At 46.9% G+C, this 115,343-nt stretch carries 103 protein-coding genes, 1 tRNA gene and 2 rRNA genes (1 of these 106 cut by a window edge); 51 read left to right on the top strand and 55 right to left on the bottom strand.

The genetic code is table 11. From position 1 onward, the window contains the following. Positions 1–268, bottom strand: the start of a protein-coding gene (locus OEU88_RS06300; protein WP_262694285.1) for an acetolactate synthase large subunit. The gene continues 1,406 nt to the left of window position 1, outside the view; 268 of the gene's 1,674 nt are visible here — the first part of the coding sequence; it begins with the start codon at positions 266–268; its stop codon lies beyond the left edge, outside the window. 33 nt (positions 269–301) lie between these two features. Further along, positions 302–1,810, bottom strand: coding sequence for an FMN-binding glutamate synthase family protein (locus OEU88_RS06295; protein WP_394805240.1), 1,509 nt, complete (start codon positions 1,808–1,810; stop codon positions 302–304). Between the two features lie 226 nt (positions 1,811–2,036). On the opposite strand from OEU88_RS06295, the gene OEU88_RS06290 reads away from it, so the two are divergent. Further along, a complete protein-coding gene (locus OEU88_RS06290) occupies positions 2,037–2,795 on the top strand; it encodes an alpha/beta hydrolase family protein (protein ID WP_262694283.1) in 759 nt (252 codons plus the stop codon). Between the two features lie 44 nt (positions 2,796–2,839). Here OEU88_RS06290 and OEU88_RS06285 read toward each other — a convergent pair whose 3' ends face one another. After that, on the bottom strand, positions 2,840–3,427 hold the full coding sequence (locus OEU88_RS06285; RefSeq protein ID WP_262694282.1) for an NAD(P)H-dependent oxidoreductase: 588 nt from the start codon (positions 3,425–3,427) through the stop codon (positions 2,840–2,842). Between the two features lie 113 nt (positions 3,428–3,540). Then, positions 3,541–3,963 (bottom strand): iron-sulfur cluster assembly scaffold protein, encoded by a 423-nt coding sequence (locus OEU88_RS06280; RefSeq protein WP_262694281.1) that lies wholly within the window; start codon positions 3,961–3,963, stop codon positions 3,541–3,543. Between the two features lie 278 nt (positions 3,964–4,241). On the opposite strand from OEU88_RS06280, the gene folE reads away from it, so the two are divergent. The 4 genes from folE (at position 4,242) to OEU88_RS06260 (ending at position 6,995) form a co-directional block, all read left to right on the top strand. Further along, positions 4,242–4,871, top strand: a complete 630-nt coding sequence (gene folE, locus OEU88_RS06275; protein WP_262694280.1) for a GTP cyclohydrolase I FolE — start codon at positions 4,242–4,244, stop codon at positions 4,869–4,871. Between the two features lie 90 nt (positions 4,872–4,961). Further along, positions 4,962–5,381, top strand: a complete 420-nt coding sequence (gene hisI, locus OEU88_RS06270) for a phosphoribosyl-AMP cyclohydrolase (protein ID WP_262694279.1) — start codon at positions 4,962–4,964, stop codon at positions 5,379–5,381. Between the two features lie 124 nt (positions 5,382–5,505). Further along, positions 5,506–6,753: a Y-family DNA polymerase gene (locus OEU88_RS06265; RefSeq protein WP_262694278.1), complete on the top strand. Its 1,248-nt coding sequence runs from the start codon at positions 5,506–5,508 to the stop codon at positions 6,751–6,753. After that, positions 6,750–6,995, top strand: a complete 246-nt coding sequence (locus tag OEU88_RS06260; RefSeq protein WP_262694277.1) for a hypothetical protein — start codon at positions 6,750–6,752, stop codon at positions 6,993–6,995. The genes OEU88_RS06265 and OEU88_RS06260 overlap by 4 nt, the downstream gene beginning before the upstream one ends. Positions 6,996–7,151: 156 nt before the next feature. On the opposite strand, the gene OEU88_RS06255 is transcribed toward OEU88_RS06260, so the two are convergent. Further along, positions 7,152–9,290: a TonB-dependent siderophore receptor gene (locus OEU88_RS06255; RefSeq protein ID WP_262694276.1), complete on the bottom strand. Its 2,139-nt coding sequence runs from the start codon at positions 9,288–9,290 to the stop codon at positions 7,152–7,154. 941 nt (positions 9,291–10,231) lie between these two features. Here OEU88_RS06255 and OEU88_RS06250 point away from each other — a divergent pair. From OEU88_RS06250 to OEU88_RS06220, 7 genes are all read left to right on the top strand, one after another. Beyond that, entirely contained in the window at positions 10,232–11,086 is an 855-nt protein-coding gene (locus OEU88_RS06250; protein WP_262694275.1) for a trypsin-like serine peptidase, read from the top strand. Positions 11,087–11,145: 59 nt separating this feature from the next. After that, positions 11,146–12,516, top strand: coding sequence for an FAD-binding oxidoreductase (locus tag OEU88_RS06245; RefSeq protein ID WP_262694274.1), 1,371 nt, complete (start codon positions 11,146–11,148; stop codon positions 12,514–12,516). 114 nt (positions 12,517–12,630) lie between these two features. Next, positions 12,631–13,407, top strand: coding sequence for a hydroxyacylglutathione hydrolase (gloB, locus tag OEU88_RS06240; protein ID WP_262694273.1), 777 nt, complete (start codon positions 12,631–12,633; stop codon positions 13,405–13,407). Positions 13,408–13,469: 62 nt separating this feature from the next. Beyond that, positions 13,470–15,590 carry a prolyl oligopeptidase family serine peptidase gene (locus OEU88_RS06235; RefSeq protein WP_262694272.1) on the top strand — a complete coding sequence of 707 codons (2,121 nt, stop codon included), beginning with the start codon at positions 13,470–13,472 and terminating at the stop codon, positions 15,588–15,590. A gap of 110 nt (positions 15,591–15,700) precedes the next feature. Beyond that, positions 15,701–16,186: a MarR family winged helix-turn-helix transcriptional regulator gene (locus OEU88_RS06230; RefSeq protein WP_262694271.1), complete on the top strand. Its 486-nt coding sequence runs from the start codon at positions 15,701–15,703 to the stop codon at positions 16,184–16,186. A 16-nt stretch (positions 16,187–16,202) separates the two neighbouring features. Further along, positions 16,203–17,144, top strand: coding sequence for an MBL fold metallo-hydrolase (locus OEU88_RS06225; protein WP_262694270.1), 942 nt, complete (start codon positions 16,203–16,205; stop codon positions 17,142–17,144). A 59-nt stretch (positions 17,145–17,203) separates the two neighbouring features. Further along, positions 17,204–18,610, top strand: coding sequence for a M20/M25/M40 family metallo-hydrolase (locus OEU88_RS06220; RefSeq protein ID WP_262694269.1), 1,407 nt, complete (start codon positions 17,204–17,206; stop codon positions 18,608–18,610). 79 nt (positions 18,611–18,689) lie between these two features. Here the strand turns inward: OEU88_RS06220 and OEU88_RS06215 are convergent, their stop codons facing one another. The 4 genes from OEU88_RS06215 to OEU88_RS06200 form a co-directional block, all read right to left on the bottom strand. Next, the gene (locus tag OEU88_RS06215) at positions 18,690–18,935 is read right to left on the bottom strand and encodes a hypothetical protein (protein ID WP_262694268.1); all 246 of its coding nucleotides are present in this window, start codon (positions 18,933–18,935) and stop codon (positions 18,690–18,692) included. A 60-nt stretch (positions 18,936–18,995) separates the two neighbouring features. Continuing rightward, positions 18,996–19,205, bottom strand: coding sequence for a helix-turn-helix transcriptional regulator (locus tag OEU88_RS06210; protein WP_394805234.1), 210 nt, complete (start codon positions 19,203–19,205; stop codon positions 18,996–18,998). 1 nt (position 19,206) lies between these two features. Beyond that, positions 19,207–19,692: a hypothetical protein gene (locus tag OEU88_RS06205; protein ID WP_262694266.1), complete on the bottom strand. Its 486-nt coding sequence runs from the start codon at positions 19,690–19,692 to the stop codon at positions 19,207–19,209. Between the two features lie 149 nt (positions 19,693–19,841). Then, complete coding sequence (locus OEU88_RS06200) at positions 19,842–20,891, bottom strand: glycosyltransferase (protein ID WP_262694265.1); 1,050 nt, start codon at positions 20,889–20,891, stop codon at positions 19,842–19,844. 409 nt (positions 20,892–21,300) lie between these two features. Between OEU88_RS06200 and cysG the strand changes: the two genes are divergently transcribed. The 7 genes from cysG to OEU88_RS06165 all read left to right on the top strand — a co-directional run bounded on the left by cysG (position 21,301) and on the right by OEU88_RS06165 (position 27,874). After that, positions 21,301–22,719 carry a siroheme synthase CysG gene (gene cysG, locus OEU88_RS06195; RefSeq protein WP_262694264.1) on the top strand — a complete coding sequence of 473 codons (1,419 nt, stop codon included), beginning with the start codon at positions 21,301–21,303 and terminating at the stop codon, positions 22,717–22,719. Positions 22,720–22,730: 11 nt separating this feature from the next. Then, complete coding sequence (locus OEU88_RS06190; RefSeq protein ID WP_262694263.1) at positions 22,731–23,054, top strand: DUF2849 domain-containing protein; 324 nt, start codon at positions 22,731–22,733, stop codon at positions 23,052–23,054. A gap of 2 nt (positions 23,055–23,056) precedes the next feature. Continuing rightward, the gene (locus tag OEU88_RS06185; RefSeq protein ID WP_262694262.1) at positions 23,057–24,712 is read left to right on the top strand and encodes a nitrite/sulfite reductase; all 1,656 of its coding nucleotides are present in this window, start codon (positions 23,057–23,059) and stop codon (positions 24,710–24,712) included. Next, a complete protein-coding gene (locus tag OEU88_RS06180; RefSeq protein ID WP_262694260.1) occupies positions 24,699–25,253 on the top strand; it encodes a DUF934 domain-containing protein in 555 nt (184 codons plus the stop codon). Before OEU88_RS06185 ends, OEU88_RS06180 begins: the two co-directional genes overlap by 14 nt. A 14-nt stretch (positions 25,254–25,267) precedes the next feature. Beyond that, positions 25,268–26,002 (top strand): phosphoadenylyl-sulfate reductase, encoded by a 735-nt coding sequence (locus OEU88_RS06175; protein ID WP_394805239.1) that lies wholly within the window; start codon positions 25,268–25,270, stop codon positions 26,000–26,002. 147 nt (positions 26,003–26,149) lie between these two features. Next, positions 26,150–27,067, top strand: a complete 918-nt coding sequence (gene gcvA, locus OEU88_RS06170) for a transcriptional regulator GcvA (protein WP_262694257.1) — start codon at positions 26,150–26,152, stop codon at positions 27,065–27,067. Between the two features lie 48 nt (positions 27,068–27,115). After that, a complete protein-coding gene (locus tag OEU88_RS06165) occupies positions 27,116–27,874 on the top strand; it encodes a hypothetical protein (RefSeq protein WP_262694256.1) in 759 nt (252 codons plus the stop codon). A gap of 70 nt (positions 27,875–27,944) precedes the next feature. Here the strand turns inward: OEU88_RS06165 and OEU88_RS06160 are convergent, their stop codons facing one another. From OEU88_RS06160 to OEU88_RS06150, 3 genes are all read right to left on the bottom strand, one after another. Next, the gene (locus OEU88_RS06160; RefSeq protein ID WP_262694255.1) at positions 27,945–30,410 is read right to left on the bottom strand and encodes an ABC transporter permease; all 2,466 of its coding nucleotides are present in this window, start codon (positions 30,408–30,410) and stop codon (positions 27,945–27,947) included. Positions 30,411–30,653: 243 nt separating this feature from the next. Next, positions 30,654–33,308: a M14 family zinc carboxypeptidase gene (locus tag OEU88_RS06155; RefSeq protein WP_262694254.1), complete on the bottom strand. Its 2,655-nt coding sequence runs from the start codon at positions 33,306–33,308 to the stop codon at positions 30,654–30,656. Positions 33,309–33,425: 117 nt separating this feature from the next. Then, positions 33,426–34,655 carry a threonine synthase gene (locus tag OEU88_RS06150; protein ID WP_262694253.1) on the bottom strand — a complete coding sequence of 410 codons (1,230 nt, stop codon included), beginning with the start codon at positions 34,653–34,655 and terminating at the stop codon, positions 33,426–33,428. Between the two features lie 333 nt (positions 34,656–34,988). Here OEU88_RS06150 and OEU88_RS06145 point away from each other — a divergent pair, with 333 nt between their 5' ends. Continuing rightward, positions 34,989–35,894: an alpha/beta fold hydrolase gene (locus OEU88_RS06145; protein WP_262694252.1), complete on the top strand. Its 906-nt coding sequence runs from the start codon at positions 34,989–34,991 to the stop codon at positions 35,892–35,894. Between the two features lie 73 nt (positions 35,895–35,967). Here the strand turns inward: OEU88_RS06145 and OEU88_RS06140 are convergent, their stop codons facing one another. Continuing rightward, entirely contained in the window at positions 35,968–37,878 is a 1,911-nt protein-coding gene (locus OEU88_RS06140) for a M61 family metallopeptidase (protein WP_262694251.1), read from the bottom strand. A gap of 283 nt (positions 37,879–38,161) precedes the next feature. Here OEU88_RS06140 and OEU88_RS06135 point away from each other — a divergent pair, with 283 nt between their 5' ends. Genes OEU88_RS06135 through OEU88_RS06125 form a run of 3 tightly spaced genes read left to right on the top strand, consistent with a single transcriptional unit; the run spans position 38,162 to position 41,004 of the window. Next, positions 38,162–38,875: a hypothetical protein gene (locus tag OEU88_RS06135; RefSeq protein WP_262694250.1), complete on the top strand. Its 714-nt coding sequence runs from the start codon at positions 38,162–38,164 to the stop codon at positions 38,873–38,875. Positions 38,876–38,930: 55 nt separating this feature from the next. After that, entirely contained in the window at positions 38,931–40,145 is a 1,215-nt protein-coding gene (locus OEU88_RS06130) for an MFS transporter (RefSeq protein ID WP_262694249.1), read from the top strand. A 10-nt stretch (positions 40,146–40,155) separates the two neighbouring features. Next, on the top strand, positions 40,156–41,004 hold the full coding sequence (locus tag OEU88_RS06125; RefSeq protein ID WP_262694248.1) for a D-amino-acid transaminase: 849 nt from the start codon (positions 40,156–40,158) through the stop codon (positions 41,002–41,004). 7 nt (positions 41,005–41,011) lie between these two features. Here the strand turns inward: OEU88_RS06125 and OEU88_RS06120 are convergent, their stop codons facing one another. From OEU88_RS06120 to OEU88_RS06110, 3 genes are read right to left on the bottom strand one after another with little or no spacing between them, the layout of a single operon-like run. Beyond that, positions 41,012–41,428, bottom strand: a complete 417-nt coding sequence (locus tag OEU88_RS06120) for a hypothetical protein (protein WP_262694247.1) — start codon at positions 41,426–41,428, stop codon at positions 41,012–41,014. Positions 41,429–41,459: 31 nt separating this feature from the next. Further along, on the bottom strand, positions 41,460–42,779 hold the full coding sequence (locus OEU88_RS06115; protein WP_262694246.1) for a mechanosensitive ion channel family protein: 1,320 nt from the start codon (positions 42,777–42,779) through the stop codon (positions 41,460–41,462). Positions 42,780–42,788: 9 nt separating this feature from the next. Beyond that, positions 42,789–43,241, bottom strand: coding sequence for a nucleoside deaminase (locus OEU88_RS06110; RefSeq protein WP_262694245.1), 453 nt, complete (start codon positions 43,239–43,241; stop codon positions 42,789–42,791). Between the two features lie 90 nt (positions 43,242–43,331). On the opposite strand from OEU88_RS06110, the gene OEU88_RS06105 reads away from it, so the two are divergent. The 3 genes from OEU88_RS06105 (at position 43,332) to OEU88_RS06095 (ending at position 47,401) form a co-directional block, all read left to right on the top strand. Next, the gene (locus OEU88_RS06105) at positions 43,332–44,414 is read left to right on the top strand and encodes a pseudouridine synthase (RefSeq protein ID WP_262694244.1); all 1,083 of its coding nucleotides are present in this window, start codon (positions 43,332–43,334) and stop codon (positions 44,412–44,414) included. Then, positions 44,411–44,968, top strand: a complete 558-nt coding sequence (gene rsmD, locus OEU88_RS06100) for a 16S rRNA (guanine(966)-N(2))-methyltransferase RsmD (RefSeq protein ID WP_262694243.1) — start codon at positions 44,411–44,413, stop codon at positions 44,966–44,968. The genes OEU88_RS06105 and rsmD overlap by 4 nt, the downstream gene beginning before the upstream one ends. Before the next feature lie 84 nt (positions 44,969–45,052). Next, positions 45,053–47,401, top strand: a complete 2,349-nt coding sequence (locus OEU88_RS06095; RefSeq protein ID WP_262694242.1) for a patatin-like protein — start codon at positions 45,053–45,055, stop codon at positions 47,399–47,401. Here the strand turns inward: OEU88_RS06095 and OEU88_RS06090 are convergent. Then, complete coding sequence (locus OEU88_RS06090; RefSeq protein WP_262694241.1) at positions 47,398–48,822, bottom strand: NAD-dependent succinate-semialdehyde dehydrogenase; 1,425 nt, start codon at positions 48,820–48,822, stop codon at positions 47,398–47,400. The two genes, OEU88_RS06095 and OEU88_RS06090, sit on opposite strands and share 4 nt — an antisense overlap. 282 nt (positions 48,823–49,104) lie before the next feature. Between OEU88_RS06090 and OEU88_RS06085 the strand changes: the two genes are divergently transcribed. Continuing rightward, positions 49,105–50,379, top strand: a complete 1,275-nt coding sequence (locus tag OEU88_RS06085) for a serine hydrolase domain-containing protein (RefSeq protein ID WP_262694240.1) — start codon at positions 49,105–49,107, stop codon at positions 50,377–50,379. Between the two features lie 52 nt (positions 50,380–50,431). Here the strand turns inward: OEU88_RS06085 and OEU88_RS06080 are convergent, their stop codons facing one another. The 12 genes from OEU88_RS06080 to pabB all read right to left on the bottom strand — a co-directional run bounded on the left by OEU88_RS06080 (position 50,432) and on the right by pabB (position 60,799). Beyond that, on the bottom strand, positions 50,432–51,049 hold the full coding sequence (locus OEU88_RS06080) for an energy transducer TonB (protein WP_262694239.1): 618 nt from the start codon (positions 51,047–51,049) through the stop codon (positions 50,432–50,434). A 164-nt stretch (positions 51,050–51,213) separates the two neighbouring features. Further along, the gene (locus OEU88_RS06075; RefSeq protein WP_262694238.1) at positions 51,214–51,816 is read right to left on the bottom strand and encodes a hypothetical protein; all 603 of its coding nucleotides are present in this window, start codon (positions 51,814–51,816) and stop codon (positions 51,214–51,216) included. Positions 51,817–51,878: 62 nt separating this feature from the next. Continuing rightward, positions 51,879–52,190 (bottom strand): hypothetical protein, encoded by a 312-nt coding sequence (locus OEU88_RS06070; protein ID WP_262694237.1) that lies wholly within the window; start codon positions 52,188–52,190, stop codon positions 51,879–51,881. Between the two features lie 111 nt (positions 52,191–52,301). Then, the gene (locus tag OEU88_RS06065) at positions 52,302–53,660 is read right to left on the bottom strand and encodes a tetratricopeptide repeat protein (protein WP_262694236.1); all 1,359 of its coding nucleotides are present in this window, start codon (positions 53,658–53,660) and stop codon (positions 52,302–52,304) included. Positions 53,661–53,685: 25 nt separating this feature from the next. Beyond that, entirely contained in the window at positions 53,686–54,303 is a 618-nt protein-coding gene (locus tag OEU88_RS06060) for an energy transducer TonB (protein ID WP_262694235.1), read from the bottom strand. Further along, a complete protein-coding gene (locus tag OEU88_RS06055) occupies positions 54,304–54,702 on the bottom strand; it encodes an ExbD/TolR family protein (protein WP_262694234.1) in 399 nt (132 codons plus the stop codon). A gap of 107 nt (positions 54,703–54,809) precedes the next feature. After that, positions 54,810–55,229: an ExbD/TolR family protein gene (locus tag OEU88_RS06050; RefSeq protein WP_262694233.1), complete on the bottom strand. Its 420-nt coding sequence runs from the start codon at positions 55,227–55,229 to the stop codon at positions 54,810–54,812. Positions 55,230–55,252: 23 nt separating this feature from the next. Next, positions 55,253–55,780 carry a MotA/TolQ/ExbB proton channel family protein gene (locus OEU88_RS06045; protein ID WP_262694232.1) on the bottom strand — a complete coding sequence of 176 codons (528 nt, stop codon included), beginning with the start codon at positions 55,778–55,780 and terminating at the stop codon, positions 55,253–55,255. Further along, entirely contained in the window at positions 55,767–57,131 is a 1,365-nt protein-coding gene (locus OEU88_RS06040; RefSeq protein ID WP_262694231.1) for a MotA/TolQ/ExbB proton channel family protein, read from the bottom strand. Before OEU88_RS06040 ends, OEU88_RS06045 begins: the two co-directional genes overlap by 14 nt. Before the next feature lies 1 nt (position 57,132). Next, positions 57,133–57,909, bottom strand: coding sequence for a DUF3450 domain-containing protein (locus OEU88_RS06035; RefSeq protein ID WP_262694230.1), 777 nt, complete (start codon positions 57,907–57,909; stop codon positions 57,133–57,135). A gap of 590 nt (positions 57,910–58,499) precedes the next feature. Next, entirely contained in the window at positions 58,500–58,694 is a 195-nt protein-coding gene (locus OEU88_RS06030; RefSeq protein ID WP_262694229.1) for a hypothetical protein, read from the bottom strand. Between the two features lie 224 nt (positions 58,695–58,918). Further along, positions 58,919–60,799: an aminodeoxychorismate synthase component I gene (pabB, locus tag OEU88_RS06025; protein WP_262694228.1), complete on the bottom strand. Its 1,881-nt coding sequence runs from the start codon at positions 60,797–60,799 to the stop codon at positions 58,919–58,921. A gap of 137 nt (positions 60,800–60,936) precedes the next feature. On the opposite strand from pabB, the gene OEU88_RS06020 reads away from it, so the two are divergent. Beyond that, a complete protein-coding gene (locus OEU88_RS06020; protein WP_262694227.1) occupies positions 60,937–61,476 on the top strand; it encodes a metal-dependent hydrolase in 540 nt (179 codons plus the stop codon). Between the two features lie 69 nt (positions 61,477–61,545). Here OEU88_RS06020 and OEU88_RS06015 read toward each other — a convergent pair whose 3' ends face one another. Together OEU88_RS06015 and OEU88_RS06010 are read right to left on the bottom strand one after the other, a co-directional pair. Then, on the bottom strand, positions 61,546–63,027 hold the full coding sequence (locus tag OEU88_RS06015; RefSeq protein ID WP_262694226.1) for a cytochrome c peroxidase: 1,482 nt from the start codon (positions 63,025–63,027) through the stop codon (positions 61,546–61,548). A gap of 144 nt (positions 63,028–63,171) precedes the next feature. Beyond that, positions 63,172–63,561, bottom strand: a complete 390-nt coding sequence (locus OEU88_RS06010; RefSeq protein ID WP_262694225.1) for an MAPEG family protein — start codon at positions 63,559–63,561, stop codon at positions 63,172–63,174. A 120-nt stretch (positions 63,562–63,681) separates the two neighbouring features. Here OEU88_RS06010 and OEU88_RS06005 point away from each other — a divergent pair, with 120 nt between their 5' ends. Both OEU88_RS06005 and OEU88_RS06000 read left to right on the top strand, forming a co-directional pair. After that, positions 63,682–64,254 (top strand): SRPBCC family protein, encoded by a 573-nt coding sequence (locus OEU88_RS06005; protein WP_262694224.1) that lies wholly within the window; start codon positions 63,682–63,684, stop codon positions 64,252–64,254. Between the two features lie 22 nt (positions 64,255–64,276). After that, entirely contained in the window at positions 64,277–64,666 is a 390-nt protein-coding gene (locus tag OEU88_RS06000) for an MAPEG family protein (protein WP_262694223.1), read from the top strand. Between the two features lie 34 nt (positions 64,667–64,700). Here OEU88_RS06000 and OEU88_RS05995 read toward each other — a convergent pair whose 3' ends face one another. Beyond that, complete coding sequence (locus OEU88_RS05995; RefSeq protein ID WP_262694222.1) at positions 64,701–64,874, bottom strand: hypothetical protein; 174 nt, start codon at positions 64,872–64,874, stop codon at positions 64,701–64,703. A 349-nt stretch (positions 64,875–65,223) separates the two neighbouring features. Between OEU88_RS05995 and OEU88_RS05990 the strand changes: the two genes are divergently transcribed. Then, positions 65,224–66,621, top strand: a complete 1,398-nt coding sequence (locus tag OEU88_RS05990; RefSeq protein WP_262694221.1) for an MATE family efflux transporter — start codon at positions 65,224–65,226, stop codon at positions 66,619–66,621. Positions 66,622–66,642: 21 nt separating this feature from the next. Here the strand turns inward: OEU88_RS05990 and OEU88_RS05985 are convergent, their stop codons facing one another. The 3 genes from OEU88_RS05985 to OEU88_RS05975 all read right to left on the bottom strand — a co-directional run bounded on the left by OEU88_RS05985 (position 66,643) and on the right by OEU88_RS05975 (position 69,342). Further along, the gene (locus OEU88_RS05985; RefSeq protein WP_394805238.1) at positions 66,643–67,779 is read right to left on the bottom strand and encodes an acyl-CoA dehydrogenase family protein; all 1,137 of its coding nucleotides are present in this window, start codon (positions 67,777–67,779) and stop codon (positions 66,643–66,645) included. Between the two features lie 192 nt (positions 67,780–67,971). Then, complete coding sequence (locus OEU88_RS05980) at positions 67,972–68,337, bottom strand: hypothetical protein (protein ID WP_262694219.1); 366 nt, start codon at positions 68,335–68,337, stop codon at positions 67,972–67,974. A gap of 171 nt (positions 68,338–68,508) precedes the next feature. After that, entirely contained in the window at positions 68,509–69,342 is an 834-nt protein-coding gene (locus OEU88_RS05975; protein WP_262694218.1) for a hypothetical protein, read from the bottom strand. A gap of 271 nt (positions 69,343–69,613) precedes the next feature. Between OEU88_RS05975 and OEU88_RS05970 the strand changes: the two genes are divergently transcribed. Beyond that, positions 69,614–70,048 (top strand): hypothetical protein, encoded by a 435-nt coding sequence (locus tag OEU88_RS05970; RefSeq protein ID WP_262694217.1) that lies wholly within the window; start codon positions 69,614–69,616, stop codon positions 70,046–70,048. A gap of 13 nt (positions 70,049–70,061) precedes the next feature. On the opposite strand, the gene OEU88_RS05965 is transcribed toward OEU88_RS05970, so the two are convergent. From OEU88_RS05965 to OEU88_RS05955, 3 genes are all read right to left on the bottom strand, one after another. Then, on the bottom strand, positions 70,062–70,586 hold the full coding sequence (locus OEU88_RS05965) for a hypothetical protein (protein WP_262694216.1): 525 nt from the start codon (positions 70,584–70,586) through the stop codon (positions 70,062–70,064). A 16-nt stretch (positions 70,587–70,602) separates the two neighbouring features. After that, positions 70,603–70,902, bottom strand: a complete 300-nt coding sequence (locus OEU88_RS05960) for an SCP2 sterol-binding domain-containing protein (protein WP_262694215.1) — start codon at positions 70,900–70,902, stop codon at positions 70,603–70,605. A gap of 78 nt (positions 70,903–70,980) precedes the next feature. Continuing rightward, positions 70,981–71,715: a DUF748 domain-containing protein gene (locus OEU88_RS05955; RefSeq protein ID WP_262694214.1), complete on the bottom strand. Its 735-nt coding sequence runs from the start codon at positions 71,713–71,715 to the stop codon at positions 70,981–70,983. Between the two features lie 224 nt (positions 71,716–71,939). Here OEU88_RS05955 and OEU88_RS05950 point away from each other — a divergent pair, with 224 nt between their 5' ends. Together OEU88_RS05950 and OEU88_RS05945 are read left to right on the top strand one after the other, a co-directional pair. Further along, complete coding sequence (locus OEU88_RS05950) at positions 71,940–73,457, top strand: EAL domain-containing protein (RefSeq protein WP_262694213.1); 1,518 nt, start codon at positions 71,940–71,942, stop codon at positions 73,455–73,457. A 2-nt stretch (positions 73,458–73,459) separates the two neighbouring features. After that, complete coding sequence (locus OEU88_RS05945; RefSeq protein WP_262694212.1) at positions 73,460–74,341, top strand: TIGR01459 family HAD-type hydrolase; 882 nt, start codon at positions 73,460–73,462, stop codon at positions 74,339–74,341. Between the two features lie 46 nt (positions 74,342–74,387). On the opposite strand, the gene OEU88_RS05940 is transcribed toward OEU88_RS05945, so the two are convergent. Together OEU88_RS05940 and OEU88_RS05935 are read right to left on the bottom strand one after the other, a co-directional pair. Beyond that, positions 74,388–75,347, bottom strand: a complete 960-nt coding sequence (locus tag OEU88_RS05940; RefSeq protein WP_262694211.1) for a protein phosphatase CheZ — start codon at positions 75,345–75,347, stop codon at positions 74,388–74,390. 2 nt (positions 75,348–75,349) lie between these two features. After that, the gene (locus OEU88_RS05935; RefSeq protein WP_262694210.1) at positions 75,350–75,736 is read right to left on the bottom strand and encodes a response regulator; all 387 of its coding nucleotides are present in this window, start codon (positions 75,734–75,736) and stop codon (positions 75,350–75,352) included. Positions 75,737–76,004: 268 nt separating this feature from the next. Here OEU88_RS05935 and OEU88_RS05930 point away from each other — a divergent pair, with 268 nt between their 5' ends. From OEU88_RS05930 to OEU88_RS05895, 8 genes are all read left to right on the top strand, one after another. Then, positions 76,005–77,033, top strand: a complete 1,029-nt coding sequence (locus OEU88_RS05930) for a bifunctional riboflavin kinase/FAD synthetase (protein ID WP_262694209.1) — start codon at positions 76,005–76,007, stop codon at positions 77,031–77,033. A 95-nt stretch (positions 77,034–77,128) separates the two neighbouring features. Beyond that, on the top strand, positions 77,129–77,989 hold the full coding sequence (locus tag OEU88_RS05925; RefSeq protein WP_262694208.1) for a substrate-binding periplasmic protein: 861 nt from the start codon (positions 77,129–77,131) through the stop codon (positions 77,987–77,989). Between the two features lie 49 nt (positions 77,990–78,038). Then, positions 78,039–78,761, top strand: a complete 723-nt coding sequence (locus tag OEU88_RS05920) for a TerC family protein (protein WP_262694207.1) — start codon at positions 78,039–78,041, stop codon at positions 78,759–78,761. Positions 78,762–78,778: 17 nt separating this feature from the next. Further along, positions 78,779–79,270 (top strand): YybH family protein, encoded by a 492-nt coding sequence (locus OEU88_RS05915; protein WP_262694206.1) that lies wholly within the window; start codon positions 78,779–78,781, stop codon positions 79,268–79,270. Positions 79,271–79,394: 124 nt separating this feature from the next. Next, complete coding sequence (locus tag OEU88_RS05910) at positions 79,395–79,934, top strand: response regulator (protein WP_262694205.1); 540 nt, start codon at positions 79,395–79,397, stop codon at positions 79,932–79,934. Positions 79,935–80,183: 249 nt separating this feature from the next. After that, positions 80,184–83,000, top strand: coding sequence for an isoleucine--tRNA ligase (ileS, locus tag OEU88_RS05905; protein ID WP_262694204.1), 2,817 nt, complete (start codon positions 80,184–80,186; stop codon positions 82,998–83,000). After that, positions 83,000–83,554 (top strand): signal peptidase II, encoded by a 555-nt coding sequence (gene lspA / locus OEU88_RS05900; protein ID WP_262694203.1) that lies wholly within the window; start codon positions 83,000–83,002, stop codon positions 83,552–83,554. Before ileS ends, lspA begins: the two co-directional genes overlap by 1 nt. After that, entirely contained in the window at positions 83,551–83,985 is a 435-nt protein-coding gene (locus tag OEU88_RS05895; RefSeq protein WP_262694202.1) for a DUF3035 domain-containing protein, read from the top strand. The genes lspA and OEU88_RS05895 overlap by 4 nt, the downstream gene beginning before the upstream one ends. Positions 83,986–84,053: 68 nt before the next feature. Here OEU88_RS05895 and OEU88_RS05890 read toward each other — a convergent pair whose 3' ends face one another. Together OEU88_RS05890 and OEU88_RS05885 are read right to left on the bottom strand one after the other, a co-directional pair. Then, on the bottom strand, positions 84,054–84,611 hold the full coding sequence (locus tag OEU88_RS05890; protein ID WP_262694201.1) for an SRPBCC family protein: 558 nt from the start codon (positions 84,609–84,611) through the stop codon (positions 84,054–84,056). A gap of 4 nt (positions 84,612–84,615) precedes the next feature. Further along, on the bottom strand, positions 84,616–84,969 hold the full coding sequence (locus OEU88_RS05885) for an ArsR/SmtB family transcription factor (RefSeq protein ID WP_262694200.1): 354 nt from the start codon (positions 84,967–84,969) through the stop codon (positions 84,616–84,618). 117 nt (positions 84,970–85,086) lie between these two features. Between OEU88_RS05885 and mutL the strand changes: the two genes are divergently transcribed. Continuing rightward, positions 85,087–86,982 carry a DNA mismatch repair endonuclease MutL gene (mutL, locus tag OEU88_RS05880; RefSeq protein ID WP_262694199.1) on the top strand — a complete coding sequence of 632 codons (1,896 nt, stop codon included), beginning with the start codon at positions 85,087–85,089 and terminating at the stop codon, positions 86,980–86,982. 12 nt (positions 86,983–86,994) lie between these two features. Here the strand turns inward: mutL and OEU88_RS05875 are convergent, their stop codons facing one another. Together OEU88_RS05875 and OEU88_RS05870 are read right to left on the bottom strand one after the other, a co-directional pair. Then, positions 86,995–87,498, bottom strand: a complete 504-nt coding sequence (locus OEU88_RS05875; RefSeq protein WP_262694198.1) for a DUF6702 family protein — start codon at positions 87,496–87,498, stop codon at positions 86,995–86,997. Positions 87,499–87,506: 8 nt separating this feature from the next. Continuing rightward, a complete protein-coding gene (locus OEU88_RS05870) occupies positions 87,507–89,948 on the bottom strand; it encodes a M1 family metallopeptidase (protein WP_262694197.1) in 2,442 nt (813 codons plus the stop codon). 297 nt (positions 89,949–90,245) lie between these two features. Here OEU88_RS05870 and OEU88_RS05865 point away from each other — a divergent pair, with 297 nt between their 5' ends. Next, positions 90,246–92,126 (top strand): hypothetical protein, encoded by a 1,881-nt coding sequence (locus tag OEU88_RS05865; protein ID WP_262694196.1) that lies wholly within the window; start codon positions 90,246–90,248, stop codon positions 92,124–92,126. Between the two features lie 65 nt (positions 92,127–92,191). Here OEU88_RS05865 and OEU88_RS05860 read toward each other — a convergent pair whose 3' ends face one another. Continuing rightward, on the bottom strand, positions 92,192–95,605 hold the full coding sequence (locus OEU88_RS05860; protein ID WP_262694195.1) for an amidohydrolase family protein: 3,414 nt from the start codon (positions 95,603–95,605) through the stop codon (positions 92,192–92,194). A gap of 299 nt (positions 95,606–95,904) precedes the next feature. Between OEU88_RS05860 and OEU88_RS05855 the strand changes: the two genes are divergently transcribed. Together OEU88_RS05855 and OEU88_RS05850 are read left to right on the top strand one after the other, a co-directional pair. Beyond that, entirely contained in the window at positions 95,905–96,294 is a 390-nt protein-coding gene (locus OEU88_RS05855; RefSeq protein ID WP_262694194.1) for a cupin domain-containing protein, read from the top strand. Beyond that, positions 96,291–97,394 (top strand): branched-chain amino acid aminotransferase, encoded by a 1,104-nt coding sequence (locus OEU88_RS05850; RefSeq protein WP_262694193.1) that lies wholly within the window; start codon positions 96,291–96,293, stop codon positions 97,392–97,394. Before OEU88_RS05855 ends, OEU88_RS05850 begins: the two co-directional genes overlap by 4 nt. Positions 97,395–97,398: 4 nt before the next feature. Here the strand turns inward: OEU88_RS05850 and OEU88_RS05845 are convergent, their stop codons facing one another. Then, on the bottom strand, positions 97,399–97,833 hold the full coding sequence (locus tag OEU88_RS05845) for an Lrp/AsnC family transcriptional regulator (protein WP_262694192.1): 435 nt from the start codon (positions 97,831–97,833) through the stop codon (positions 97,399–97,401). Between the two features lie 128 nt (positions 97,834–97,961). Between OEU88_RS05845 and OEU88_RS05840 the strand changes: the two genes are divergently transcribed. After that, entirely contained in the window at positions 97,962–98,741 is a 780-nt protein-coding gene (locus tag OEU88_RS05840) for an SDR family oxidoreductase (RefSeq protein WP_262694191.1), read from the top strand. Positions 98,742–98,850: 109 nt separating this feature from the next. Then, on the top strand, positions 98,851–99,762 hold the full coding sequence (locus OEU88_RS05835) for an alpha/beta hydrolase (protein WP_262694190.1): 912 nt from the start codon (positions 98,851–98,853) through the stop codon (positions 99,760–99,762). An 83-nt stretch (positions 99,763–99,845) separates the two neighbouring features. Here OEU88_RS05835 and OEU88_RS05830 read toward each other — a convergent pair whose 3' ends face one another. Then, positions 99,846–103,184: a S41 family peptidase gene (locus tag OEU88_RS05830; RefSeq protein WP_262694189.1), complete on the bottom strand. Its 3,339-nt coding sequence runs from the start codon at positions 103,182–103,184 to the stop codon at positions 99,846–99,848. A 226-nt stretch (positions 103,185–103,410) separates the two neighbouring features. Further along, positions 103,411–104,631, bottom strand: coding sequence for an NAD(P)/FAD-dependent oxidoreductase (locus OEU88_RS05825; protein ID WP_262694188.1), 1,221 nt, complete (start codon positions 104,629–104,631; stop codon positions 103,411–103,413). Positions 104,632–104,872: 241 nt separating this feature from the next. Between OEU88_RS05825 and OEU88_RS05820 the strand changes: the two genes are divergently transcribed. After that, positions 104,873–106,990 (top strand): TonB-dependent receptor, encoded by a 2,118-nt coding sequence (locus OEU88_RS05820; RefSeq protein WP_262694187.1) that lies wholly within the window; start codon positions 104,873–104,875, stop codon positions 106,988–106,990. Positions 106,991–107,085: 95 nt separating this feature from the next. On the opposite strand, the gene OEU88_RS05815 is transcribed toward OEU88_RS05820, so the two are convergent. The 4 genes from OEU88_RS05815 to OEU88_RS05800 all read right to left on the bottom strand — a co-directional run bounded on the left by OEU88_RS05815 (position 107,086) and on the right by OEU88_RS05800 (position 109,958). Further along, positions 107,086–107,451: a response regulator transcription factor gene (locus tag OEU88_RS05815; RefSeq protein ID WP_262694186.1), complete on the bottom strand. Its 366-nt coding sequence runs from the start codon at positions 107,449–107,451 to the stop codon at positions 107,086–107,088. A 52-nt stretch (positions 107,452–107,503) separates the two neighbouring features. Further along, on the bottom strand, positions 107,504–108,490 hold the full coding sequence (locus OEU88_RS05810) for a sensor histidine kinase (RefSeq protein ID WP_262694185.1): 987 nt from the start codon (positions 108,488–108,490) through the stop codon (positions 107,504–107,506). Positions 108,491–108,690: 200 nt separating this feature from the next. Next, positions 108,691–109,083 carry a hypothetical protein gene (locus OEU88_RS05805; protein WP_262694184.1) on the bottom strand — a complete coding sequence of 131 codons (393 nt, stop codon included), beginning with the start codon at positions 109,081–109,083 and terminating at the stop codon, positions 108,691–108,693. 152 nt (positions 109,084–109,235) lie between these two features. After that, a complete protein-coding gene (locus OEU88_RS05800; protein WP_262694183.1) occupies positions 109,236–109,958 on the bottom strand; it encodes a hypothetical protein in 723 nt (240 codons plus the stop codon). 131 nt (positions 109,959–110,089) lie between these two features. On the opposite strand from OEU88_RS05800, the gene OEU88_RS05795 reads away from it, so the two are divergent. Together OEU88_RS05795 and OEU88_RS05790 are read left to right on the top strand one after the other, a co-directional pair. After that, positions 110,090–110,992: a LysR family transcriptional regulator gene (locus OEU88_RS05795; protein ID WP_262694182.1), complete on the top strand. Its 903-nt coding sequence runs from the start codon at positions 110,090–110,092 to the stop codon at positions 110,990–110,992. A gap of 145 nt (positions 110,993–111,137) precedes the next feature. Then, a complete protein-coding gene (locus OEU88_RS05790) occupies positions 111,138–111,572 on the top strand; it encodes a cupin domain-containing protein (protein WP_262694181.1) in 435 nt (144 codons plus the stop codon). Between the two features lie 390 nt (positions 111,573–111,962). Here OEU88_RS05790 and OEU88_RS05785 read toward each other — a convergent pair. The 3 genes from OEU88_RS05785 to OEU88_RS05775 all read right to left on the bottom strand — a co-directional run bounded on the left by OEU88_RS05785 (position 111,963) and on the right by OEU88_RS05775 (position 115,297). After that, a tRNA-Met gene (locus tag OEU88_RS05785) sits at positions 111,963–112,039 on the bottom strand. Between the two features lie 232 nt (positions 112,040–112,271). After that, a 5S ribosomal RNA gene (rrf, locus tag OEU88_RS05780) occupies positions 112,272–112,386 on the bottom strand. A 163-nt stretch (positions 112,387–112,549) separates the two neighbouring features. Beyond that, positions 112,550–115,297: ribosomal RNA gene (locus OEU88_RS05775) — 23S ribosomal RNA — on the bottom strand. Between the last annotated feature and the right edge of the window lie 46 nt (positions 115,298–115,343).

The following is a 115,343-nucleotide window of genomic DNA, read 5'->3' as shown; positions in this document are numbered from 1 at the left end:
CAAAATTTGTAGCGCCCGGCCCAAGCGTTGCCATACACACACCAGCTTTACCGGTCAGCCGACCGTATGTGGCGGCCATAAAGCCCGCCCCTTGCTCGTGGCGTGTAAGCACCAACTCAATTGAAGATGTGCGAAGTGACTCCAGAAAATCCAGATTTTCTTCACCGGGTACGGCAAAAATATATTCAACACCTTCAGCTTCCAGAGCGGCTACAAAAAGGTCTGATGCTTTCATGGATTTTCCATCATTTACGGCTGTGGACGTCATAATCGTCTCCTAAAATACTTGAATTTGGTGGATTTACTCTGCTGCTTTGATCAGTTCCGGCGTCGGATACAACTCATCCATAGACATAGAACGTCCATTCGCCATAACAACACGCGCATGAAAGCGCTTGAGCAAACGCGGCTCAGCTACACCGCAACTGTGGGCAATAATCCCAACTTCTTTTTTCATGTTTTTTGCATAGCTTGCTATACGCTCAGATTTGCTCTTGGGGTCAAGGCCGTATTGCAGTTTTGGATTGTGGGTAGTGATACCTGTTGGACAGGTATTTTTATTGCACTGCAATGCCTGAATACAGCCGAGCGCAAACATAAATCCGCGTGCTGAATTAACAAAATCAGCCCCTGCACAATATGCCCAAGCCACTTCTGATGGGTTGATCATCTTACCACTTGCGCACACCTTAATACGGTCACGAAGGCCGTGAGCCACCAATATATCAATAGCAAGAGGCAGGCTTTCACGGATTGGCATACCCATATTATCAATCAAACTCATAGGCGCAGCGCCAGTGCCGCCATCTGCGCTATCAATGGTAATGAAATCAGGTGCGCTTTCAATGCCGCGCTTGTTGATAGCCACACACATATTTTCCAAGAAACCATATGCACCAATCACAAACTTCATACCAACAGGTTTACCCGTTGTTTCACGAACAAAGTCAACCATGTCCAACAAGTCTTCAACACTATTAACTTCGGGGTGCCTGTTTGGACTGATGGCATCTTTGCCAACCTCAAGGCCGCGGATAGTGGCGATCTCTTCAGTTACTTTTGCTCCGGGCAGAATGCCACCCTTACCCGGCTTTGCGCCCTGGCTCAGCTTTAACTCAAACATTTTAACCTGCTCGTGAGCGGCTACTGCTTTTAACTTTTCAGGATCAAATCCGCCCTCAGGCTTCCGTACACCAAACTTGCCGGTTCCAATTTGGAACACGATGTCAGCACCGCCTTCAAGATGGTAAGGCGACAAGCCACCTTCGCCAGTGTTCATCCATATCCCTGCTTTTTTTGCACCCATGGAAAGTGCACGCACAGCAGGAATAGAAATTGCGCCGTAGCTCATGCCAGAAATATTGAAGATCGAGTCTGTCTCATAAGGAATACGTGCGTATGGGCCGACCTTAACTGCTGGCGTTTCAGTCGCATCCTGATCAAGTGTTGGGAACGGGCAGTTTACGAAATATACTGTTCCAGCAGGCCTAAGGTCTCGCGATGAACCAAATGCAACTGTCGAATCTACATTTTTTGCGGCACGGTATACCCATGAACGTTCCGCACGGTTAAACGGCATTTCCTCACGATCTAACGCAAAGAAATACTGGCGGAAAAATTCACCTAAATGTTCGAATAGATAACGGAAACGCGCAATAACAGGATAATTGCGCCTGAGCGTGCTTTCGGTTTGCGTTTTGTCATGTACATACAGGACGGCAGCCCAAAGGATACCAATCCCCACAGCAAAGATAAAAACGAAAGATAGAAGTTCGAGAACGCCGATGACAAAGCTCGGCAACTGGTCCATGTTCATTATGTATATCCCCTGACTAATAATAACGGCACATGTTGAAAAAATAACCTAACAGCGAAAGCACTGTAGTCACCAATAACCAAATATCACAGTTGGTAGAGTAAAAGATACTCACACATCACAGTTTAAGGAGCATTTCGTGATATGCTTATCTTTCTAATCTTCACTGCCATGTTATGGTGGAAGTAATGTAGAAAACGATCAGGGATGTGACAAAGTAATGCGCTCAGAAAAAGTAACCTTCATGGGATCACAAGGCTTTGACCTTGCTGCTCGACTTGACCGACCAGACGGTGACGTAGAAGCCTATGCCCTATTTGCACATTGCTTTACATGCGGAAAAGACCTGAACGCAATTAACCGCATTTCGCGCGCACTGGCTGATGACGGCATTGCCTTGTTCCGGTTTGATTTTACCGGATTAGGGTTATCCAGCGGTGATTTTGCCAACACAAATTTTTCTTCAAATGTAGAAGACTTGTTGGCGGCAGCCAACTTCATGCGCGACACTCTGGATGCACCATCAATCATGATAGGCCACAGTTTGGGCGGTGCAGCAACACTTGTTGCTGCTGGCCGCGTGCCAGACATAAAGGCAGTTGCCACCATGGGTGCGCCCTTCGACAGCACAAATGTGCTGAAGCAATTTCAAGGTGATCTAAACACAATAGAAGCAGATGGTGAAGCAAACGTAATGCTGGCAGGCAAGCCTTTCACCATGAAACAACAATTTATTGACGATGCCCGCGGTCAAAATGTTGCAGATCATATTGCAAATTTGAAAAAGCCATTGCTGGTGATGCACTCCCCAATTGATGACACTGTTGATGTGGAGCATGCCCGTAAAATATATGAAACAGCGAGACACCCTAAAAGCTTTGTTTCACTGGACAAGGCTGATCACCTGTTAATGAGAAATCCGGCAGACGGTGCATATGTTGCCCGCATATTGTCTGCATGGGCAAGCCAATACCTATAATATTTAAGCAATCAAGAAACAAATGAACCCGATTGTGATTGAGCCTAGCGCCCTAATCTCCCAAGTTTTTTCATTTTCTGAAATAACTTATCGGCACGATCGGGCTTCATTGATTCTACCGTACCAATAAGGGTTGTACGCACAGGTGAAACGCCCACAAAAGCAAGAATGTTGCGCTGAAGAGACTTCAAGCTGTGTGACCGATAAAACCAACGATAAACGAAGGCGGGCATGCCCATCGTAACCACAATGCGCGCCGATGTGTTTTTCAGCAACTTACGCCATAGTGTAAAATCACTTACGTGTTTATTACCCATCTTTGGACGCAGTACCTGCTCGAGAAAAGCCTTCAACATTGCCGGCATCGTTCCAAGCCATAATGGATAAAAAAGTACGATATGATCACTATCCAAAATCGCTTTTTGCACCTTTATCAACGTTTGGGGCGTTTCACCGTTATTCCAGTCATCTGCTGATCGCAATAATGGAAAATCGAGCTGCGCGATATTAAAGCATTCAACATGCAGGCTCGCGGACTCAGCACCGCTTTGGTAAGCCGCTTCAAGCGCATGACAAAGGTGTTGATGTTTCGCATCTGGGTGCCCTTGAAGAATTACTATTCGTTTTAGCATGAAATTTCTCCAGCTAATACATGACTAGAACAGCCAAATTACAAGCATGGAAAACGCACCACCTTGACCCACGTCAAGTCAATCAGCCACGGTAAAGCCTGATCCTTCAATATTCAGATAGTTGCCTGCCTGAACACTGCCTCAAGGCACTCAAACGGCAGCATTACGCTGCCACGCCGGCCAGGGTGTTCATGCACTGGTGCTAAAAGCGATAGATCAGCCCATTTATCAGGGAAATCTGCAACGCCTGTCTCCACCATTGCAGTAAACCGCACATTGATATCCGCTAGCTCACTGGCTGTAAGGCCAATGATATGTTGCCCGACAATTGCCGCTGATGCTTGCCCCAAGGCACACGCTTTTACCTGCTGGCCAAACATGGTGATTTGATCATCTGCAAAGCAGACATCCAGTGTCAGCTGACTACCGCAAATACGGCTGGTTTTGACAACAGACACATCTGCGGGTTGAAGACGCGTGTGGTGCGGAATACGGGTCGTCCACCGCAAGATATCTTTGTTATACAGTTCGCTCATTATGCCACTTTTCTTCGCCGGCCAAACATCCAATAGCCCCTGTAATACGTATTAACCTAGCTAGCAAAAACAAGGCGACTAACAGAAACGTTAGGCCATGCAAGCTTGCAAGAAACTTGATTAATCCTTTAATCTAACCATATCAACACATGTTTCCTGTGTGTGACAAACTGGATCGAAAGATAAATTTGAGAAATACGGGAACAATAAAGTGACTTTAAACATCAATATACTGACGCTTTAATAATCGTGTAAGTATATTTAGAAAGGAAATCCGAATGGATGCCGTACTTGAAAGGGCAGATAACTGCTCTGAACTGAAGGTAATCCCGCAGGAAGCTGCCAAAAGCCCCACAAGGGCAGAGGCCGAAGCCGCGGTTCGCACCCTCATCAGATGGGCAGGCGATGACCCAACAAGAGAAGGCTTGCTTGACACACCCAAGCGTGTTGCCAAAGCCTACGAAGAATTTTTCAGTGGTTACACCAAAGATCCCGCAGAAATACTGGCCCGCACTTTTGATGAAGTAGCCGGTTATGACGACATGGTCGTGCTGCGCGGCATAAAAGTGGAAAGCCACTGCGAGCATCATATGGTGCCGGTACAAGGCACAGCACACGTTGCCTATATGCCAAACGGCAGCGTCGTGGGTATTAGCAAGCTGGCACGCACCGTTGAGGCATTTGCAAACCGCCTGCAAACGCAGGAAACCATGACAGCACAAATTGCTGATGCCATTGAAACACACCTGAAACCCAAAGGTGTTGCCGTAGTGGTGGACGCCACACACCAATGCATGACATGCCGCGGCGTGAAACATGACGGTGTGTATACCATCACACGCCAGTTCCGCGGTGTATTCAAGGAAGCCGATCAAGAGCGCCGGTTTTGGGATTTGATCCGCGGTTAAAGTGAACTTTCAATATAACACTTGATGAAGCGGTATATTCACATGAGTATGCCGCTTTATTTTTGCTGCATAGCCATAAAGGTTTTCATCATGACAAAAATTCAGTTTGCTAACCGCTCAGACCGTAACGCCGTTGAAAACGGACTTGAGTTTGCGCCCAGGTTTGATGAACGCGGCCTGATACCGGTGTTCACCACATGCGCCAGCTCTGGCAAGGCCTTGATGCAAGCATGGATGAACGCGGAAGCGATCGAAAAGACCATTGAGACCGGCGAAGCGCACTATTACAGCCGCTCACGACAGGAACTGTGGCACAAAGGTGCAACATCCGGCGAGCTGCAGGTTGTGAAAGATTTCCGTACTGACTGTGATCAGGACAGCTTGTGGCTAGTGGTTGAACAGCAAGGCGGGAAATGTTGCCACGTGGGACATCCAACTTGTTTTTATCGCCGTATCCCTGTCGGCGAAACAATCAGCGACAAAAGCACAATAGAACTCTTAGAGGTATAATCAAAAATAACCGTTGAAACGGTTACTTTCCTTTGATGCATAGAGTAATTGCATCAGTTACAGCTTTACTTATTGTTCACTATTTGTTCTCATTGCGTGATGTAATTAATTGAGTCGCAACGTAATGAGAAAACCGGACACCATTGAACGATTATTTCTGGACTTTGACGGTTTTTTTGCCGGTGTCGAAGAACAGGCACGCCCGCGCCTGCGCGGCATGCCCATTGGTGTTACACCATTCAACACCAACACAGGCACATGTGTGATAGCCGCAAATCATAGAGCCAAGCTCAAAGGCGTTAAAACCGGCATGTCTGTTGTAGATGCACGGCGCGCCTGTCCAAACATTGAATTGGTTGCACAGTCACCAGATCTTTACGAACGGGCACATAGAAAATTATGTTTGCTAGTAGAACAGGAAATACCCATTGATGTTATATGCAGCATTGACGAAATGTGTTGCCGCCTGGAACCAAAAGATATTGCTAACCCACAAGCCCTGTCCGATCGAATAAAACGCCGCATCAGAGAGAACATCGGCGATTACATAACCTGCTCAATCGGTATGGCGCCCAACCTGCAGCTGGCCAAAATCGCAGCTGATATGAATAAACCCGATGGCCTCACTATACTAAGGCCTGAAGATTTACCTGACCGCTTACTCACATTGCCCATTAGCGCCCTGCCCGGCATTGGTGGCCGAATGAAAAATCGTTTAATGGATGCAAACATCAATACCGTTGAAGCATTGTGGCGCACACAACCAAAGCAATTACGCGCCTTATGGGGCAATGTAACCGGCGAGCGGTTTTGGTATGCACTGCGCGGTTATGATGTTCAGGCAGAACAAACACAGCGCGCCATGTTTGGCCATGGCCGCGTATTGCCACCTGAATGGCGAGACTTTGATAATGCGTTTAATGCTGCAAGGCTTTTAACTATAAAAGCAGCACGCCGTTTGCGCGGTGAAGCATACCTCGCTAACACCTTTGGTCTATGGTTGCGCCTGAAAGATGACCGATGGTTCGGCGAAACACATGTTGGCGGCGCCAATGATGATCAAGCCGCAGTTAAAGCATTAACAACCCTTTGGCAAAAAGCAAAAGCAGATCTGCCGCCTTCATCGCGGATAAAACGCCTTAATGTCGCACTATACCATATACGCCCTGTCAGTGCGCAACAGTTTGATATGTTTAACCAAGATGATCCGATGAGACGCAAATGGTCTTCTGTTTGTGCGGCCATTGATGCCGTTAATAAAAACAATGCCAAAACACTTGTCAGCATGGGGCCATGGACACCTCCGCCCGGTGGTTATGCTGGCGGCAAAATTGCGTTTGGGCGCGTACCGGAAATGGAGGATTTTTGGTGAGCTATGCCTTACAATTAGGTGACTATACTGAAGGTTACCGGTTTCGACTGCAATGCAAAGCATGCAATTATGGTTGGTACACAGAACCTGCTGATCTGCTGCAACATACCGATACGCATGCACGTATGTATCTGGACGAAACGGAACACATGCTGGTTTGCCTTGCATGCAAGAAGCATAAGGTTATAATTACCCCTCTCATTATCAAACCAAAGCATCATTTTGTTGGCGGATTGGGATAAATACTAATGGCCCTTTTTGAAGATGTACCTGACCATAAAAGGTTTTAATGTTACAAAACTTAGCTCCGGCTAATGTGAAAAATTAAATTTGGGCCGCGGCTAGCAAGCCTTGATCAAGGAATGGGAGGTCGCAACTCCCACTCCTCCTTGAACGTACTAGAAATTTACAGCGATAGAGGCCAGTACAGTCGCTGGTGCACCAGGTGTGACGAAACCTTCATTAAAGCCTGTACCAGGATTGAAATATCGCTTGTCTAATAAGTTTCTAGCGTTAAGCTGCAATAGCACCGTCTCCGTAAGTTCATATTGCAAACCCAAATCAACTAGAGTGTAAGCACCAACAAAATAACTATTGGAAACATCGCCTGCCCGATTTGAGGCAAAGGTGACAGCTCCCTGTATCGACAGACCACGCAGCGGTCCTTCGTCAATACGGTAGTTTGTCCAAACTCGACCAGAATGTACAGCTACGCCAGGCAAACGATTACCTACATTGGTTGGTGTAAACTGATCTGCCGTCGTTTCGTTATCAATGTAGGCGTAGTTGGCCAAGATTGCCCATTGAGGCGTTGCCTGAATGGCAAGGTCAGCGTCAACACCACGCGTTCGTTGTGCGCCGATAAAATTGGGTAAAAATGTCAATGGGTCGTTCAAAGAGATGCCATCTCGTTCCAGTTGGAAGAACGAAATCGTACCAGTGACCTGCTCCAGAGCCAGTTTCAAACCAAACTCGAATTGCTCAGAAGTTTCGGGGATATATTGACTCACTCCTGCCGTCGGCAGTTGAGGGCTGATGGCCTCGCCCCAACCAGCAAACAAAACCACCCCTTCATTGACGTCAAAGGTCAACCCCACTCTCGGCGAAACCCTATCTATATCCGCTTCTGCGAAATCACAGGCATCACAGTCTGTTTCCTGATCCAGGTCATCATATCGAACACCTGCTGACAAGGTCAGTTTATCGGATAGAGAAAATAACACGTTTCCATACAATGCTGTGGTATCAAGTTCACTGTAATAATTGGTAAAACCGATAGATGCGACATCTGTCGGCTGCACGCCATACACAGGGTTTGCAATGTTAATTGGGGCAAGGCTGCCAAAGACAAAGTCTTCTGACTCTGCTCTAAAGGATCCATAATCCGCTCCAAAGACTACCTTGTGTTCCAAACCGCCTAGCATGAAGCTACCTAAAAGGTCCAAAACCCCAAAAACCTCATCATCATTTTCTGGATAAATCCACAAAAGACGACCCAGTGTCCGGTTGTCTTCTCGCAAACCAAGCGGAAAAGCAAAATTCTCCACAATGTCTCGGGTTTGATACCTAACAGTACCTCTCAGCATCCAGTCTTCATTTAGATCCAGTTCAGGTGTGAACGTGATCATGCGATTGTTATATCGGTGTCCATTGCCATTGGCAAAATCTGAATCGGGCAGATCCGGTTCACCGATATCAAATGAACGCGGCAGCCTAATATCATCCAAAGATTGAATAGTCCCGCGCAAAGGCAGTCCGACATGAAACGGCGTTCGCTGGTTTCGAAAGTCGCCTTCGATCAAGAACCGGAAAGCATTACCGGCATCATACTTGATCGAGCCCGCAACACCCTCACGATCAATAAAACCGTTATCCACAAATGTGTCTGACCGTTCAATATCCGACAGCAATCGAAAAGCAAAACCAGTGCCATCGCCTATCGGCCCAGTAAGGTCAATCCAGCCTATACGAGCACCTTGATCACTAACCCGTATGCCTGCTTCAGCTGCAAACTCATACTTTGGTTTCTTGGTGACCAGATTAATCACACCGCCCAGACCGCCAGCACTTTGCACACCGTAATAGGTTGAAGCTGGTCCTTTCAACACCTCCAGGCGTTCAATGGTGTGCAAACCATATTCCAAACTATAAAAACGATTCCTGTTACCGTTAACGATAAGGGCCGCATCCTGACCGCGAATACGATAAGGGCTATAGGTACCTATGATGCCACGGTTAGTTGAGCCACTTGAGATGTTAGCCAACGCGTCAGATATGTGAATGGCTCCCTGCGACTGTATGAGGTCGCCTGGTATTAACTGAATTGATTGAGCAATATCGAGAGCAGAAACAGGGAAACGACTACCAACCGCTGTTGTATTTCTCAGATAATAGCTTCGATCTCCCTCTATTATTATCTCTTCAATATCATCATCTGAGGTATTATCGGAGTTTTGTGCAGATCCAGCACTCAGGAAAGTACTACTAAATAGAGCCAGCATTAAAGTCTGTCTTAGTATCCGTTTTGGTGTCATCATAATTTCTCTTCATCATGCACCTCAAAAGTGCGTGTTCTATAACGCTGATAGTCGGCAAAACGGGCATAGGTGTGTACAGCAGAATGACGACAACGCGCATTCCAAGAGTAGCTTAACCATAAGATAGAGCCGCAGATCAGCCGATCAGTCCAATTTTGGGCTGATCACAAATCAGGTTAGGGAAGTTGTGATTTAAATGCTGGGGGGCCACGCGACGGTGGCACAAAAGGTTGATGAGGTTCAAAAATCCGGAACCACAAAAACAACTTTTTGTATGAATTTGAAACAACTGGGACGAATTTAGGAGGGAAAAAGGCAGCAAATACGTCAACACGATCTTTAACGAGACAAATGTCACAATTCGTTTGAACATTGATCGGGTGATCGTGATTAAGATGAGCGTTTACGAGAGAAATTTGTGCAAAAATAAAGGCACAAAAGGCCAACAATAGCAAATACTTCGCCGCCTTCCCATCCATCCTTTGTAATCTTTTCCCCATCCAATATCTTATAACCTTGCTTCGCGAATAAAGCAATGAACGGCAAGTTAACCTTGGTTTAGTTTTATAACGGCAACGTAGAGCATTCCAACACTGCATAATGTTATTAAATAACATTTCATCGCAAAATCACCTCCATTAGCCGCTCAATGCTTCTAAGCAACGATTAGCAATGCCTATTATCAAGCAAGCGACAAATACTCCTAATACGACAGCGAAGAACCAAACCCCATAATGGGTTTACTAACGATCCTCTTAGACACTTGGCAGATCACATATGTGATCTGCCTTTTTAACTGGGGCGTATAGCAATTAGCATTTTTGAAATTTCACTGAAACGGCATAGTCAAATGCCGAACAATGTTTTAGAAGTGTGATCAAGATCAAAATTATTAGTATGTATCGGGTAAAACGGCAGTAATGAAAAAAGCGTTCAATTTTATGCTCCAAAATACCCTGCAACATAGCATTATCATTGCTTCAATAATTTTTCTATCGGTAACAACACCAACCACAGCACAACACATTCGCAAAGATTTACCCAAGAACGCCTTCCCTAAAAACAATGTCACAAGCTTTCATCGACGTTCAGTCAACAGTGAGCAAGACCCTTGGCGCTCGATTGGGCGCGTAAATATTGGCGGGCGAGCCCATTGCACCGGCACATTGATTGCTAAAGACATTGTGCTAACGGCGGCGCATTGCATGTTTTCAAAAGGCGAACGCAAAATGGTGGTGCCAGGTATCGTCCATTTTGTTGCAGGTTATTCCAAAGGCGAATATCAAGGCCATTCAAAAGTAAAGCGCTACATTTACGGTAATCGTTTTAATGGCGAGGCAGGTGCATCACGCAACAACCTACCGCATGATTGGGCGCTACTGGTTCTGGAAAAACCACTAGGCTCAGAGCTTGGTTTTTTAGCCGTTCCCAAGATCGAAGCTAACACACCGCTCGCTGGTGAAAAGTCACAAACAACGAAACAAGTATTAAGCACACTTGTGAACAAAAAGATCACAACTGCCGGTTACCCCGGTGACCGCGCGCATGTGTTATCTCTGGAAGAAGATTGCAGCATCAATGCCACAGCAAATCGCGGCCATATCCTCTTTACCACCTGCATTGCAATTAAGGGCGATTCTGGTGGTCCAATCTTACGGAAAAGGGAAACTGGGTGGACTGTAGTTGGCATTCAAACTGCCGCTGCAAACATTAATGGGAAAGTCTCCGGCATTGGGTTGTCAACACTTGCCTACAATGATCGCCTGACAACTATAAACGATAGCCCTGCACCGTAAAATCACCCTTCACGATAGCATCACAGCAAGCTAAGCTCACCATAACAGGGAGAGACTTCATGGCCTATGTAGCTGCTATAAACGCGCTAAGAGCTTATTTCGGCGAACGCATTATAACTAGTGATGCAGCGCGCCAAGCACATGGTCAGGACGAAAGCTCCCACGCGCCGCGTCTGCCTGACGCCGTATTATACCCGCACACCACAGAAGCCGTAGCGCAAGCGGTTAAGATATGTGCGGCACACGATATGCCGGTTATTCCATTTGGTGCCGGTACATCGCTTGAGGGACATGTGCTCGCGGTCAAAGGCGGCCTATCCATTGATATGACCGAGATGAATCAAGTTTTATCAGTGAACAGCGCTGACCTTGATGTACGCGTCCAGACCGGCATTACCCGCAAGGCTCTGAATGATTACATCAGGAGCGATGGCGTTTTCATGCCAGTTGACCCCGGCGCCAATTGCACAATCGGCGGCATGATTTCAACCCGGGCATCAGGGACAAATGCTGTGCGATACGGCACCATGCGTGAACAGGTGTTGTCTTTGCAGGTTGTGACCGCTGCAGGTGATATTGTGGAAACCGGTACACGTGCGCGCAAATCAGCGGCGGGATATGATCTGACACATATGTTTATAGGCGCTGAAGGAACGCTGGGCATTGTCACAGAAGCCAGCCTTAAAGTTTACGGCATACCTGAAACTATCAGCGCTGGCATTTGTTCTTTCCGCTCGGTGAAAGATGCAGTGGATACAGCAATTACCAGCATTCAAATGGGGTTGCCCATCTCGCGGATTGAGCTAATGGACACCTTCTCCATGAAAGCAGTGAACGCATACAGCAAACTTGGCTACGCAGAGCAACCCACATTATTTCTGGAGTTCACGGGTGCTAAAGTGTCTGTTAGTGAACAAATTGCATCTTTCCGTGACATTGCTGGCGAATTTGGCGGCAGTGATATTACTTTTGCCAGCGCTCAAGAAGATATCAACAAACTATGGCATGCGCGCCATCAACTTTATTATGCGACCAAAGCAATGGCGCCGGGCAAACATGTTGTAACAACCGATGCCTGCGTCCCCATATCGAACCTTGCCGCTTGTATGGAAGAAACCAGAATAGATTTAGAAGAGGCTGGTGTGACAGCAACAATGCTCGGTCATGTTGGGGATGGCAATTTCCATTCTATTATTCTAGTAGACCCGGAAAACCCTATCGATATGCAACTGGCCGACGATCTGAATGCCCGCATGATGCGCCGGGCCATTAATATGGACGGCACCGCGACAGGCGAGCACGGCATTGGTATCGGTAAACAAAAATTTCTTGAGTGGGAAAAGGCAGATACCCTGCCCCTTATGCGCAGTATCAAAACAGCACTTGACCCCAAAGGCATTATGAATCCGGGTAAAATATTTACACCCTAAGCACACGCCCTCTGCATACGGTACAGTTTTCATCTAAACATAAATTTCATTTAATTTTTCTGACTCGCCCACCACAGTAGCACTAGCTATAATGGTTCTGACTTAGGGGATATTATGAGTACACAATCACTGAAAATTGCGCAAATTCCTGTTTTGCAGGATAATTACCTGTTTCTTATCCATGACCCGGTGTCTGGAGAAACGGCAATCATTGATCCTGCGCTGGAAGACGAAACCGTTGAAGCGCTTGATGCGCGTGGATGGCAACCCACTCACATTTTCAACACCCATCACCACTGGGATCATGTAGGGGCCAATGTGGCACTGAAAGAACGCTTTAACCTCAAAATTATCGGCCCCGCAGCCGACCGCGACCGCATCCCCGGCATTGATATCGCCGTCGGTGAAGGCGACAAGGTTCATTTGGGGGATGTTGCTGCTGACGTTATTTTCGTCCCTGGCCACACCACCGGACATATTGCATATCATTTCAGCAGCGAACAGGCGCTATTTTGCGGCGACACACTATTTGCAATGGGCTGTGGACGCTTGTTTGAAGGCACGCCTGAAGATATGTGGGGATCACTGTCAAAACTTATGCAGTTGCCTGATGAAACACAGGTGTATTGTGCGCATGAATATACGCTTTCCAATGGCAAGTTTGCGTTAACGGTTGACCCTCAAAACACAGCCTTAACACAGCGCATGCAGGACGTGGAAGCTATGCGCGCCGCTGGCAAACCAACCGTACCGACAACAATTGGCCTTGAAAAAGCAACCAACCCGTTTCTGCGCCCAATGAGCGAGAGCATTCAGGAAACCGTCGGTTTAATTGGCGCACCGATTCCAGCAGTTTTTGCTGACATTCGTGCACGAAAAGACAGCTTCTAAAGGTACCTGTATCGCTTAGCATAGATACGCATTTATTACATCTGCAAGAAGGAGATTTATCAATGACAGTCGCCCTTAGAAACAACCCTCTTCTTGCATGCACACTCGGCACGGCAATCACTTTATCAACATTGGTTACCCCTATGGCAAAAGCACAAGACAATGATCCCTATATCTGGCTGGAAGAAGTTGAAGGCGAAGACGCGCTGGCATGGGTTGAGGTCCGCAACAAGCATTCAACGCAGTTACTTGAAGGCGATGAGCGTTTTAATGCCCTGCAAACAAGCGCTCTGCGCGACTATAATGCCAAAGATAAAATTGCATATGGTCAATTACTCGGCGGTTCAGTTCACAATTTCTGGCAGGACGACGAAAATATTCGCGGCATATGGCGGCGTGCATCATTAAAGTCATACCGGTCTGGTGAGCCCCGCTGGATCACAATCATGGACCTTGACCAAGTTGCTAAAGACGAAGGTGAAAACTGGGTTTTAAAAGGCCGAAAATGCCTCGGCCCTGATTTTGGAAATTGTTTGGTGGAGCTTTCACGTGGTGGCGGCGACGCTGTTGTTACGCGAGAATATGACGCTGTAATGAAGCGCTTTGTTGCTGGCGGGTTTGAAACACCTGAAGCCAAACAGGAAGTGGTTTGGATAGACCGAAATACAGTGCTTATTGGTACTGATTATGGTGCCGAGACAATGACAACTTCAGGGTATGCCAATCAAGTAAAGATATGGAAACGCGGGCGCCCTCTCTCATCGGCAAGACTTGTACATGAAGGTAATCAGGAAGATGTAGGCAGCTTTCCATTTGCCAGCCACCGTAATGACGGTACCTACATTGGCGTTGTTCAAGCGCCTGATTTCTTTACTGAAGTTATACACGTGTTGGATATTGAAAATGAAGAAATGCAAAAACTTAATTTGCCTCGTGACATTAGCTTTCAAGGCTTTTTCTACAACGATGTTGTTTTCATTGCACGGAAGGCCTGGACCATCGGTGATAAATCAGTAGCAGCAGGCTCACTCGTTTCTGTAAATATTGTTGATGCCGTTTCTGGATTTCCAGCCTCAAGCTTAAACATCCTGTACGAGCCAGATGAAACCAGCGCGATTGAGTCCGTCAAAATAGGAAAAGACAGGGTTTTTATTAGCGTGCTTGATAACGTTGCAGGCAAACTACTAGCCGCAAAACCTTCCAACACAGGCTGGGATGTTTCAGACCTGAATATGCCAACCAACGGTGCGCTAAGCATTATTAGTGCAGACGAATGGTCTGACGCTGCATTCTTCAATTATGAAAGCTTCATACAACCAGATACACTTTATGTAACTGAGCGCGATAGCGCCCCTATGCCTGTACAATCTCTCCCTGCCCGATTTGAGGCGGAAGGACTGATGACCGAACAGAAATTCGCTACTAGTAAAGATGGTACGCAAATACCTTACTTCGTGGTCCGAAAAACCAACACAGATATGAACGGCACAACACCAACAATGCTCTATGGATATGGCGGTTTTGAAATTTCATTAACCCCAAATTACTTAACCGGTTTTTCCAAGTTATGGCTTGAAAATGGCGGTGCATATGTGGTGGCGAACATCAGAGGTGGCGGCGAATTTGGACCCGCATGGCATCAGGCTGCGCTTAAGGAAAACCGGCAAAAAGCATTTGGTGACTTCATTGCGGTCGCAGAAAACCTTATTGACAGCGGCTTAACCAAACCTAAAAACCTCGGCATTCGCGGCGGGTCAAATGGTGGCTTGCTTGTAGGTGCTGTAGTGACACAGAGGCCTGACTTGTTTAATGCTGTAATATGCGCGGTGCCCCTCCTCGACATGATGCGTTACCATACACTGCTTGCCGGCGCGTCCTGGATGGGTGAATACGGTGACCCGGACGATGCCGTGGAGCGCGCATACATCCGCGCTTATTCTCCTTATCAAAACATGAACGCAGACACTGCCTACCCTGAAATGTTCATATACACTTCTACTAAAGATGACCGTGTGCATCCGGGCCATGCACGCAAGATGACTGCGCGACTGATGGAATTTGATAACCCGGTCATTTATTATGAAAATACAGAAGGCGGGCATTCGGCAGCAGCAAACCTGAAGCAACGTGCCTACACAGACGCGCTTCAAGCGGTGTATGCCCTTCGAAAACTCAGCAATTAGTCTCGCCCTGTAATTCAACATGGAAGAATCTAACGGTTAAAAGTCAATGTTAGCTTGACAAATATATTTATACAATTAATTGTACAATTAATTGTATAAAGGCAAAATGCATGACTTATGTTGATACACATCCGCGCAGTGGTGCTTTCGCAGCCAACCAGATGACGCGCCTTACCGACCTGATCAATGACCAAGGTGTCGCATTATTGGAAGACGCAGGCCTAACACTGCCACCACGTGCCGTTTCAACAGTGTTACTTATTGGTGAACGCGAGAAGATATCTGCTGCGGACATTGCGAAGGAGCTGAACCAACCGCATCAGCTTGTAACGCAGCGCATTGAGTTACTGATCAGTCTCGACCTTCTGCAAAGGCTCGACGACCCGAAAGACGGGAGACGTAAAATAATCGCACTCACCGTTAAGGGCAACCATGAATTTAACACCTTGGACAAGCGCCTTGCTGAGGCTGCGCTCGCATTTGAACACTTGTACAATGAGATAGATATTAATCTCTCCACCATCGCTATGCGCGCCATGAATGCGCTGAAGAAAAAATCACTGCTTTCCAGAATAAATGACCTGAAAAAACAATAAACAAAAAGGAAAACCCATGAAAACGCTACGACAGCTATCATTAATAATCTTTGCAGGAGCAAGCTTAAATGCTTGCGCAAACGCCTCATACGAAGACGGTGAAACATCAACCATATTTGCTGAACGCTGGAATGCTGGCATCAACAACAACGAACCTCCACTACAAATGCAATCATATGATGCCAACACATTTGTTATTAGGCAGTCGTTGAAAACCAATTTTGAAGCACCCTTCATGTATTTGCTTTTCGGCACCGAAAAGGCGCTGCTAATCGACACTGGTGCAGGAGGCATCGATCTTCGTGCTTTCATCGATGCACAGATTACTGCCCGTGAAAAAGAAAACGGAAAACCAATCGCACTAACCGTGATGCATTCGCACGCTCACGGCGACCATGTTGCAGCAGATGATCAGTTTCAGGACCGCCCAAACACAAAGGTCGTTGGTAAAGAGCCTGAAGCAATCGCCGCATTTTTTGGTGTGGGAAGCTGGCCCAAAGATATTGGGCAATATGATCTCGGCAACCGCACTGTTGATATAATACCCACCCCTGGCCACCAAGATAGCCATGTGATGGTCTTTGACCGAGACACTCGCTTGTTGTTCAGTGGTGATGTCATCTATCCAGGGCGTCTGTATTTCAGGTGTAACAATGTACAAGAATACAAAGCATCTATTGACCGTGTTGCAGATTTCGCTGCTACACGTAACATAAGCTGGGTTATGGGTGCGCACATTGAATTGTCACAAACACCTGGCAAATCATATAACAGTGGTGACAGCAAACGCAGTAATGAGCGTCTAATTGAGCTACCTTCTTCCGTTATTACGCAAGTTCAGGCTGGCACAAACAAGATGCTGTCATTGCCGCGGGTTGAAGTTTACGACAATTTCACCCTGTTCCCTATCCCTGAAAATCCACAAGGTAAAACACCACCTGACTGGTGCGCAAATTAACATTTGCGCTTGAGGGTGAGCACGCTACAGTCTCGGCAAAGAAATCAGAGGGGTAGATAATGTTCAAAAAAATCATAACCAGCGCAGCCGTTGTTGCGCTGCTTGTTGCACCACAAATTGGTGCCGAAGACGCAAATCCAGACATGCCGTTCGGCGCAAAAGCATTTGAGATATACAAAACTGCTGTCGAAATGAAGTCCACAGCAAACCACGGCGAAACGCCCAAGCTTGCGCGCTATTTGGCTGGCGAATTTGAAAAAGGTGGATTTGCCAAAGAAGATATTCATGTTTTCGAAACGGGCGGCACAGCTGGCCTTATCGTACGCTACCACGGCGATGGTTCGTCAGGCAAAAAACCGGTTAGCATCTCTGCTCATATGGATGTGGTTGAAGCAGACCCTAGAGATTGGGTCCGTGACCCCTTCACACTGATACAGGAAGATGGTTATTTCTTTGGTCGTGGCACGGCTGACGACAAGCTCGGCATGACAGCTGTCACAGCAAACTTCTTGCGCCTAAAAGCTGAAGGCTGGGTACCGAACCGTGATCTAATCATCGCATTTTCTGGCGATGAAGAAACGGGCATGTTGTCAACACGTGCGCTTGTTAATGAATTCCGCAATCTGACAGATAGCGAATTTGTACTCAATGCTGATGCAGGCGGCGCAACACTGCCAACAAACGGCGGCACACCTGCGAACTTCAGCATGCAAGCCGCTGAGAAGACTTACGCTACTTGGGAGTTGACAGTTAACAATTCTGGTGGCCACTCAAGTCGCCCGCGTGATGACAATGCTATTTATGAACTGGCTGCAGCACTGGCGAAAATTCAAGATCACAAATTTCCTGTGCGTTATAATGAATTAACGCGTACATACTTCCGCGGGACAGGTGCAAAAACACCCGGTGATACTGGCAAGGCCATGGTGCAATTTGCTAACGACCCAACTGATGCATGGGCGATCAAGACACTGCGTTCAAACCCATCATATGTTGGCACAACGGGCACGACATGCGTCGCAACAATGCTACGCGGCGGGCACGCAGAAAACGCATTGCCGCAATCAGCAACTGCTACTGTTAACTGCCGCATTTTCCCAGGTGTGGGTGTCGCAGCAACCGAGGCTACCCTCAAAGAGGTTGTCGGCAATGATGGCGTTATTTTCAACATGATATCAGACCCAACGGAAACAGACCCTTCGCCGCTGCGTGAGGATGTTCTTGTCGCCTTACAGAAGGCTGTAGATAATAAATTCCCGGGCCTCGAGATTATTCCGTCTATGTCATCCGGCGGTACGGACGGTATGCACTTCAGAGCCGCTGGCATTCCAAGTTACGGTGTAAACGGCGGGTACTCAAAACCAAACGACACTAATGCACATGGCCTTAACGAACGCATTTTGGTGCAAACTTTCTATGACAACCTCGCGCACTGGTATGTGCTACTGAAAGCCATCGCAGGATAGGTCAGACAAAGAAAAACAGGGCGGCATAAGCCGCCCTTTTAGTTAGTGAGGTATTGTTAACCTATTACGGCGTTGCCATTTACTTTGCAGAAGTATCACGCCCAAGAATTCTGCGAAAAAGTGCAGCTTCACATGCCATAGCTTGCCTGAAACCACCATTCATAACCACTGTTCCTGTCCATCCAGCAAACAAGAGAAAAAGCATACTACTGGCAGCTTTCTCGTCTTTGATTACGAGCGCTGACGCAATCATCAAAGCCGCCCAGATCAATGCGTGTCCGGCAGTGTTTCGATTTCTCACTTTTCCATTCTCAACGTTGTTCATATCTCTTCTCCTTTTGGCTCAAAGGCCTTTTCTGTCGTTACTCGGGCATTTTGCCTCGTTTTATTTCTCGCTTAGCGAAAAAATTTCTTCTACAGGCACGTTAAAATAACGCGCCAACTTTAGCGCAATAACTGTAGACGGCGTAAACCGCCCTACTTCTATAGTGCTGATTGTTTTACGGGAAACACCTATGGCATCGGCAAGCTCACTTTGGCTAAGGCGATGTTCTGCACGAAACACACGAATTCGGTTATCCAAGGCACCGCTCATTCTATTGCATTTCTATATTGTCGCACTCGGATTCATCATCATCTGATCCGCGTTGCTGAACAAAAAATGAAATGGCAACAGCCAGAAATCCACCACCTAATATTACTTTAATAAAAAATTCGGTTGGCAATACGCCCACGTCAGGTCCCACAATCACCTGCGCCGTGAGCAACATCAACATTGTTGCAGTAAAACCATGGACACTGGCATTTTTGTATATATCAACAATGAAACTCTCAGGCTCTTGGCAAGCGGTTCTGTTTTTAAAACGAAGCATCATCACTTTAATAAAAGTAGGCAACACTACGATAAAAAGCAGAACTGTCATACCCCTGCGCACATAGCGCAAAGCTTCACCGACCTCAAGTTCTACAAAATAACGCATGCAGTCAACGCCAAGGCTAAAGGCAACGATTAACAAACCTAACGCAATGCGATTTAGGAATTTATCGTAAAGTTGAGCGTGAGACTCATCACTATGAAACATTACATCACCCTATTAATCAAACATATCAGCATGACACGTTTAATTGCCACTTTGATACCTTGAGGTTACATATAGGTATGCATATGTATCATGTCAAGCCCAACAATTGTGCCTCGTGAATAAAACCAAATTGTTCCACAGTAATAGTTTTACAGTTTTTCTTTTACTGCCCGAATTTTACGACACCACAAATCAGCAATGACATCGCTAGAAAAACGTTCAGCCCAAAAGTTATGAATAACCTGTCGATTCTCTGCTTTTCTATGTAAAGCGGCATTTAATGCAGTGGAGGCTGCATCATAATCATCAGTATCAACAATCGTAACGCCGGGACATTCGGAAAAGGCAACATGTGCGGGTATATTAGACAACACACATTCTTTGCCAGCACTCAGAGCCTGAGCAACAGACAAACCAAAAGTTTCATCCTTACTTAGCGATATGAAAACATCAAACGAGTTAAAAATCCTTTTTTGATTGCCGCTGAAGCCTTTGAATTTAACCCGCTTATCTTTTGATTGAACATCGCAATTACCCCAGACAAGTATCTCTTTAGCCTCAGAACCACCAACGGCTGCCAAGTTACCAACAATATTTTTCCCCGCCCTGTTGAAATAACCAACCATACCAACTGATGATGTATAAGTCCGTTCAGACCAATCGTTTTGATATAAATTGATACAAGGATTTGAAATTACGAAGCTTGTCGATTCAGCTTTGTGAGAAGCATATTGGCTTTCCTGAAACTTCGATACAAAGTGAGAATACTGTGCATACTTGAATATGTTAAAAGCTCTATCTTCACTTAAAGCATGTAAAGAAAAAGGCAGGCCGTGAATTGTCGCAATAATTGGCTTTTCAGAAGAAGCTATTTTTTTTAATATTCCTTCATCTGTCGCGCGGTCACAAATATAGAGGTCTGCATCCATATTAATGTGCCGGCTTCGCTTCACAGACCTGGAGAGCCAGCGATTAAAATTGCTGGTAGCGCCAAGTTGAAAAGAGACATCATATTGTGCTGACAGCATATTGGCGATAGATGCAACAGCTTCCGGCCCCCCTGTTTGTCCATGAAAACCACAAACAAACTGAATAGAGACTTCTCTCTTTTTTCTTGGGGTTAACAATCTAGCGACAGCGTATCTTGCAGCAAGGTCAATCTTATTTACTTGGTTTTCGAGTCTCCAGGGTAATCGCATCTCAGGCCTTAATCTATTGCAACACATGCTAGATACTGTGCCATAAAACTATGCACTGTTTCTCGCGCCTGAACAATAGTGTGCTCCGTTCAATCGAGCATAAGCTTATATAAACCCATCACATAATAATCTGTATAAGTCATATTTTCGCAGACGATCAAACCAGTGGTACAGCGTTCCATTAAACTTAACCCGAAGAAACACATAGTTACAATCGCTCACCTAAATTAGAATTAAATTTCTCTTTCACGTTATTGTGTGATCATTTGAGGAAAATTTTTCTACTTTATAGCCTAATATCTTCTCACTTGTAGAATTGCATTCCACCTCATAGGTAAGACAGCGTTGGATTGTTTCCTGTTGGTGGAAACAGTGCGCCCAATGAAAGCGCACGAAGGAGTAGAGGGCCATGACACATATTCCCGTTTTTCTTACGGCAGAAAAACATCATATCCTGATTGTTGGCGCAACATCCGCGGCGATGGCGAAGGTTGCGTTGTTTCTCAACACGGGTATACGCATCACATTGGTAGGACACGGCACACAGGAAGCCGCTTCCGCTGCCGGCTTAACCGATGACATCACCGGTAATGCTGCGTTATCTGTTCAAGACCGCCCCTTTACGAATGATGACCTCAATGACAAAACTCTCGTTTATATTGGCGTTGAAGATGACATAACGGAAGAGCGTGTGCTCCGCCTTGCTACAACACGCAAGATGTCCGTTAACGTAATCGATAAACCTGCAAAAAGTAACTTCATAACCCCCGCACAGTTTGCACGTGGCCCGCTGCAAGTGGCTTTCTCGTCTGGCGGTGTTGCACCTGTATTTGTGCGCCGCCTGCGTAGTAGCCTCGAGCGCTTGCTTCCTCCTTCGCTCGGCGTACTTGCTGCTGCAGCGGGTAACGTGCGCGGCAGAATTAAAACACTAATACCGGACGGCACCCGTCGTCGCCTGTTTTGGGATCGCCTGTATGATAACGCAGGCACATATGCAGATATGAACCAGAATGACGTCGAAAAACTGGTTGTTGAGGCAGCTCGCAACCACCGCGTCGGCGCAACAGTGGGTCAAGTTCAGCTTGTCGGTGCTGGGCCAGGTGATCCTGACCTATTGACCATCAAAGCACATCGTGCGCTACAGCAGGCAGACGTTATTGTTTATGACCGTCTCGTTAGCCGCGATGTTCTCTCCCTCGCACGGCGTGATGCCGATCTTATCTTTGTTGGCAAGCGCGAAGGTGAACACGGTGTTGGCCAGGAAGGCATCCATGAAATTCTCATCCGTGAAGCATTGGCTGGGCGTCGCGTTGTAAGATTAAAAGGTGGTGACCCCTTATTGTTTGCTCGCGCAGGCGAAGAGCTTGATGCACTACGCAAAGAGGACATCCACGTTGAAATCGTTCCTGGCATTAGCGCCTTTCAAGGTATTGCGGCCAGCGCACAAATTCCCATGACTGACCGTGCCCACTCATCAAGCCTCACGCTGGTAACAGGCCACTTGCAGGACGGCGCTTTCAAAGACTGGGCACGCCTATCCGGCGAAGGTCAAACGCTCGCTATTTATATGGGTGTAAAAGGTGCGCCGCGCATCTCAGCCGGCTTAATAGGCGAAGGTGTTGCATCAAACACACCTGTTGCTGTCGTTGAAAATGGTACACGTGCCAACGAACGTCGTTTTTATGGAACGCTCGAAACCCTCCCTGATGTCGTCTCGGAAAATGCGGTGAAGAGCCCGGCATTATTATTGATAGGTGATGTGGTGCAGTGCGCCCGCGACCTGAATTTAAATGAATATGAACCACTGCTGCAAGCAGTGAGCGCTTAAAGGATTTTCCCATGGCTAAAAAACCAGCAGGGCCTCAAATGTTTATCGCGAACCGTCTTGATGACGGACGCGCTGTATTTCTCACTGCAAACGGTGAGTGGACCAAGGTAGCAGCAGATGCGGCAGTGGGTCAGACAGATGAAGAAGTGGAAGCGCTCGCTGTGCTTGCACACGGCGCCGAAGATGCAAACCTTGTTGTCAGCGTAACTGCTATTGCAGCCGATACCGAAGGCAACAACCTTGCACCTGCTCATATGAAATTTGCCATGCAAGCCAAGGGCCCAAGTGTCCGGCTTGATCTTGGTTATCAAGTATCTCCAAACTGGGAGCAATAACCATGTACGCTTATGATACATACGACCATGCCATTGTTAATGCACGCGTTGAAGAGTTCCGCGATCAGGTAGAGCGCCGCATGAAAGGCGAACTGACCGAAGAAGAATTTCGCCCACTTCGTTTGATGAACGGCCTTTATTTGCAACTACACGCTTACATGCTGCGCGTTGCTATTCCTTACGGCACATTGTCATCAAATCAAATGCGCCGCCTTGCTCATATCGCCCGTCGCTATGATAAAGGATATGCGCACTTCACCACACGCCAGAACGTACAATATAACTGGCCCAAACTGTCCGAAACACCTGACATTCTGCAGGAGCTAGCAGATGTTGAAATGCACGCCATCCAAACATCTGGCAATTGCATTCGCAATACAACAACAGACCAGTTTGCCGGCGCAGCTGCTGACGAAGTGCTTGATCCGCGTCCATACGCTGAATTAATCCGCCAATGGTCCACGTTCCATCCTGAGTTTTCATTCTTGCCACGTAAATTCAAAATCGCCATTACAGGCGCTGACGAAGACCGTGCCGCCGTAAAATGGCACGATATCGGGCTGGTTGTTAAACAATCCGATACTGGTGAGATTGGCTTTGAAGTGCTAGCTGGTGGCGGCATGGGCCGCACACCAGTTATCGGCAAAGTTATTCGCGACTTTCTTCCCGTCAGTGACTTATTGAGCTACCTGGAAGCAATGTTGCGCGTTTATAACGAACAAGGCCGCCGCGATAATAAATATAAAGCACGTATCAAAATTCTGGTCGACGCAATGGGCGCCGATGAATATGCGCGCCAGGTTGAAGCAGAGTGGGCAAAGATCAAAGATCAACCACTTGATGTACCAGAAGAAGAAGTGGCGCGTATCAAAGCATTCTTCACACCGCCGCCTCTACCTGTTCTGGACAATGATGTTCCGACCGTGAATGCATTTGCAGACAAAAACTTCCTCTTTAAAGCATGGGTAAGCAACAATACGGGCGCGCACAAAGTGCCTGGTCATGTTCACGTTACTATTTCGCTGAAACCACATGGCGGTATTCCGGGCGATGCGACAGACGCGCAGATGGATTTGGTCGCTGATCTTGCTGACAAATACAGCCTCAGTGAAGTGCGCGTCAGTCACGAGCAAAACCTCATTCTGCCACACGTGGCCAAGAAAGACTTGCCTGCTTTGTGGGAGGCGCTTGATGCCGCTGGCCTTGGTAGTGCAAATGCTGGCTTACTAACCGACATCATCGCATGCCCAGGCTTGGACTATTGCTCACTGGCAAATGCGCGTTCAATTCCTCTAGCTCAAAAGCTGACTGAACGCTTTGATGACGTCAAACGCCTGATGGATATTGGCCCATTAAAGATCAAAATATCTGGCTGCATCAACTCCTGTGGTCACCACCATGCAGGCCATATTGGTATTTTAGGCGTGGACCGTAAAGGCGAGGAAAACTATCAACTGCTGCTCGGTGGTTCAGGCGCAGAAGACGCATCCAAAGCTGCTATTCTCGGCCCTGGGTTTGACGAAGGCGGCATCATTGATGCGATCGAAAAAGTAGTTGCTGTTTATCTCGGTGAACGTGAAGACGGTGAAGAATTCTTGCCAGCTTACCGGAGGCTTGGCGCAGACGTATTTAAGGAGGCGGTATATGGCGCTCGTTAATTTAACAGGCATCCAGCCCACACAGTATACTGAACTTGCTTCAGACACTTCACCTGCTGAAGGCGAAGTTGTGTTGGTTCCATTCGACCGCCTGGCTGAAGAAAGCGAAGCTTTTTTTCAAACAGTCGGGCGTGTTGGTGTTCTTGTGGGCACGGAAACGACCTTCAGCGCCCTAGAGCCATTCGCGAATAAAATCTCGTTTGTTGCAATTGATTTCCCGGCGTTCGGTGATGGGCGGGGTTTCTCTCTGGCTGTCCGCCTGCGCAAGGATTATGGCTTCAAAGGCGAAATACGCGCTGTTGGCAATATCATCCCCGACCAAGCACAGTTTCTTATGCGTGCCGGTTTTGACAGTGTTGAAGCCACCGAAGAACGTAAAACCGCATTTGAAACAGCATTGAAACGTTTTCCTTCATACTATCAGACGGATGCTATTGGCCTCGGGCAGCGCTCTGTTGCGCATGTGCGGCACTCGGCAAAAAACGATGACAATACTGATGCCGCCGATACTGCCAAAGAAGGGCAAAGGAAGGCATCGTGACAGCAGCTGCCGCCATACAGCACGCCGATTACTTCGACGCATTAACGGCTGTCGATTACCTCGATGCACGTTACGCCAGCTCTTCACCTGAAGAGGTGATTGATGGCGCGCTGAAATATTTTGGCCGTCGGTTTGCACTCGTGTCCTCTTTTGGATCCGAGTCAGCCGTTCTGCTTCACATTGCGGCAAAGGTATCAAAAGACATTCCGGTACTGTTCCTGGATACTGGTAAATTGTTCGGTGAAACAAAACGGTACCGTGACCGATTAATCAATGAATTAGGCCTTAACGATGTTCGCACACTCACACCTGATGTGAATGACTTAAACGCCAAGGATCCAAAAGGTGGCCTGTGGACCACTGACACAAACGCCTGTTGTTACATCCGCAAAGTTGTGCCGCTCGATAATGCCCTGCAGGGTTTTGAAGGCTGGGCATCTGGTAGAAAGCGCTTTCAGGGCGGTGTGCGTTCATTGTTGCCTCATTTCGAGGCATCTGATGGCCGTGTAAAAGTTAACCCGCTTGCCTTTTGGAATAAAGATGATGTTGCCGCATACCGGGAGAAACACGGATTGCCACAACACCCACTTGTTGCACAGGGTTTTGCTTCCATTGGCTGCATGCCTTGTACAGACCCTATCAAAGAAGGCGAAAGTGAACGTGCAGGACGTTGGCGCGGCCAAACCAAAACCGAGTGCGGCATTCACCTGACTTTGTCCGAGAACAACAAAGTTCTGTCAGATAGCTAATGTAACAATTAAGTTATTTTTCTTTCTAGAAGACCAATCCATAACTTGAGGACTTGGCGCGGAATGATGAACCGGTTATGTTGGCTTTAGATTAGTTTTTCTTATCGCCTATTTGACGATTGGAATCATTAGAGGGCCACTCACACCATGAAACGATCCTTACTTCCCCTTAATGCCTTGCGTGCGTTCGACGCTGCTGCACGGCACATGAGTTTCAAGTTAGCAGCAGATGACCTCTCGGTTACACCTGCCGCAATCAGTCAACAAATTCGTTCACTCGAAGACTTTTTGGGCGTAGAATTATTTCGCCGTACCAATCGTGCTCTTATTTTAACAGAAGCCGCCCAGCTTTCACTGCTACCCTTAAAGGAGGGCTTTGAGCGATTGGAAGCCGCGGTTGATATCTTAACTGATTCGAAGTCTTCCAATGTTTTGAAGGTAAGTGTGTCTCCTTCGTTTGCCAGCAAGTGGCTGGTGCCACGCTTGGCCAGCTACTATCTACGCCGGCCTGATGCCATTGTGAAAATCAGCGCAACCATGCAAGTAACCGACTTTCAGGCTGACGATATGGACATTGCCATACGGTACGGGCTCGGTGATTACGAAGGTTTGCACTCGGAAGAAATCCTCCGTGAAACAATTTTCCCAGTGTGCGCGCCGACATTACTTGAAGGTGAAGCGGCAACACCCTGCGCGGTAGTTGAACACACACTCATCCACGACGACAGCACCGTTGAAGATCAAAGCTCAATGAATTGGGCCATGTGGCTTAAAGCTGCCGGTGTAAAAGTGCCGGACGGCATGCCCGCATTACATTTTAACACACACGCGCTTGCTATTGAAGCAGCTGTGGCAGGGCGCGGTATTGCGCTGGCACGTTCTGCTATTGCAGCAGAGGACCTGAAGGCGGGGCGTTTGATAAAACCTTTTGGTGAAGAAGTGCCTATCAACTTCGCCCATCACATCGTTTGCCCGAAAGAAAAACTAAAGAGCGAACGCGTTCAAGACTTCATTGAATGGATGTGGGAAGAAGTTGAAAAAACCGATGCAGAAATAACGACGTAAACACAAGTATGAACAACCTGCGCACAACAACAATGCTAAGCCGTATATATGAATGCTAGAAAAAGCATTTGTTGGTTGTTCATGGGCTTACTTACAGTCAGCTTTCCCCAGCTGTCCTCTGCTCAGGCTACCAAAGCAGAGAAACCAGACCCGCAATGCATGCGTTTGGGGGCGGATGACAGCCTGAGTATTTTTTACCCGCTTTTTGAAAACCTTGCTGCTCGATTTTATGAAGAAGCCGGTTTCTGCGCAACGTCTGTGGCACTGCCATCAAAACGAATTGAAATAATGTTGGCAAACAATCAACTAGATGCTGATTGGCTGCGAATGGAAGACTATCCTCGGGACTTCAATTCGTCATTAATTGCAGTGCCTGTGCCACTATTTCAGCTGGATGCCGTCTTGCTTTCCATGAAAGACGATTCATTTGATGGAGAAATTGCAGCTCTGCAAGGGCGCAGCGTTGCCTATCAGAGTGGCTATCGTTGGCTGGAAAAGCACCTGCCACTAACTGGTGCCGTAACAAAAGAAATGCCTGCAGGGATTCCAATTAGCGATCTTTTATTGCGCAAGCGTATTAAGATTTTTGCAACAGACTCAGTCCGCGCAAGCTTGATACTAGAAGAGCTAGGCGATGCGAAATCGGATATGAGGGTAACTGTATGGGAGAAAATGAAATTTTTTCATTTGGTGCACAAACGTCACCGTGAAAAAATACCAGCTCTTAGCGTTGCAATAAGAAACTCTATTAATCGTGGCGATTTTAAAAAAATATACGCGTTACCAGGATTAAGCCGCGTAGACTAATCGTAACTATTTTGATTCGATAACTGATGCAAAAAGAGCTATTCACCGCAAAGCATCGGCCTCACTTTTATCATTCCCCTTTTAACACAACCGCAGGGCTGGTGCGTGCCACCTTCAAGGCATGATGCGTTGTCGTAACCCACGCAATGAGCAGCGCAATAACACCTGTGCTAATAAAATAAACAGGATTCAGGTCAATACGGAAAGTGAACCCATTCAGATAATCGGTCATGAAATACCATGCAATGGGCCATGCAATCAGATTAGAGATCAGCACTGGCTTTGAGAACTGTAAAAGCAGCATCTTCACTACATCCCATACATCGGCACCGTGCACCTTGCGAATGGCAATCTCCTTCGTGCGCCGTTCTGCGGTGAACGCCGCAAGGCCGTATAAACCAAGACACGCAATGACAATGGCGAGAATAGAAAACACTACCAGCATTTTGGATTGTTTGATTTCACCGGTATATTGGCGGGCGATTTTGTCCGTTAAAAACTCACTATCTATAGGCACATAAGGAACAAGGTTTCTCCATATGTGTTCTACGTCACGCTGTAATGCAACAGTATCTGTGTTTTCGTCATATCCGATAGTTAGCGACCAGAAATTGTTATCATTCCAATAAATATGAGGTGTAAATGGCTCCTTTAAAGACTGGAAATGATAGTCTGAAACTACGCCGATAACATCCATAAGGCCATATTCATCGCTAATAACTTGGCCAATTGCGGCTTCCGGTGAAGCAAACCCAAACAAGCGTACCGCAGATTCGTTTATGATAATAGACGTTAATGGCTGCGGCAAACCATCCGGTATGTCTTCTCTAAATCGATCTTGCTCGCGATCTGCATCAAAATCGCGCCCAGCAATAATCATTATATCATATAAATTGAAGAAATTGGCATCAATCGTTTGCGGCATCAAGCGCACTTCTTCAACACTACCGATACCATTTGCGTTAAACGGTAAAACATACTCGATAATATCGGTCGGAATTTGTAGCGACAAACTAACTTTATCAACGCTTGATAAACGTTCAACTTCAGCTGCAAATACTTTTTTCTGATCTGCAGAGAACACATCACCTAAACGTCTTACAATCAGTTTATTTTCTTTAGAAAAGCCTAGGTCTTTATTCAAACCATATATGTTTTGTGCATATACAACTGCGGTTGCGATGATCAACGTAATTGAGACAGTAAACTGGAATACGGTAAGACCTGCGCGCAATTTATCTGTTGCTGCGCCATTGCTGGAATTCTCTCCACCCAATGTTGCAATTGGCCGGAATGCTGATAGGTAAAATGCAGGGTACAGTCCCGCAAACACACCTATAAAACCAAGCAACCCTATACTCACAACAACCAAAACAGGATCGCTCGTATAGTTAATCGCCAGCGAAAGTCCCATTAATTCATTAAGGCTTGGCAAAGTCACATCCACAAGAACGAAAGCTATCAGCACACCAATAGCTGTCACCATTATGCTTTCACCAAGAAATTGCCGTATTAATTGCGTGTGACTTGCTCCAACAATTTTTCTAAGACCAACCTCTTTAGCCCGACGTAAGGCACGTGCCGTAGATAAATTCATAAAATTGATACAAGCAATCAACAAAATCATTATTGCCAGAGCGCTAAATGCATAAACTTGTTCAATGCTGCCAATTGGCTTAGGCGGCGACACGCGACTTGCCACAAGATGTTCTGTATATAGATGAACATCACGCACATTAGTTAGACTAAGCTCAAAGGTTTCACTTGATTGCCGTTCATCAATTGCTGGTGCATGGTTTTCAACTAGTGCGGATAAGTTATGAGATACAGCGTTCAGATCAGCTCCATCCTTGAGCTTCAGATAAAGCCAACCCCAGAATATTGACCAATTTTGCCCAACACCGATGGCATCATCTTCTAGAGACATATCGAGCGGTGCAATAATTTCAAAATTAAACTGGCTGTTTTCAGGAAAGTCTTTAAAGACGCCTGCAATCTTGTAGGAACGTTCTAAACCTGAATTCGTATATGTCAGTACTTCACCGAGTGGCGATTGGCTCCCAAAATACTTAATTGCAATTCGCTCAGAAATAACAATGTTAGTCAATTTACTTAACGCAGTCTCTCTGTCTCCTTCAACGAAGTCTACCTCAAAAACGTTGAAAAAGTTAACATCTGCGGAATATACACTCTGTCTGAAGGACCGTTCCCCTAGCGTTAAAATGCGCCGCCACGAATAGAAGCGTGTTGCCTCTTCAACTTCTTTTGGAAAGTATTGCTCAAATGCAAACTTGGCCTTCCCTGGCGCGCAACTGCAGACAAGGTCTTCACCTGCCTTCATATTTTGTTTGTAATTAACGCGGTAGATGTTTTCGGCGTTTGGCATCCACTTATCATAGCTGGTCTCATACCGCACAAACAAGAAGATCAGCAGGCAGGCAGCCACACCAATAGCAAGCCCCATAATATTGATTAACGAGTACAACCGGTTGCGCAACAAATGCCGCACTGCAATGATAAAATAGCTCCTCAGCATAGTGTCACCTGCCTCCAAGTGGTTATTACATCTACACTCCAGCAACTTTTGCGCCAAGCTGCGTTTTAAATATTATTATTTAATATCAAATGGTTAATGTTTCAAATGAGCATATGACTTCATCCAAATGTACACAATCGCACACTAAGTGTTCATTATTGGACAAATCAGAAGGATGATGAAAGCTCAGGAAAAAGAAATTTGCCGCCGGGCACATAGCCCGGCAGCTGTATTATATGACGATTATTCTTCATGCTCATGGGCAAATGCTTCTGCGTCATCGCTACTGCGCGCGCGATCAAACGCACCCGAGAAGAAGATCGCGTTCAGAAACATTTTTTCTGCGCCCAGATATGTTGCACGGAAGTTCGGGTTATCCGCGAACAGAATAACAGCACCGCGGCCTTTACGCTCAGCAGTCAGCATCGGCGTGCCTTTAATCTCATCAATCCGTTTTGGTGACGAATAACCAGATAACAACGGTGTATCGGTATAAACCGCAACCTTCGCGTAAGGGTCTTTCGGTGCAGGCAACGTAAAGCTGGTGTTGCGGTTGGTTGTCACATTGCGGCGTATATAACCAAAACCAAGCGGATGCGTTATATCAAGGTCACTCTCGTAAAGCGCACCACCAATAACATGCTCTGCATCTTTCTGGCCTTTAACTTCATAAGAAAGGCGCTCGTTTGTTTGGTCTTTTTTGTCACGCTTCTTTTTGTCTTTGCTGGCGAACAAACTGCGCGCAGCCCACTGCGCACCTTGCCTGTGCGCAACAAAAGCACCACCTGCCCGTACCCAGCCTTCAACCTTCTTTGTCATGGTTTTATCGAGACTAACACCGCCAAAACCACCAACCATGATCATGTGCGTGTAATCGCTCAGGTTAACGCGGCCAAGACGATCTCTGCGCACAAGTGTCACTGGAATGTTCATCCGGTGATCCAGCTGATGCCACACCTCGCCTGCATCATACATATTCATGCCAGGGCCTGTAATGAGCAGTATCTTTGGTGCTTTCAGGTCAGTAACAGAATTACGGCCACCAAGCTCTGCACCCACATTCAGTGTACTGCCCGATGTTGCAGCGTGAACTGTTACACCGTCTTCTCTTGCAATTGTTTGCATCATCGTGTCGATGTCTGACTGCGCAACAGTTTGCAGTTCGCGTTGCACAATGATGGCCCCGCGCTCAAGCGAAACAACACCTTTTGTGGTTTGCAGTTGAATTGGCTCTTTGGCAACACGCGCCATCATGCCTGCTTGCAAAATCCGGTTCAATGCACGCGGAGCATAATAGTCCGACCAACGGAATACATATGCATAAGGTGCAACATCAGGCTGCGGCGCGGAGGCAAAGCTGGCTGTTGCCACATCGCCTAGTTTACCGCGCATACTTGTTGTTACCTCGTCATATTCAAGTCCGTAAGCAAGAGGCAGTGTCCAACCAGATACATCATAAAAAACCTTGTCAGGAAATTCTGTAATGCGGCCGAATGCAGCCTTCGCCATACGGTACTGCGTCTGGTTAAGGTTCACGCCGTAACTCTCTTCACCGTATGTTTTACCGTCAACGCGAATAGGTGATGAAACACGGTTAACGACCACACGGTGACGCGCCATCAGGTCAAGAAACTTGTTAAGGCGTGTTGGGTCCTCAGGCACCCGGAACACATATCCTTTCACGTCATCTTCACGCGCAAGGGTGGCTGCTTCGCGGTAAAAATCACGCTGGAAAGCGTGTAACTTCAAGCGCATTTCAGCTGCACCGCGGATGGTGCTCAAGCTTGTGCGGAAATGATTACGCACATTGTTAGCATATGTTTTAAGGCCCTGGTCGCTTTCACGCGCGATACCCATTTGTGCGCCCGCCTCAAACAAGATTCCGACAGAACCATTGATCTGTGGATAGGTGGACCCCTTACCAACATAAAAGTTATCGAAGCCTTCTTCGTTGAAGTATAATTTGCCTTCGCTATCGAAAAACTCCTTGTGGAAATCTGCAATTTCTACCAGCAATTCACGCGCTTCATTTGGGACCAACGGGTATTTACGTGTTGGCACACCCGGGTGGAAATAATAGGTGCTGTTTGGCCCCATTTCGTGGAAGTCTGCAGACACCTGCGGACACCACTCGTGCCATTTTGTCAGCCATGCGCGGCTTTCAGGTTGTGTTTGCAAAAGCCACTGACGGTTCAAGTCAAACCAATAATGATTGGTGCGTGCACCGGGCCAGAACTGGTTGTGGATTTCATGGTTTGGATCTGTGGCACGCACGTCTGAACCATACTGTGTCACCCATGCTGCACGCCTTGAGTGCCCGTCAGGATTAAAGATTGCCGTTATAACAATTACACTGTTCTTGAGCTGCTCGACTGTGTCTGCATCATTAGCAGCAGCCAGATGATACAGTGTTGGTAAGGCAGCATCCATACCACTGGCCTCTGCGCCGTGTACACCGTAGTTAAGCCACGTCACAACAGGCAGGTCATCTGAAGCCTCGTCTGCACGGGCAGGGTCCGTCCGCAGGACATGATTGGCTTTAATCTCATCGATACGAGCAAGATTCTCAGGCGCACTAACCGTTATGAACAATATTGGGCGACGTTCGTGGCTGTAACCAATTGTTTCCACTTGCATGCGGTTACTGGCACCGCCCAGTTTGCGGATATAATCAACCATAAGGTCATGACGAACAGGCTGCGCACCAATGCCGTGGCCGATAACATCATCAGGCTTCAAAACCGATTGATCGTATGTAACACCGTCAACCAGATAATAATCCAGCGGTTCAGCTGTTACGCTATTAGCCGTTGCCCACATCACTGACATTGCAGCAGCACACGTCACTACTGCCCTCAAGCGGCGCGTTAATGATTGTTGTTTCGGTAAAATTGTCATGATCCCCTCCCTGTCTTGATGCCAGTTAGCATCAAGTTAATTTATTCAACACTAACCCCTTGTTTATCATCAAACAAGTCTATGGATTCGTATGCTGTTGACTATCGGCAAAATGGTCTAAGCATTTGCAATGGCGCTGTAATCAACTGGATTTGTGATATCCAGCGAAGCAGTAGCTAGTGGCATTTCATATTTAATGCCGTTACCACAGTTAAAGAGCATAACCTGTTCGTCCTTCTTTACACGCCCATCATCAAGAGCCGCCAGATATGCTGCATAAGTTGCTGCGCCTTCAGGGCAAACCATAATGCCTTCTACGGTACCAATCTCTTGTCGTGCATCTTCAATAGCATCATCGTCAACAGCAATAGCGAAACCACCACTGTCACGCACGGCATTCAAAATCAGGAAATCACCTACAGCGACAGGCACACGTATACCTGCTGCATATGTATGTGCGTTTTGCCAAAGCTCAGCATGTTTTGCACCCTCTTCATATGCCTTAACAATTGGTGCACAACCGGTTGCTTGTACAGCAACCATGCGCGGCCTTTTAGAGCCGATCCAGCCCAATTGCTCCATCTCGTCAAATGCTTTCCACATCCCGATCAAGCCAGTACCACCGCCGGTAGGATAAAAGATTACATCAGGCACTTGCCATCCAAGCTGGGCAGCTAGCTCTAGCCCCATCGTTTTTTTGCCTTCAATACGATAAGGTTCTTTCAAGGTCGATAGATCGAACCAACCCATCTTTTCTTTGCCATCGCCAACGATCTTGCCGCAATCATTAATCAAGCCATTAACGCGCCATATCTTGCCGCCCATTAGCTGTATTTCGCTAAGGTTTGCTTCTGGCGTATCATCAGGCGCAAAGATGTAACTCTCAATACCGCAACTTGTAGCATAAGCTGACATAGCGGCGCCCGCATTGCCGTTTGTTGGCATCGCAAGTTTTGTCAGACCAAGCTCTTTCGCCATGGCAACTGCAAGCGCAAGTCCGCGCGCCTTGAAACTACCGGTTGGCAAGCGTCCTTCATCCTTGATAATAATTTCACCAGTAATCTGGCGATTGGCTGCTAACTTTGAACACGTTAGAAGCGGCGTATCATCTTCGCCGAGGCTGACGATATTTTCGCCCCTTTTTACAGGCAGTAATTCACGCCATTTCCAAAAGCCGCCCGGGCGGGCCCACACTTCATCACGGCTTGTAGCAGCCTTAACGCCATCAAGATTATAACGCACCAAAAGCGGTCGTCCTGCACGAGACAGTCCATGTACAACACCTGCTTCATAATCAGCTTCGCCCGTTAATCCACACTCCAAGTGTGTAACAAAATTTTCTGACACGATTACCTATAACCCCAATTTACTGTGATAATTCCAAACCCGACTCTGTGTTATGGAACAATAGAAGCTTGGGCAAGCAATGGATGCATTAGCGGTAATGAACGCACGAAAAAGTGTACAAGATCAGGTACTCAATACTCTAGTGGTCGCACGGAATACAAACTGCTCACAAGCATGTGATATCATGTATTCAAAGGTATCGTATGACATGTATTTATCACAGTTTATTTGCCGCACATGCAAACCCGCACTAGTTCATAGTCATGGCACATTATTGTGCCTGACCAAATAACGTTTTGCATACCGCAAAACATGTGAGTAATGGACCAACCAATGATGCAGCCCGCACCGATCTCTTTTGAGAAATGGACCCAATGCGGTAAATATTTTGAGTGGCGCAACCATCACGTTTTTTATCAACGTGGCGGTGAAGGGGAGCCGCTTCTGATGCTGCATGGATTTCCAACAGCATCATGGGACTGGTGCTGGATTGCGGGCGCATTCCTTAAACGCTTTCACATGATATTACCTGACTTGCTTGATTATGGCATGTCATTGAATGCGCAGAAGAAACCATGCTCGATTATGGATCAGGCTGACATGCTTGAAGCGTTGATGCAACATCGGGGCGTTAGCGCAACACATATCATTGCGCACGATGTTGGCGACACAGTTGTTCAGGAATTACTCGCCCGTCATAACGAAAGCAATCTATCATTCAAGATACTCAGCGTTGTTCTATTGAATGGTGGCATGATTCCTGACTTGCACCGGCCACGACCAGTACAAACATTGTTGGCAGGGCCGCTTGGACCTTTGTTTTCGCGTATAACACCTGCAAAAAAGATGCTTGCTGGCTTTGCCGAGGTTTTTGGTAAAAACACACGACCAACAGGTGCATTTCTAGACGAATTCTGGCCTGCGATTATTGGCGCTAACGGTCGCGGCGCTATGGCGCGCCGCATCCGTTACATGGCAGAGCGCCGCGAACATGCTGTGCGCTGGGTTAGCGCCTTGAAAGACGCCAAACTACCAATGATGCTTATCAATGGATTAGCTGACCCCGTATCCGGTGCCCATGCCGCAGACGGGTTTGCTAAACTGGTGCCTAAAGCAAAGCTGGCACGCTTACCGGAAATTGGCCACTACCCACAAGTAGAAGCTCCGGAAACGGTCATTGAGTTTGTAAATAAATTTCACGACTGCATCGTTGAGAAACAAGCAGCCGCCGAAAGTTAATTACACAGAAAAATATACAGATAATTCAGGTTTTTTCATAAGCAGGTGCTGGCAAAAGTAAAAGCCATGAACCTTATTCCTGCGTATCTTCTCCAATCCAGGAATCTCGAAATCGTTGCTGTTGATCGCTAACTTTTCTGTCCAAGCTCTCAAACGTCACCAGCTCTATGGCTGGGTCTTGGATAAAGGTTAAATCAGCCGTTTTGACCTGCCCTCTTTGCAGATACGTAACCTTCACCGTCATACCTGGCTTGTAACGTGCAACAGCCTTTTTCAAGTCATCCTGATTTTCAATCAAACGATTACCAAGTTTGATCAGCTTGTCACCACGTTCGAGGCCCGCATCATAGAAAGGTGTGCCAACAACCGTATTATTCCTGATTTTAGCTTCATCATCCAAGCGCCCCGGTGTGACGTACGCCTCTCCTTCATTTTTAAGCCGCAGCACTACACCAGCTTGTTCGAAAAGAGGGGCAAAATCTGGCAGACTAGAACCTTTGACACTCTCATTAAAAAAGGTCTCGGCAAACGATTGATCGCCAGTCACATCAACAACCGCGCCAATCAAGGCGTCAGGCGCATAAGGCACCTCAGATTTGCCATTGGTTTTCCAAAGCTGACGCATAACATCATCTAAGGTTTTCCCCTCAAATCGGCTTCTAATTTCAAGATCAAGCGCGAGGCCGATTATGGCTCCATAAGGATAGTACGATGTGAAAATATTACGATTATTTGTTGGATCAATTGAGGTCGCGGCATCAACGAAAGCAGCACGCAAACTCATTTCCTGTGGGCTTGCATACTGCCGCCCAGCAGAGTTAACAATCCAACTTAACTGGCGTGACAAGTCCGAGATATATTCACTGACAGTTGCCTCACCAGCACGCCTGATTGTTAACGGGCCGTAATATGAGGTAAAGCCCTCTGCCAACCAAAGGCTGGGCGTTGGGTTTGTTGTTTCAAAGTTAAACGGCTCCAACTCGTGTGGGCGTAGTCGTTCGACATTCCATGCATGAATGAACTCGTGTGACAGCGTACCAAGCTGGCTAAATTTAGCGTCATGCAATGCTCTTGAATTTGTTAGAATTGTTGAATTCCTGTGCTCCATACCATCGCCGTTAACATACGACAAATAGTCAGCAATAAATGTATAGGTGCCATAGTCAAAATTAGGCACATCGCCAAAAAGCTTGATCTGCTCTGCAACCACCGCTTTGGCCTTCTCAAGGTAAGTATCTACATCTTCTCGCGTACCATCATGGTGCACAGCAAGGCGCATGGTATACATTGTGCCATCGCCGTCCTCCACTTGCCATTCACGCAAATCAAAGTCGCTCAATTCGGTCGGGCTATCCATAAAATACTGAAGATTTGGTGCTTCAAAAACATACGGATTGTTGGTTGGACGCAATTGTGTTGCCACTTTCCACGATGTGTCCACAGGATTAAAGCGAACGTCAATGGCTTGGTTTTCCAAACCTTTTGCCCACATAAACGTTGCAGGCATATTGAGATGGGCGTGTGTCAGATCAATCTGCGAATACGTACCGTCCGCCCTATCACCATATAGCGTATAGGTTAGCTTAACAGTGCCACCATTATGGCCAGAAATATGCCAGCTATATGGATCGCTCCGTTTGATTGTGAGCGGATTGCCTTCATCATCTTCTGCTTTGACTGCATAAACATTTTTCGCAAACTCGTGGATTGCATACCGCCCAGGGCTGGACCGAGACATTCTAACTTCTAATGGGTCATTGCCAATTGCTTGCCCTAAATCACGATAAGTAACAGTTATTTCGGCTTCATGGTGGGCTGCGTTGTCGAATGAAATTTCGTAGGAAACGGGCGCGTTACTGCTTTCGTTTTGCGCTATTGAAGCGCAAGAAATAGCAACAGCGCCGACTGCGACCCCTGAGAGCACTCTTGTTAGCCAATGGCTCATACCGTGTACACATGTACCAACATTATTTTTTATCATCATACCCTCGCCTGTGCTTTGTCAGTTTGTGAAGACGTTAGAGAAGGACATCAACCAAGTCCAGAAAGGATTCAAGCTAATAAAAGTGGCTCCAATATACCAATTCCTGAACCTTCACATCCGCTTTTCCAAACAAGTTCCGCGTTGGGGTCATTGAAAAACCAACCACAGCCAACCATTAATCGCACACGGTGAACCTGTAAGCGCAAGCCCACTTGTCAACAACAAGAATGCATCGTTAAAACGCAATATTACCATGCATAGTGGTTCAGCCTGGGGGAGCAACATGTCAACAAACAAGCCACTCTTAAGAATTGGTGCCATATGCTCGGTACTGTCAGCCTTAACAACAACTATCTTGATATATGGCCCAGACGCTTCGAATGCGCCGGATTTTGACGCTGTACAACAACTTCACCAAAACAGCATGCACCTATATAAAAAGTGGATTTTGTTTTTTCATCCTCAATTTGCCTTTATCGCCGCACTTGCAGCCGCAACGATTTTACTCAAACGGTCACCTGCACTGGTTGGTATTGGTATTTTTTATTTAGCTGTATGGGCAATGACAGAAATGAGCCAGCAGGCTTATCTAATAGACGCACTCAATCAAATGTGGCGCCCTGCATATTTGGCATCAACGGGTGCTGACAAGGAGTTGTGGCGCACTATGATCATGGGCCTGCGCGGCCTTAGTGATAGCCAATACTTCGTTTTACTTTTTGGATTCGGCACCGGTTCAATCTTGATGGGTATTGCTTTCCTATCTGAGAAGCCAATAGAACGCACGATAGGTTTAGTGACACTGTCAATCGGCATTGCAAGCCTACTTGCTTTTGCTAGCTATTATGCAGGCCTTACTGCTGTTTCTCCGCTCATAGGCTTCTGGTACACTTGGCTATACGGCCCTATACAGATAGGCTTGCGATTGCTAACTGGCTTGTGGCTATTGCAGCAAGTAAATGCGTACCAATCAGAAACAACAAACAATTCTTTATAGTTCAGCACTATTAGTATAAATCCAAGTCTCCCCGCTAAAAGTGTGAGAGGCAATGGTGAGTAACGATTCAGCAATATCAAAAACACAAGCAGTTATTGCTTGCGCACTTATCATAGCTGGCACAGTCCTCGGACTTGCTGGCATTGATCTGGTATTGCCCGCTGTGCCGTCCTTGCCTGCAATTTTTGATACTGACACGGCAACTGCGCAGCTTGTACTCGCACTTTATGTGGCAGGCAGCTCGCTTGGTTTACTTGTTTTTGGCAGTTTGGCTGCCCACATTGGACGGCGGCGCTTGTTTATTGGTTCGCTTGCAACGTTTGCCGCATTGTCAGCGCTAGCAACATATGCAGACAGCATTGAAATGTTGATCATTGTCAGGCTGTTTCAAGGTGCTGCAGCAAGTGGGGCAGCCGTTCTGGCGCCAGGCTTGATCCGCAGTCTATTTTCCGAGCTTGGTAGCATCAGGGCTATTGCTGCAATGGGTAGTATCGAGTCTTTAACACCAGGGTTAGCGCCTATTTTAGGTGCTTGGCTTTTCAGTGCATATGACTGGACAGCATCCTTCTGGATAACAGCTATCTTGTGCGCCGTTTTATGCAGTATGATGTTGTTGCGCCCCAAAATGCTACCCAGCATTGGCACTAAAACTACTGACACCAAAGGAAGCTACAGCGCCCTTTTTAAAAATAGCACATATCTAAGATATGCACTTAGTCACGGCTTTGTCCTCGGCGGTCTGCTTGTGTTCGTTTTCACAGTGCCTGCCGTTATCGTGCAGACAATGGGTGGTACAATTGACGACTTTATTCTGATGCAGATTGTCGGCGTATCATCTTTCATCATTGTTTCTAATTTTGCTGGTCATTTTGTTAAATGGTTTGGTGTAGAACGCGTGATTATGGCGGGCACGGTAATTGCCGTTCTCGGCAGTATCGGTTTGTTGACATACGCACTTATCGGCAGGAATGATCCAACCGATTTGAAACTATTATTCTGGCTGTTAAATGTAGGGTTAGGCATTCGAGGTGGCCCAGGTTTCGTGCGCGCATTAACCGCAGCGGGCGGTGACGACGATCGCGGATCTGCGCTAATTATCCTGTTTATTACGCTAACGACAGCGCTCGGAACTGCCGCTATTGCACCGTTCATCCCGCACGGCCTTATTGCTCTTACAATTGCCATTATTCTAATGGAATTATTTGCACTCGCCCTGATGGTTTTTATTGCTCCCATCAAGGTGACTGACCACAATCAACTGCCCACTTAAAGGTAACCTTATGGCTCGTATCGCTTATGTTAATGGCTCATATGTTTCAACAGCCAATGCATATGTGCACATCAATGATCGTGGTTATCAATTTGCTGATGGCGTTTATGAAGGTATCTCAATCAGGTACAATAAGTTGATTGACCTGGAAGCACATCTTGATCGCTTGTGGCGCTCGATGGATGAACTCGCAATTATCTCGCCTATGGGCCGCCGCCCAATGGCAATTATCTTCAATGAAGTAATGCGCCGAAATCGTATTCGAGATGGTTTCATTTATGTTCAGGTTACGCGCGGCGTTGCAACGCGTGACCATGGTTTTCCAGATTATGCCAAACCGGCACTTATTGTAACATGCCGCCGCCTTAACTTCGATGCTGTTAGGCAAAGAGCGGCGTCCGGCGTTGCTGCTTCAACGCAGCCTGATATTCGATGGGGGCGATGTGATATTAAAAGCACTGCGCTTTTGCCCAACATTCTTGCCAAACAAGCTGCACGTGAAGAAGGTGCATTTGAAGCTGTGCTTGTCGACAAAGAAGGCTTTGTCACAGAGGGTAGCAGCACCAACATGTGGATTGTAAAAGCCGGGCACTTGATCACGCGTTCCACTAGCGACAATATCCTTTCAGGCATCACTCTTGCCCGTATCAAGGAAATCGCTTCAGAACTAGACATTACAATTGAAGAACGCGCTTTTTCAGTAACAGAGGCAAAAGAGGCTGATGAAATGTTTTTCACCAGTTCAACCAACTGCACTATGCCAATCGTTAAGCTTGACGACAAAAAAATAAGCGACGGCACCCCCGGCCCCGTCGCCAAACGCCTTTTAGACGCTTACTTTGATTATACTGATAACTAGGAACGGATCAGTCAGCTGCAACCTTATTGCCAATGCCATATAACTTGGCCAAAAGCACACCGATCAATGCACCAACGACAAGATGGATGATGATAGAAACACCAAGCGGTGCGGTTGACATTTTCATTCCGAAATAGAATGTCATATCAGTTGCGGCAAGATAACCACCAATAAGCGCGCCAAATTTTGCACCTTTCATTACATCCGTGCTACCCACAGCCATGTTGAACAAAGCCACGACAACACAGGTTTGAAGCAAGTGGCCCGCATATGCATACATCGCCATCGGATCATCCTGCGGTCGCATCATGTCTGCGTTCGCCATAAACAAATCACCAAACACAAACATTGTAAGAACAATATACAACACAGCATATGCGATATAAGCCACAATCACGCTTAGAATATATTTACCAATAGACATATCTCTCTCCCCTCATTTGATTGATATCTAATCAGAAGCCATCTATTTCCTCAGGCTCCTCTCCTTTTGTCGTTTGTGCATTGTCTCTTTTGACATGCACAACGCGGGTTGGATAAGGGAATTCGATATCGTGCTCATGGAACTTATCCCATATGCCAACCATCACTTCGCTTGCGATGTTGGAAACGCCGTTTTGCGGGTCATCGATCCACATACGTAGTTCCAAATCAACACCACTTTCGCCGAACTCCTTCACCAAAGTACGAGGCTCTGGTACTTTCAGAACGCGGTCACTATCTCCAGCAGCTTCGTTCATCAATTCCATCGCTTGGCGAATGTCAGTGGTATAAGCAACCTGCACTGGTATCCTGCGGCGCACCAAACGGTTTGAGTGCGACCAGTTAACCACAGGCTGAGTGATCATGTCTTCGTTGGGGATTAGAAATTCAGTACCGTCACGCGTAATGACAGAGGTATAACGTGCGGCCAATCTGTTTATAGTGCCATATGTACCAGCGGTTTCGATTACATCACCGGGCTTAATAGAGCGGTCTACCAGAAGAATAATGCCGGATATAAAGTTACCAACCACTTTCTGCAGACCAAACCCGATACCAACACCAAGCGCACCACCAAATACCGCAAGAGCTGTCAGGTCGATACCTGTAGCATTCAATGAAATAAGGAATGCGATAGACACCAGCATGATTTTGCCGATTTTACTGAGCAGTTCGCGGATGCTTGGCGGCATACTGGTGACAGATTTAATGCGGCGCTCCAGCAAACCCGATGTCGCGAATGCCAACCACATCAAAAATGCAAAACTCACGATGCCCGTAAGGATATCAAGCACACTGATTTCAACCTCACCAAGAGGTAATGTGGCATCTCCTAACACGGTACTGATCGGGTCAAGTAAACCCATAATATTTAAAGCAGCAAAGGTCCATGCAGCGACCGCAATCATGCGGGCAAGTTCACGGTTTGCGATCATACCTACCGCAAGGCGAATGACGAGCCATGCGGTTAACAAACTGGCTGTAATATTCAGTAGATATGTCGCCATCACCGGCTCAAGTAAAAGCCTAGCCGCAAAAATAAGAATGATGGAGATAGACGCAGTAAGTGCCGGCAGCAGGAAGCGCCGGTCTGCTTTTTGTACGAGCGGATGGTCACCAACCACACGCAAAATACTTTGGTGCAACCATTTACAGGCAATATTGGAGGCTAGTATCGCAACAGCAATAACAGCTAGCTCAACAAGGCGCTCTGGCTCAAGAAAGTTAGTTTGAAACCATGTCCAGATTTCAATCATATAACTTTCAATTTTTAGTATCAGTCCTTCATCCATAGAAGAATACTAACGCCGTTGTTTGAAAAAGTCTCTAAGCAACTGCGCAGCTTCAACTTCCAGGATACCACCATATACTTCCGGTTTGTGGTGGGTGGTTGGTTGCTCAAAGATTCGTGCACCAACAGTCACGCCGCCACCCTTTGGGTCTTCAGCACCAAAGTAAACGCGGTTGATACGCGCAAAAGCAATTGCCTGTGCACACATGGCGCAAGGTTCAAGCGTCACATAGATATCACAGCCGTCCAGCCGTTCAGAGTCCATGATGTCTGCCGCTTTGCGAATCGCAATTATTTCCGCATGCCCAGTGGGGTCTTTCGGGCCAATTACATTGTTGCCGGCAGCAGATATAATGCGGCCACGTGCGTTCACGACAACAGCGCCTATAGGAACTTCACCGCGGGCTGAGGCCAAGCGGGCTTCTTCAAGCGCTGCACGCATAAATGGGAAATCGTCAATCATCTTGGCAGCTTTCTTTATATCGGCGCACGCGCCAAGCTTCCTGTTGCTATTCACTTGTTTCCCGAGCAGCGCACGCTTATGGTGCGCGACATGACAGATACTATAAAAAATTCAGAAGATAAAGCTTCAGATACTGATAACCCAGAAACAGTAGACGCTGATAGCATTGACAAAGGTGAGCGTATAGCCAAAGCACTGGCTCGCGCTGGTATTGCCTCGCGCCGGGAAATTGAGCGTATGATTGCAGATGGCCGTATATCTGTTGATGGCAAAACACTGGAAAGCCCTGCTTTTCTAGTGAAAAGCCTACAAGGTATCCGCGTTGACGGTGAAGTTGTTGCTCGTGCTGCTGAAACACGTGTCTGGAAATTGCACAAAGTCAAAGGCACGCTGACAACGCATAATGACCCTGAAGGGCGCCCAACCGTTTTCGACAAATTGCCAAGTCACATGGGGCGCGTGATCTCTGTTGGGCGACTCGATATGAACACTGAAGGTCTTTTGTTGTTAACAAATGACGGTGCACTGGCGCGCTGGATGGAACTTCCCGCCAATGCCCTTGTTCGCAGATACAGGGTTCGTGTGTATGGCCGCGTTAATCCCGCAAGCCTAGACCGACTAAAAAACGGCATCACGATCGACGGCATTCATTACGGCGAGGTTGATGCGCAACTTGAAACTGTAAAGCGCAGTAAACAGGAAGACGGTGAAGCATCTCTTTCTTCCGCCAATACATGGCTTAATGTTGCAATTCGTGAAGGAAAAAACCGCGAAGTCAGAAAGGTGATGGAACATCTTGGACTAACAGTTAATCGCCTTATTCGCACTCATTACGGGCCATTTTCACTTGGCACACTACAAACAGGCATGTCTGCACAAATAAACAATAAGCAATTACGTGACGCCATGAGTGACTTTTTTGAAAGCGCCTCAGGCAGCATAGCTGCGCCATCAACAAAACAAGATTCGTCAAAGTGGGCAAAAGCTAAAAAGCCTGCAGGCAACAAGCCCGGGGCCAGCCGTCGCAAAAAAGGGTTTAGCGGTAATACAGAAGCTAAAAATTCCACGCGCAGTGAAACAAAAAGTGCACGCGGTCGTTCAGGTACGCTGTCAGTTAAACACCAAAGCCCTTCGGCCCAAAGGCGCTCAAAATCAAACCCACGCAAGCCATGACACGTATCATTGCAGGCAAACACCGTGGACGCCGCCTTCAGGTTCCAACCGGCAATAACGTACGTCCAACGACAGACCGCATGCGGGAACGTTTGTTTTCAATGCTATCCCATACCCGGTATCCTGACATAGACGGCGCGATTGTCGCTGATATTTTTGCAGGCACAGGCGCATTGGGACTTGAAGCACTTTCCCGCGGTGCGGAACATGTAACTTTTGTTGAAAACGCGCGGGCATCGCTTGATTGCCTGAACACTAATATTAAGACACTCGGTGTTTCTGCGAACGCAGACATCCGGCGAGACAGCGCAATGCAAATTGGGCTAACGGCCTCGCCGTGCAATATTATATTTATGGACCCGCCATACCGTCAAAACCTTGTGGAGCCAACCCTTAATAGGCTTGCATCAAACGACTGGATAGCAGACGACAATGTGATTGTTTGCGAAATAGCGAGCGATGACCCGAAACCTGATGTTGCTGGTTTCGAGATACTGGATGAACGCACACAAGGACAGCAGTGCATGCTCTTTATGCGTTACACTTCGCCTTAATGCGGCAAAAATAACTTGGGCTTTCACTTCTACTACGGCATGTTAATTCATCTAATTTAGGTGGTGTTGAGAAGGTACGCTTGTATGCGTGAGTTGGAACTGAGATTAGCACTCGTTTGTTTTGGCGGCGCATCGCTGGCTGTTTACATGAACGGTGTCTCTCACGAAATCTTAAAACTGGTTCGTGCGTCCAAAGTGTTTCACGGACTTAACGCATCCGATAAAGCAAACCCTGCCTCATGTTATGCCAACGCTGCACCTGACCGTATTTATGACTGCGATACTGAACATCATTATTTTGACCTATTGAAAGCCATTGGAGAAACCGTTGATTTACGTGTCATTGTTGATGTCGTTTCCGGCGCTTCTGCTGGTGGCATCAACGGTATCTTCCTTGCCCGCGCTCTTGCTTATGATCTCGATTTTTCACCGCTCCGGAAAATGTGGTTAGAACTGGGCGACATTGAAGAACTTATGGAGCAAGAAACACTTGCTGATAAATGGTCGAAACTCTATATGCATCCTCTGATTTGGGCACTTGGTGACCGCATCTGGCAAGGTGAAGAACCCACCGCAGAAGCAAAGCGCAAGCTTTCTCGCTTTTTGCGATCCCGGTGGTTTCAACCACCGTTTTCCGGTGAGCGTATGCTGGAATGGATGTTGGATGCAAACCGCAACATGGGTGTAGCAAACCCAAAACACAGCCTTATGCCCGTTGGCCACCAGCTTGATCTTTTTGTCAGCCTTACAAACTTTTACGGTGAACAACACACCGTCACTCTGCACGACCCTAAAAGCATATCGGAGCAACAACACAAGGTCAGCTTAACCTTTAGTCACCGCAGACCATCTATAGACGTTGCGCATTCCGATTTCGGCGACGGTAATATACCTGGCCTTGGCTTTGCGGCACGCGCAACCTCAAGCTTCCCGGGTGCCTTTCCTCCTGTACGCCTCAATGATCTAAAAGATTATTTGAAGCAAACCAATACTACATGGCCATTTGAACAAACTTTCCATGACAAGAATTTTGCTAATTTGGATAGTAACAACGATGACGTAAATGATATGTGCTTCATTGATGGCGGTGTTACAAATAACAAACCTTTTGCAGACGCCATTGAAACAATTCAGGACCGTGCAGCTCACCGCGAGGTTGATCGGCGTATCGTTTTTGTTGACCCCCGCCCTGATGAAACCGCAACAGAGACGCCCACTGAAGATACTATTGAACAGAAACCCTTACCGGGATTTTTCAAGACGATACTATCCGCATTAGCAGATATTCCTCGCAATGAACCTATTCTTGAAGACCTGAAAGCTATTGAAGCACAAAACAAAGAAACGCGGCGGTTTGAAGCGGTTATGAAACGAGTAGACCGCGATGTTACAGCTCTCGTAGACAAGATCATCGTTATCGAAAGAGGCCGTGAGATATCAACCGCCATGCTTTCCAGTTGGCGTGAACGGGCACACGAAGAGGCGCATGCGCAAGCTGGCTTTGGCTATGGTAGCTACATTGAAGCCAAGGGCGTTCAAGTTATGCAAAGCTTATGTGATTGCATCATACTAGCCCGCAAAAACACCTCGAATGATGAAGGCAAAACGTCCGTCTATGGTGTTTTAACCGGCTGGGCCGCATCGCAACAATATTTTGGCGGCCACGATCCCGGCGATAGAAATGCAATTCCATTTTTCAGGCAGTTTGATGTGGATTACCGCGTTCGCCGTTTACGCTTTCTGATTAAACAAATTAACCTTCAAGCGAAGCTAAACCGTAATACCGAGATCAGTCCTATACTGAAAGATATCAAAGCACGTGTATATAAAAGTATCGCGCTGTATCGTGCGCGGTGGCAACCAGTTTTCTACAAAGACATCACATGGGACGCCCCAATCGAAGACCTGATGAACAACATAAGTCGTGAAATGGGTCTTGAAGATATTGATTATGTTGAAGATGAAGCGCTTGCAAAATCAATCAGCAGCATCGGAGATAAAGAAATTCAGGTAGCTTTGTTCCGCGCATATGTCGGATTTGCGTTTTATGATGTGCTAACCTTGCCCATGACTGCGAAGAACGATTTACACGAACTGGATGAAGTGCGGGTGGACCGTATCAGCCCGCTTGACTTCACGGACACTACAGGCCAATCACAAGGCAATGCATTGATGGGTACACAGCTATTTAACTTTGGTGCCTTCTTTAGCCGCAAAGCGCGTGAGAACGATTATATCTGGGGGCGCGTTCATGCAGCAAACCGCCTTGTTGATTTTGTATTAGATGCTGCAGGCCCTGATGCTGTACTTGGCAAAATAGATGTTGCCGACATCCGTAAAAAGCTGGTGGCTTCTATCATTGAGACAGAAGCCAACCATACACACCACAGTGAAGAACTGCTTGAACGACTAAGAAACGATTTTAAACTTTAGTTCCCGAGCCCACCGAACAGGCAATATTTCATCTCCATATATTCATCGATACCGTAGCGCGAGCCTTCGCGGCCAACGCCAGATTCTTTGATGCCACCAAAGGGCGCGACTTCTGTTGATAAAATACCTTCGTTAATACCCACCATACCGTACTCGAGCGCTTCAGCCACACGCCAAACACGACCAAGGTCGCGCGCATAAAAGTATGCCGCCAATCCGTATGGTGTGTCATTAGCCTGTGCAACAACATCATCTTCGGAAGTGAAGCGGAAAACTGTAGCAACAGGGCCAAAGATTTCAGCGCGCGCTATGTCCATATCCGGCGTAATATCAGCCAATAGTGTTGGTGCATAAAAATTACCCCCACGCGCATCAGGTGTACCACCAAGAACCGTTCGTGCACCATCTGTCACGGCAGATTTAACAAGCGCATTTACTTTCTCGACCGCTGCAGCATTAATCAGTGGGCCAACATCTGTACCATTTTCACTACCATCACCAACACGCAGCGATGCGACACGCTCAGCAAAACGGGTGATAAAAGCATCATAAATCCCATCTTGAATATAGAAACGATTAGCACATACGCATGTTTGGCCCGCATTTCGATATTTAGAAATCAAAGCACCTTCAACTGCTGCATCAAGGTCAGCGTCATCAAACACAATAAACGGCGCATTACCACCCAGTTCCATACTCACTTTTTTAACTGTATCCGCTGACTGTCTCATCAGAATTTTGCCCACAGCAGTAGAGCCCGTGAAGGAAATTTTCTTGATCAGAGGGTGGGTTGTTAGCACTTCACCAACTTCACGTGGACTCGAGGTCGTAACAATGCGAAAGACATCATCCGGAATACCTGCACGGCGCGCCAGCTCCTCAATTGCCAAAGCAGAAAGCGGGGTTGCTTCGGCAGGCTTCACGATCATGGGGCACCCAGCAGCAAGCGCTGGAGCCACTTTGCGTGTAATCATTGCCACAGGGAAATTCCAAGGTGTAATAGCCGCCACAACGCCAATAGGCTGCTTCATAACGACAATACGCGACGCTGGATTATGCGTTGGGATAACGTCGCCGTAGGCACGCTTGCCTTCTTCAGCAAACCATTCAACAAATGAGGCACCGTAAGCGACCTCTCCGCGGGCTTCCGCCAGGGGTTTACCACATTCCGCAGTGATGATTTGTGCCAATTCTTCCTGATTTTCAAGAATAAGATCATTCCAGCGTTTCAAAACTGCCGCACGATCTTTGCCTGTACGTTTGGACCATGCAGGCAACGATGCTTGCGCCTTCTTTACAATGGCTTCCACATCACCCGCGCTATATTCCCGTATAGTCATAACCGCGGCACCAGTGGCCGGGTTTTGGACAGTAATGCTACCAGCAGAGTTTTCGTATGCTGAAAGAAGACTGAATGCCATAGTGATACTCCTAAAACTGTATGACCCGACAGGCCGGATTAATTGGACGAAAGAATACGCATCCGGGCGCTCATTCGCAACTACTGTCATGGTATCTTTGTCAATATCGAGCCGAATAATTCCTATAGTTTATGAAGGCCATGTTCACAAACTATTCATAACACCTGCATCATAATTACCTTATGTTTCAAAAATGGCTTCGTACCACGCACGGTCAAAACATATGTTCGGCTTTGACACGACACATATCCGCGCTACTTGCTATGCTAGGGAGAGTATATAATGCGATTATTTAAATTTATTTTTGCCGGTGCACTGGCGTTGAGCATTGCAACTGTTTCGGTAAATGCATTTGCGACAGAGATCACATCTGCAGCGGACGCGGGACTATCTGAAAAGAAACTGACGTCTTTAACGTCACACATTCAAGGGTACATTAACAGCGGGCGCCTTATCGGCGCGACAACGCTTGTTGCCCGTGGTGGTAAAATTGCCCACTTGGAAACCTACGGTCATATCGATAAAGCTGCTGGCAGCGAGATGACCGAAGACGCAATTTTCCGCATCCACTCCATGACCAAGCCAATAACAACAGCGGCATTAATGATGTTGTGGGAAGAAGGGAAGTTTGACCTGAATGACCCTGTTTCCAAGTATATCCCATCTTTTAAAAATCAACGCGTTTTCTCAGGCGTTAACGAAGACGAATCCCTTAAGACTGTTCCTGTTGAGCGCGATGCGACAATTCTTGATTTGATGCGTCACACATCCGGCCTTACTTACGGCGTTTTTGGTAACACACCGGTAGATCAGGCATACCTGAAAGCAGGTGTGCTGGATCCAAACGCAACTCTCGAGGAATTGGTAGACAGGTTAGCTAACGTACCGTTGCTTTATCAACCAGGTGACGCATGGGTTTATTCATTGTCTGTTGATGTGCAAGGCCGCCTAATCGAAGTGTTATCAGGCCAGTCTCTACCTGCCTTTTTCGAGGAACGCATTTTCAAACCACTAAACATGGTTGATACAGGATTTGTCGTACGCCCTGATCAGGTTGACCGTTTTGTCGAGCTTTATGCGCCAGATGAAAAAGAGAAGAAAATGGCACCGTATCGCGGGCCTTTCTATTCTGACCTTACGGTAATGCCTAAGTCGCCTTCAGGTGGTGGTGGGCTGGTTTCTACCACGCTTGATTATTTCAAATTTGCACAAATGATTGCAAATGGCGGCGTTTATGAAGGAACACGCTTTCTGAAAGAAGATACTGTAGAGATGATGCGCCGTGATCACTTGCCCGACAACCTGAATGGTATTGCCAATGGCACACAAGGCCTTGGTTTCGGTCTTGGTTTCGGCGTTGTTATCGACACATCGAAAGTAAACGGCAAAAGTGAACTCGGTGAATACCATTGGGGCGGCCTTGCCAACACGATTTTCTGGATTGACCCGACCAATGATGTTGTGGCGATTTTCATGACTAATATTTTACCATCTGGCATCTACCCACTGCGTAAAGAGTTGCGGGACAATATCTATAACGCAGTAGGTGCTGATTAATATAATCGTGCTATAGAGAACTCAAAAGGCGTGTCATCGACACGCCTTTTTCTTAATTCGACAAGTTAAAACTAAAGCTGTAGCGCACGCCCGCCACGGGTTGTGCAACACCATCGATCACCTTGGGTTTATATTTGAACTTACGCGCTGCTTTAATCGCTTCTCGCTCAAAGTACCCTTTTGGCGCTGCCTCAACAACAATGACGCTATCTTCTGCAACAGTTCCGTCAGCAGCAACGGTTAGTTCAACGACAACATACCCTTCTATACCGCGTTCAGCAGCGCGTGTTGGATAAGCCGGGCTAACACGCACAATGGGTATTAACTCACCATCGGACGATAGCCCATCAAAGAAATCCAGGTCAGGTTTATATTCTCCACCACGTCGCGGTGGGGCTATAGCAAAGATATCGTCTGGGCCGTCAGAATTAATATCGGGAACGTCAGGATCAACGATTGGCTCTACCTCGGGAGGTTTAACCAGTTCACGATCAATTGGCTTGGGAGAAATCGGCGTCTCCACTTGTACATAATCAATGAAGCGATGCGGCGATGTTTCGTTGAGGTTTAACTCTTCATTTGAACCGACCAATGCATCCATAGCTAAAAACAAAGCAAACGTAACACCTAAGGCAAGCGGTCCAGCAGCGTACAATCTATGTGTCTTCATCGCTCATCTCCGTTTTGTTATATAGTAACAATATCAGGAATGATCGATCATTAAAAGTTATATTATAACAAAATAGGGATTTGAATCACATGTACTACCTCACGCTCAGATGTAAGTAGCCGTCGCATGTATTGATATGAGGCTCTGAGTTAAAATAGGTTCAATCATCGAATGATATTGTTGATCTGCGTTTGCGTGCATTTGCCGAGGTTATGTATTTTTCCATACAACGTGTGTCCAACAAAATACACTGCACCCTCAGGTACAACTGTTCCTTGCGGGATTTCCCATTGCATGACATTCCCTACTTCACTGGCAGGCATAGCCACTACATGGCCCGTGTCACGAAACCCCATACAGTCTCCGCCGAGGTCTCCGTTGCCCTTATCATCTGCAACACCGGGAGCGCCCACTTCAAGTCCCCAATGAACCATGTAGGTCGTGATGCCTTCATCAGCTTCGTTAACACGGTTGCCTTTTGCATCAACGGCAGGCTTCATCGTCAGCGTACCGCCAATCGTGTCCTTCATATCCGTATCGACAAAAACAATAGAACCATAGGCTGGACCGTAATGAGGGGCTTCAGGTGCAGGGTACACACCTGCTTTAATAGGTGTTTTATTCAGCTTGATTTTCTCTGCTGCTGTCATGGTATTCAAACGTTCAGCTGCGCTCTTGGCTTTTGCAGCTGTATTCTGATCTTGCGCAGACGCAGATAAGTGTGCTGCAACAATTGATGTAGCAATCGCTATCGCAAAAAACTTCATGATAATTCCCCTATATGTTCATAATAGAGGTAGCGCGATGTTCCAGCGTTACAAACATAGTGCTATGTGTGCTGAAAAGGCTTAGCCAACAGACGTAAAATAAGAGCGCCAGCTGTCAAGGTACCTCCCCAGACAACAACAAGTATACCAAACCCAATCAACGCCCTCAAAGGTATGCTAATTATCCAAAACGATGGGGGAGTCAATGTCGCTACAAAACTATCCAGCCATAGCAATATCAAAGCAGAGATATACAAAAGCGGTGCGGTGAGGAAATAATCACGCCATCTGAAAAAGCCATTGGTAATTTCGCGGCGCATCATCACAAGAACACCAAGTGCAAGTATAACTGCAATATATACGGCTAAAATCATGAGAACAGCTTATCAACAGCCCAATTATCATTCAAAAGAAAAAGGCACCAACAATGTTGATGCCTTTATGATCATTTCAAAAGTGCGTAAACACATCTTTATCAATTATTTTTAGCGACCAGTTAAAAGCTGCTCCCGCTGCTCTTCAGCCGTCAGATATTTACGCCAGTTTGCAACTGCACGACGCTCACTATCTTCTTTTGCCAAACGACTGGCGCGACGGAAAGCATCTTTAGCTTCTTTAAACCGTTTAAGTTCGGTAAGAGCTTGACCTTTCATCATCACACCAGAAAGCAGTTTCTTGGCAACTAGCTTTTGATCACTGTCTTTATCAGATTCATATGCTTCACTCATATTATCGAAAGACTTAACTGCATCATCATACCGGTCAAGCTGCATCTGCACCTGTCCGATTTGAAGCCAAAGGTTGCCGTCACTTTCTTCGCGCGCCGCAATAGAGAGCGGTGCAAGTGCTTTCTGGAATTCAGTTGCCTGAAGATAGCACTCACCAAGCAAGCGTTGGTTTTCAGCATTATTCTCAACCAGCTCTTCCTTCAAAGCGCGGTCAATAACCCATGCACATTTGATCGGAGCCGAACGCGCACGCTGAATCTGAGCAACGTTCACAATCTGCAAAGGTTTCTCATCAAGGAAGCCTTGCTTGTAAGCCGCTTCCGTCAACGAATAGGACGTTTGCTCTTCATCTAATGTTTGGTAAACGCCTGCAAGCTGTGTCCAGTAAGTTGGGTTTGGCCAACGGATCAGCAAAATTTCAAGTACATCACGCACTTTGGTGAATTGTTCTAGTTCCCAGTGCGCAGATAGCGCCAAGTTATACCAGTTTTCCTTCACCTCAACAGTATCGAGAGATTCTGCCTGCGCAATCGCTTTATAGATGTAGTCGATTACTTTTGGAAAATCAGCTTTCTGATAATGCAAAGTCGCAATGAATGAAAGTTGACTGACACCAATGAGAGATGGGTCTACTGCATTTTCCCAATCAGTGATGTACTTAACAGCCTTATCATAGTCTTCGATACTGAAGTACAACTGACCAAGACCATACGTTACGGCCATTTCCTGAGCGACAGGAATAGATTCGCGGAAAGTCAGAATTTTTTCGTACGCATCGATAGTCGCAGGCGTGTCTTCTTCCTCGAATGCTATCATTGCATTCATTTGCCAAACAACCGCACGCTCATACTCATTGATTTTGCGAGCAGTCAGTGTTTTGGCAAGGATTTCTTTAGCCGTTGCTAAATCACTTATATCAATTGCTTCTTGCGCTTTTTGCACTTTTTTGTGCACATCCAGGCTCATAGCAGGCACCTTACGCGTTTTTTGCGTATTTTTAGGTGCGTCCTGAGCCGCAGCACTGCTTGACAAAGGTGAACCTTCTGGAACCGGTGTCACTGCAATAATTGCAGCGGCAGCTAGTGCCATGGGTATGGATTTGAACTTGTTAAACATGATCATACCTTTCTGTTGCCCCTTATTAGTCTTGCAAATTGAAGCTGAAACGATAACGGACGCCAGTAACTTCCTGACCCTTACCATTTACAACCTTCGGCTTATATTTGAACTTTGCAGCAGCTTTAATTGCTTCACGTTCAAAATAACCTTTAGGTTCCGCTTCGATCACAACAATTGAATCTCTTGGCACAGTACCATCTTCTGCAACTGTCAATTCAACGATAGCATATCCTTCAATGCCACGTTCCGCAGCACGACGAGGATATTGTGGTTGCACCCGCACAAGTGGCAGGTAATCACCATCAGAACTTGGTCCAAGATCAATTGATCCTAGATCAACACCTGCACCTGCATTAGCACGACCAATAGACAAATTAAGTTTATCTGGCCCTTGCACATCCAATTGTGGTGTTTCGATTTCCGGCGGTGGTGCTTCCACTTCCGGTGGCTTCTCAACTTCGCGCTCAAGGCGCTGTGGCGGCTGTTCATCAATATCCTGAATGATATCAACAAAACGCGCACGTGCGTTTTCATCCAAATTGACTTCGCCGTCACCCGCAACCAAGAAGTTCATCACGAGGAACAAACCAAAAGTTACGCCACCAGCCGCGGCCATAGATGTGGCTACTCGAGTAATCATTTACTTCAACTCCGTAGCAATTGCTATTTTGTCAACGCCGGCATCACGAATGGCGTCATACACTTTCATTACAAGAACCGCATCCGCTTCCTGATCACCCTGGATCGCTACAGAACCTTTAGGGTTTTCCGCATGCAATTTCTCAACCGCAGTACGCAGGGCATCAAGCTCTGTTTCCTCACGGTTAATGTAAACTTCGTCATCAGCTGTAACAGCGATCAAAATACTGACCTGCCCCTGTTGTACTGCAGTTTCCGCTTCTGGTTTTAAAACTGTGACACCAGAATCTTTCACGAACACCGCCGTTACGATGAAGAAGATCAACATGATGAACACGATGTCTAGCATCGGTGTCATGTTAATTTCAGTATCGTCTTCCTGTTGAGCGTGGTTACGCATTGTCTTCTCCAGTTAGCCTGCAAAAGCAGGCTTCGCCCCTCAAACAAAACAGGTACGTGTTCATCACGAACCCAAGACGGCGGGGCAATGAAGCCCCAAAGCCGTATTTATTTCTTCGGTGTCATCACAATCTTATCGTCAGCCAAACCTACGGCCTTGGCAGCATCGTAGATTCGGATAGACAAACCGAGGTGAGAACCTTCAGCAGCTTGAATCACAACCGGTGCTTTCGGGCGTTCAACACTTTCCTTTTTGATAATCGACGAAACTGACGAAATATCAATATTCAGAAAGTCATGACTAATCCGGTTTCCTTCATCAATGATGAATGCAATCGCACGCGTTTCATCATCTGGTGGCGGTGGATCGTTCTGAGTATTATTGTCCTCAGGCTTATTGATCTCAATGCCGGATTCCTTAGTGAAAGTAGCGGTAACAATGAAGAAAATAAGCATGATAAACACGATGTCGAGCATCGGCGTCATGTTTACTTCAGCTTCATCTTCGCCTTTCGAGAACTTACGCATTATTTAAATCTCCGTCCTCTGACCTAGTGGTCCATTGTCAAGCTATCTTCAAGGCGCTCGACCTCGCGTTTTGCTCGCCGTTCAATGTATGTGCTCAGGAAAACGCCCGAAAGCGCCGCAACCATACCTGCCATTGTAGGAATTGTTGCTTTCGAAACACCCGCAGCCATGGCGCGTGCATTCGAACTACCTTGTGATCCCATAACATCGAAAACTTCAATCATCCCGGTTACTGTCCCCAAAAGGCCAACAAGCGGACACAATGCAACAAGCGTTTTGATTAAACTCACACCCTGAAAAAGGTTATGATTAATCTCTGAAATCATCGCGGTGCGAATTTTATGCGCATACCATGATTTCCGCTCGCTGCGAGCTTCCCACGTTCCAATCACTCGATTCCGCTGTTTACGGTACTCAAGTGTGTAGAACCACATACGTTCAATTATAAGCACCCACATTATGAACGTGACCGCGAGGATCAGGAACAGGACGTTACCGCCCTGCTCCATGAACGCTCTGATCGCGTCGAATGCGTCATTAAGCGCTTGCATTCGCGTGCTCTTTCTCTGCGTGAACAGCAATAATGCCTGCAGACTGCTCTTCCAGAATGTGAATTACACCTTTCGAAGAACCTGACAGGAAGCTGTGCAACATCAGAGTTGGAATAGCGACAACAAGACCTTCAACCGTAGTCATAAGTGCTGCAGAAATACCACCAGCCATTTGTGTCGGATCACCCGCACCAAACAGCGTGATTGCCTGGAATGTTTCGATCATACCGGTAACAGTACCGAGAAGACCGAACAGCGGTGCCACAGCAGAAATCAATTTGATTACTGTCAGGAACCGTTCAAGCGCTGGCGTTTCTTTGAGAATGGCTTCATCAAGCTTCAACTCAAGCGTTTCAACGTCCACATTCCGGTTTTGGTCATATACTGCAAGTACACGGCCAAGCGGGTTGTTAACATTAGCTACCTCAGATTTAACCTGACGCTTCACTTTACCGCCTACAACAAACAAGTAGACCCACTGGAAGATTGCAAGCAACACACCGACAACACCAAGACCAAGCGTGATGTAACCAATTTCACCACCTTGCTCCAAACGTTCTTCAATAGTTGGCTTGTCTACTTCAAGATTCAGCAGCTGACCACGCGTAGGGTCAACACCGAGCGGAAGCATTCCTGAAGTCGCAGCCATAAATGGTGCAACCGTGCTTGTGAAACGACCAGATGGTTGACGCTGCAGCTCTGCAACTTCGCCGTCTGATTTCAACTGCAAGAATTTGCCGTCGCCAACAAGACCAAAATCACCGACACGGGCAATTGTCATCTGCTGTGTATTACCATCGTTCAACCGAACTTCGTGGTCAAACGTAACAACCTCGCCAGAACCGATCATTTCGATGATCATTTGAGCTGGCCAAGAGCGAATTTCTTGAAGTGTTGGCAACTCAGATGATTCTGATGCTTTAGAAACCAATATGTCGATTTCTTCCATGCGACCAGGATTGTCGATCGTTACATGAGATGTTGCGATAACAGAGCGCGCATCACCTGCAGCCTGCTGCAGCACACCAAACAACTCACTGAGCTGACCAAGGCGTTCACGCTGGATCTCAAGTTGGCGTGTAATTTCCGCTTCGTTGTTGCGGCGCGTTTCTTCGAGACGTGCACTTTCACGCTCAAGCTGCGCTTGAGTCTGACGCTCATTTGCCAAAAGCTGAGTTTGCTGATCGCGGCGCTGAATAAATTCAGCCTCACGAGCTTTATGCTCAGCGGTTTCTGTAACACGACCCTCACGCACCTTATTGAGTAGTGCACCCATGTCTGCATCTTGCGCAGAAACACCGGCTGTCATGCCAACTGCAAGAAGGGCAGCGGATGTAAGTAACTTCTTCATCTTAGTTTCCCTTCGGTGCTGAAATTGGAAGAACACTAACGTCTTGCTGTGTACGACGCAGAGCCATACGAACAAGCTGGCGAATAGAGCCAGTATATTCAGAGCCTAGAATATCCCAAGAGTTTGTCTCGGAATTCCAAGCAGCTGTTTCCGTAGTGTCTTTTGTTTGATAATAGAAACCAACACGGCCCAAACGCACAAAGTTAACTGTACGGCCATCTTCAAGCGCATCTTCATACGCGAAGAGAGTACGACCATATTGTACTTCAGCTTTATAAGCTTCTAGAACAACACGGAACCGCTCAGGGTCACTTACGTTCGGGTTATCCATCACATCACGCAATGAATCAACGCGCTCGTTACGCTCATCGAGCAGGAAGGGAATATCAGCTTTGATAAACTCATCCAGGTCATTAATCATATCCAACATCAAAGGCGTAATTTGCCGTTTGATCTCATCAATCTGACCAATGGAAGTTTTGATCTTCTCGATCTCTTCCACTTGCTTGGTGATAACGCGGTTTTGCTGAGCATTATATGCTCTCAATCCGGCGTTTGTTTTCAAAACAGCTCGGTAGTCATTGAAAATTGATGATGTTGTGTTCGCAATTCCATCAATTGTTTCCTGAGACGCCTGAGCGATTTTATTGGCTTCGTTCACCTCGTCTACAATCGACTTCAGGCGAGCATCTTGTGCATTAGCCACGGTTGCCCCTAGAAGGATCGAGGCGACCGCCGCTGTTGAGACAGCAATCCGTTTCACTTTAGCCTTATCCATTTTCTGCCCACATGGGTTTTAAAGTGCCGCTTAATCCCTGCAAGCAGGAACCATCACAGCTGTTTTAACTTCGCAAAGATTTGGAGAAATTTTTTACTCCGAACCCTTACCCCTAAATAAATTGGAAGGTAATCAACACAGCGATCTCCCCAAGACAAAAATGCCTAGTTTGACCATGTGTTATAAAACGGTTTTCCCGTACCTCTCCCAATTGTCCAAGTCATATGCGAATAAATCCGCCCCACCTCTGTTGTCATTTCCAATTGGCAATCAATTGCTGACAATCTCATTGTGTCAGTTTTGCAATTCTAAATTGCGTCCCTGACAAAGATAGGTGACCTAGCTCGGTGTCTATCATCCAAGAATCTTCTACGATTCCAAGCAAAAATTTTACTTTTCTTTTGTTGCCACTCTCAAAAGCCATATTTTTTGCGCCTTCAAGCAAGAAAAAAAGCTAAATACTTATGTAATAATATAACGAATTAATTACCAATGTCAAAAGAAATGCATGAAGATTCACGCACGCAATAATACTTACGCTGTAATGATTCTTCACAAGAGGATGAAATTGATAAAAACTGCGAAAATATCTAACGACTTCGACGTTGCTTCATCTCAAGAAGCACAGATAAAACGCCATGCCACTGATTTTCCGTGCTGATCTGGATTGCACCATCAAGACCCAAATGGCCAGAAAGTCGTTCGGCAAGAGAACGCATTTGGTCCGAAACATCGCTTGTTTTATAATCAACTTGCCGTTCAGTATTAGCGTTCAAAAAATTCATACATAGTCTCTTTTACTCATAAAAAACACGATGCCAATCGAAGCATCATTCGCAAACTATAAGATTAAGTAACAAAGAAAAAGTTAACGATCGCTGAACCGGATAATCTGGATTCGTACATCGTAGAGAGCTACAAATCAGACGAATCACAAAGAAAGCTGTCATGAAGAGAATCACACATGACACGCTAAGGGTACTAGAATACCACCAGAGGCATATAAACTTTAGATTAGTTTTGTGTACGTAGGTACAACCTCAACTTCGCGAAGGCCGCGAAGTGCATTTCCCAAATATACATGTTCAGCATTTAAAACGTCACTTAGTGACAATGCCCTTTCTTCTACTTTACGGGCCACATCATGATGTAATAGCGCTTCACGCAGCACGCCTGGTAACGCGCCGCATGAAAGCGGCGGCGTATACAGAATGCCATCATTCTCTATAAATACATTACTGATTGCACCTTCAGCGATGTTATTGCTGCCGTTCAAAAACAAAACATCTGCATAGCCGTTTTCATTTGCCCACACCGTTGCGCGGTCATATAGGGCGCGTGCTGTCGTTTTATAGCGGCGCATCCAGTCAGTCGCGCAAACAGCTTCACTAGCAAAACACACCTTCAGGCTTTTTGCTGGATCAGCCTCATCTATTACACTCGAACTAAATCTAAGGTTACCGTCTGGCTCAAGCAGCAAACGCACTCGCAATACTAGCGGCCCGGTATAACAGTCAGCAACACTTTCAAGGTATGCCGCTATTGCTGTTTGGATATGAAGACGGTCATAAACAAACCCTAAAGCATCAGCTGATCGTAATAATCGATCCATATGTAACGAGAGCAAGTTTATGTGCCCGTGTTCGGCACGCATGGTTTCGATCAACTGGAATGGAACCTGCTTCATCACAGCTTCAGCAAAGTCCGATTTTAACAAACATTCCTGAAATTCAGCCTCAGCATCACTGTCAGCAACTATGCCGCTACCTACTGCCAAACGGCCTGAGACATTGTGAGACGTTTCTTTGTCAGCATGCTTCATCACCATCGTCCTGATGGGCACACTAAAGCACCAGTTTATTGGTTTTTGTTGAACCGCAGGACTAAAGTGACCAATTGCTCCGCAATAAACACCACGCGCACCTTGCTCCAGTTCTGCAATAATCTCCATAGCGCGAATCTTGGGTGCGCCCGTAACCGAACCACACGGAAATAACGCCGCGAATAAGGTAGAAGGAGCCATCGTGTCTTCGCACTGTGCATGTACAGTTGATGTCATTTGATGCAAACTTGGAAAGGTCTCCACCGCAAACAGATCATCGACAGTAACTGTTCCCGTTTTAGCAACACGACTTAGATCGTTACGAATTAAATCTACAATCATCAGATTTTCTGCGCGAGACTTAGTGTCCAGCACCAACCCTTTCGCTGCATGTGTGTCTTGCTTTATATCAACACCTCGGGCAGCTGTGCCCTTCATCGGCTTGGCTTTTAATACGTCACCGAAGCGCTGGATAAACAATTCGGGTGACAACGACATGATTGTCTCTTGGCCCGTGTTAATATATGCGCCGTAAGCAACAGGCTGCGCAGAACGTAACGATTTATATAAAGACAATAATGACCCGCCGTAATAACAAGGTATGGGAAACGTATAATTCACCTGATAAACATCACCGGCTTCAATATAGGCTTTAATCGATGCAATGTTCTCAAGGTATGTATCTGCATGCGCCTGCTTTTGACCAAACGACATGCGCCCAGGTTCTGCGTTTTCTGTATCATCCAACAATTGCAACACGGCATCAGCATCCAGCGTATCGCGTGACCGCGTCACCATCATCCAAACCAGTGGTTCCTCGGGCAAGGACTTAATCACCTTCTTAACACGTGGCTCAAAGATGGCCGCACATTCATAAGCTACCCACCCCGCCACATACAAGCCCGCTGCTACTGCGGAATCGATTTCATCAAATGCTGAACGCACTTCTTCTAGGGTACGGGCACAAATAATGCGCTCGGGGCTATGAAACAAATAAGCTTTCCCGTCAGCCTGCTGCTGATTGTCATCCAGAAGAACAAAAGGCTCTATTGTCTGCGGAAGAGTCAAAACACACTCCATCTGATGTGCCCGGTTGATGGTTGTCGCCGTTATGAAGCAGTGCCTGTATGCCGTCAAGCTAGCGCAAACTTGAAGAGCTAAAGCTGTCTTATATGATATGAAGCATTCTGAAATGGAAAGCGTTTATGGCCAGTATTTTTTCACATGTATTAATACCTGTCGCAGCACGTATGGGGTTGGGAAGCAGCACCGTTTCCAATCGTTTGCTTTTAATAGCTGCCTTAGCCAGCATTATACCAGATGCAGATGTTATTGCTTTTGCTTACGGTATTCCATACGGCGACGCGCTTGGCCATAGGGGCTTTACCCACTCAATTACTTTCGCTCTTTTATGTGGTTTGGCAACCGCGGTATTTGCTGAGCAACTGAACACCAGTAAGAAGACGGCGTTCATACTTGTTTTTATATCTACAATTTCACACGGGTTATTAGATAGCCTGACAAATGGTGGATTGGGTATCGCTTTTTTCTGGCCACTGGACAACGCACGTTATTTTCTACCCTGGCACCCAATCGAGGTTTCTCCTATCGGGATACGCAACTTTTTCACAGCGCGCGGCCTCACCGTATTGCGTTCAGAGTTTGTTTGGGTTTTTGTGCCGGCATTTGTCAGTGTCATTATATTACGTGTTTTTTTAAACCGCCCACAAACAGATCAGACATAAATGGCCCGCCAGCAACCGAGGTAATGTTACTGACGGGCACGGGGCTGCAAGATTACCTGCGAGGTATAGTTAATCTTGCAAAAACGGATCTGAAAATTTCGGATCCGTCAGGAAAGTTTCGTCTGTTAAGGTTTCCAGAAATGCAACCAGGTCAGCTTTTTGCCCTGCAGACAGATTGAGACGTCGTGGCGTACCATCATTATTACGTAACCGATTTGATAAATTGGGGTTGTCCTGCACATCATCACTATAAAAGTCGACAACATCTGCAAGCGTTGCAAAGCGCCCATCATGCATAAACGGACCACCAACAGATGAATTTCTTAATGATGGTGCTTTAAATCGCTGATTACCTGCACCTTGGTCTCCAGTTGTACCAATATCCAAACCATTATTGTGTACATTGTCACTAACGTGAGCACTGGTTGAATGACAGCTATCACAATTACCGCGTCCTCTGAAAAGGTCAAAACCTCTTTGCTCCTGTGCGGTAAATACAAGGTCAAAGTTATTGGGGTTACCACTTGCCGCAATATAAGCTTCATCAAACTTTGACTGATATGTCGTCAACGACCTTACGAATTGGGAAAGCGCCAATGACACCCGGTTCGATGTAACTTGATCATCGCCAAAAGCATCTTCAAATAATGGTCCGTAATAATCGATATCTATCAGTTTTGCTTCAAGTTGCGTAAGTGTTAGTCCCATCTCTACGCTATCTTGAATAGGCTGTAGCACCTGCTGTTCAAGTGTCGCTGCACGCTCGTCCCAGAAGAAACGACCACGTTGATAATAACGCGCATTTCCAAGTCGCATGGAATGCCGTCCGGTTTCACCGCCCTCAAACCCAATGCTCAATACAGCCGTGTCACTAAATCCGTTTTCCTGCACATGGCACGATGCACAGGCAACCGTGTCGTTAGCAGACAAGCTTTTGTCATAAAACAACACACGACCAAGCGTGGCTCCTGCATCAGTAATCGGGTTATTGTTCGGCGTATTATCTGTTCTATCCACATTACCCAAATTTGCGTTTGGGTTGGTGAAATGATCAGGCAGGTCCTGATCGGCATAATTAAACGGTGTATCAGGTAGGCTGGGCCCTGTTAACGCTGCTGTTGCAGGGTTAATCGTAATCAGAAAATTATCCGATGCACTGGCGCCGTTGCCATCACTCGCTGTTATTGTAACGACAATCGTATCAGCGATTGTAGGTGTGCCACTGATCTCACCGCCAGTTGCAGTTAACCCCGTATCTGTAAGATCAAAGGTCACTGAATACGCTAATGTGTCACCATCACTGTCGCTAAATGTTGTACCGTTTTGCGTTGCGTCAAAGGTGAAAGCAACACCTTCAGTCGCCGTTTGGTCAGGCACCTGTATATTAACAACTGGTGCATTATTCGTCGCTGGTACCGTTGTTGGTGTGGTCGTTGTTGCGGGTGTGCTACTGTCTCCATTACACGCTACAAGCACCAAAGCCAGCACAGCAGCAGTACCCCTCTTTATCTGTTGTGCCACTTTTATCTTATGCCCCGTCAATAATACCATTTTCACTTTCCTCATTGCACACATCAACCCCGCTCAATGCACGTTATGAATATGGTACGCAGGTCGAAATTGTTTCCCTTCGAAAAAAGGCATCCGCAAATGCGAATGCCTTAAAAACCAAACTGAATTATAGCTCTACCTCACTTACATGAGGCCGTACCCTTTCAACAAACCCGCAACACTGGCAACGAGAATAGAAAGCAGTGTCAGTAAAGTACCAACAAACCTGTATGGATTGCGGCCTTCAAACTTACCAAATGTTAAACCGTGCATATAACGACCTACAACAAACGCAACCGCGATACCCATCACAAGATACCAACTCACCCGGCTGTATTCCAAGAGGCCAATCAGGATCAGGCCAAGCGGTGCAAATTCAGTAAAATTACCATGTGCCCGCACTGCGATCAGCAGTTCCTCGTCATCGCCTGTTCCCAAATCAATTTTGGAGCGCCCTCTGTTTTTAGCAACACCCATGGTTAGATAAATCATCAACAAGCCCAAAAAGCTTGCCGATATTAAAGTGATGGTCATATTCTTCCTCCCTTAAAGAATGTATGCATTTAACTGTGATGAGATTTGATGTGCGGGTCAAGCATCCAAAAATGTATATGTAAGCTTACAAACTCAAACACTACGGCTAAAGGCAGAAAAATGCGCGATAAGTTTCAAGACTGGAATCTGTACCACAAATCAATTGTTGTGCTGATGGCGGCTATTGGTTTTGGCTTGCTTGTGCGTGCTATTCTTGTCTTCGACACAGCCTTTGAGGTCAAAAGTGATGCGATCATCAATGCAGACATAGCGACAACATGGCTTTGGATTTCAGATGATAAAAACCGCAGCCGCTGGCAAGCAGAAATGGTTGATCTGGTTCGCTTAACAGGAAACACGTCTGAAGTAGATTCAACGCGCCTTGCTTTTTGGCAGCGCGGTAAAAACCGCTGGCAATCAACCGAACGCACCAACGGCATCATCCCTGAACGTGCCCTCAGCCTGATCCAACAGTCTGATATCGACAAGCGCTGGCTCAACCTGTCACTCGAAGTCATTGCCCCGTGTCAGACGCGTTTGACGATCGAAGAAATTATCGAACCAACATCATACAGCGATCGTTTCTGGTTCTTCAAAAATAGAAGTGTCCACGACACAAGGTTGGAAATATCTTTCAAATCACTAAATAAATGGATGGAAACAGCGTCAAGCTGCAAGCCCAACATACCTTAAAAAATAGACTCTGGAGGTTTAGATGCCAATATCACTCACATTACTTGCAGGTATAGGTCTGCTATATATTGTCTTCGGTATGCTTTCCGGTGGTCGGCGCAGTAAAACAAAAACATCACTGGGTGCAGGCAGCGACCCTGCCATGGTTAAAGCATTTCGTGCACACGCAAACCTCACAGAATGGGCCCCTATTGCCGTCATGCTGATTGCTGGCATGGAGTACTTAGAGGCGCCAAAAATATTGGTTGCTTCACTTGCCGGCGTTTATTTTGCTGCCAGAATATTACATTCAACCGGCATCCTGATTGAAGGCGACAAGCCACATATCTTTCGGCCTATCGGTGCGCTAGGCGGCACTATTGTTATCGCATGGGCAACAATCTACGTCGCATTAAACGCAGGGTTGCTCTAGCAAAGTTTAAATTAAAGACTAACCGGTATGCCGGTTAGCTCACGTCATAATCAGTGAACTCCCATTCACCAATGCGCTCTATTTCAGCCATAAACAGATTTTCTGCTGCAACGATCGCTTCTTCATCGCTATCAGCCTCTACATCTGTAACCCAGTAAAACTCACCTTTGGAAAGTGTTGTTTTCAACGTGACGTGCTTACGTGCCATTACCAGATAGTCCTCAAATTGCTTCATTCTAGGAAAACGATCCGTGGTCTAGCATGAAGCAAATCGCCCCGCAAATATTTGTAGAAACGTTTATCCATTGACGAGTAAATCTAAATCGACTATCCCTACGCCCCAACACAAAAGAGAGATCCAATGAATAATTGTTCGACATATATCAGCACGCTACCGACCGGCTCTCAAGCCTCGGTTACAGCTGTAGCTGTATGCTCGAACGACATGGATTTGATTTAACCTTCCCTCTTTGTCCCATCCGAGCCCTTTTTCGACGCTCGGATATCTTCCCTAAATTCCGTGGCGTTTATCAAAACACTGATACGGAACTTTTATAATGACGATATTAGAAACGGGCCAAAGCCCGCAAAAAGTAATTTTACCTGACAATTGGCAGGACGAAGCCCGTAGTTTGCTCTCGCTGGGTATACCTATGGCGCTTACTCAGTTAGCAGCATTCGCTGTCTACACCGTTGATGTCCTGATGATCGGGCGCATCTCGCCAGAAGATCTGGCAGCAGCCTCGCTTGGTACCGTGATTTATTTCGCGCTCTGGATGGTTGGTGCTGGACCAGTTATGGCGGTGTCACCACTGGTAAGCCAAGCTCTTGGTGCAGACCAAAATGACACACGTGATGTTCGCCGGTCGGTGCGCATGGCGCTTTGGGTTATTTTTCTTATGTTTCCAGTGGTTTTTGGCGCGCTGTTGCTCACTGAACCAATCGCCTTGGCGCTTGGACAAGATGCCGGCGTTTCAGCAAAGGCTGCCAATTATGTGCTTGCACTTGCTGTTGGCTGGCCCTTTGCTTTGGCGACAATGGCACTGCGAAACTTTCTTGCCGCACTCGGCAAAACCAAGGTGCCTTTGGTGTTGGTGGTTGTCACTACGCTCATCAATGCTGGCTTGAACTATGTGCTGATCTTCGGACACTTTGGTGTTCCTCGTTTGGAACTGGTGGGAGCAGGCATTGCCTCTTCCATGTCTTACACAATCGGTTTCTTTTTGTTTGTCGCTTACATTGCAATCGACAAGCAAGGCAAGACATTCGATTTGTTCCAACATTTCTGGAGATCAGACTGGGTTCGCTTCCGTGAGGTCGTGTCTCTTGGGTGGCCCATTAGCATGACGACCATTTTTGAAGGCATGTTATTTAATACTGCCGTTATTTTGATGGGCTTAATCGGTATTATGGAAGTGGCGGCCTACCAAATTTCGATAAATGTTGTCGCCCTCGCCTTCATGTTGCCCTGGGGCATTTCCATGGCGGGCGCTGTCAGGGTTGGTCTGGCAGAAGGGGCTGGGAACAGGAATGCCGTTCAACGGTCTGCGACAGTTACCATGGTTGCAGCCATTCTCTCGGTTATTGCGCTTGCACTTATCCTTGCGCTCTTCCCCAACGGCGTGGCGGCCTTTTATCTGGACACTGAGGACCCAGCAAACGCACCGGTTATTAAGCTGGTTCTGTTGTTCTTGCCTATTGCCGCTGCTTTCATGGTTTTTGATGCGGCACAGGTTGCTGCAAACCAGGTGCTGCGCGGGTTAAAAGACGTGCAGTGGCCGATGTATCTTTGCGGCGTTAGCTATTGGCTAATCGGCTTTCCTGTTGCGGCGATACTCGGTGCCTCTTCTTTAGGTGCCGTGGGTATTTGGTACGGCCTAACGGCTGGGCTGATTGCAGCCACCATCCTTCTGGGTGGCCGATTATGGTGGTTAGCCTGGCTTAAAAAAACCTAGCAAAAAACTGTCGGCTGCACGCTATAGCGTGCGGCCGATTAACTCCTTCATGATTTCTGACGTACCGCCATATATGCGCTGTACGCGTGCATCTGTGAAATGGTGCGCAATTTCATATTCCGACATAAAGCCGTAGCCACCATGTAATTGAACACATGTGTCTACTACGCGCCCTTGCATTTCAGTGGTCCATAACTTGGACATGGCACCACCAGCTGCATCCAGTTCCCCTTTGATATGGCGTGAAAGGCATTGGTCAACAAAAGCCCAGCCAACTTCAATTTCAGTTTTCATTTCTGCCATTTTGAAGCGGGTGTTTTGAAAATTCATGATCGGCTTGCCGAAAGCCTCACGCTGTTTGACATAATCAAGTGTGATGTCATAAGCGCGCTGAGCACCAGACATGGCAATAAACCCAATTGAAAGACGCTCCTGCGGTAATTGCTGCATCAAATACATAAACCCGGCACCTTCATGGCCAATGATATTGGTAGCTGGCACCCGCACTTCATCAAAAAACAATTCAGATGTATCAGAAGAATGTTGGCCTATTTTATCCAGATTGCGCCCTCGACGGAAACCTTCACGGTCCGCTTCTACTACAATCAGGCTAACACCTTTTGATCCCGCGCTTTTGTCTGTTTTGCAGGCAACAATAACAAAATCACAGTTTTGACCGTTGGAAATAAATGTCTTCGAACCGTTTACAACATAATGATTTCCATCCATCACAGCGGTTGTGCGCATTCCTTGAAGATCACTGCCGGTTCCCGGCTCAGTCATTGCGATTGCACCAACCATTTCGCCCGTCGCCATTCTGGGCAGAATGCGCTCCTTGAGGTCGTCAGAACCATAATCCAGCAAATAAGGCGCAACTATATCTGAATGCACAGCAATGGCCGCACCGCCTGCACGATTGTATATTTGTTCTTCATTAATAATACAGTTGAAGCGGTAATCACCACCAACACCGCCGTATTCTTCCGGTAACTGCGGACATAAAAGACCGGCTTCACCCAGCTTATTCCAAAACTCGCGCGGCACTTTACCTGCATCACTCCAGCTCTTCGCATGCGGTACAGCTTCTGCTTCAAAAAACTTTCTAACTGCATCCCTGAATATATGGTGTTCTTCATCGTATATCGCGCGCTGAGCCAGCATGGTTGGATCCCCGTTTAATAAGTCAGCATTTAAAATTGCCGAGACTTACCTTGAAGATGTATTCAATTCTCTGCAAGTCAAATTTTATGGACTGGTGAGTCCATTATTATACAAAACCAAAAAACATAAAAAAAGAGAGGAACAAAAGTTCCTCTCATCGGATGCTGGATAACCATTGTGATCCAACGATTAACGACTTTGACGCGATCGGCGGAATTCACGAATAGCCTCGTTCAACGCCAACTGCAAATCCCGACGCTCGTTATGCAAATCAGACAAATCGTCTTGCCGGCGTGCTTTTTGCTCTTTCGTCATAAACGCAGCAACCTTAAGCCCGTTCTGATCCATGCACGCAATGTATGCGTCAACTTTGTCCGAGTATGCGAGCACTTCATCACGGGCCGTGCGAATAGTAGCTGCCGTTAAAGCTTCGCCTGTTGGAATTTTTGGCATATCCAATGGCTGCTCACCGCAATCTGCTGCTATAACAGGTGAAAGCGTAGACGATGTCGCCCACAAAAACACCGCGGCTGCAGTCTTTACATATGTTTTCATGTCGTCACTCCACGTACTGGGTCTTGGTTAGTTGCTTCGGTCATCATGTCATTTCTTCATGAACTGTTGATGAACCGGGAACTGTAAGACATTTTACTCAAAAGTTATCAATTGGCAATTCCATGTTTATGCCATCAAGAACAGGACGGCGTAAACATGTGTAACAGGCTGTTATTTTTTGGCTGCAGGTTTCTTTGCGGCGGCTTTTTTAGGAGCGGCTTTCTTGGCTGACGCCTTCTTTGGGGCAGGCTTCTTGGCTGGTGCTTTTTTTGCTGCAGCTTTAGCCGCAGGTTTCTTTGCAGCAGCCTTCTTAGGTGCCGTTTTTTTGGCTGGCGCTTTTTTCTCTTCACCCGCAACAGATCCGCCATCAGGCGCAGCAGAAAATGCATTCGTATTTGCATCCTGTGCACTTGCTGCCTGAGCCGCCTTTTGCGCTTCAAGCGCTTTTTGGCGCGCTTCATCATCAGCTTTTGCAAGATCAGGGAACAGCTGACGGTAAACATTGTTCACGCGACCAGCAACGTCTGACATAGCATCGGCTAGTGCCTTCACGTTATAACCAACGCCGCGGTAATAGAAAATATGTGCCGTTGGGTCATATGCCCGGAAGATACAATTATCAGGCGTATTCCCATCACCGATGGCCTTGGGGTTTCCAACAAAGTCAAATAACACCTGTTCGCCTTTAGTGCCGGCAATCCACTCATCTGTTTTTTCGTCTGTGCGTTCCCACATCTCAGCAAGGCGACGATCATTAAGTGCATGCTTTTCAGGTAGCTGCAGTACTTTCCGCAGGCTCTCGCCGCGCCCACGCGCACGCGCTCGTGTTGGCCACAACATTGCAGACATCTGACTTGCTGGCATCATAATCATTTGGCTAGCAAACAAAATACCCGGCCCTGCCTGGCTCGCCAAAGCTTGGTTGAAAAGATTAAATGAAGCTTCAACATTAATGCACTGGTTGCGCAACTCGTTGATATAAATTGCAAGTGTATTGTTATCCATGTGGGTCGCTACTCTGTTAATTAACTTTGGTCAGAATGGGCAGCCTGTCATCACTATATTGTTTCGCGCAAGCTTGTCATTCCTATACCCCGCGAGCGATAGCATAAGGTTGCCGCGCATTCTAGTCAGGATTTTAGAATGCGCATATAAGATTGGGAAGGTGACCTCATTTCTTTCAAGTTCGCGTGTATTCAAGCAAAGAACACGCGTTTTACTGGTTTTTTGACTGAATTTGCGCTATGTATCCGGTGGGTAATAAATGGGTGCCATCATGGCAGAAACAAATGTTGTAGCAGGCGCACGTCCTGCCGCAGGCAATAACGGAAGCATACTCACCGCCGGTGTGAGTGGTAGCGCACGCGTTGCTGCCGTGCGTCCCGCTAGCCCAGTTGGTACAAGCTTAGCCTTTTCACAAGCCCTTAATTTACCGCCGAAGTCATCTGACTCAAATTTGAACGAAGAGCCCGTTACCCTTAGAGCTGGGTCAGGTATGCTATCAAAAGATGTTCAGTTTTTATTGGCTGAGACGCGTATGCAAGAAGAACAAGCAACCATACCGGCTCCTTCAAATATTGGCCGCGCAATTGATAGCTACGCGCAGACTCAAGCACGTGTACGCGAGACCATTGGCGCGGTACGCCTTGCTTCACGGCCAGCAAACCTTCAACAACAAAATACTACTGAAAATATAGAAGCCGCAGCTTAACTAATAGCCCTGCTTAGCGGATAGGTGATGTTAGGATTTTTATCCAGCGTGATACACGTTCAACATGATCACTGCGGTTACTATCACCAATCGGCTGCCTGCTGTATATCGCTGCCGTAGATGTATAAGCATCCAAACTGATAATCTTAACCGTTACAACAGCAGGAAAAGTTTCACCGGGCAAACGCTCCGTAAAGTCAAATTGACTAGCTGGTAGGTTAAAACGGAAGGTCTTGATGGTTGGATTACTGTCAGAAAAGTCTGCAAACAATTGACGCAGCCGTCCTGCATCCATTTGAAAAATTGGTGATGGCCCGTCTGGTTGGGCCTTTTCACATAATTCAGGTGAACATAAAAGATAACCGTTATCGGCATCGCTATATTCTAAAGTACGGAAATCAACAACAGGCAATGAACCTTCATTGTCTCCGAACAGCTCTTCTCCACCACCAACCTGAACAAACAGGTAAAGACCTACTAGCCCCAACAAAACAATCATGCTGAGGCCAACGACGATGGAGCGAAATCTATCAAGCATCATCGAGGCCTTATCATTAACCGAGAATTGAACCCAGCTGCAGCGCCAGGCTCATATCGCCTTCAACACGTATCTTACCAGTCATAAACGCCATTTGCGGATTGAGGTCACCTTGAGCGATTTTCAAAAAGTTCTCGATTGAAACTTTCACGGTACAATCAGCATCGCTATTTTCGTTGTCGATGACAGTAGGTGATGACTTACCATCGATGCGCACGATACCATCGTCCCCAAAATCAAACTTAATGATGGCAGATATCGGCGAATGAGCGCCAACACGGCTGCGCATTTCTTCGGTAATTTGTTCCAAGTTCATAGTGATCTCCGTTAACGATAATCATGTGTATCGGTGCAATGGGAATGAATAATGGCGCGGCGCGACATTAAATCAATCTTAATTTTTATCTTTTTTACGCAACTTACCCAGAATATCGCCAACACCCTTTTCAAGCTTGCCTCGCGCATCATTGGCAATGTCTTTAATGTTGTCGGGCATTTGCGCATTGATCAGTACTTTGGCGATTTGCGGCTGTAACGTATCCATAACATGTCGTGCGATTTCCCTCGGAGACAAGCCTTTTTCGTCCGTACCTAAATTGGATAAATTAAAATCAGCAAGTGTGACGTTTTCATTCACGGCAAGTAATCCGTCTTTGGAAACAGCTATCTGCGGCGCCTTAACCGCCAGGCTGCGAATGGTTAGCGTCAATGCTTCTCCTGCCACCGTTTCTTCTGCTCCACCCGAATATGTTTCCAATCGTTTTTGCAGCGCTTCAAAATTGGACTGGTTACCAATCATCCGCGCATCAATCAGCGGCTGATCGATAACAATTTCATCAACAATAATATGGTCATTCATCAGTGTGCTGGTTTCTACGGCCATTTTGAAATCACCGACTTTCATCATTGGGCCATCGCCAAACCCTTCAGGCTGACCAATCAAAAGGTCTGTAATCTGAACTTCACCGGTTAATGGTGAAATATTAACACTGCCTACTGTTACATCAACCTGCAGCGCTTCAGGGCCTGCTGTCTCAACACCTACTTTGATAACAGAATTTAACTGTGTGTATACAACGCCGCCCACGACAATAATTATGAGCAAGAGTCCAAAAAACAGTTTCTTCACCAACATTCTCCCTGAAGTTAACTTACTGCAATAACGCCAGCATGTTAGACACCTGTAACAACAAACGCTATTACAAAAGTCTTAACCTTATTCGCACAATATGCCAGCATGATCTAATTATAGCCTGAATTGTATGAAGTGTTTGAGGCAGTTCTGAGGCATAAGATTAAACATGCCCCTATAGGCATAACTGGATCAAGGCATGAAGCAGAGGCGCAGCTTGCATGAATAATGTTACACAATTTCTTCTCTTACTGTCATACGCAGTTATCGGCATGGCTACGGCTTTGTTCTTGCCACTTGCGGGTGTCGCAACCACAACAGCGCACCTGTTAGGCGTTCTTGTTTTTATCGGAACATGGCAAATACAGCTTTCTTTCTTTGGCAACAAAAAAAGTCAGATAGACCCCATTGATTTGCACCGGCTAGAGGAAACCGAGAAGCTAGCCCTAAGCTTGCGGGACGACGTTGCTGAACTACAAGATTTGATGGCAGAACAATCGCAAAAAGGTGAACAGAAAGACAAGAAACTCGTTTCCGAACTGAAGGTACTACAAGAGTATCTCGTTATGGTGATGCAGAAAGAAACTAAGGGCGGCAAAGCCAGCAAGAAAGTAACAAAAGAACCTGCACCAGTGCCTGACCTCTCGACCCAAGAAGAGGAAATGGAAGACAGCAATACTGAAGATCAATTCACGGCTGAAGATCTTGAAGAATTGGGACTAACGCCGGAAGAAGCTGCCATGGCTATCATCGACGAAGGCACAGACGAAGTTTCACAAGCAGAACCGGAGAGGACTCATGAAAGCCATGAAGCTATAGGCGAAACCACAGAGTCTGTAACCACCGATACGCAGACAAAGCCTTCTGACCGACCACGACAAGCAACAAAAACAAAATCACCGGACAAAAAGCACGCCGCCCCACCTGCAGATGAAAAGCCTTCACCGCGTACGCCGGTCACCAAGAAAAAAGCACCGATTAGATTGATCAAGCGAGAAGATCAACTGTTATCAGTTGTGAAAAACTCCCTGTCGGAAAACCGCGTAGATCTATATTTGCAGCCTATCGTTTCTCTGCCGGCACGCAAAACCGAACACTATGAATGTTTTTCACGTGTGCGCGATGAAGAAGGCCGGATCGTATTACCGCGTCAATATATGAAAATAGCTGAAACCAAAGGCTTAATTGGCACAATTGATAACTTGTTACTGTTCCGCCTCATTCAGCTTATCCGCCGCCTTGGCCGCCGAAAACCAAGCATCAAATTCTTTTGCAACATGTCACGCTACTCCATGTCTGATAATCAATTCTTCCCGCAGTTTGTTGATTTCATGGCATCAAACAGCGAATTTGCTGAGCGACTGGTGTTTGAAATTTCTCAGGAAGATTATCTGACCTTGGAGGAAGATGTACTTGAACGCCTGTCTACTTTGGGGCGCAAAGGTTTTGGCTTTTCTATGGATATGGTAACAGATTTTGACCAAGACTTTGTCTATTTAAGCGAGCAGCATTTCCAATTTATAAAAGCTGATCTGAAAGACATTATGGCATCAAGTCTGGAACCTGGCGACATTGATGAGCAACGCACCTTCCTCGAACGCAATGGTATTCAGTTGATTGCAAGCCGTATTGAAAATGAAGAAATGGTAATCACGACACTCGATAATCAAATCGAGCTTGCACAAGGATACTTATTCGGTGAACCACTTGCCGCCAACGATATGAATGATGATCTTTAAGAATGACATTGTCTAATGTACGGGTAATTAATGGCCTTAGCGCCATTCAAGATACAACACGTATGGTCATATGCGACCTTTGGGGTGTTATGCATGACGGTGTTGTCGCGCATCCCGAGGCTGTCGATGCAATAAATCATGCACGCAGAGCCGGTATTAAAACAGTTTTCCTCTCCAATGCACCGCGGCCGCGCAGCCATGTACGTGCCATGTTAACAGATATGGATATTCCTGAAACACTCACAGACCACATCGTTACATCTGGTGGCCTAGCACGTGATGCAATACGTAACCGCTTCAAACGAAAACGCCTATACCACCTTGGCCCCGACAGTGATCACAATACGATTGAAGGGTTACCGGTTGAACATACCGACACACCAGATAATGCAGACCTTATTCTAGCGACGGGATTAGATTTCAATGATGTGGAAAGCCACCGTGAATTCATGGCAGAAGCATGTAAACGCAGCGTACCATTTTTATGCGCGAACCCCGACCGTGTTGTTCATGTCGGAGAACGACTTTTTATTTGTGCAGGTGCTGTTGCAGATATCTATGCTGATATGGGCGGCCACGTTGAATGGTTTGGCAAACCCACTGCAGCATCACTTAGAGCATGCCTTAAAGAGTGTAATATTCCTGAAAAATCGATACGCGGCAACAACATCATAATGGTCGGTGATAGCTTGCAAACCGACGTTGCAGGCGCACACGCAGCGGGATTTAATAGCCTTTTTATCGCTGGAGGCATCCACCGCGAAGAATGGCCACAGGTAGCGAACAAAGCACGAAACCATGTACTATCTGAAACTGATTTCCAGGCAATATTCGGCGAGCACAAGCCCATGCCAAATTTCATGTCTAGAACATTCAGGTGGTGATAAAAGTTACAAGATTAGATTAACTGGTTGAACAAGAACCCGAAGCTTAACCAAACAATGCATCGATATCGTCCTGGCTAACTTCTGCGCCTTCAGGCAAATCCGCTTCTTTTTTTGTTTCTTTTGCTTCTGCAGGTTCAGTTTCTTCTATATCAACCTTCTTGGCAGCCTCTTTTTCAGCATGTTCTGCAACAGGATCATAATCCTCATCGAACATAGCATCCAGCACAGCCGCTTTCACCGCTTTAGGTGGTTCTGGTGCTGGTGGTGGTGAAGGGGGAGGTGCTGGTTTAGCAGCCTCTGGCGGAGGAGCTGCAGGCGCTGCTGGTTCTGGCTCAGGTTGACTTTCAACCGCTTTTGCTTCCGAAGCCTTACCGCCCATCAATTGATCAACTTCGCTCTGGTCGATGCCTTCCCCGTCTAGTGCAGGACCGGATAAAAGAGCATCATCACCAACAGGCTGATCATCATCCATTGCTTTTTCAATGTCAGCTTCAGTGATTCCCATCAAATTACGAAGTTCAAGCACCCGCTCTTCAATATGCGCCAGTGTTTCAACTACTTTCGAGATGCGCTGACCCGTAATATCCTGGAAAGAACATGCCTCAAAAATACGCATAACCGCATCTTGAGTTGTTGCCTGATAGGCTTCATGGTCAGCAGTATCCGCCCCCATGATCTCTTCTGCAGCTTCCATGATGGTATTGGTTGCTTCTTCAGTTTGTTGGACAATCGCGTCCAATTCCAAACCGGCACGCGGTATGCGGGCACTTTCCAGATCAATAGGCTGCAAAGAAGCAATTTCCTTGCGGGCATTGACTATATAATCGCTTAGTGCACGGCACTCCCGATAGATCGATGTGTCGATAGACTTATAAAATGCATTCATGGTGCCGATCAGCACCTCAGTCACAGACGCTACTTCGGTAAGCGACATCTGTGCCGTGTCTTGCGCGCGCAAATTATCGACCAGCAGTTCGATCTGTTTGGAAAGACCGTTACCCACAATTAGAACTCCCCGACAACGGCAACCAATTTCTGTTTTAATGTCGCAGCGTTAAAAGGCTTGACGATGTAGTTATTCACACCGGCTTTCTTTGCGGCGATAACATTGTCGGTTTTCGACTCCGCGGTCACCATAATAAACGGTGTATCTTTAAGCTGATTGTCAGCACGTACCTCTTTCAGGAATTCATAACCTGTCATTGGTTCCATATTCCAATCAGAGATGATCAATCCGTATGGTTTAGCGCGAGACTTTTCCAGTGCCATTGCACCATCTGTCGCTTCATCAACATTATTAAAACCTAGCTGCTTCAACAAATTGCGCACAATCCGCAACATTGTTTTGTAGTCGTCGACGATTAGGATCGGCATATCCATATCAACGGCCATATTTCTACCTCAAATCTTTAATTTCAATATACTTACCAGAGCTTAAATTGCATATACTGCTCTCATACGCCCTGAAGGGACACTATCCCCCATCTGGTGAAGAATTGGTTAATCTAAAATCGAAGAATTTTCAAAACTTCATCTACGACAGAGCATAACAGGTACAATTTGCCTTAAAAGGTATTAAATGTTATCTGCTGCCAAAATGTTGACCTAAACAAGGTGCCTACACATTGTACGGCAACTAGAAACAAGAGAACAACGACCTGTGCGCGTTTTCCGAAGCCCAACTGAATATACTCAAAAAGACCGCGGTGCCGTTGTAGCACTGGGTAATTTTGACGGCTTTCATCGCGGGCACCAGGTTGTGATTGGAGAAGCCGGAAGATTAGCTCGGCAGATGGGGTTAAATTTAACAGTCATCGTTATGGAACCGCACCCTGTTAGCTTCTTTGCTCCAGATAAACCGCCATTTCGCCTCACACCCCATCAGGAACGTGCGTCATTACTCGAATCATTCGGGGTAGACCAATTACTGGTACTGAACTTTGATAAAACCTTGGCAGGCATGCCTGCACAAGATTTTGTGAAAGATATTCTGGTAGATGCTGTTGGCGCAAAACATGTCTGTGTTGGTTACGATTATCGTTTTGGACGCGGACGCGGCGGCGGCACTGATGTGCTTGGCTGGATGGGAGATATGGAAGGCTTTGGCCTGTCAGTAATTGAGCCTGTTACACTCGGTGTTGAAGGTTATGCCGGCGATGTATACTCATCCACATTAGTACGTAGCGCGATTCGCGAAGGCGAAGTACGCAAAGCCGCCGCTTTACTTGGTCACTGGTGGACACTTAGCGGTATCGTTACCGAAGGCGACAAACGCGGACGCACCATTGGCTTTCCAACAGCAAACATTGAACCCGGCGAAAGCCTGATGCCAGCACTCGGTGTTTACGCTGTGCGCGTTAGCATCGACGGTGAAAATACTTTTTACAACGGCGTTGCCAATATCGGAAAGAGACCAACCTTTGATAAACGTGATATCTTAACGGAAGTTCATCTTTTCGATTTCAATGATGATATTTACGGCAAAGATGTTCGCGTTCAACTTGTATGCTTTTTGAGACCCGAACAAAAATTCGATGGTATAGATGCGTTGAAAAATCAGATCATTACTGACTGTGCAACGGCGAAAACGGTGCTATCAGACCCTGAAAACGGGGCAAAAAGGCTGGAATTGCCAACGCTTGAAAAATACTTAGCGACCCATCCTGTATCAGGCACTGAGCACCCATAAGCTATATTACTTACCGCAATAATTTCTCTTGCATTCAATGTCGTTCGCTCTGACAATCTAGCGCTCCGCAATGCAATGCCATCAGGATCTGTATTTTGAAGCACTTTATAGCTGCTCTGCTCATTCTTTATACTGCTGCTATGTGTAATACCGCAGTGGCTCAAAAAGACACGCTAAAAGTTATCACATACACTGACTTCCCTCCATTCGTAACAAATGAACTTCCCGGCGGCGGTATTATAAACGAAATTGTTAAAGCAAGTTTTGCGGCGGCTGACATAGAGTTGGAAATTGAATTCATTCCGTGGAAAAGGTCATACCGAGCCATTGCACGCGGCGAATTTCTGGCATCATTTTCGTGGGCGTATAGTGATGATCGCGCAAAAGATTTTCATTTTTCCGACCCACTGTTTGTAGTGACCAATCGCTTGCTGACTACATTACCTGAGCTAAGTAGTTGGGAAATGTTAGCGCAAGAACACACATCAGACGATTTAATCATTCTATGTGCACCCATTGGATGGAAAATTGCGGAAGAGCTGGAGGCACTCATTGACAAGAACTTCATTACCCTAATGGCACCTAGTCGCCCTCAATCCTGTATAGAATTGATACATGCCGGTAGAACAGACCTTATTTACATGCCTCAAATTACGGCGACTTACCACTTAAACAGCGCAAAAAAGCAAGATACCGCACATCCAGACCGGCCATGGCCAACCATCAACAGCGTTGACATACCCAGCGGCAACAATAATACCCAGCATGTGATTTTCACAAAAAACGCTGAAGGTCTATCATACAAGAAACGTTTTGACACAGGCCTCAGGAAGATTGTAGCAGATGGCACATATGCTGAAATACTACTACGCTTTCTATCAAATGTGCCTGAAGCAGAGCGATTGCGTATTATGCAAGACCAACGAGATGCAGACATCATTCCAGCAATTGAATAGACTATAAACATAACTGTTAGATTTAACCGAGGACACTATGGAATTATTGTTGGACTACCAACTGTGGGTCAGTTTTCTCACACTAACCTCACTTGAGATTATCCTCGGTATCGACAATGTTGTATTCATCGCTTTGCTGGTTCAGAACTTACCTGATGAAACTCGAGAAAAAGCTCGAATAACAGGCTTGGCGCTTGCTCTCATTATGCGCATCGCGCTGCTTCTTGGCGTTGCCTGGATTATAAGCTTAAGCGAGCCATGGCTTACTATTTTCGGGCAAGAATTATCAGGCAAGGATATTTTGATGCTGCTGGGTGGTGGCTTTTTAATTTACAAGGGCACCAACAGTATCCACGACGAAGTAACTGGTGATTTCAAAGAAGAAGCTGCCAATAAAAAGCTCACCAGTTTCACAGGCGTTGTGGTGCAGGTTGTCTTTATCGATATTATCTTCTCGTTTGATAGCGTCATGACTGCCGTTGGTTTGACCAAGATTATCCCGGTGATCATCGCTGCCATGTCAGTTGCTATGCTGGTGATGATGTTCTCCAGCGGCTACATCGCTCGTTTCATAGAGCGCTTCCCAACGTTGAAAGTACTTGCACTCGCGTTTATCATGCTCATCGGTGTATTTTTGGTGGCGGAAGGCCTCGGTTTCCATGTGCCAAAAGGGTATATCTACTTCGCAATGTCCTTTTCCTTGGGCGTTGAAGTACTCAATCTTTTGTCCCGCAAACGACGCAAGGCAAAAGCTGATAAAGCACAGAAATAGAACAGGTAATCTTCGTCATGAAAGCACATATATTGCGGCTGATTATGTTCACGGCAATGCTTTTTGCGGGTACAACAGTAATGCAGACTCATGCTTCTAATGATAACCAAGAAGAGGTCGTGCGCGGCCTTATGAGTTCTTGGCTTGCGGCATACAATACGAAAGACATTGATGCCTTGATGTCACTTTATAGCGACAAAATCTATTATGCTAATAATGGAAATAACCTGGTTCGTGATACGCAAACGATTCGCCAAAACTATAGCCACCAATTTGATAGCGGATCAAAAACAACTATAGATTTTGCAGAAGAATTAATCACCGTCGGGGAAAAATTGGCCCACATCGCTGGCAAATACCGCGTTAATATTCCGCAGGCTGACGGCAGCAAGCAAAACGCATATGGCCGTGTTCTACTCATTTTCGAAAAACAAGACGAACAGTGGAAACTTATTGTTGATTTCGACAATACCGGACGTGACGCCGCCTTAGGCCCGTTCAATGATTAAACACTGAAATCAGGGTTAAAATAACAATTAGAAAGACAGTCTCAATATGTAGTTTTATCTATATATTAACAATTCGCTGTCTTCATGGTATTTAAGAATGCACTCATTGGGGGTGACTTAAACCATGGCAGCGGAAATATTTTCCAAGCTTTCTGTATTACTTGCGTTATCAAATGCTCAAGCAGCCGAGGCGTTCAAGCCCATTTTGCTGGCAAACGGCGTAAAAAGCGCCATCTCAACCGAATCTAATAATGATGCCCTTCAACGTCTTGGTGAAGGCGCGTTTAACATGATTGTTGTGGATGAAAACTTTCCAACGCTGGGTGGTTACGACTTCTGTCGGTTCTTAAGACTAACTAATCTTTCAGCGTCAATCTCGCCGATTATTTTTGGTCTATACAACCCGGATCAACAATCTGTCATGAAAGCACGCGATATGGGTGCATCAAAAATTGTCGCAATGCCACTAACAGGCCTAAGCCTAATCACGGCAGTTGCCAGCACGCTGAAAGAGCTTAAGCCGATCGTGCAAAACACAGCTTACAACGGGCCAGACCGCAGGCGCCCAAACACACCGCCCTATCAAAAAACAGACCGTCGAAAAGCAAATGCAAACATGGTTTCCATCGCTCAACAGCGTAAAGTGATATTGGGCATCGTTTGATGCACACTCCAGACTAAACAATGCATACGCTTTCCCCTCGACACTAAAGAGGATCGCTGGTAAAACCCACACCCATGTTTATGAAGGCAATATATAGGGCACTTGAAATGGTACAAACCATTCGCACAGCCATACGAATTACAAGCCCGGCGCTAGCTTAGTAGCCGGGACTGACCTTTATTCAATTACTAATTAATTTTACAGGCAATGCCTTGATGGTAATGCCTGCCCTAACCGAGACGAATTCATATGTCTGTTGATGATCAAAACAAACGCGATTACCGCGATACTATTTTCCTTCCTAAAACCGACTTTCCAATGCGTGCGGGCTTACCGAAACGTGAACCGGACTTTTTAGCTCAGTGGCAAAAACAAGACCTTTATAAAACCTTGCGCAGCGATAGCGCAGGCCAAGAGAAGTTTGTCCTTCATGATGGCCCTCCTTATGCCAACGGCGACATTCACATTGGTCATGCCATGCAAAAGGTGTTGAAAGACATCATTGTTAAATCGCAACAAATGCAAGGCAAAGATGCACCTTATGTTCCAGGTTGGGACTGTCATGGACTGCCAATCGAATGGAAGATCGAGGAAAAGTACCGCAAGAAGAAAAAGAACAAAGACGAAGTTGACCCGATTGAATTCAGGCGTGAGTGCCGCGAGTTTGCAGACCACTGGATTGGTGTACAAAAAGAGCAATTTAAGCGCTTAGGCATTATTGGCGATTGGGATGATCCCTACACGACAATGGCGTTTGATGCTGAAGCCACAATTGTAAAAGAATTGCTAAAATTCTCAATGTCAGGTGCACTTTACCGCGGCTCCAAACCTGTGATGTGGTCACCAGTTGAGAAAACGGCACTTGCTGAGGCCGAAGTTGAATATCATGACCATAAGTCAACGCAGATTGATGTGGCCTTCGCGCCAGTTACAAGCAACTGTGAAGCAATCAACGGTGCCAAAGTCGTTATATGGACAACGACACCGTGGACCATTCCTGCCAACCGGGCAGTATGTTACGGCGTAGACATTGACTATGTTTGTATCGAGGTTACAGAGGTTACAGATGAAGCAAACGCTGCTGTTGGTGACAAACTCGCCGTTGCAGCAGCGTTGCTGGACGCATTCACGGCACGTGCCGGCATCACATCCTATGATCAGTATGCCAGCATCAAAGGGGCTGAGCTGGATGGCACTATCCTCGCACATCCATGGCGCGGACATGCTGACGCCAATGGTGGATACGATTTCGATGTACCAATGCTACCCGGCGACCATGTAACCGTTGAGGCAGGAACTGGCTTTGTTCATACGGCACCCGGGCACGGCGATGATGATTATCAGGTTGGTCACGTAAAATTTGGCATCCCTGTGCCATTCACCGTAAACGAATCTGGTTGTTATTATGATGATGTAGCGCTGGTTGCAGGTCGCCATGTATATAAAGTGGCAGACGAGGTTTGTGAGCTTTTGTCAGGCGTTGACGCTCTAAAAGGCAAAGGCACGCTTACACACAGCTATCCACATAGCTGGCGTTCAAAAGCACCGCTAATTTTCCGAAACACGCCGCAATGGTTTATCTCAATGGAAAAAACCGGTCTGCGCGACACTGCGGTAAAAGCCATTGAAGCAACCAATTGGTATCCCGCCATTTCCAAAAACAGAATTAGCGCCATGGTCTCCGACCGGCCTGATTGGGTTATTTCACGCCAACGTGCGTGGGGTGTGCCTATCACTGTATTTGTGAACAAAGAAACTGGCGCTCTGTTGCAAGATGAAGCCGTAAATGCACGCATCGTAGCTGCCGTTACAGAAGGCGGCGCTGACGCTTGGGTTGGTGTACCAGCTCAGGATTTCCTTGGCGATACATACAATGCTGACGATTTTGAGCAAGTGCACGACATTCTTGATGTCTGGTTTGATAGTGGCTGTACGCATGCCTTTGTAAGCGAAAAACGCCCAGAACTCCAAAGCCCATCTGACCTGTATGTTGAAGGCTCGGACCAGCACCGCGGTTGGTTCCAGTCAAGCCTGTTAGAAAGTTGCGGCACACGCGGTGTTGCACCGTATAAAAACGTGCTGACACACGGGTTCACCATGGATGGTGAAGGGCGGAAAATGTCCAAATCACTAGGCAACACGATTTCCCCGCTAAAAGTTGTTGATCAATATGGTGCAGATATTCTGCGCCTGTGGGTGGTTGCCGTTGATTACATGAGCGACATGCGTATCAGTGATGAAATCATCAAAGGCCAAGCTGATGCCTACCGCAAGATCCGCAACACCATGCGCTTTCTGCTTGGCAACCTCGAAGGCTACACAGCTTCGGAAGCTGTAGATGCGAGTGACATGCCAGAGCTTGAACAGTGGGTGCTGCACAGGCTTCACACACTCGATACATTGATCCGCGACAAAGCAAACACTTTTGATTTCAATCCAGTCTTCCGTGAACTTTACCAGTTCTGCATTATGGATTTATCCGTGTTTTATTTCGACATCCGCAAAGATGCACTTTACTGCGATAACCCGAATGATATCCGTCGCCGTGCTGCCCGTACTGTTCTGGACGCCGTGTTTAACCGGTTGGTACTATGGTTTGCCCCTGTCTTGTCATTCACAACTGAAGAAGTATGGCAGTCTCGCTTTGGTGCGGACAGTCAGAGCGTTCATCGTCAGGTTTGGCCAGAGACACCAGCGGATTGGCAAAATGATGCTTTAGCCACCAAGTGGGCAAAAATTCGCGAAGTGCGCAGCGAAGTAACTTCTGCCATTGAAGTAATGCGCCGGGATAAAGTCATTGGCTCAAGCCTACAGGCAAGTGCCGTCGTTACCGTCGTTGATCAAGACACGCTGGACGCGTTAAGCGATCTGGATGCAGCAGAGATTTTCATAACTTCAACTGCAGAACTTAAGTTGGGCACTGAGACAAATGTAAGTGTAACCGTTGCAGAAGGTGAAAAGTGCGAACGATGCTGGATTGTATTGCCTGAGGTATCTAAAAACGGTGACTTATGTAATCGCTGCACTGACGCGGTTGACGCACACGATAATGCAGCAAGTGCATAATGACTCCTGACGTACAACAACGTTGGTCACCGTTTCTGAAGTATACGCTTACCGCGGTACTGTTACTGATCATTCTTGATCAAGTCAGTAAATGGTGGGTACTGAATATCCTGGACCTTCCCGGTCGTGGCAGCATTCCGGTGCTGCCATTCTTCAGCCTGACCATGGTGTGGAACAAAGGTATCTCGATGGGCCTCTCCATAGGAGAGACCTTAGGCAAATGGGGTATCGTCATACTCACAGGCGGTGTCAGCGCATGGTTATTCGTTTGGCTTACCAAAACGCGCAGTAAGTACGAGGCAATAGGCCTTACACTTATCCTGAGCGGCGCAGTGGGAAATCTGGTCGACCGGTTTGTACACGGTGCCGTTGTAGACTTCATTCACCTGCATGCTTTTAGCTATAATTTCTATGTTTTTAATGTTGCAGACAGCGCGATTACCATCGGTGTTATCATTCTGATGATTGATGGCTTGCGAACAAGCGATAAAAGCCCTAAAAATGCCTCAAAGGTCAGCGATCATGAAACCGATCGCAAAGGAGACGCGTCATGAAGGTTAAACACCTTTCAGTAATTTTATTAGCAGGCATCAGTGTTACAGCGTGCGGCGGCAATGGTAAAAACTCACCAGACGAGTTTGCTGTTGTTAATCGGCCATCTTTGGCTATTCCGCCAGAATCTGCACTTAAGCCGCCACGCCCTGGCGTGCCACGTGCGCAAACAATGGACCCAGGTCGGCGTGCATTTGAAGCGTTGTTCCCAGGTAAAGAATTTAAAACATCTCCGCAAAAAAGCAGTAGTGAGCAAAACCTGCTTGCTCGCGTAGGCAGATCAGAGCCGGACATTCGCTCAAATGTCGGTCAAAAAGATGTAGATGTTGTGAAAAAATCCGTCATTCTCGCTGACATTCTGGATTTAAGCGAGCGTACCTTGCGCCCTGACAACGTGGAAGTTACGCGTGTTAGCTCACAGAGCAGCAACTAAAACAACCTCAAAACTAATTAAAAAAGGCACCCCAATTGAGGTGCCTTTTTCATCCTCGCTAGGTTTGTTTATGTTTCGTTGAACAAAGTCTTGGCGTACAGTTCTTCAAGTTCCATATGCGTCTTCCAAAACGGCCTTGCAGGTACTCCGGCAAGATTATCACACATAATACCAACATGTGCCTGCCATCCCGCTGAGACGCCAATGAGCATATCTCGGTCAAATAATTTACTGTGTGTCAGTGTCAATTTTACTTTGTCACCAATAGCTTCTAGTTCAAACTTGACCTCAGATTCTTCATCTTCGCCCTCTGCCCATGTCATATGCAAAAGTGTCGGCGGCTTAACCGCTATGATATGCCCGTTCATTGTTATCTCTGAGCCACAGGTGTCCTTATACTTTTCGGGCACTTCCTCTTGTTCTTCTGAGAGTATTTCATTATCAAAAATATATTCATAAGAGCCCCCCTCGCGCAGATCCATATTACCCGCAGCGACCCATTTTGCCCGCTTGTCAGATTCGGTAAGATACGCCCATACACGCTCAATTGGCCCCGGTAATATGCGCTCTAGCACAATTGTTCCAGGCGCCGTCAAACGCACAGGCTTTTCCTTCATTGATACCATAATCTTATCCCCCTTTATTTCTGTCCGTATCGTCTTCGGCCTTTAACAGCCCCTCCAGCACATCAAGACGTGCATTCCAGAAACGTTCATAGTCACGCAGCCAATCACTTGCGTACTTCAGTGCATTTGGTGACAAACGACAATGATGTACGCGACCAACAACCTCACGCTCAACAAGGCCTGCAGCTTCTAGTTTTTTAATGTGTTTCGATGCCGCCGCTAGCGACATGTCATAAGGTTCAGCGAGACTGGACACTGTGTGTGCCCCCTCGCCCAGATGCGCCAACATTCCGCGCCGCGTTGCATCTGCAAGCGCCTGAAAAACAGCGTCTAATTGATTTTCACTATATTCAACCATGAGGTTAAGCATATAGGTAAAAACTTAATTGTCAACCATTTGGTTTAATAATTAATTCATACTTAAATTAACACCCTGATACTTCCATGTTTTTAGCAAGCCTGATACGGTGTGTGCATGGATATATCTGACCGACATAATCTGCCGACCAAGGCTGGAATTATACATTTATTGTCTGACCGCACGATCAACCGGATCGCGGCAGGTGAGGTCGTTGAGCGCCCCGCAAGTGCCGTAAAGGAAATCGTTGAGAACGCAATTGATGCAGGGGCCACCCGCATTGATGTTGTTATGCGCGACGGTGGCCGCGAACTCATTCAGGTAAAAGATGATGGTTGCGGCATGACAAAGGATGAACTCGTCCTTGCCGTTGAAAGACATGCCACATCAAAGCTGACCGACGAGGATTTAGTCAACATCGGCTCACTTGGTTTCAGGGGTGAGGCCCTGGCGTCCATTGGTGCAGTGTCGCGTCTGTCTGTAGCCTCACGAGCAGACGGTGCTGATGAAGCTTGGAGTGTCAGTGTTGAAGGTGGCAACAAGTCAGCAGTAAAACCGACAGCCCATGCAGAGGGCACACTCATTGAAGTGCGCGACCTGTTCTATGCTACCCCTGCTCGATTAAAGTTTTTAAAGACAACCCGCACAGAATACGGGCAGGCATCAGACATTATGAAGCGCCTTGCAATGGCGCATCCAATGATTGCCTTTACACTCGGCGATGGTGATCGAACTACATTTCGTGCTCCTGCAGCTGGTGATTTGGTTGGGGATGCTCGCCTTGAGCGGCTCGGTGCCATTTTGGGCCGTGAGTTCCGCGAAAATGCATTAGAGATTGATGCGGAGCGTGAGGGCATGCGCCTTACCGGTTTTGCAGGGTTGCCAACGCTCAACCGCGGCAACGCACAGCAACAGTATTTATTCGTTAATGGCAGACCTGTGAGAGATAAGCTGTTAAACGGTGCTGTGCGCGGCGCTTACCAAGACTATCTTGCGCGGGACAGGCACCCTTCACTCGCGCTGTTTTTAGATGTGCCCGCCGCTTTTGTCGATGTGAACGTGCACCCTGCCAAAGCTGAAGTACGCTTCAAAGATGCGGGTCTTGTACGCGGCATGATCGTTTCTGCGCTCAGGCATGCACTCGCAGATGCCGGCCACCGCGCCTCCACCACTGTAGCAAGTGCAGCGCTTGGTGCCATGCAACCACGCAGTGGCAACACCATGCCGTGGTCGCGCAGCACAGAAGGCCGGCCTACCTTACCGCAGGGCTTTGCAGACATTGCAAACCAGATTTATGCACCAGACGAGCCGCATCCGCAGATGGGCTTTGGTGAAGGCGAACAAATGGGTTTCGAGGCACGCGGCGATATGGCAGCACCCAGTGCCCGCAATGTGGACGAAGCTGTTGCGCCTTTAAATACCGAAGCCGTTAACTATCCGCTTGGCGCAGCACGCGGGCAAGTGCATGCAACATATATTGTCAGCCAAACCACTGATGGATTGGTGATTGTTGATCAGCACGCAGCCCATGAACGCCTCGTTTATGAACGCATGAAGAAGCAAATTGCCGCCACAGGTGTAGCGCGCCAAGCTTTACTGTTGCCTGAGGTCGTTGAACTTGAAGAAAGCCCAGCCGCACGGTTGATTGCACGCACTGAAGAGCTTGCATCTCTTGGGCTTATTGTTGAGCCATTCGGTGAAGGTGCAGTTATGGTACGCGAAGTACCTGCCATGCTGGGCAAAGTGGATATCAAAGGGCTGGTAAGAGACCTAGCGGATGAGCTGACCGAACTGGACGAGGCGCTTTCGCTTAAAGAAAAGCTTGAGGAAGTATGCGGCACCATGGCGTGCCACGGCAGTGTGCGCGCGGGCCGAATTTTAACCGTAGACGAGATGAACGCATTACTGCGAGAAATGGAAGCTACACCGCACTCAGGGCAATGCAACCACGGCAGACCCACATATGTGGAGTTGAAACTTTCAGATATTGAGCGCCTGTTCGGTCGGCGTTAATACATTCAGAATTTACTGTAAATCAAGCGAGATAATCTCAACGGAGCCTTGAAAAGTAGCTGTTTTAATCTCGTCCAGCCCTTCGATGTTGACCGTATTGATTTGCTCAGGCCATAGGTCGCGCAAGGCGCCGTGTTGAATGCTCAGATTTTCAACATCACCTGGGTTGGTCACGTCCTGATATATCCAGAAAAAAGAACGCTCAATTTCAAAGCCAACCATTTCCAGCTCTAAAGCTTTATCTTCGCTTATTGCAATACCGAACCGGTCAGCAACATACCGTGCGAAGATAGCCTGTGTTTCTTTTGAGCTGATTATGTCAGCTTCACCGCCAAATATTTCACGCACGGCATGCTCTGCATCATGCAGCAGAAAACGATGCGCCACTTCGATGTTACCATTGCGCGGATTAAACAGCACTTTGGTAATGGCGGCTTTCTGCTGATGAGCAATGACGGGCGCCCATAAGGCCCCCGTCAGAATAGCTAGTACAAGACTGATAATACGAAAACGCATTAAAGAAATTAGTCCTTCTTATCGTCAGCTGTTTTCAGCTTTGTCTTAATGTCTTGCATAATATCGCGACCAACCAGACTTGTTGATTGAGCAGCTTTATATGCTTCAACACGTGAAGGAATAATGCGGCGCGGATAATAGTTGTTTTCAATATCCACATCAGCCGTTTCCCACATTGGGTCAACAACGATTTGCGTAATTTCCTTATCTGTTACAATCATCTTGCTGACCGCATCAGCAGTACGCCGCCAGATTTCTGCAGGAATATCCATACGCTCAGTTGAACCATCCGCGTACGTGATACCCAGAATGATAGGCATCACAAGACCGCCTTTATTAGAGAAGTCCAAAATATAGTAATTCTTGTCTTCTTCTACTGCACGCTCAAACGCCCGGCGTTCCCAAGGCTTAAGCCCTTTCAGGAACGATTGATACTTGTTGCGTTCTTTGTTGGTTACAGTGAAGCGGTCATTTTCATCATAAAAGTCAGTGACGTCAGGATTACGCTCAATCCACAAGTCTTTGCCTTCAGCCTTGTTACGTTGAACAAATAGTGACTCAGGTTTCGCGTTTTCTTCATCACGGCGACGCGCATAATCAATGTCTGGGTCTTTAGTATCCATACGCAACTTTGATACAGCATCAAGCGAGATATCTACGTGGTCTGTAGAATAGAACCAACCGCGCCAGAACCAATCCAGATCAACACCAGACGCCTCTTCCATTGTGCGGAAGAAGTCCGCAGGCGTTGGGCGTTTGAACATCCAGCGCTGTGAATATTCCTTGAACGCAAAATCAAACAGTTCACGCCCCAGAATTGTTTCACGCAGGATATTAAGCGCAGCGGCAGGCTTGGTGTAAGCGTTAGGGCCAAGTCTCCAAACACTGTCAGAATGTGTCATGATAGGTGTCTGGTTTTGAGACTTCATATAGTCCGTGATATCGCGAGGCTCTACACCCCAAGGAATAGTGGGGTCCCACTCACGACCAGCAACACCGTCAAGGTAACTATTCAGCCCCTCGTCCATCCATGTCCAGTGGCGCTCGTCAGAGTTCACAATCATTGGGAAATAGTTGTGCCCAACTTCATGGATAACAACACCGATCAGAAAACGTTTTTCGGCCTGTGTGTATGTGCGGCTTCCATCGTCCTGCAAGGTTGTGCGCGGACCATTGAAGGTGATCATTGGATATTCCATACCACCCACAGGGCCATTTACAGATTGTGAAACCGGATATGGGTAATCAAATGAGAAGCGTGAGTATACTTCCATGGTATGGATAACAGCTTCTGTTGAATATTTAGCCCACAAATCGCCGCCTTCTTTCGAAAAGAAGGACATCGCCATCACAAAATCCTGTACGTCACCGCCTTGCTTGTAGCCTTTGGCATCCCACATAAATTTACGAGATGAAGCCCACGCGAAATCACGCACGTCTTCAGCTTTAAACCGCCAGGTTTTCTGATCAGTAGTGCCTTCTTTTTCGTTCTCAAGTGCTTCTTCAGCCGTCACGACAAACACAGGGCGTTCCGCAGTTTCAGCTGCTTTCAAACGGCGGCGTTGTTCTGATGTTAGAACATCGTTTGGATTTTGCAGTACACCGGTTGAAGACACGATGTGATCGGCTGGAACCGTCATCTCAACTTCATAGTCACCAAACTCAAGCGTGAATTCACCACGACCAAGAAACTCCTTGTTCGTCCATGCTTCATAGTCTGTATAAGCGTGCAAACGTGGGAACCACTGCGCCAGCAAGAAGATATCATTTCCGCCTTCGCGTGCATCGTCAGGGAAGTGCTCGTAACCACTACGTGCTGAAACGGCATCTTCTTCAACAATGTTGAAAGCAAAATCAACCGAGAAGTTGGTAGTTGCACCCGGCTTAAGTGGCTGTGCCAAATCAACGCGCATGTTTGTGCCAACGATAATGTGGTTCAGATCATTACCGCGTGTGCCTTTAACAGCAGTGATGTCATAACCCAGCGGCACATCAGCCAGAAATTGCTGACGGCGCAACTCACCAAGGCTCAATTTAGCAGGCTTGTTACCGCTTGCCGCCTGCGTCCCCGGACCACGACGACCAATACCCGCAAACGCGTTACTACGATTGGCCATTGAGTTCTTGTTAAATGCATTCTGATCGAGCTGCAGCCACAAGAATTTTAGCGTATCAGGCGAGTTATTTGTGTAACTAATGTCTTCAGAAGCAACAATCCGGCGCGCATCTTCATCAAGGCGTGCCTTGATTTTATAATCAACGCTTTGTTGCCAGTATTGATGACCCGGCTCACCACCAGCATTACGGTAAACGTTGGCAGTTGGCAGCGCTTCATCAAGCTGCCTGAATTTGTCTTCAAATGTACCCTTTGTCTGCTTAACAGGATCGGCAGAAACAACGTTCGTGCCAAATGTGCAAACAGCAACCAAGATGATAAATAGATTTTTCATCACCGAATCCCCACTCCAATTACAGTCGGCAAATATACACTACAGCGTATACCTGCATGTCAGTCAGCCAAGCCTAATAGTCCCAAAAACAAGGTCTGACATTAAAGATCGCATCAAAGCGGCAAAAGCCGCCAAGCGCAAGCGATAAACGCGCAATAATTTGTGATATTTCATAATATACAGGGAGAAATCCCAGATTCTAACTTTATGGCAACACGCCAGAGTGACCATTTGACAATGACACGAAAACGTGAATAAACGAGGTGAGATTGTATTTATGCACGTATGGGGGAATAAGTGCCTGTTATTAAAAGTCAAAGCGGTGAAATCGTTAATCCGTTAAGTGAGGATATCACTGATCCACGCATTACTGCCTTCTTTGGTGATTTGAATACCGAATTTTGGGCACTCGATACAATAACGTACGGCACAGTTTCTGACGTACTCACACCATTTGTTATTGGAACCTTTCTTGATGCTAACGGAACGGTGTTTACGCCGTTCGCATTTGAAGAATCACATATTGCCCAAGCCGGTGACATCCTTAACAAAATTGCGCGCTACATCGACCTAAGTTTTGAAAGAGCTGAAGGTGATGATTTACCTTTACTTGCATTGTCACTTACCGATGCTGATTTTGCAGGAGCAGGCTCGGCAACATTTCCGCGTATCGGCACTTCCATCATAGATGGTGAAACCTTTAACTACGGCGCTTCATTAACAATATTTTATGATGAGCAATTCGCCCAACCACAGTTTGATGCTGGCTATTACAAGGTTCTGATGCACGAAATTGGGCATACTCTGGGGCTTGGTCACCCTCACTCAGGTTTTGGCGATTCGTTTGTAAGCGGCCTACCTGCAGACTTTGCCGGTCACGACATGACCATAATGTCTCAAGGTTACACACAGGATTTCTCAAGTCGATTTGAAGGTTATTATCTCGCTCATAATGTCACCAATTGGCTGTTAACAGACATTATCGCCTTGCAAGCTATATACGGCGTTGATCAAACGGTTACTGTCGGTAACAACAAATACACATATACAGAAGGCGAGACATACTACGAAGTACTGTGGGACACATCGGGCGTTGACGAGATTGTCATCGATAGCACACAAAATACGCAAATCGACCTCAGTAAGGAAGGCTGGATCAATGTCGGGTCTTCCGTTGAGTATTTAAGCCGAAATGATGCGCCGTCATTAACCGTCAACGAAACAGTTTATTTGATGGACGGTGTTGTGATTGAAAAGCTTACCGGTGGCAGTGGTAACGATAATTTCACAGGCAATGATGTTGCAAACACCTTAATAGGCAACGCTGGTAATGACCAATTAACCGGCAACGGTGGCAATGATATACTGCGCGGCGGTGCAGGGCGTGACGTGCTATCCGGTGGTGCAGGCAATGATGCGCTGTGGGCTGGCACAGGTGATACATCAGATGACGTTATGAACGGCGGCACCGGTAAAGACATTATCGGTGGCGGCGCAGGCAATGACAGCCTTATTGGTGGCACTGGTAGCGACACCATCTTTGGCGGTAGTGGTGATGATATAATCTGGTCTGCTAACAGTGGCAGCATGTCAGATGGACAAGGCGATCTGGCATGGGCTGGTAGCGGTAATGATGAAGTTAACGGTAGTGCTGGCGCTGATCAACTTGGTGGCGGTGTCGGAGATGATACCATTAACGGCGGCGACGGTGCCGATAAAATATACGGCGGTGTGGGTGACGCTGGCGCGGCAGGCTTAAACGACTCGATTTCTGGTGGCAGTGGTAATGACACAGTCTTTGGTGGTGATGGCAATGACATAATCGTTGGCGGCGCTGACGATGATTTGCTGTTCAACGGGTCAGGCAATGACACAGTCGACGGCGGCGACGGTGCAGATACTCTTTGGGGTGGCGGCGGCGATGATTTGCTAACTGGCGGAAGCGGCGCAGACACATTCACTTTCACCAACGGGAACGGTGCAGACACTGTTACTGACTTTGATATTCAAGAAGACATTCTTGATCTTAACGAACTAAACCTCAGTGGTTTGTCCGACATTACAGCCATCGCCAGCGATACGACAGAAGGCTTACTACTAAGCTTTGACGCAAATTTCAGTATTCTCATTAACAATGCATCAGTAAGCGATTTGGAAAATATTCAGATAATTTTCTAGAAACGCTCAATAATAAAGAGAGGCAGCATATAGCCGCCTCTCTTGGTCTTTCTCAGCTACTATATTTACTTATCGTGATAATCAACGGGACGATTATCATTACGGTAAATATCCGGATTATCCCAAGGGCGCGCGCCAAACGGCTTATTATTCGGCCATACTTCATCCAGTGTATCGGCGTCTCTCATGATGCCGCCCTGCATGACATGTTCTATATCCAAGGTATTACGAATGTTATCGAGCGGATTAGAATTCAACACAACAATATCAGCAAGCTTACCAACCTCAAGCGTGCCAATATCATCCAATGCACCAAGGAAATATGCACCATGGCGTGTCGCCACTTCAAGTGCGCCGTGCGCGCCCATCGCACTGGCCACCATCCATGTCTCCCAGTGAGCACCAATGCCATGTTGCTGTCCGTGTGAACCGATAGCGCCAAACCCGCCCTCAGCAATTACATCAGCCAAGCCCTGTGCTATAAGTGGGAAACCATAGTCTGTATCAGGGCGTTTAATAGCGCGCCGTGTGTTTGGAACAAGCTGGCGCCAAGGCAACCATTTCTGCTGCTTTTTATCTTGCCACACATTGCTTGCACCCCAGAAATATTCTTCGTTCCAAGCGGCCGGACCACCCACAGCAAATGTTGGTGAATAAACCGCCCCTGCCTGCCCAAAGAACTTTGCTGCATCACTGTATAATGGCTGGTAACTCATCGGATGTTCAAAACCGGTCTGGCCATCCATAATCATGCCAAGGTTAGCAGCAAGATCACCTCCTTCAGAAGTAACCATCAAACCTTCATTACGAGCAATATCGCTTACCCACTGCCGTTGGTCACGGCGAGGTTGCAAATACTGTTTGGCAGAAACCGCGCCCCATGATTTGAGGCGACGAACATTATCTTCAGCAACTGTGTAGCTGGTCAGCAAGTTTTCTCGTGCACCATCACGGTTATAAAGAGGTCCCCCTGAAGAATAAGTGCGCGGACCAATAACCTTGCCTGCATCGATTAACTCAGCGGTTGGAAACACATTCTGTACTGCCACCGCGTTATCAAGTGCTGTTGTAACACCGTATGCAGTATAAATTGCCGTTTCATAGCCTCTCGCCGGGATCATGCCGCGGTAATCCCTAAAGTGGTGTGCATGCATATCAACCATGCCAGGCATAAGGGTCTTGCCTGTTGCATCAATCACTTGATCCGCCCCCGCTGTGTCACAAGCACCAACGCAAGTGATGCGGCTACCAGACACAACTATAGAGGCGCCTTCCAGTATTTCCTTTCCTCGCATGGTCAGGATACGCGCATTAGTGAAGGCTATCGAACCTGCTGGAATACGCTTTTCAACTGTCAGGGAAACATTGGTCTCAGCTGCATTTCCACTAGCAACATCATAGGCATAATAAGTAGCCGCTGAACCATACTCAAGCGTACCACTATCTCTCCAGTTGGGATACAAGCCACCCGTTTTTGATAACTGCTTTACAGGTAAAGTAGCACGGTCAGCATACTTGTTGATCCTAACCGACTTTGCACGCGACTGATTATATGGCAGAGGCGAGACATAGACATTGTCTCCCTCGAGAAAAGCCACATGACGACCATTGGGAGCAATCACCGCTTCATCAGCGAAATCAAAACTGGCATGAACACGCGGCGGATCGATTGTTGGGGTCGCTGGCACAGAAACCAACTGCGAGTATGCTGGTGGGCCATCACCGCCAGCAGCCTGTTCACTGTTATGCTGATCAGAACTATGCAGATCATCTTCTTCAGCAAAAATACCCCCACCGGCACCATCAGCACCTTGAAGGAAGAAAATCCTGCCATCAGGTCCCCAGGTCGGACGCGGTAACTGTGTCCGCCCACGACCGAAGTTCCCGCTATAATCCACACGGCCAACGGTTGTTTCATCTCCGCCGTTTGCGTTCATTCGCACAACATCCCAATAGGAATTATGGGTCATTTCGCGGCCACGCGCTGTTGCGTTTGAACCTTTTGCTACTACCAGCGCTTTACCGTCTACGCTCCAGTCCGGGTTGATGTATTCACCGGCATCGCTAGTGATTTTCTTAGGCCTGCCACCAGATGACCGTACAGTCCAGACCTGACCACGCTCAATGTCATCCCATGAAGTAAACGCAATAGTGCGCCCATCAGGCGACCATGCTGGCGCAAATTCAAACGGCGCAAAACTGTCTGCCGTCAAACGTTGCGGCATACCATTTGGCAGGTCTTGCACCCATATTTTACCGACAGCTTGAAACGCAAGTTTCGAACCATCAGGTGATGCCACTGTCCATCTCAGAAATTTCGATTCAAATGGATCATCTGTAATACGAAACCCTTTATAGGCCTGTCCGGAAATCGTACGATCCACTTTTGCAGAAAATGGAATTGTCGCCACTTCACCACTTGCAACATCAACACGGCGGAACTGTCCACCCTGCGAGATAACAATAGATTTTCCATCTGGAGCAAAGCTATAGCCCGGCATAATACGCAAGGTTTTCATGCCTTCAGTCATGTCTTGCTCAACAGGGTCCATCAACAGGCGCTCTGCACCCGTTTCAAGATTTCTAACCCAGAGCGCTGAACGCGGCCCAAATTTATGGCCTTTATAGGAAATAGTACCGTCTGGAATACGACGGACAAATGCTACAAGCTTTCCATCTGGAGAAAGCTCTGGCGCACCAGCACCACCGCTTGAGAAACGTGATTGCTGCTGGTTTGTGCCATGGCTGATGGCATCGACATCGCCCGTTTGCAAGTTCAAGCGGCTGATTTGAATTTCACCCGCAAGGAAGTTCCATTGCCCCCATGTAGTGCCAGAGCTTGTCCGTTTATGGAAATAAAGGAAATCACCATCAGCTGATGCTGATGGCCAAGCAGCGCCTGTTTCCTCGCGACCGATCAATTTGATACCTTTGCCACCATCCTTGTGAAACATCCAGATGCCAGCATCAGGTGTAGATCCACGCTTAGGCAAGCCGCGCTTGCGCGCATATATGTAACTCCCATCAGCACTCCATTTCGGTGTTAGGAAGCGCGCATTTAAATCTTTGGAGACCTGACGTGGATTTTTCCCGTCAGCATCCATCACCCATAAATTGTCTTGCCCTGCACGATCAGAAATAAAAGCGATAGACTTACCATCGGGGGAATAGCTGGGATGATAATTAACCGCGACGCCACTATTTTGAGTTAGGCTTTCCGCTTCACCACCTTCAATTGGCATACGGTACACGTGTGCCAGCAAATCAAAAACAACCCACTCTCCATCAGGAGACACATCAAGCGACATGAAAGTGCCTTCTTCAGTTGTGAAGGAAATTTGCCGCGTTTCACCGCGAGCTAACGTCGTATCCCATTTTTCACTGGTTTGTCCGCCGTCTTCCGCGTTAACAACCGACGTTAACGCATGCACTGTAAACAGTAAGCAGGCAGAGCCTATCAGATTATGAAGTTGCTTCATTTCAATGACCTCGCTTTCAATTTTTTGGTCGGCGAAGTACTGAAAACTAAAATCTTCCCCAAACATTCCCCATCAAACTATATCGTCAGAATTCCACAGGAACAAGGGTCGTCATAATCCTTAATCTTTGTAAGACATTGATTTATATAATGATTGCCTCTTCAGATATTTCATATCGCCTAATATTTAGTAATTTCGTCAATGTCTTTAGACGTTCCGTCTATAGCTGAAATAGGCAATTTTAGGCACAATCAGCCCTAGATTCTTGACGTCATTCAGTTCGCGGGAGAGGACGACCAATGAACGACACACCGGAAAAAGCAAAGCATTATAACTGGGATAAAGTACCACTGGAAACATTGAACAGTGATATTGATCGCCGCCTTATTACCGGCACCAATATGATGATCGCTCACGTCTACATCAAAAAAGGCGGCATTGTTCCGATGCATTCACACCATAATGAGCAACTGACTTATATCATTAGCGGTGCATTACGTTTCCTGCTCGGTGAAGATCAAGATGAAGAAGTAATTGTAAGGGCCGGTGAGGTACTTACTATACCGCCGTTCCTGCCACACAGTGCAGAAGCATTGGAAGATACATTAGATGTGGATGTGTTTAACCCTCCACGAGAAGACTGGCTTGACGGTTCTGACGCCTACATTAGAACCGGCGTTTCTCAATGAACAATATGACCATTTCTTCGAACACAAACGTCACAGCGCTATTGAAAGAATACGCGCTTCCCTCGCCACTGGGGTTTGGCCGCGAGCTTGCGCCGATCATGTACAGGGCTGACTATATGGATGGTGCCTGGAAGCAAGGTCAACTCATCCCCTTTGGCGAGGTTGGAATTAACCCTGCAGCAACATGTGTGCAATTTGGGCAACAATGCTTTGAAGGCATGAAAGCTTATAAAGTCGCTCAAAGTAGCCCAGCATTATTCAGGCCTGAAATGAATTTTGCACGCCTCAGAAAGTCTGCTGCAAGGCTATGTATGCCAGCACCGCTATCTGGTATTTTTGTCGACGCTGTTAAACAGCTAACCCGTACACTCGAACCATTTATACCGAGCGAAAGCGGGCAATCGCTGTATTTGCGTCCGACATTACTGGGCCTTGATCCTACTTTCGCAGTTAAGGGATCAGAGAGATATTGCTTCTTGCTGATAGCAAGCCCCTCTGACGCATACTACACTGCCCCCATCAAAGTTATGGTCGAACGTGAGCATTCCCGTGCCGCCAAAGGGGGAACGGGTTCTGAAAAGGTAGGCGGCAATTATGCTGGATCGCTGCAAGCAACAGAGCGCAGTATCGCGGCCGGGTTTGATCAACCAATCTGGCTTGATGCGGCAACGAGTAAAAATATTGAAGAACTGTCAGGTATGAACTTCATGGCTGTCATCAATGGCGCACTACACACGCCAGCTCTTAGTGGCACAATTCTTTCAGGTGTTACGCGCTCGTCCTTGTTTGAAATTGCACGCAGCATAGGCATGGATGTGGTCGAACGCACAATGCCAATCGATGAATTACTCACCGACATAAGAACCGGCGCGTGCACGGAATTGTTTGCTTGCGGCACTGCAGCCATTATTAGCCCTATCTCGGAAATTGGTGACACAGAAACACGACAAGCTTTGCCAGACGTTGACAATGTGGCGCGGCAACTAAAAACAATACTTTTAGACATTCAGGAAGGCCGCGGTGAAGATACATTCGATTGGATGGCGGATACCAGAGATACAGACACTTTAATCAAGCGTTTGAATGGAGCACCTGCTTAACTTGCTAGCTATTGAGCAATGTCCCCATAACGAAAACAGTATCAGTAAGGCGAACATTTTCATGATCCCACAAAAGACTGCATATTTCTTGAATTCGTTCATTAGGTCCGTCGGCTATTTCAACCAGCAAATCGGCATCCCCACTAACGCGGTAACAGTGGCGCACTTCTGCAAAACCATGCAGCAATGTGACAACACTTTCCGGCTTTAGCCGTTCATGCAGATAAACCGTAACCATAGCACCTATGCGATTATCGGACTGATCACTACGAACAGTTGTGTAGCCAAGGATGACGCCGCTTTCTTCCAGTTTTTGCACGCGTGCCTGTACCGCTGTACGCGACCGATTAATGCGCTTGGCAATCTCGCTCAGCGGTGTGCGGGCATTCTGCTTCAGAATAGCCAGAATTTTTTCATCAAGCGCATCAAGTCTGGGCATCACGACCATCTTAAATATTATCGTTTCTCATCAGTTCCACACATACTACACCATTGTGAGAGCGCTGTTCAATATCACTCGTTTAATACATACTAATTATTCAAACACCCCTGCATAAGGATAAAACCATGGATCTTAAAATAGCTGGAAAATCAGCCATTGTTTGCGCATCAAGCCGCGGCCTTGGAAAGGCATGTGCCAAAGCTCTCGTGACTGAAGGTGTAAATGTATGGATTACGGCACGTACAGAGGAAGCTCTGGTGGAAACACACAACGAACTTGCAGCCATCGGAGGCGGAAAAGTACACAGCGTAGTTGGAGACGTAACAACAGAGGCCGGACGTGATGCATTGCTGAGCGCGTGCCCAAACCCGGATATTCTAGTGAATAACGCAGGGGGCCCACCAGCAGGGAATTTTCGCGATTGGGGTCAAAAAGAATGGTTCGATGCGGTTAATGCCAACATGTTTAGTGCCATTGATATGATCAAGCGTACGCTTGATGGCATGTGCGAACGCAAATTCGGTCGGATCATTAACATCACCAGCGTTGCGGTGAAATTTTCGCAGGCTGAACTTGGCCTATCTAACGGCGCACGTGCAGGCCTCACAGGCTTTATTGCAGGCATCGCACGTGAACCAGCGCAGCACAATGTTACTATCAACAATATGCTGCCAGGTTTTATCGATACAGACCGCATGCGGTCTATCGTGAAAACGAAAGCGGATGGTGCAAACGCGGAGCTAGATAGTTTTTCAGAAACATTTTTCCAAAAAATTCCAGCAAAACGCCCAGGCGATCCAGACGAGTTTGGTGCGACGTGTGCATTCATTTGCAGTGAGCAAGCAGCATATATGACAGCACAAAATATCTTGATAGACGGCGGTATGTACCCCGGTACGTTCTAAAGCATTCATCACAGACAATAATAACCTCAATCCATTCTCTTTTGGGCAATCGAGAACAGGCTGGGGTATTGCAAAGACACCCGTAACAAAGCGGATTTAGGAGAAGAACGTGGGATATCTCAAACAAATAACGGCAGGCTTTTTATCAATCATAGCCATTCCAATTACATCAATTGGTGCGTCAGCTCAGACTCAGCTCCATGAGGTTACAATACCCGGAACACAGTCATTGCTTGTACACTCAAACATTATAAACCGAGATTACAAAATATCTGTCTCTTTACCTGAGGAATACGATGCGAAAAGCAACAAAAAATATCCGGTGTTATTGGTGTTAGACGGCAATTCATACTTTGCAACCACGGTTCAAAGTTACCGTGTGCAGCGTATTGGTAATGATGTACCACCACTGGTTATCGTTGGTATCGAATACCCCACACTACGCCGCGACGAGTGGCTTGTCCGCCGTGCTGGCGAATTTACACACACCAAAGTTGCTGATTTTGACAAAAGCTATACCGAACAATACGGTATGCCAGTTACAAGCGGTGAAGGCGCAACTTTCATGCGCGTGATTAACGAAGAAATCATTCCCATGATTGAAAAGCAGTATCCCGTATCTTCAGATCGGGCGCTTTTTGGTCATTCACTGGGCGGCCTTTTTGCGACAAATAGTTTACTCGATAGTAACCGCACGTTCAGTCGCTATATCATCAGCAGTCCGTCATTATGGTGGGACGATGAAGTTGCCTTCAAATGGGCTGAAGCTTACGACAACAAAAACAACGTACTCAATGCAACAGTGATGTTGTCTGTTGGCTCACTGGAAGGACCGCAAATGGTGCCGCCAATGGAACGCATGAGTATTGTACTGAAAGCAAGCCAGTATGAAGGTCTAGATATTACGACGCATGTTTTCGACAATGAGACACACCTGTCAGTTCAACCTGCCACACTAAGCCGTGGTCTGCGCGTTATTTACGCTAAAGACATTGCTGCTATGAAAGCTCAGGCTGAATAACACACTGAATACTTTCAGATGCTTAACCAACAAAAAAGCCACCCTAATGAGTGGCTTTTTTCATGTCTTATTAATAGCAATTGCTATTTGAAATAATCAGGCGCTTTCGGCACCTTGATTTTCTTCGGTGGGTTCTTCTTCAACTCTTCCATCAGGTGCTCCACCGTTGCTTCAAGCTGAGGGTCACGCCCTTGGCGCCACAATGCGGGATCAAACTCAATCTCCACATCAGGCTCCATACCCGCATTCTCCATCTCCCACTCGCCTTCCGTACCAAAGATTGCAAAATCAGGAGATCGCACAAAACCACCATCCATCAGTTGTGGCAGCGCCTGTGCAGCAACAAGACCGCCCCACGTGCGCTTACCAAAGAGCTTGCCTGTGTTGCTTTTGCGGAAAAACCAAGGCATTGCATCACCGCCAGACCCTGCCATCTCGTTAACGATCATAGCTTTCGGGCCGTATATAGCACCGCCAGGTACAGGCACAGTTATGTCACCATGACGATAAAAGATATTGGCGAAACGCTCTTTATTAAAGGTTTGCGTTACATAGTCTGCCAAAGAGCCACCGCCGTTAAATCGTTCATCAAGCACGGCGCCTTGCTTATCTGTTTGCGCATAGAAGTAGCGGTTAAAACTACGGAAGCCTGAACCACCAGTATTTGGCATATAAATATAAGCCAGTTTGCCGTCTGACAGCTCGTCGACCTTGCGGCGGTTACCTTCAATCCAATCAATGTTGCGGATGCCTTGCTCGTTTGCAATTGGCTTAACCATCACTTCGCGTGCATCATCACCGTCAGCAGTTTTGGCAATTTTCAAGCGTGTCATTTTACCTGCCATAGCCTGAAATGCAGCGAAGATATTTTGATCCGCTGTAAGATCACGACCATTGACCGCAATAATGTAATCACCCGCTTCAATATTCAAACCCGGCTGATTAAGCGGCGCCACCAAGCTTGGTGACCAATTTTCACCATTGTAAATCTTGGCAATTTTGTAGCGACCATCATCAACTGTGTAATCCGCACCAAGCAATCCAACAGAAACAGCATTAGGCCGCGCCTTATCACCGCCACTAACAAACATATGGCCAATGGTCAGCTGACCTAACATTTCATTAAACAGATACGTCAGGTCTGACCGGTGACGCACATTCTCTACATAAGGAGCATATGTGCTAACCGCCCAATCGAGGTCAAGGCCGTGTAGATTTTTGTCATAGAAAAAGTCACGTTCACCACGCCAAATTTCATGGAACATCTGGTTCCATTCTGCAGCAGGATCAACACGCACTTCCATTGCAGCGGTTTTTAGAGCTGAACCTGGTTTGCCCAGCGCCTTGGTAGACGCAATACTCCATGCACCACGACCGCGGCGCACAAGTGCTGACTTGCCGTCTGCTGAAACCTCAAAACCAGTGAAGCCACCAGCTTGCTTGGTCACTTTCTGCGACTTTGGATCAAACTTGAAGATGTTAAGTGTTGGCGGACCATTTTGGCCTGCGATACCTTCGGCGGCATAAAATTCACCGGCTCCGCCTGCGAACAGTCCTGCCCATGTTGTATTTGCAGCAGGCATTGCAACAATGCGGTTTAGAATACCATCCAGATCAATCTTCAGCGCCTTTTTAGGCTCTTCTGACTTGTCTTCCTTTTTAGCCTCGTCCTCTGAAGCTTCATCAGCATTTTTGCCTTCTTCTGCTTCATCAGCAGGCTCAGGGTTTTTCTCTGCCTTTTCTTTAGCTGGTTTTTCTTTAACAGGTTCATCATCGCTTTCAGGTAAAAGCGGCGAAGCCGTATCTTTTGCCAAAACAGCTGCATATATAGACCGGGTTGTCGTACGGCCCATGCCTGACATGTCAGCAAAGCTGATCTGCTCACCAATGTTGGTGCTGGCTGCGAAGTAAAGATACTTACCGTTTTTATCAAAAATTGGGTAGCGCGCATCGCTCATACCGTCTGTAATTTGATGCGTTTCACCTGTTTCCAACGAATAAACGAAAATAGCGCGCAGCAAATTTGGCAATTGCTTGGCGTATGTTACCCAGTCACTTTCCGGCGACCAATTTGCCTCCATGGTGTCCGGGGAAGAAACAATGTTCTTGTCTATACGCACCGCTTCTGCGTCATCGCCTTTTGAAAGGTCCACATACCACATTACATTGCCGTGGTCGCGGAATGCAATCTTCTCACTATCCGGAGCCCAAACAGGACCGCGGTAGAACATTGGCGGTAATTTGATTACACGCTCTGCCTCGACACCTTTCTGATCACGGATGTGCAATGCATATTCACCTGTCGCTTCGGAGAAGTATGCGATTGACTGCCCGTCAGGTGACCATGCAGGGTCGCGCTCCATTGCGCCGGTTGTACCGGTAATATTGCGTACATCACCCTTTTTTGCGGGCACAGTAAGAATTTCACCGCGCGCCTCAAATACTGCACGCTTACCACTTGGCGAAATTCTTGCGCCTGCAATACGGTCACCAACTTTTTTGTAGTATGGACGTTCAGAGCCTACGTCGGCGTTCAGCGTGATCTCTACTTTGCTTGAAGACCGTTCATCCGGATCGAAAATATGGATGGTACCAAACTCTTCATAAACAATGCTGCCACCCGGGCCTGCACTTGCTGACTTGATATCCATACCGTCATGAGAGAAGGCTTGGCGCACACGCTTACTTTGTGTGTCATACGAAAACAGGCGGAAGTCACCGATTTTGCTGTCACGGTCCGAAATAAAATAGACTGTATCGCCAACCCACATCGGGTTTTTATCAATAGCACCAACATCAGGCACTTTTACAATGCTCGAGTCTGACAGCTTTGCAATCCAGATCTTGTCTTGCTGACCACCACGATAACGTTTCCAAGCTTGCTGCCACTGTGTAAGTGGTTCGTATGCGATATGATCGCCGTCAGGTGAAAAATCACCACGTTCGGCCATCGGCAACGGAAGCTGCTGAGGCAAATCATTGCCGTTCAACCCAACAGTAAACAGGCGCCGGAAATTGACATAACTTGCACGAGACGAGCTATGCAACACTTTGCTACCATCCCGGCTCCAGCCACGTACAACATCAGGACCAGGATGATATGTCAGTCGCTTGGGCGTACCACCATCAATGTCAATTACATATACATCTGTATTGCCATCATACTCACCTGTGAAGGCGACCTTGGTACCGTCCGGAGAAAAGAACGGTGTACGCTCATCACCAATACCTGTTGTCAGGCGCTCAGCCTCACCGCCACCGCGGCGAACACGCCACAAATCACCTGCGTATGTAAAGACCACATAATTTTCACTTAGTGCAGGCTCACGGTACAGCGTGGTATCTGCCATTACAGCGCTACTGGCAGACAACACCGCCAACCCTAATGCACTGTATATTGTTTTCCTGATAACGTGCTTCATAAAGCCTCCCCAAATCCCAAATTGTTTGGCAAGACGTTATTGCAAATGGAATATAAGGGCAACACGTATGCTGATTTATCCAGCCACCACCTGTGTATCACCATGGAAAAGCTGAATGAGAACGTCACTTTTACGGCGAAGTTCACAACTGTCGCAAAAGTGACAAATACATCTACTGAAGAGATTGTTACGCTGTTACCATTAAGGATGTCAGCTTACGAGTGCTCTACGACAGGTATGTTTTTAGCGGCGTTTCAGCATCTGCGCATTGCTCTCGCATCACCGTAATACCAGCCGTCAGCAGGCGGCGTGCAGCCATATGGTCTGGCACTGCATTGAGCGAGTCTACCGCGATCAACTGATCACCTTTGAAATAGCAAATAGAGAACTTACCACTGGCCATATCTCCCCTGACCAAGCTGTCATCATAACCCCGTGACAACCCTGCCATTTGCAGTTTCATGTCATACTGGTCCGACCAGAACCACGGTAAAGCATCATGACATACCTCTTCTCCAGCAATCGTTTTGCCTGCCACTGTCGCCTGATCTACCGCGTTTTGCACACTCTCTAGGCGCGTATGAGCACCAAAGCGCATATGCATACCGTTAGCACAGTCACCTACCGCATAGATGTCAGGGTCATTTGTACAGGCATGTGCGTCAACCAAGATACCACGATCACATTCAATACCTGCTGCAGCAGCTATTTCACTATTCGGAATTACACCAATACCCACAATCACGACATCTGCTTGCAAGCAAGTTTCATCAGCTAGCGTCACTGAATAAAGCCCGTTATCATATGCAATCTCTTGAACTGGAGTGTTCTCGATAATTTTTGTGCCGCGTTCGCTGTGCTTCCCGCGAATATAACCTGCCAGCTCAGGAGCCACGAGACCAGGCATGATCGTCGGCATCGCTTCTATAACAGTTACACTATGGCCCAGTGTGTTAAGCGTTGCAGCCGTTTCAAGCCCAATGAACCCGCCACCAACTAAAACAATACGTTTTGGCGCACCTGCCAGCCGTTCTTTTAGAGATTCAATATCATCAATACTGCGAATATATTGCAAGCCCATACTTTCACTGGCGCCAGGCAATGCACGCACACGTGCACCAGTTGCCAAAACGAGTTTGTCATATGTGTGCTCTTGGCCGTCAGTTGCCAAAACTGTCTTTTTATCGCGGTTAATGGCCTTAATAGCGATGCCTGAGTGCACATTGATCTGCTTTGTTTCATAAAATGTGGGTGGTCGCAGGAAAAGGCGCTCTGTTTTCAGTTCGCCTTCAAGGTATTTTTTTGACAAAGGCGGCCTCTGGTAAGGCAGGTGCTGTTCTTCACAAAATAGATCGATAGTGCCTTCGTAGCCACTGCGACGCACGCTATCAGCGACTTGCATTCCAGCGTTCCCACCACCAACAATAATCACTTTTGTTACAGCCATCACCACTTCCTTTTACTTTCGAATATCACAGGTGATGTAAGTCCTTTATTAATTAAACGCAAGCAAGTCAGCCTTCAGCGCCCTATTAGAAGCAGCATCTGTAAGTGCCAAATTATCACACTTTCTACTTTTTCTGTGGCGCATGCACAAAATCTAGAAATAAGAATGATAATGAGATTGACTCGCATCTTCAAAAAGCCTAATTGCAACTCAATCTTAATTACAGTTCTTAGGAAAACTTATGTACGCGCTTACCCTTCGATCCTCTTTATCTTATTTAACGCTAAGTATTGCACTTGCAGGCCAAGCCATTGCAGACGCACCGACTAATGACCAGCGCGACATTGAAGAAGTGATCGTAACGGGCCGCTATCTCGCAAATGAGAAGTTTAGCGCCACCAAAACACCGACACCCCTTGTTGATGTACCACAAAGCCTGTCGATTGTTTCAAACATACAAATTCAGGAACAGGCATTCACTGAGATCGGCGACATCTTGCGCTACACACCAGGCGCATCCATTGGTCAAGGTGAAGGCCACCGTGACCAAATCACTATTCGCGGTCAAAACACAACGGCTGATTTCTTCATTGATGGCTTGCGCGATGACGTTCAGTATTTCCGCCCTCTATACAATCTCAAGCAGGTTGAAGTGTTGCGCGGTTCAAATGCGCTAATCTTTGGCCGTGGCGGCGGGGGCGGCGTTATTAACCGCGTTACCAAGACACCTGAAGTTGGTGAAGATTTCGGTTCTTTCACAGGCGGCGTGGACACTTTTGGTTCCGTTAATGTCGCTGGTGATGGCAACTTTGCTGTTTCAGACACATCAGCGTTTCGCGTAAATGCTTTTTACGAGTCACTGAATAATCACCGCGATAATTTTGGCGGAGATCGTTTTGCGATCAATCCAACCTTTGCAACCGAACTTGGTGAAGACACCCGCTTGTTGCTTTCATACGAGTATGTCGATGATGACCGCGTTGTTGATCGCGGCGTTCCATCACTGAACGGTGAACCACTACGTGGCTTCGATAATACATTCTTCGGCGGGCCAGATTTTAACCGCACAACGTTGCAAGCAAACATTGCACGCGCCCGTATCGATCACGAATTTTCAGATGCTTTGTCTTTCAATGCTACTGTTCAATACGCAGACTATGATAAGCTTTATCAAAACCTCTTCCCTGTTGGTTTTGACGATCAGGCAGGCACAGTCACACTTGATGGTTATATCGACAGAACCAACCGCCAAAACTTGATCACACAAGTAAACTTTGTCGGTTACTTTGAAACAGGCGGCTTAAAACATACGCTATTGTTTGGTGGTGAATACGGTGACCAAGACAGCGATAACGACAGAAGAGACACATTCTTTGCTGACAGCGCTGATGACCGCATCACATTCAACTTTTCTGATCCGCTAGTTATCCCTGCTGTATCGTTTCCTACGTTTAACCGCGATCGCAGTTCTGAAGTTTCTTTCGCTTCTTTGTATGTACAAGACCAAATTGATATTGGCGACAATTTCAAAATTGTTGCTGGTCTGCGCTACGATCGTTTTGACATTGATGTAGTAGACAATGTTGAAGTAGCTGACGGCGCAACAGACGGCAATGACGGCCTTCTAGGACGTGTTGACGAAGAAGTTTCACCGCGTATTGGCTTGATCTACAAGCCACAGGAAAACGTTTCAATTTACACAAGCTATAGCCGCTCTTTCTTGCCGCGTTCCGGTGATCAGTTCCTGACACTTAGCCTGACAAGTGAAGCACTGTCGCCCGAGAAATTTGAGAACTACGAAATCGGTGCCAAATGGGATATCAACAAAGAGCTTAGTCTCACGGCATCGGTGTTCCGCCTTGACCGCGACAGCGGTACAACAGTTGACCCGAACGATGCAGGTAACCTTATTCTGGTCGGTAGCCGTACAGAAGGCTTTGAGCTGGAGTTAAGCGGCCAACTACAAGACAATTGGACAATTCACGCTGGTTATAGCTACCTTGATGCTGATGAACGTGGCCGTGTAGTTAATGGCGCCCTGGCGAACCGTACTCTCTCACAAGTGCCAGAGCACATGCTGTCTCTCTGGAACCGTTACGATTTTACTGAGAAATTCGGTATCGGTGTTGGTATCTCCTATCAAGCAGCCCAGTTTGCCTCAATCAGCAACAATGTTGAATTACCTGATTTTGTTCGTGTTGATACAGCGCTGTACTACAATGTATCCGACACAGTGAAAGTACAGTTGAATGTAGAAAATTTGTTCGATTCAGACTTCTTCACAGCGGCACATAATGACAACAACATTTCAACGGCTGAACCGCTAAACGCTCGCTTGAGTTTTACAACAAAGTTTTAAGCTGAATATTACAAAGCGCGTTAGAGCGCAGAAAACATAATAGGCCCATGGCATATGCCGTGGGCCTATTCTTATTCAGTAACCGCGCTCAATGTCTAATTAATAAGATGCTTAACCGCAGTGATTAACTGACTTGATGAAAATGGTTTAGCAAGCGAGCAATCGGCGCCAAGAACTTCTGCAACTTTTAGATAAGTAATAGAAGATCCTCGCCCACCGCCAGAAATGGCGATAACTTTGGCAGGGTTCTTCGCGTTCTTAAGCTCGGTTAATGTTTCCAATCCATCTTTCTCGGGCATCAATATATCTGTAATAATTAAGTCAAAGCCTGGTTCAGCTGCTTTACGCAAACCAAGCTCACCGTTTGTTGCTGTTTCAACATTATACCCGTTTTCCACCAGCATGATACTAATAGACTCGAGCACCAAAGGGTCGTCATCAATAAGTAAAATATTTTTCATTTTCAAACCTGCGCCCATTGAAATTTGCATAGACCCTCAGCTTACAGCATCACTAAGCTTCACATGTTAGAGGTGGCTTGGGAATATAAATAGTGACATGGCAACCTTTATTTTGTTCGGTACTAACAAACAGTTTACCACCTGCACTCTTAACCAACCTATAGACTATAGCCATACCAAGCCCTACTCCCTCTCCAACAGCTTTCGTGGTAAAAAAGGGATCAAAGATACGCTCGGCTGTCTCTGACGACATCCCCGGGCCATTATCACGAATGACAATCTTTATGTATTTGCCTGTATCAAGATCGTCTCGTCCATTATCAATATTAACTGCGCTTACATCCACGATAATAGATCCTACATCCTTGCCAATAGCATTGATCGCATTAACAACAGGATTCACAATAATACTTTGCAGATCATCAGAAGCTATATTCAAGTGACCTAAATGCTGCTCCATATTTAAATGAAGCCCAATATTTTCTGGACACGCAACCTCCAGCATTTCTTTCGTATCATCTAGGGTCTTAGCAACATCACTTGTTTCATCGTTGGTCACCGTGCCGGATGAAAACTCTAAAACTCTGGATACTGTTTGTTTTGCGTTTGTCGCCGCAATAAAAATAAGCTCAAGTTTTCTATAATTGGGGTCATCTTCAACAACCCCGTTTCGCAACATCTCCGACATTGATATTATCGGTAACAACTGATTATTTAATTCATGCGCCATTCCGCCGGCCAGCGTGCCAAGCGCCTCCATTCTATGAAGGCGCGCCAACGTTTGCTCAAGTGCTATACGTTGATCAAACTCCTTTTTAGCTTCCCTAGACTTACGATATGTCATCCAAGCCAATGGGATAGGAATTGATAAAATAAGCAAAACATATTCATCAAGTTCGAGGTGTTCATACTCTCGGGTTAATTTATAAATACCCTCAAAAGCATCAAGAAAATGAAACAGTATAAATATGATAATCAAAATGCTTGTCGCGATCACAAGGTCTTTGTTAAAAATATACTTGCGCTTAGAAGAATTCACTATGATCTAGTCCTAATGCTCATTGACAATATATTCATAAAGCTTGCCACTTTTATCATCCACACAAGCAAAATGCATAACCTACATGCCGCTATAATAGTCCGCCGTAGATAAATCACACAACTATATACTCATATACATCCATTGATTGCGTGAATAAAATAAGCCATTCACAAGGTTCTGTATTTGACGCTCGCATATCATTTAGTAATTTCAATCGTTAAAAACTCGGACGTAAAGCTTTGCCCGGCAGCATCCATTTCAGCTAAAATACTCAGAAATTCAGCATCCTGATGCAATGCTGTTTCGGCTTCTGCAAATTCGATAAAACTTGGCAGTTCCCAATACAGAAAAATATCACCGTTATGCGTTGCGGCAAAAGTGCCCATAAACACACGCATGGTCACAGGAAGCTGCAACCTATCCGCAACGCCTTTCACGCGCTTCATGCGATCCAGAAAACCGTCCAGATCGTCGTTCACATCCACAATGATTACATCACGTACTGGTCTGTTTTGATCTGTTGCCTGTACGCTACTCACGTTAAAAAAAAGTATTACTGCAATTAAAGCCGTGACAGTCTGCTTCATCATATAACCCTCCCATTTAGCATGCGCAGAATACATGCCTCTACTTATAAATAGAAGAAATACAGCACATGCTTAATTTGAAGGTCTTGGATTAACAGCTGTTATTAAGCGAAAACCCCTCTGGCTTAGATTAATAAACCAAAGGGTGTTTATGGTCATTTCTTCGGCTTGGGGGGTGTTAAATAAAACTGATTAACATGTTTTACGCCTGCATGATTCATGGCTAGGTTTTTCGCTAAAAATGCATCGAACCCAGCCTGATTGTCCCATTCCGTAATAATGGTGTACTCAGGAGTATAATCATATCCGAAAGGCGAACGAGGGTCCGTTAACTCCAGCTTGACAATACCACCTGTTTCCTTTGTCTTCTCAAGAAATTCCCGTTTAAACTTTGCAAACAAGCCCGCATCTTTTTGCCAATATGCGGTTAACACCTGTATCTTGTCATAACTGACAGTAAAGGATTTATCCTCGGTCAGTTGATAGTTGGTCATGTCGAACCGTGACCATATATCAAGCCTGCGTTCATTAAGGTCTGGCACAGCTTCCTTCAATGCGGTTAATGCATCAGCCCTGTCCTGGAAATCACCGGGCCATCCACCAAAAATCAGTACTTCAGGATAATAGTTACCTTGTGTTGGCTTCCGGGTGATATCAAATCCTGACAGGCTTTTATAATCCAGCGCTCTTGCAACTGAAATCGCCTGACGGGCATAATCATTCAAGGCTTCACCAGAGTTTTGACGACGTGTCAAAAACAGAAAATCAATGACCTGCCCTTCTTTCAAATTATATGTTTTTTCACCTTCCTGTGCATTCACTGCCGTCATACTCAAGGCAAATGCCAATATTAAAACCGGCTGTAGTATTCGTCTCATCTTCTACTTTCCTTCGCTGTTATACGCGTTCGCCAGCACGAAATTAATTTGCTGGGGTAATTCCCATTAAAAGAGCTAACTAAACGAAAGAAGACCTGACAGCGCACATATGATGTGCAAAAGTGCACAGCATGAATTGGGATGATCTCAGAATTTTAGAATCATGTGCTAGAAACGGCTCTTTTTTGCGCGCTTCGGAAGAACTAGGCCTCAGCCACAGTTCAATATCACGGCGCATGACACATCTGGAAAATGACCTCAAAATTACGTTACTGAACCGAACACCTGGCGGCATCACGTTAACTGATGCCGGGCTGTCTATTGCTGCACAGGCCAATGACATGGCTGCGGCCGCCTTGATTGTAAAGAATACAACAGAAAACACCGCCAGACTTTCAGGCCGTATTCACTTTGAAACGATCGACTCAACAGCCTTCAACTTGATGGGTTACCTGAACGAATTCACACTCCTGCACCCTGATGTAGAGATTGACCTGCATCTCAACCAAAACATGGTAGACTTGGCACGCGGTGATGCTGATGTAGTGCTGCGTGCTACCAATGACCCAACACAAGACTATGTAGGGCACCATGTTGCCGATCATGCATTCGGCATTTTTGGTTCTGTTGACCTGATAAACCGTTACCCCCCTGATACACCGCTCAATGATTTACCTTGGGTCCTTTGGGGTAATAGCTGGACTGACGAATGGATGAAACAACTCGGCTTAAACCCGCGGGTAGCGATGCGTGTAAGTACTGCATTTGGCATGGTGCAGGCCATGCGTGCAGGCATTGGTATTGGCCATATGGCATGCTGGGCTGTTGCACAGGATGAGGGCTTTCTTTGTTTACGCGCGCCTGATGAAAAAAGAAGTCTTCAAATCTGGATTCTCGCACACCAGAGCATGCGTAGAAACCAGAGGGTTAAAACATTCATGCGGTTTTTGCGTCAAAAAATAGTGGCTGATCGGAAGCTAATTGAGGGCGGCCTTGGCAGCCCTACTCGCCCGTTAAATCGCCCACTTATATGACCATACAGAAATAGGCCAAATCTGGAGCTTATCGCAAATGCTAGTCATATTAGCGCAATCAAACGGCATCTTCTAGACGCTGGCCCTAATGTGAATATTATAATTGGTACATATTTCGGCGAAAAACCAAATACAGAGGTCATTCATGACTGATAAAAATCTCACGAGACGCAATGCAGTCGCTGCAATTACTGCAATGGGTGGACTTGCAGCAGCAAGCAGCTTTAAAACTGCTAAGGCACAAGATGAAGTGGTTTCTCAGCAAGCATTCAAACTAACAGACCTAGCGCAACAGAACATGGAAACAGATGGGCCGTATCTGCGCTTTTTTGACAACCAAACCATGAGCACAGGCGTATATGCACTGAAAACCGGCGCTGTAGATCAGCAACAACCACACCGGTATGATGAACTGTATATTGTAACTGAAGGCAGAGCAAAATTACGTGCTGGCAACGAGATTTTTGATGCTACTACCGGCAGCATATTCTTTGTAAAAGCTGAAATTGAACACCGCTTCGAAGATATCACCGAGGACCTAAACGTTATTGTCTTCTTTTCCAAAGCAACTCCTGAATAACATTCTTTTATCAAAACTCCCCACGCCAGACAGCTGCGACATTTTGGTCTTTCTTGCAGAATTCACCGTTGCGGTGCTACGCATCCTCACGTTGTCTCCGTGCTTCGCTAATGCGAAGCTCTCCATCCGAGCCAGCATGCTCATTCACCGGCTCTCATACCAATTAAAAAGCCTCGGGACCTTAACGGGTTCCGAGGCTTTTTAATGATTGTGAGAGTAGGGTTTTAGGTGCGCATGCCTATCGGCATTGCTTCCTTGTCCTTGGCGCTCTTTCGCAATGCACTGCATTGCTGCGCCGGCGGTTGAACCTACTTTATCCGTAGGTTCAAGTCTTACTCACACAGCCCATATACGCAAAAAGGGCCCCTGATGGGACCCTTTTTATCGTATTGGTTGCGGGAGTAGGATTTGAACCTACGACCTTCAGGTTATGAGCCTGACGAGCTACCGGGCTGCTCCATCCCGCGTCAATTATATTATGTCACCCGTTCCGATGGCTTATGCCATTCTCCGATGTGACGCAGCTCAGGGCTGCTATGTGTCTGCTTCCGGTATTGCTATCGCAATCCCATGAAGAGGGCTCAAGATTGCCCTTGGTTGTCGACTATAGGAATCAATTGTCCTTTTAGACGACAAAACCGCCTTTTGAAGGGCGGTTTTTGGTATTTGATATGTGGTTATGTGTACACTCTTTTGTAGATCTGGCGGCGACCTACTCTTCCGCGCCTTAAGACGAAGTACCATCGGCACAAAGGCTTTTCACTTCCGGGTTCGGGATGGGACCGGGTGGGACAACCTTGTTATAACCACCAGATCAACAAAAGAGTGTTATTGCGAGTATCAAAGCATGCTTTGAGTAATGTTCCAAGACAATCTCTAATTACCGAACAGCGTAGCTGTGAGGCAAGGCCAAGCGGCCGCCGCGCACTTTTGCGCGAATTAAAGACAAAGAAAGCTTTCCTTTCTGTCTATGGAGAGGCTCAAAAGCCTATCGAGCAATTAGTATCAGTTAGCTTCACCCATTACTGAGCTTCCACACCTGACCTATCAACGTGGTGGTCTTCCACGGCTCTCAGAGAGACCTTATCTTGAGGGGGGCTTCCCGCTTAGATGCTTTCAGCGGTTATCCCTTCCGGACATAGCTACCCTGCAATGCGGCTGGCGCCACAACAGGTCCACCAGAGGTCCGTCCACCCCGGTCCTCTCGTACTAGGGGCAGCTCCTCTCAAGTCTCTTGCGCCCACGGCAGATAGGGACCGAACTGTCTCACGACGTTCTAAACCCAGCTCACGTACCTCTTTAATTGGCGAACAGCCAAACCCTTGGGACCTGCTCCAGCCCCAGGATGAGATGAGCCGACATCGAGGTGCCAAACACTGCCGTCGATATGAGCTCTTGGGCAGTATCAGCCTGTTATCCCCGGCGTACCTTTTATTCGTTGAGCGATGGCCCTTCCACACAGAACCACCGGATCACTATGACCGACTTTCGTCTCTGCTCGACCTGTCAGTCTCGCAGTCAGGCAGGCTTATGCCATTGCACTCGACGATCGATTTCCAACCGATCTGAGCCTACCTTCGCGCGCCTCCGTTACCATTTGGGAGGCGACCGCCCCAGTCAAACTACCCACCACAGAGGGTCCCAGTCCCGGTTTCACGGGACGTGGTTAGACATCAGAGACAACAAGGGTGGTATTTCAAGGATGGCTCCACTCGCACTGGCGTGCGGGCTTCAAAGCCTCCCACCTATCCTACACATGTTATCCCTAATGCCACTCTGAAGCTGTAGTAAAGGTGCACGGGGTCTTTCCGTCTGACCGCGGGTACTCCGCATCTTCACGGAGAATTCAATTTCGCTGAGTCTATGCTGGAGACAGTGGGGAAGTCGTTACGCCATTCGTGCAGGTCGGAACTTACCCGACAAGGAATTTCGCTACCTTAGGACCGTTATAGTTACGGCCGCCGTTTACCGGGGCTTCAATTCGCAGCTCTCACTACTCCTCTTAACCTTCCGGCACCGGGCAGGCGTCAGACCCTATACGTCGTGTTATCCACTTCGCAGAGCCCTGTGTTTTTAGTAAACAGTCGCCACCCCCTCTTTTGTGCCCCCAACTAAAAGTTGCCTTAAAGCTGGGCCTCCTTATCCCGAAGTTACGGAGGCAATTTGCCGAGTTCCTTCAGCATAGTTCTCTCAAGCGCCTTGGTATGCTCTACCATCCCACCTGTGTCGGTTTAGGGTACGGTCAATATGGTGGTGCTATTTCCTGGAACAGATTCGCGGCAAGACCAATCCAATAAGGTCTCACAACTTACTCCATTCGTCACATTCCACCTGGTTCAGGAATATTAACCTGATTCCCATCGACTACGCCTTTCGGCCTCGCCTTAGGAGCCGACTCACCCTGCGCGGATTAGCCTTGCGCAGGAACCCTTGGGATTTCGGCGACAGTGTCTCTCACACTGTTTATCGCTACTCATGTCAGCATTCTCACTTCTGATATCTCCAGAATGGCTCGCGCCACACCTTCGCAGACTTACAGAACGCTCCGCTACCACTTGATCATAAGATCAAATCCACAGCTTCGGTACTTGTCTTTAGCCCCGGTACATCTTCGCCGCAAGACAGCTTATTTAGACCAGTGAGCTGTTACGCTTTCTTTAAATGATGGCTGCTTCTAAGCCAACATCCTGGTTGTTTTGGCCGTCTCACATGCTTTCCCACTTAGACAAGATTTAGGGACCTTAGCTGGTGGTCAGGGCTGTTTCCCTCTCGACTACGGACCTTAGCACCCGCAGTCTGTCTCCCAGGCTCTACTCTTCGGTATTCGGAGTTTGGTTAGAATTGGTAAGGCTCGCGCCCCCCGCATCCATCCAGTGCTCTACCCCCGAAGGTAATACCTGAGGCACTACCTAAATAGTTTTCGCGGAGAACCAGCTATCTCCCGGCTTGATTGGCCTTTCACCCCTAGTCACAGGTCATCCCCGCGTTTTTCAACACGCGTGGGTTCGGTCCTCCAGTGCATGTTACTGCACCTTCAACCTGCCCATAACTAGATCGCCGGGTTTCGGGTCTAATGCATTTAACTCAGTCGCCCTATTCAGACTCGCTTTCGCTACGCCTACACCTATCGGCTTAAGCTTGCTAAATACACTAACTCACTGACCCATTATACAAAAGGTACGCCGTCACATCACAATGGATGCTCCGACTGCTTGTAAGCATTCGGTTTCAGGTTCTATTTCACTCCCCTTATCGGGGTACTTTTCACCTTTCCCTCACGGTACTGGTGCACTATCGGTCGTATAGGAGTACTTAGGCTTGGAAGGTGGTCCTCCCACGTTCAGACAGGATTTCACGTGTCCCGCCCTACTCAAGTCCGTCTTCTCTTCCTTCCCGTACGGGGCTATCACCCACTATGGCCAAGCTTTCCAGCTTGTTCCGGTAAATTCAAAGACGGCACTGGCCTGGTCCCCGTTCGCTCGCCGCTACTAAGGGAGTCTCTGTTGATGTCCTTTCCTCCGGCTACTTAGATGTTTCAGTTCGCCGGGTTCGCTTCTACAACCTATGTATTCAGTTGCAGATACCACAAAAGTGGTGGGTTTCCCCATTCGGATATCTGTGGGTCAAAGGTTACTGGCACCTCACCACAGCTTTTCGCAGCCTGTCACGTCCTTCATCGCCTCTATACGCCAAGGCATTCACCAAATGCTCTTAGTTCACTTGAGAGCTCCTCCATATCCAGAAAGCAAAACTCTCTAAATACTTGGAACA

This window comes from Kordiimonas aquimaris (assembly GCF_025574485.1).
In the GTDB taxonomy this organism is placed as follows: domain Bacteria; phylum Pseudomonadota; class Alphaproteobacteria; order Sphingomonadales; family Kordiimonadaceae; genus Kordiimonas; species Kordiimonas aquimaris.
Note: the sequence above shows the minus strand (reverse complement) of the source record. Positions and strands in the feature narration are given on the sequence as shown.

Coding starts and splice junctions, on each gene's coding strand:
- OEU88_RS06020 (WP_262694227.1), top strand. CDS start 60,937: ATGGCCAGTATTTTTTCACATGTATTAATACCTGTCGCAGCACGTATG.
- OEU88_RS06060 (WP_262694235.1), bottom strand. CDS start 54,303: ATGATTACTCGAGTAGCCACATCTATGGCCGCGGCTGGTGGCGTAACT.
- OEU88_RS05860 (WP_262694195.1), bottom strand. CDS start 95,605: ATGAAGCAACTTCATAATCTGATAGGCTCTGCCTGCTTACTGTTTACA.
- OEU88_RS06095 (WP_262694242.1), top strand. CDS start 45,053: ATGCGTGAGTTGGAACTGAGATTAGCACTCGTTTGTTTTGGCGGCGCA.
- OEU88_RS06065 (WP_262694236.1), bottom strand. CDS start 53,660: ATGTTTAACAAGTTCAAATCCATACCCATGGCACTAGCTGCCGCTGCA.
- OEU88_RS06035 (WP_262694230.1), bottom strand. CDS start 57,909: ATGGATAAGGCTAAAGTGAAACGGATTGCTGTCTCAACAGCGGCGGTC.
- OEU88_RS05995 (WP_262694222.1), bottom strand. CDS start 64,874: ATGGCACGTAAGCACGTCACGTTGAAAACAACACTTTCCAAAGGTGAG.
- OEU88_RS06280 (WP_262694281.1), bottom strand. CDS start 3,963: ATGAGCGAACTGTATAACAAAGATATCTTGCGGTGGACGACCCGTATT.
- OEU88_RS06190 (WP_262694263.1), top strand. CDS start 22,731: ATGGCTAAAAAACCAGCAGGGCCTCAAATGTTTATCGCGAACCGTCTT.
- OEU88_RS05815 (WP_262694186.1), bottom strand. CDS start 107,451: ATGAAAAATATTTTACTTATTGATGACGACCCTTTGGTGCTCGAGTCT.
- ileS (WP_262694204.1), top strand. CDS start 80,184: ATGTCTGTTGATGATCAAAACAAACGCGATTACCGCGATACTATTTTC.
- gcvA (WP_262694257.1), top strand. CDS start 26,150: ATGAAACGATCCTTACTTCCCCTTAATGCCTTGCGTGCGTTCGACGCT.
- OEU88_RS06030 (WP_262694229.1), bottom strand. CDS start 58,694: ATGAATTTTTTGAACGCTAATACTGAACGGCAAGTTGATTATAAAACA.
- OEU88_RS05945 (WP_262694212.1), top strand. CDS start 73,460: ATGACATTGTCTAATGTACGGGTAATTAATGGCCTTAGCGCCATTCAA.
- OEU88_RS06205 (WP_262694266.1), bottom strand. CDS start 19,692: ATGTTTCATAGTGATGAGTCTCACGCTCAACTTTACGATAAATTCCTA.
- OEU88_RS05895 (WP_262694202.1), top strand. CDS start 83,551: ATGAAGGTTAAACACCTTTCAGTAATTTTATTAGCAGGCATCAGTGTT.
- OEU88_RS06105 (WP_262694244.1), top strand. CDS start 43,332: ATGACAGATACTATAAAAAATTCAGAAGATAAAGCTTCAGATACTGAT.
- OEU88_RS05825 (WP_262694188.1), bottom strand. CDS start 104,631: ATGGCTGTAACAAAAGTGATTATTGTTGGTGGTGGGAACGCTGGAATG.
- OEU88_RS06015 (WP_262694226.1), bottom strand. CDS start 63,027: ATGGTATTATTGACGGGGCATAAGATAAAAGTGGCACAACAGATAAAG.
- OEU88_RS06010 (WP_262694225.1), bottom strand. CDS start 63,561: ATGACCATCACTTTAATATCGGCAAGCTTTTTGGGCTTGTTGATGATT.
- OEU88_RS05960 (WP_262694215.1), bottom strand. CDS start 70,902: ATGAACTTGGAACAAATTACCGAAGAAATGCGCAGCCGTGTTGGCGCT.
- OEU88_RS06215 (WP_262694268.1), bottom strand. CDS start 18,935: ATGAACAACGTTGAGAATGGAAAAGTGAGAAATCGAAACACTGCCGGA.
- hisI (WP_262694279.1), top strand. CDS start 4,962: ATGACAAAAATTCAGTTTGCTAACCGCTCAGACCGTAACGCCGTTGAA.
- OEU88_RS06180 (WP_262694260.1), top strand. CDS start 24,699: ATGGCGCTCGTTAATTTAACAGGCATCCAGCCCACACAGTATACTGAA.
- OEU88_RS06080 (WP_262694239.1), bottom strand. CDS start 51,049: ATGAAGACACATAGATTGTACGCTGCTGGACCGCTTGCCTTAGGTGTT.
- OEU88_RS05870 (WP_262694197.1), bottom strand. CDS start 89,948: ATGAAAAATCTATTTATCATCTTGGTTGCTGTTTGCACATTTGGCACG.
- OEU88_RS06265 (WP_262694278.1), top strand. CDS start 5,506: ATGAGAAAACCGGACACCATTGAACGATTATTTCTGGACTTTGACGGT.
- OEU88_RS06110 (WP_262694245.1), bottom strand. CDS start 43,241: ATGATTGACGATTTCCCATTTATGCGTGCAGCGCTTGAAGAAGCCCGC.
- OEU88_RS06285 (WP_262694282.1), bottom strand. CDS start 3,427: ATGCTAAAACGAATAGTAATTCTTCAAGGGCACCCAGATGCGAAACAT.
- OEU88_RS05855 (WP_262694194.1), top strand. CDS start 95,905: ATGAACGACACACCGGAAAAAGCAAAGCATTATAACTGGGATAAAGTA.
- OEU88_RS06085 (WP_262694240.1), top strand. CDS start 49,105: ATGCGATTATTTAAATTTATTTTTGCCGGTGCACTGGCGTTGAGCATT.
- OEU88_RS05820 (WP_262694187.1), top strand. CDS start 104,873: ATGTACGCGCTTACCCTTCGATCCTCTTTATCTTATTTAACGCTAAGT.
- OEU88_RS05805 (WP_262694184.1), bottom strand. CDS start 109,083: ATGATGAAGCAGACTGTCACGGCTTTAATTGCAGTAATACTTTTTTTT.
- OEU88_RS05935 (WP_262694210.1), bottom strand. CDS start 75,736: ATGGCCGTTGATATGGATATGCCGATCCTAATCGTCGACGACTACAAA.
- OEU88_RS05885 (WP_262694200.1), bottom strand. CDS start 84,969: ATGGTTGAATATAGTGAAAATCAATTAGACGCTGTTTTTCAGGCGCTT.
- OEU88_RS06090 (WP_262694241.1), bottom strand. CDS start 48,822: ATGGCATTCAGTCTTCTTTCAGCATACGAAAACTCTGCTGGTAGCATT.
- OEU88_RS06290 (WP_262694283.1), top strand. CDS start 2,037: ATGCGCTCAGAAAAAGTAACCTTCATGGGATCACAAGGCTTTGACCTT.
- OEU88_RS05975 (WP_262694218.1), bottom strand. CDS start 69,342: ATGGATAACAATACACTTGCAATTTATATCAACGAGTTGCGCAACCAG.
- OEU88_RS05830 (WP_262694189.1), bottom strand. CDS start 103,184: ATGAAGCACGTTATCAGGAAAACAATATACAGTGCATTAGGGTTGGCG.
- lspA (WP_262694203.1), top strand. CDS start 83,000: ATGACTCCTGACGTACAACAACGTTGGTCACCGTTTCTGAAGTATACG.
- OEU88_RS06255 (WP_262694276.1), bottom strand. CDS start 9,290: ATGATGACACCAAAACGGATACTAAGACAGACTTTAATGCTGGCTCTA.
- OEU88_RS06225 (WP_262694270.1), top strand. CDS start 16,203: ATGAAAACGCTACGACAGCTATCATTAATAATCTTTGCAGGAGCAAGC.
- OEU88_RS06230 (WP_262694271.1), top strand. CDS start 15,701: ATGACTTATGTTGATACACATCCGCGCAGTGGTGCTTTCGCAGCCAAC.
- OEU88_RS05845 (WP_262694192.1), bottom strand. CDS start 97,833: ATGCCCAGACTTGATGCGCTTGATGAAAAAATTCTGGCTATTCTGAAG.
- OEU88_RS05950 (WP_262694213.1), top strand. CDS start 71,940: ATGAATAATGTTACACAATTTCTTCTCTTACTGTCATACGCAGTTATC.
- OEU88_RS06160 (WP_262694255.1), bottom strand. CDS start 30,410: ATGCTGAGGAGCTATTTTATCATTGCAGTGCGGCATTTGTTGCGCAAC.
- OEU88_RS06000 (WP_262694223.1), top strand. CDS start 64,277: ATGCCAATATCACTCACATTACTTGCAGGTATAGGTCTGCTATATATT.
- OEU88_RS05965 (WP_262694216.1), bottom strand. CDS start 70,586: ATGCTTGATAGATTTCGCTCCATCGTCGTTGGCCTCAGCATGATTGTT.
- OEU88_RS05800 (WP_262694183.1), bottom strand. CDS start 109,958: ATGAGACGAATACTACAGCCGGTTTTAATATTGGCATTTGCCTTGAGT.
- OEU88_RS06200 (WP_262694265.1), bottom strand. CDS start 20,891: ATGCGATTACCCTGGAGACTCGAAAACCAAGTAAATAAGATTGACCTT.
- OEU88_RS06050 (WP_262694233.1), bottom strand. CDS start 55,229: ATGCGTAAGTTCTCGAAAGGCGAAGATGAAGCTGAAGTAAACATGACG.
- OEU88_RS05790 (WP_262694181.1), top strand. CDS start 111,138: ATGACTGATAAAAATCTCACGAGACGCAATGCAGTCGCTGCAATTACT.
- OEU88_RS06210 (WP_394805234.1), bottom strand. CDS start 19,205: ATGAGCGGTGCCTTGGATAACCGAATTCGTGTGTTTCGTGCAGAACAT.
- OEU88_RS05970 (WP_262694217.1), top strand. CDS start 69,614: ATGGCAGAAACAAATGTTGTAGCAGGCGCACGTCCTGCCGCAGGCAAT.
- OEU88_RS06045 (WP_262694232.1), bottom strand. CDS start 55,780: ATGCAAGCGCTTAATGACGCATTCGACGCGATCAGAGCGTTCATGGAG.
- OEU88_RS05795 (WP_262694182.1), top strand. CDS start 110,090: ATGAATTGGGATGATCTCAGAATTTTAGAATCATGTGCTAGAAACGGC.
- OEU88_RS06075 (WP_262694238.1), bottom strand. CDS start 51,816: ATGAAGTTTTTTGCGATAGCGATTGCTACATCAATTGTTGCAGCACAC.
- OEU88_RS06070 (WP_262694237.1), bottom strand. CDS start 52,190: ATGATTTTAGCCGTATATATTGCAGTTATACTTGCACTTGGTGTTCTT.
- OEU88_RS06295 (WP_394805240.1), bottom strand. CDS start 1,810: ATGGACCAGTTGCCGAGCTTTGTCATCGGCGTTCTCGAACTTCTATCT.
- OEU88_RS06005 (WP_262694224.1), top strand. CDS start 63,682: ATGCGCGATAAGTTTCAAGACTGGAATCTGTACCACAAATCAATTGTT.
- OEU88_RS05890 (WP_262694201.1), bottom strand. CDS start 84,611: ATGGTATCAATGAAGGAAAAGCCTGTGCGTTTGACGGCGCCTGGAACA.
- OEU88_RS06165 (WP_262694256.1), top strand. CDS start 27,116: ATGAATGCTAGAAAAAGCATTTGTTGGTTGTTCATGGGCTTACTTACA.
- folE (WP_262694280.1), top strand. CDS start 4,242: ATGGATGCCGTACTTGAAAGGGCAGATAACTGCTCTGAACTGAAGGTA.
- OEU88_RS06185 (WP_262694262.1), top strand. CDS start 23,057: ATGTACGCTTATGATACATACGACCATGCCATTGTTAATGCACGCGTT.
- gloB (WP_262694273.1), top strand. CDS start 12,631: ATGAGTACACAATCACTGAAAATTGCGCAAATTCCTGTTTTGCAGGAT.
- OEU88_RS06140 (WP_262694251.1), bottom strand. CDS start 37,878: ATGATGATAAAAAATAATGTTGGTACATGTGTACACGGTATGAGCCAT.
- OEU88_RS06250 (WP_262694275.1), top strand. CDS start 10,232: ATGCTCCAAAATACCCTGCAACATAGCATTATCATTGCTTCAATAATT.
- OEU88_RS06220 (WP_262694269.1), top strand. CDS start 17,204: ATGTTCAAAAAAATCATAACCAGCGCAGCCGTTGTTGCGCTGCTTGTT.
- OEU88_RS06235 (WP_262694272.1), top strand. CDS start 13,470: ATGACAGTCGCCCTTAGAAACAACCCTCTTCTTGCATGCACACTCGGC.
- OEU88_RS06040 (WP_262694231.1), bottom strand. CDS start 57,131: ATGAAGAAGTTACTTACATCCGCTGCCCTTCTTGCAGTTGGCATGACA.
- OEU88_RS05915 (WP_262694206.1), top strand. CDS start 78,779: ATGAAAGCACATATATTGCGGCTGATTATGTTCACGGCAATGCTTTTT.
- rsmD (WP_262694243.1), top strand. CDS start 44,411: ATGACACGTATCATTGCAGGCAAACACCGTGGACGCCGCCTTCAGGTT.
- mutL (WP_262694199.1), top strand. CDS start 85,087: ATGGATATATCTGACCGACATAATCTGCCGACCAAGGCTGGAATTATA.
- OEU88_RS06120 (WP_262694247.1), bottom strand. CDS start 41,428: ATGTCTATTGGTAAATATATTCTAAGCGTGATTGTGGCTTATATCGCA.
- cysG (WP_262694264.1), top strand. CDS start 21,301: ATGACACATATTCCCGTTTTTCTTACGGCAGAAAAACATCATATCCTG.
- OEU88_RS06055 (WP_262694234.1), bottom strand. CDS start 54,702: ATGCGTAACCACGCTCAACAGGAAGACGATACTGAAATTAACATGACA.
- OEU88_RS06245 (WP_262694274.1), top strand. CDS start 11,146: ATGGCCTATGTAGCTGCTATAAACGCGCTAAGAGCTTATTTCGGCGAA.
- OEU88_RS06135 (WP_262694250.1), top strand. CDS start 38,162: ATGTCAACAAACAAGCCACTCTTAAGAATTGGTGCCATATGCTCGGTA.
- OEU88_RS05850 (WP_262694193.1), top strand. CDS start 96,291: ATGAACAATATGACCATTTCTTCGAACACAAACGTCACAGCGCTATTG.
- OEU88_RS05875 (WP_262694198.1), bottom strand. CDS start 87,498: ATGCGTTTTCGTATTATCAGTCTTGTACTAGCTATTCTGACGGGGGCC.
- OEU88_RS05840 (WP_262694191.1), top strand. CDS start 97,962: ATGGATCTTAAAATAGCTGGAAAATCAGCCATTGTTTGCGCATCAAGC.
- OEU88_RS06115 (WP_262694246.1), bottom strand. CDS start 42,779: ATGGATGAAGGACTGATACTAAAAATTGAAAGTTATATGATTGAAATC.
- OEU88_RS06145 (WP_262694252.1), top strand. CDS start 34,989: ATGATGCAGCCCGCACCGATCTCTTTTGAGAAATGGACCCAATGCGGT.
- OEU88_RS05910 (WP_262694205.1), top strand. CDS start 79,395: ATGGCAGCGGAAATATTTTCCAAGCTTTCTGTATTACTTGCGTTATCA.
- OEU88_RS06125 (WP_262694248.1), top strand. CDS start 40,156: ATGGCTCGTATCGCTTATGTTAATGGCTCATATGTTTCAACAGCCAAT.
- OEU88_RS05980 (WP_262694219.1), bottom strand. CDS start 68,337: ATGAAAACATATGTAAAGACTGCAGCCGCGGTGTTTTTGTGGGCGACA.
- OEU88_RS06155 (WP_262694254.1), bottom strand. CDS start 33,308: ATGACAATTTTACCGAAACAACAATCATTAACGCGCCGCTTGAGGGCA.
- OEU88_RS05990 (WP_262694221.1), top strand. CDS start 65,224: ATGACGATATTAGAAACGGGCCAAAGCCCGCAAAAAGTAATTTTACCT.